A 95,591-nucleotide genomic window follows, 5' to 3' on the forward strand; every position below is an offset into this window, starting at 1 on the left:
CGCCCAGGCCACCGACGGTGAATCCCGAAGCGTCCTTTGGACGCCCCGCAGCTACGCTGTTCAAGTAGCCGCCTTCGCTATCGCGCTTCTGCTTATTGAAGTCGTCGACAGCTTTGATCGTGCCCTGCACGAAGTGCATGAGCTCGCTCAGTTCCTTGACGGTGGACTGGATCATGTCCGAGTTGGCGAGCGTGTCGAGGAAGTCGCTCCATGCGCCGGACAGGTCGCGAACGGACGATTGCCATGGTCCGCGCGCCTTATCGGCGGCATCATCAACTCTGGCGGCGAAGTCGGCGAAGGCTTCGGCCTGAGCTTCGGACGCCTTGCCGGCGTCGAACATCGCCTTGATGTGCTCGTACTGAGCGACGGTGAGGAAGTTCAGCTTCTCGTCGAGCTTCTGGACCGCCGAGAACCCGTTGGTGAAGGCCTCGGCGACGGCGTCTTGCGCGGACTTCACGTCCTTGAACTGGGTCGAGACCTCCGACAGCGACTTGGCCGCGATCGAATAGGCCTTCAGCTTATCGGCATCGACACCGGCGTTGACGAAGGTCGACAGGCCAGCCGAGGCGTCCTTAGCCGACAGTCCATAGCGGCTGAGTTCCTTCGACGTCGCCGCCAGGGCCTGGGCGTTGTAGTTGAGCCCGTCGACGTTCAGGGCCAACTCGCCCGTAAACGCGCGCACGGCGGCCTGATTTTCCAGGGCGCGCGTCGTACCGAGCGCCAGCACGCCGGCAACCGCCGCCAGGGGCGCCACGATCCCGATAATCGGGCCGACTTCGCCGGCGATACCGGCGAGCGCCGATTTCAGCGTTACGCCCCGCAAGGCGGCCTGCTGGAAGACGTCGGCGATCTGTGGGCCCTGCTCCACCAGGATCAAGAAAGGGTTCTGGTGGGTGGCGAGCTGAACGAAGACGTCGGACGTCTGCCGGCCAAGGTTCAGCATTTCATAGCCGAGCAGCTTGGCGCCGGCGGAGGCTTCCTGGTGCTGTTTGGTCTGGGTCGCCAGGCGCGCCGTCAGGATCTGCGTCGCCTGGGCGTATTTGTCGGTCGAAATCGCTCCGGCGTCGTAGAGCGACTTCGCCTCGGCGAGTTGCTTGTTCGTCTTCTCCATAGCCGCGGTCAACGGCGAGTAGCTGGCCGTCAGGGCATCGACACGGCGTTGCAGGTCGGTTTCGGCTTTCGTCACAGCCTTGGCCGCCTGCTCCTGTTCCTTGGCCAGGGCCTGGACCGCCTTGGCGTTCTGCAACAGCACCTTGGCGGTCGCTTCCTGCGACATGCGGAAGCTGCCGTCGGCGCCGGTGAAGCGGCCAAGAGCGTCCCGGGCCTGGACGTAGCCGCCGACCAGCCCATCGAGGCTCTTGGCCGCCTGGCTCGCCGCCGAGGCGGACAGGTCATGGCTCGTGGCTTGGGCGCGCGCGGCGGAGGAGGCACGGATAAACTGGTCCTCCGCCCCCTTGGCCGCCTGGGTCAGCGCGCGGAGCTTGGACTCCGCCGGGTCCGCCGAACGGACATCGATGTCCATGGTGAGGGTCGCGAGCGTTTCCATGCGGACCTCCGTTGGTTTGGCGGCGCGTCAAGAGCGGACGCGAAGTGGCGGAAAATTCTGGGTTTTCTCTCGGCGTCGTTGCAGCGCCGTGGTAGCGTCGCGGCTATGACTTTCCGCGCCGAAGAAATCCGGGTCGCAGCCGATGTGACCGCCGAGGAATGGGCCGACGGGCTTGTGGCGGCCTGCCCGACCTGCAAGCACCCCGAATGGTTTCACCCGGAAATGGTCGGCCCCGAAGGCGAGAACATCTGGTGCGCCGAGTGCGGCCAGGATTTCGGCTCGTGGGAGGAACTGCGGAGCCGACTCTTCGTCGGCCCCGCCATGCTGGCCAAGTCCCTCGCGGGCAAGGGCTAGACCTCTTCCTCTACGGGCGCTGCATCGCTTCGGGCGGACTTACTGTCCCGCTGGGCTGACATCGCCGCGACATAGGCCGCGTCGAGTTGCAGCAGCGCCCGCCGTTCCCAGGTCTGAAGGGTGATCCCCTCATCGCGTTCCCACTGGGCTATTTCCGACCGAGGAATGCGACTGATCGCCATGCCGTTGTTAGGCCTGGTGCAGGCGATCCCCTGGACCGGGTCGGCGAACCACTTCCAGAGATGGGCGACATGCGGTGAGAGCGTCGGCGGATTGAGAAGCCGTGCCCTAGCCTCCATGTCGCCACCCCTCGCCAGGGCCATGAGGTGGTTGATGTGCGGCGCGCCATCCGCCTCGGGCTTGAAGAGAGCGAACCGCTCGCGCGCGAACGCGAGCAGCCCGGCGACTTCACCTACAAAAAATTGGCGACCTTGCCAGCGTCGATCATGACCTGCTTACGCAGGGTCTCGTTGCGACTGACCAGGCGGAGCGCCGCCTCCTTGGAATAGGGTTCGGCGATGCCCTCCCAGCCGACCAGGCGCGCCGCCGCGCGACGATGGATGTCGGCCACATCATCCTGAGTGGGACGGAAGACCGGCTCGGCGGGTTTGCCCGTGAGCGCCGCCTGTTCGGCTTGCGCGACAGCCCGGATCGCGGCCGCTCGGCGCTGCTCGTCGGAGAGCTCGGTCTCGAAAGCGGAAACCGCCTCGCTCTCGTCGCCGATGATGTGCAGCACCACGCCGCACGCAGGGCCCTTGGTGGGGTGGTTGAAGGGCGACTTGAAGATCCGGCCGCTGGCGGTCGAGAAATCGAGATCCTCGAGCGTCATCAGATTGGCCGGCTGGGTGGCGGTGTCCTTGGTCATGATCGGTGTCCTTGAAAAGGACGGCCAGGCGCGACCTGGCCGTTGAGTTGGGAGGTGGGGGATTGGTCGCTGAACAGCCCGCGACCAGAGGCGTCCGCCGAGGCGGATTGCTTCAGGCCTACGGAGCCTGGCTGTCCTGGATGGACACGATGGTCTGCCAGTTCGGCAGGGCCGCGCCGCCGGTGGCGGGGATCTCGGCGACCCAGTTATAGGTCAGGATGATTTCCTTGGCGCCGCCGTCGTCTTCGTCGTCGGTGAAGATCTGGATCGAGTTGACCACGATGCAGACGAAGTCGCTGGCTGCCGTGCCATCGACCGGAATGGGGATGATCAGCGACACGTTGCTCTGATTGTCGCGGATCGTCTGCAAAGCGGTGTTGCTGAACTTCGCCGTGATCGTGCCCGAAACGTCGATCACACCGACCACGTGGCCCGAGCGGGCCTGGGAACCGACTTCGGCCTCGCCCGGCTGGATATTGCCGTTGATGGTCATCGACAGGCTGGTGACCGGCGTGACGATCCCGTTGGCGATAACCTTGGCCTGGGCGTCGGCAAGAACCGCAGTCGTCGTGGCCGCGGTCGGCGAGGTCAGAACTTCCGTCGTGCCGGTGGTGCGCGACAGGCCGGCGATGTCGAACGATACCGTCGGGTTGCCCGTGGCGGGAACTTGGATGGCGGCCTGACTGACCTTGCAGTCCGGATAGACGCGCGAGGCCGGAACGTCGGGATACCAGACCTCCCAGGTGTAGAAGGTGTCGGTGTGACCCGAGGTCGGGACCCAGCACTTCTTGCCGGGAATGGTCAGCGTCGCGCCAGTGACGGCGGTCGCCTCGACGACCATCGCCACGCCGTTGAGCGGAATGACGGTGATCCCGAGCGCGGTAACGGCCAGAACCAGGACGTTCTTGTTCAGGTTGGCGGCATTAAAGCTGCCGGCGGTCAGGCGGACCACGTCGCCGACCTTGATCCCGTCGGTCAGGAACGAACCGGCCGCGCGGGTGATGATCCAGGTCTGGCCCGACGCGGCGATCGTGATCGACATGCCGGTGATCGCGGTCGTCGCGACAAAATCTTTGCGAAGCAGTTGGGCCAGTTCCGGGACATAGGTCGCGGGCGAGAGCAGACCGTCGACCTTGCCGTTGGTGCTGTAGGTACCCTCGGTGTCGCCCGTCGATTGCATGTGGTCGACGATTTCGGCGTTTTTGAAGGTGTCGGACGCCTTCTTGAAGACGGCGTTGGTACGGCGGATGAGCTGGCTGCCGCTGGTTTGCGGCGTGCCTTGCACGGTCTGAATGGCGCGCTTGATGCGCTTCTTGACGCCCTGGGCGTTGGCCATCGTGGCCTCCTATGTCGGGGGTGGGGGACATGCGGCGACGCCCGGCGCATGTCCGGCGGCGTCAGGTCTGGCGGCCTATTGGCCGGTCAGTTCGGGAGCTGAGCGTTGAAGAAGACGCGGACGGGCACGACGTAGCGGCCATCGGCGTCGGGATAGCCGGCCAGGATCTGCGGGGTCTGGCTGATGTTGGTGGTGATGCCATCGGCCGTGAAGCTGGACGGACACCTAAAGGCGGATCGGATGGCTCGGGCTCTGATCAGGGCCGCGCCGGCTCCGGCTCCGCCCGGGTACCTGAGAAGGATTTGGAGATAGCCGGTCTGAAGGAAGGTCGAAGCGCCCTTCTCGACGTTGCCCGGCGTCGCCCAGGCATAGGTCAGTTCCTGATAGGCGATCGTCGGCGCCGGCGCGGCGAAGTCCACGTTCTCGCGCGCCGTGCGGTTGTCGTACATGTCGGCGTCGACCGTGCGGAGCTGCGCTTGCAGCGCCGTCATGATCGCGACCTCGGGCGTCCCGCTCATACTTCTTGAGGGGCCCTGGCCCCAGACTTGGCCCGCTCGACAGCGACGCCGAGCAAGCGGCTGAATTCGAGCGACACCGGGCCGACAACCCCATTCGGCGCACCATGCGCCCATTTCTCGAATTCGATGCGGAAGGCATACGGCGCGGCGTTGCTGAAGACGTAGCGATGGCCCAGCGGATCGGTCGGCACACGATCAAGGCCAGAGACGAAGAACGAAGCGGTCCGATCCGGGTCAAAGCCTCCCTCGACCGCGTCGATCCCCAGGCTCCAGTTCGACTTGAACGCGCCGGGCTTGTAGTCCGCCGGCGGCTTGCGCTTCCAGAGCTCGGGCTGGCCGATCGGCGAGGCTTCGATCGTCTCCTCGCCGACCAGTTCGACGAGGGCTCTGGCGGTTTCCCGCGCGGTGTCGAGGAAGGCCATCCCGGCGCCGGCGACAGTATCAGCAAAGCCCATCATCACCCCCGTAGCTGCAAGGTGGCGGAGATCAGCAGGCCCGACGGCTTCTTGGGCTGGCATCGGATCGCCGAAACGACCCGGCCATCGGCGAAGGTCAGCGTTGAGCGGGGCGGCAGGACGTTGGGAAGCGTGAGGTCCGCGCCGGTCGTGGTCACGGGCGAGAGGACAAATTCGCTGTCGCCTTCCAGGATCGACTTGCCGTCGATGCGGCGGACGTCGATGCCCTTTTCCACGCCGCTGCACTGCTGAACGACGGTCTGGGCCTGACCTTGGGTCTGGGTTGCCTCGTCGAAGGCGCCGGGCAAGGTGTAGGTCAGCGTAACGACCTGGCCCTTCCCGCCCTGGGCGATGGGGGCAAGCTGGCGGATCGCCAGGGCCCGGCCGCGATCATAGACCGTGCTCATCCGAGCGACATGACGCCCAGGGCCACGGCGGGCACGACATAGACGAAGGCGGCCAGCAGGCCTTCGACAGCCGGAATCGACACCTTGGCGTCGGCCGCCGCGTCGCCGGTCGAGAAATATTCGGTCTCCTCGTCGACCGCGCCCTCGATGCGCTCGCGCTTGCGCTTGACCCGAGCGTCGGTCGACGCGGAGGTCGAGAGCGCGCCTGGGTTCAACGCCTCATAGTAGGCCGCCGCATAGGAGGCCTGGACAATCGCCACCGGGATCACGTCGCTAGGGACGGGCTGATAGTTCGCGGTCGCGCCGGTGCGGGGCCATGCCCGCTCCTGCATCACGCCGCCGGTCGGGGCGCCGGGGAAAGTGTGCCCGTCAACATGCACACTTCCCCTCTGACGCAAGGCCGCCGGTGACGGCGCGCCTGCCGGCAGGCTGAAGCCGTTATCGGACAGCCATGCGGCGAAGCCCGCGTCATCACCATAGCCGGCCATGGCCTTACGAGTCCGCCTGCACGAAGGCGGCCTTGTCGGTGTCGCTCATGGCATTGAACGCATCGGCGTCCGCCTGGCGCATGGCCTTGCCGACCGCGTTACCGGCCGCGTCGAAGACTTGATACCAGCCGGGCGAGTCGTCCTTGGCGCGGGCCACATAGGGCGCGCCGGCTTGGGAAACATCGCTGGCCGGATTGACGATGAGAACCGGCTCACCGTCATCGCCGATCGGCATAAAGCGTTCGTCGATGCCCTTCGGAGCGGCAGGGAGGCCTTTGATGACCGTGCCGATGGGGTATTCGCCGTCGGCGCCATAGACGCCGCCGGCCGTGATCTTGATGTCCATGTTGGATCTCCAGCAGGAACGGCCCCGCCCCTTTCGGGGCAGGGCCGCCGCCGCGTTAGAAGTTGACCGAGTAGAGGACGGCGGTCCGGCCGTTGTAGTCGGCGCGGATTTCCAGGCCCATCGCGCCCATGACGAGGAAGTTGTAGTCGTCGGTGGGGTTCTGGCGGGCCTGGGCCGTGGTGTTCATGGCCATGCCGATCAGCGGGCGGATGTACTCGGCGTTCGGAACGAAGCCGAAGAACTCGTTGCCCGAGAGTTCGAACGAGACCGTGATTTTGTTGATCCGGCGGTTCGTCAGCAGGTAGGCCAGCAGCGTGCCACTTTTGAAGCCGGACGAGCCGGAATAGGAGCGGTCGAAGCTGCGGCCGATTTCCGGCGAGACGTAGAGGTTGACGCCGCCGCTGATGAAGTTGTCATCGAGCAGCTTGCCGACCTTCTGGGTGAAGAAATTGTCGATGGCGTCGCAGGTCGTCGCGGTCGAGGTCAGGTCGATGTTGTTGCCGCTGGCGCCGACGTTGATGGCCTTCGACAGCGGGTTGGTGCGGATCCCGTAGGTCTTGTAGCCCTTCACCGACATGTTGGCGTCGCCGTCCAGGGCGTAGCGGGCTTGGTCTCGCTTCAGCTTGGCGGTCGTGGCCTCCTGGTCGTCCGACAGAGCGTCGAAGTTCTCGCTCTGCAGGGTGTTCCATTCCCGCCATTCGCGGCCATAGCCGTCGGCGAAGATCGGGACCGGCGTGCCGCGATAGACGTAGACCGTCTTGTCCATCGCCGTCGGCACCTTGCCGCTCATCGAGCGCGTGACCGGGTTGGCGGTGTCCGAGGCGACGCGGGTCAGGTGGACCAGCTTGCCGATGTCGATGGCCTTGGCCAACGGCATCAGGTCGGTCATCCAGGCCTGGCCTTCATCCGAGCGCATGACGCGGCGGGTGATGTTGTCCATTTCCAGCCAGGCGTCGCGCGGAAGGACGCCGGCGCTGTTGGCGACGACGCCGTTGGCGCGGAGAACCTGGGCCATGGCGGTTTCGGTGTGGTGGAACCAGGCGCGATGCGCGCTCAGTTCACGCCACCATTGCGCGTGCTGGCGCGAGTTGGCGACGAGTTGGGAGTCGAAATAGCGCATGTCCGGCCCTCCTTACGGCACGGTGCCCGTGGCCGGACGGGCCAGGACGAGTTGGCTGGAGCCGGTGGTGTTGTTGTAGGTCTCCTCGGCCCAGAAGAGGATCTGGTGGCCCGAGGTCGCGCCCTTGGTGAGGACGCCGGCGCCGTTCGAAACCAGGGGGTCGCCCTTGGCCAGGTTGTTGCCGGTGGCGACCAGCACATAGAAGAGCAGGTCGCCATGAGGGATCAGGCCGATGCCGGTGTCGTTGGCGGCGACTTGGACGTCGACACCTTCACAGGCCAGATAGTTATCCTGGAGGACGCGGATGCGGCCCCGGCCGCCGGCCGTGTTGTGGGCGATCCACTTGCCCGAGCCGAGCAGGATGATCGAGCCGGGCGTCAGGGCGACGTTGCACGGCGCCTCCTCGACTTGAACGTCGAGCTCGCAGGGCGGACCGGCGAAGATCTTGTTGTAGCGGCCCATGGGTTATTCCCCCTTCGGCAGCTGGAAGGCGCCGGCTTCGTCGCTGTTGGCCTGGAAGCCGCCGCCGAGCGGGGCGGCGACGCCCGACTTGATGTTGGCGGCCAGGGTGCGCAGAGCCGGCAGAGGCACCAGCGCCGCGGCGGCCTCGTCGAGGACGTTGGCCTTCAGGACCTTGTCCGTCAGTTCCTTGCGCTCGGCCTCGTCCTTGGCCTTTTGCTCGGCCGCGTTCGCGGCGAGCTGGTCGGTCAGGGGCTTCAGGGCGTTGGCCAGCACGTCGCCCAGCGCCTTGGTGATGTTTTCGGGGATCTTGCCGACGCTGTCCGAGAGGGTCTTAACCTCCGCGGAAAGCGCGTCGACCTGCTCTTTCGAGACGGTCATCTCGTCTTCCTTTTCAGTCACAGGGGTTTCCCGCTCGGCGCCCAGAAGGGCCTTGGCAGCGGCTTTGAAGCGCTCGGAAAGAGGCGTGCGCTCACGCTTCTCCAGAGCACTGGCGACGGCGAGCACCGCCAGTTCCAGGTCGCGCTCGCCCTCGGCGAGCACGGAATTGATGACCTCGACGTCCTCGGTCTGGCCTTGGGCGTTGACCATCATTCCGACGCCTTGGTCGGGAGTGGCGGCGCCCGGCTCATGGAGCAGGATGGCGTCGTGATCGAAGTTCAGGTCGCGGGCGACGAACCGATAGGCATTGCCGGCCGGCGCCGCCTCGAGGTTGGCGAACACCCCCGTCGAGGTGTGGACCGGCTCGCCCTTGTCGATCGCGCCGAGCACCGCCCGGCCGCCCGCGCTCTCTTGGGCGCGGGCCACGTCGATGACCTTGTCGAGGAACACGCGACCGTTTTCGCGCCGGACGTTGGTGTTGTAGGCGCCGATGAAGCTTTGGTTCAGGCCTTCCGGATCGGTGGCGGAGATGAACCGGCCGTTGACGTTGGGATGGCCTAGCGGCGCGGGGGTGCGCTCCAGGGTCTTGAAGCTCTTGGCGATCTCGTCCGCCGGGTACTTGATCCCGTTCATCACCACGTCGTCAGGCATGGTGGCGCTCGGGACGATGACCACGTCCCGGCCGTTCAGCTTCTCGCGGCGGATCGCGCCCGCTGCGTTGCAGCGGACGTGCACAAGAACGTGCTTCATGGGTTGCTCCTAGGCTAGGCCGCCATGGCCGGCGGCTTGGCCGTCGGATCGTTGGGCTTGGCCGGATCGGTGTTGGTGGGGTCGGCCTGGCCTGGGTCGGTGGCGACAGGCTTCTCAATCTTGGCGTCGGCGTCGCTCAGCGGCTCCATGTCCACCGCGCCGCGCATGTCGGTGACGGTGAAGATGCGCTCGCTGCTGGCGTCGGCCTGGGTCTTGTTGGCCGTGGCCATCTGGACGACGCGGGCCATTTTCTGTTCGGCCGTGGCCGCCGTAAGATCCTGCCAGTCCAGATGCCAGTCTCGTTCCGGGATGATGCCGAAGCGCTCCAGGCGGCGGACAAGCGTCATCGTGTTGGGAATGGCCGTATTGGTCCGGCGGGACATGTTGGTCCGGGCCCATTCGCCGGCGTCTTCGGTGCTGGCCCGCTCCCCTGATTGCGATCCGACCAGGATCTTCATGGGCATGGAGAAGTTGGCTGCGATGCCCTGGACCGGGAGGCTGAAAAACTGTTCCGGCGCAGCCGGGAGCGTCACGGCCAGCGACTTGGCGGTCATCCCCTGAATCATCAGGAGCTTGTCGAAGCCCTGCTGCCAGCCCTCGACCTGGTCGTTCATCTTGTCCATGAGCTCTTCGGGCTTCACGCCCATGAGCTTGGCCATCTCAAGGAGCTTGGCCTCCTTGTCGACCTCCAGGATCGGCGCGGACTTGGCGTTCTTCCAGAAGCCCTCGGCGCCACCGCCGCGCACCTTCTCGGCGTCCATCAGGTCGTTGTAGCAAGCCTCCAAGGGGGAGCGGCCGTTCAGCGTGCCGTCTTCGGACCAGATGACCACGCGATCGGGATGGACGACAAGATTGCGGGGCTGGGCCGCGCCGGGCACGGCGGATTCCGCGAAGCTGTACATCAACGGCTGGCCGAAGGTCAGGGAATTGGGATCGGTGTCCCACTGATTGACGGTGAGTTGGCCTTCCCAGGCGGGGATCAACTCGACAAGGGCGTCGAGGCCGCCCGCAACGGAGTCGACCGGCTCGTCGAAGCGCTTGCTGTCGGCGATGCGGAGGATCACACCGGCGTAGCGGCCGACCAGGGCGCGGCGGTCGGCTTCGGCCAGGCGCTGCCAGAGGCGCAGGTCATCGAACTTCTGGCGGATCAGCGCCTCGCGCCGCGTCTCCGCCTTGCCCGTCTTGCTGCCGTCGCGGGCGAATTCCTGAAGGAGCGGGTTAGTCTCCCACGTCTTCTGAACGGTCTTGTTGACGGCGGCCTTGGCCAGGCTGTTGCGGCAATAGGCGCTGTAGAGGAGATCGAAGGTGACGGCGGTCGGGTAGCCGAAGTCGGCATAGTGGTTGTGCTTGGCCCCATCGAAGAACCCGGGGAACATCGTGGCCAGGCGTCGCGTCACCGCGTTGGTCATGAAGTCGAGCATCGACATGTCGACCTCCTATCGGTGGCGCTTGCTGAGAAGCATGGCGGCCTGGGCCCCGACCTCGCGGCGGGCGAACGCCATGATGAAGGCGTCCGCCTTGTTCGGAGAGGAGACGTCCCGCTTGGCGAGATCCTTCTTACTCTCGACCTTGACCTTGCCCTTGGCATCGAAGTCCCGCAGCGGCGTGCAAAGCTCGTCGATCAGGGCGTCTAGGTGCGGTAGCTCTGGGCTAAGCGAAATGATCTGCGAGGGATCAAAGGCCATGCCGTTGCGAACGGCGTTGAAGGTGGCCCGGAACATGCCGGCGACCTCCCACCAGACCTGAGCCTTCAGGTTCGAATAATAGTCGCCGTTGATCGGACTTCCGGGGTTGGACGGGTCGACCATCTTGTCGGGGTCGAGCACGCCGCCGCCGGCGTTGAACTTGTGGTGCTGAACGTCTGCCTCGGTGAGGCCGTTCAGGTCGTTGAAGTGGCCGCCGGCGAACGCGCCAACCCCGATCGAGTCGTACATCACTTCAGCGTCGGCCATGCGGGCCATGGCATGAACGCGAGCTACGGACTTGAGCAGCTCGTCTTCCCTCGCCTTCCACTCGACCAAATCGACGGCTTCGATCCCATGGCGCTCAACAACCGCGCACGGGTCGCCAGTATCACCGACGTCAAAGCCAATCTGGCGCTTGCCGCGCGCCTGGATAAGCGAAAGCCGCCCCTCGTCCATGAGGTGCTTCTTCGCGCCGATTGCTGCCAGAACCCAGGAGCGCTTGATGACGGCTCGGTCGTCGTCGTCACGCGGCTCACCCAAGTAGATGTGGCGGAACTCTTCGGGATCCTCGGCTTCCTTCTTCGCGATCACCTTGCGGATGGTGTTCGAAAGGAAGGGGTTCTCGACGTAGTTGATCAGGCGCTTGATCGTGTCGCCGACCACGCCCTTCACGGCGCCGTCGATGACAGTGTTGGGCGTGCCGGTGACGAACTTCTTGTAGACGAAGTCGCTGGCGAGGCGCGGGTTGAAGATGATCCAGAACTGGGAGCCTTCCTTGCGGACGGTCGGTTCCAGGATTTCCCATTGGGCCTCGGTGAGGTTGTGCGCCTCCTCGATCCAGCAGATGTCGATTCCTTCGAGAGACTTGATCTCGTCGATGTGGCGCCAAAGGCCGTAGAAGATGAACTCCGAGCCCGTGGTCTTGTGAGTGATCTTGTTGTTGGTGATGTCGAATTCGGCGCGGAGGCCAAAGCGTTCGATCTGCACCTTGAGGAGCGTGTAGACGCTCTCTTCGATCTTGTTCTGAAACTGTCGGGTGCAGAGGAACCGCACCTTGTAGTTTGAGGCCAGGAAGATCGCGAAGCCCGCGGCGTCCCACGACTTGGAAGATGATCGCCCGCCAAGAAGGACCCGGTTGCGCGCCGGGATACGCCAAAAGCTCCGCAGAGCCGGGTTTAGCGTCGCCCTTAGCGGATCACGACCCGCTATTTCCGCCATAGAAGTCGTCCAGGGTCTTCGGCGTCGTCACCGCCACCGCGCCCTGAAGGATCCGCGTGTTGGTGTAGGCGTTGCCCATCTCCTTGGCCGCCTGCTCGAGCAGGTTCGCGGCCAGGGCGATGTTGCCTTGCCTCTCGGATCGCTCGGCCATCCGCTGGAGCATCCGCAGGCGCGTCGCCTTGTGAGAGATCCCGATGGTGGCGGTCTCTTCCGTGAAGGCCTTCCGAGCCTCGTTGAACAGCGCCACCCACTTCGCCGAGAGCTTAGCCCCTGCCCTCTTGGTGGGATCATAGCCCTCGATGCTCTGAGGGGTGATGACGAACCCGAATTCCTTCCTGACAGCCTCTGCGACCACGGACGGCGCGTCGAAGCACGCCAGGGCCGTCACTACGAACGCGCGGGCGGCGTCATTAAGCTTGGGCTCTCCCTTACCAGCCATCAGGCCCTCCTCAGGCTACGCGGCCAGCCGAACAGCGCACGATCCACAGGCGGCGGCGATGCTGGCTTGCCCGATCGTCGGGCCTTCCTTGGCGGCGTCGATCATGGCTTGGACGTTGCAGCCGACAGCGCCATAGCGACGGACGACACCAACGAATTCTTGGACGTCGTGAGCGCGCAGGCCGAACTTGGGCCGCCCTTCACGCGTGAACTTCAGGCCGCCGAACTCGTCGCGCTCCTGGCCGGCGTGGGACAGCTCATGCTCGACCAGGGCCATGAACTCGAGGTCCGAAGCCTGGGCGCAGTACGGCGCCGACAGAGTGATGATGAAGTCTGGCATGTCGCCGAACCAATCGGTGATCTGTTGGATGGCGCGGGCCCTGGCCCACTTGCCCATGACGGCTGGCGGCATCAGCTCGCATTGGCCGATGACGGCCAGGCCGCCTCGGGCGTTCGGAACGCTGGTCCAGAGGAAGCCGATCTCAGCGTCGGAGAGGTGTGCGTGCTCCTCGTTGAACAGCGGCGAGCCACCGTCGAGGAAGGTATCGCGGACCCATTCGGCCAGTTCGGGGGAAGGCAGAAAGGCCGGCCCCGTAGGGTCCAGCATCTCAGCCGGTGGATGAGGTCGCATGTCGTGACCTCGCTTTCTCCGTATCCGCGCCAGCCTTCGGCGGCTACGCGGCGTTGGATTGCCCATGTCGGGCGGTGAAGCCGAACTTCTCGTTGGCGGCAGCGCGGGCCGCAGCGGCGGCCTCCTTCGTGTCGAAAAGGCCAAGGTGGCGCTTTCGCCCATCGGCCTTAAGCTCGGCACGCCATTTTCGACGAGCGGGCCACCAGTAGACACCGGTGATGCCCGTCGTGTTGTTGCTCTGCATCTTCGCATTGCGCTGATTGAGCGCGATCGTGACCTCCCGGAGATTTCCAGGTCGGTTATCCAGCTTGTCGCCGTTGATGTGGTCCACCTGGTGGTTCGGCCAAGCGCTATGGATGATTGCCCAGGCGACGCGATGGGCGCTGACATGCTGACACCAAACCATTCCGGTCCGATAGCCTTCGCTATTGACGGCGGTGAGCGCTTCCTTGCCGCAGAAGTTCGAATGCCAGCGCTTGGCATCGCCCTCGCTCTTGAACATCTCAGTCGGGCGCGGGAGCCAGTACAGCTTACCCGTCTCGGGCTCGTAGCGGAGCAGGCGCGCCACATCGGCCGCACTGAGGTTGGTCACGGATGGCCTCTGTAAATGGGCGGATCGGTCTGGCTAGAACGGCCCGAGGGCCTTAGAGGTAGAATCGCTGGATTGAGCCGCGCCGATGAGCCCGGCGATCATGGCCATGAGGAACGCCGCGATCACGGCTCCGGCAATGATCTTGGCGGCCATGGTTCAGGCCTGGGGATAGGCTTCCGGGGCGGCCTCGGGCGCGACCTCGGCGACCGGCGCGGCTTGGGCGGGGGCCTGGGCCGTCCTGCTGATCTCCACGCTGATCACGCCATCGGCCTGGATATAGGAGGCGGTGGCGCTGCCAACGGCTCCGAGGACGGCATAGACGGCGGCGGTGATGATGGCGGGGTCGTTCGAAGTGACCTTAGCGAAGGTGTCGGCCATGGGGGTTCTCCTGGATGTGGGCTTCGCGCCAGGCCCCGCCCTCTGATCAAGGGTGCTGCTGTAGCTGCTGGCGGGCAGCGCGAAGGGGGTCTGCGACAGCGGCCGGAATGGGACCGTCCCTACCGTGCCGTTGATCCCCGCCCTCCTGCCACCGCTGCCGAAGCCGTCGGACATACGCCCGACACGGGGAGGACTCGACGGGGCGGCCCCTGACCCCACGTCCCGTGGTCAGGCCTATGGCCGCTGCCGCAGATGGTGGAGCGAGGCCAGGGCCTCGCACCCCAGAAGCCGCTGGGCGGCCCTCACGGAGACTGGATTGCCTCTCCGCCCGTGGCGCCCCGTAGGGTTGCGCTCTTGGATCGGTGACAGGCGGCGGGCACGAAAAAGCCCCGGCCAATCGGTCGGGGCTGGTGGCGCAACTGCGCTGTTTGAACTTTCAGTAGTTTTCGCCCTATTCGCTAGGCCTGTCAACTTAGCGAGGCGATCACCCATGCTTGGGCAAGACAGACGATAGTACATGGACCCCGGCGAGAAGCACGCCCATGGCAAAAGCCGTTAGGACCATGACAGCTGCGATGAACGCCAATCGAAAGCCTAGGCCTAGCTTGTTCGATCCGAACAACGCCTCGAAGTGAACGTCACGTCCATCGCCATGCTGGCTATGAAGAGGATCTCGCGCATCACCAGGTCGCTCGGCTTGAACGAAGGCTGCCTGCGCATGGCTAATAGGAGGCCCGACCCTGTTAACGCCCCAGCCCGTATCCGCGGAAGGTTCTTGCGCTGACGCATGGCCTAGGCCGGAGTCGAAGACCCGGCGTGCTGCCTCGTACCGGTCGACAGCACCGAGGCGCCGGCGGGCCTTGTCGAGATGCCAGTCGACAGTGTGCTTGGAGAGGCCGAGCTCGCGGGCGATCTCCTTGGAGCTCATGTGGCGATCGACGAGTCGAAGGCACTCCATTTCCCTTGTGGACAGGCGTGACAATCCCTCAACGCTAGCAACAGCGGGACCGCCAAACGTCAGGACGACGTCCTGCCCTTGCCCAAGCTGCTCGCCAAAGGTCCTTCCGCCGCCAGATCCGGTTGGGTTGCCGCCGTATGGCACCCACGACGTCCACCCCTGCTCTCCTTCATCCTCTTCGTGTTCGAACTGTGGTTTGAATTCCCGCCTACTCAGCGGCCTTTTCGCGGCAACAGGTTCAACTGGTGCTTTTGTTTGAGCATCGCTTCCCTCGATCCTTTTGCTGGCGGCCTCCTCATCGCTCTTGCGAGCTTGCTCTACTTCAACGACCGAGTGAGCGAGTAGCCGGTCATAAGCCCGCTGCGCAGCCAAATATCTGACCTGCGCATAAGCAAACCATCCGCCGGCGACGGCTAAGATGATGTACATCCATGCGTATATTGAGCCTAACGACACGCTATCTCACCCATTTGGCGAACCAGACCAGAAGGCCTTGGATCGACAGGCAAATAACTATGATGGCGTCACCAACAAGCGTCGCATGTTCATGCCTCACAAGCGGAGCCAGGAACGCGGTCGTGGTCAGCGCGAAGGTCCACGTCTTCAAAAGATCAAGAGCAACGATGCGCCGCTTGTCAGCAATTTCAAGTTCTGCGGCCCTCGCCTGCAGCTCATCGCTATTCATCGATACGCCCTCTGACGACAACCTATCCAGGCTGGCGGCGAGCGCAACACCTTAAGGCGTTTCCAAGTGCAGCGTGACAGGCTTCATCAGGCGTCACCTAGCCGCCCTCTCCTTCCCGGATACTGAGCTGAGCCCCTTATCCCAGAATGGGTGATCCCCCTCTCCTTCCTAGAGGCTGAAGGGCGAAGACGTGATTTGTGCGTTGTGCGAGCGTGAGCCATAGTGCCTTCGCTAGAGCTTGGAGCCTATGAACGCACCGTTGAACTGGTCAGACATCGCGAGCGCGGGCGGATTTTCGCCCGTCGAGGTCGCGCGCCTGATCAACGTGCCGATCTCCACACTGCGCTCCTGGCTACACGGCGCAAACCCAGTCATCGTTCCAGACTACGAGCCGCTTAACGGGCGACTGTTGATGTCCTTCGACGCGTTCGTCGAGGCCCGTGCTATTGCCTATTTTGCTGAGGAGTTGCCTCTACAGCGCTTGCGCGAGATCATGCGCGAGTTTCGAGCTGTCACCGGAGAGCGCCACCCGCTGGCGAAGGATCAGCAGTTTGTCACTGACAAATTCCGCATCCTTGAGGTGGTAGGCGACGCGTATGTGAACGTGGTCAATCAGGTGTATGCCGAACCGACCCTGATGGCGCCGGCTCTGCGCGGCCAGGTCGTGTGGGACAACGGCGCTGCACGCTATTTCATGCCTGACCCGAAGAACCTGCCTCTTGTTCGCGTTGATCCGCGACATGCGTTTGGGAGGCCAGTGATCATCGAGAATGGCCGAGTGGTCACGACGTCAGCCCTTGCGGATAGCGCCGAGGACGAGGGCATGGAAGAGGCCGCGGATTGGTTTGAAGTCTCCTCCGAAGCTGTCCGCCAAGCTCAGCAGTTTGAGAACCGCGCCGCGTGATTTTCGTCAGGTTTGACGAGAATATGGCCCCAAAAATCGGCCGCTGTGTCGAGCTGATGAAGTCTCGACGAGACCTGGTAGTGGAGTGGCCAGCCGCCGATGGCTCCCTGGGTGCCGCAGACGTACACTGGCTTCAAGACTTTGGTGCCCGGGGCGGCAAGAAAGATCGCCGAATAGCGATCTCTGCTGACGGCTTCGTCGATGCTGAGCGAGCCGTGGCCGAAGCGGCAGGCGTCACGGTGTTCTACACGCCCTCCGTCCGCTATTGGCGTCCACTGAGGCGCGCTGGGCAAGCAGCATATGTGCTTCGTTGGCTAGACCGGATCATCGAGCTCGCCGAAGCCTCCGAGCCGGGCGTTCAGTTCGCGCTGCCGGCGACCTTTAGGACAACGGCGCAGGTCCGGGCCTACAAGCCAATCGTTGGGCGGAGATCTCGCCGAGGGTCTCAGTTACGGAGGAAGCCGCGCCCAAAGCCCACACCGTTGTTCGACGGGTGACGCACCCACCCTAACCGGTGGGGCTTTTGATTCCGCCCATCCAGCCCGGCCCAGCGCCCCCTCCCGCACCCGCTCGACCTCAAGAAGCTGGCCGCCGCCCTGGTCGACGAACACCATCCGATCGACCAAGCCCACCGCGCCGGCCGCGCGGTCCGATCAGGCTCCAGGCTCGTTGCGGCCGGGCGCTTGTTCCGGGCCTGGCAAAGCCGCCACCTCGCCAGATGCGGAGGGCCTGCACCCGCCGAGTTCAATCTGAAGCCCCCCACTAGGTTGACCCGAGCCTCACTAAGTTGGAGCGTCCGTTCGACATGGGGGTAATTAATGAATTGCTCGAGGGCCCTCGCGACCGCGCTCGTGATCAACGCGGCCATTGCCTTGAATTCGCATGCCCAGTTGGGCGAGCATAAAGTTCCTGGTCCTGGCTATCGGGGCAAGGAGGTCAATGACAGTCCTCGCCGAACCGAGCCGAAGAGGACTGAACCTCACAGGAACGCCATTGGGGAATCCAACCCAACAACACCTCCTAGGCCGAAACCCAAGTCTGGTCGGGCACCGGCGCGCGTTTCGGCCTCTACAGACGACGTTAACGAGCAACTGGGCATTGCCTACGAAAACCTGCGTCAAGCGCTCACCCCGCTCCAGCGTGAAGGGATGGGTATAGGCGCGCCTTCAGAGCACGTGTCTGCCAAGATCATTGGAGGCATCGATACTCTCTTGAGGATAGGTAACTTTTTTATCGGCGCCGAACTGGCCAAAAACGCCTATGCGCAACAAGAACTCTACCGAAGCAAGCTCTCGATAAAAGAGAAGGGGTATCTACTGATCTCCCACGAAGGCGCTGGCCAAACTAAAGCAACACCCGTGAAATCGCTGGATGACAAGCCGCTAGATTGGGATCCAAAGAGAATGGTCATCGTCGAGGTGACGGGCCTTGATGCGGATTCCAAGGCCCTGCGCGACACGATGTATAATGGCCTCCAGCGCAAGTACGATGACCTCGAAGCGGAGCGTCACAGGCCTTCCCCTGGCCCTCCGGTTCGCATTGAGCCGCCAGCGCCAAAGCCGCGGCCTTGTAGCGGGAAGGCGTGTAGCCCGAGGAGCGAGCGCTGAAGCCGAGTTGACACTGCGCCGCCGGTCAGCCACGCCAAAACCGATAGATCCTCAAGCAGGCGCGAGCAAAGTCCGCACCGGGTCCGAAAGCGGTCGACTGTCCGATCGCCGGTTCTGGACCTCGCCGGTCACGCTGCGCTTTCAATGATCACCGGCGCAGTTGATTGGCGCCTGGCAGCCTTCCGATGGGCGGCAACGGCATCCAAGCCGGCCTCGAGCAGCTTTCGTCGACGACGGTACGGCGTCGCCTCCAGCACTTCTCCCCTCGCCCGCTGCACCAACCACGCCGGCCAATGTCCAAGCACCGCGACCGAGAACAGCTCCCTCGCCTGCTCCGGCTTAAGCGCGGCCCAGATCTCGCGAAGCAGGCCGGGGACCTGGGGCAGCGGGCTCGTTGTTGGCGCCGGCGACGACGGACGCGCCGACATCACCACAGCGTCGAACAGACGGTTCACGTCGGCCGACGGCATATTGGCCCAGTTTAGCTTCTCTCCGATCAGCGCGCGGTCTTCCTTGGACAGAACGCCAAGGTCAGCCGGATCGCGAGACACGGACATCACCGGGAAGCGGATCCCGCGATAGAGCCGCACGAAGAGTTGGGCGGCGTCGTAACGCTCTTGGGTCAGCCAGCCGCGCGCCAGGGCTAGGTCGAGAGGGTGCTCGGTCTTGGACAGGTCGACGGTGTCGCCTTCCTTGGCGCCCAGGAGCGCCCGGCGCATGGCGATGATCCTAGCATTGGGCTTTGCGGGTTTAAGCTTGCCAGAGGGGTAGCGGTCGCCGGTCTTGCGGGGGCGGCCGTTCTTATGGGTGCGCTTGGTCATCATGTTCCCCGACGTCGTGGTTCAGGTGTCGCCCGGCCGGGCTTCGTAGTGGTCAGCCAGCTTGGTGCTGGCGGTGAGGAGGAGATCTTCCATGGAAGCCTTGGTCCGGCCGGCCGCCGTGGCGATGTCGGCGATCGAGCGGCCCCGGGCTACGAGATCCAGGATGGCGACCTCGGTCGGCGCCAGCGCGGCGCGGGCGGCCTTCAGGCTGTCCTGGGCGGTTAGGCGGTGCATCGGCCTGCCGTCGAGCTGCAGGATCTCGAAGTCACGCACGTAGACCTTCACAGCACTGACCTGGCGTGGGTCGATGGTGCTGGCGGCCGGGGGCACGCTGGTGGCGGCCAGAGCGCGCTCGCGCTTTCCGGGACGGCGACGACCTACCATCAGACGAATGCCGAGCGCTGACGCGCGGGGGGCGGCTTCAGGTCCTCGCCCAGCGGCATTGGCAGCGCCGGCGCAACGCCCGCCTCGGCTGCATCAAGTTCCGCCAGCGCGGTCTCCAAACAAGTGCGCCCTTCGAGGGTCATGTAAGCGTGGCGGTGCGTGCTCTGCAGGTCGTCGAACTCCTGTTTGCACGCCGCGATAAAGGCCGCCGGCGCCGGCAGAAATTCGTGTGCCGGGTCGCGCATGATCCGATCGCAGGCCAGGGCGACAACGGCGGCGGAATAGCCGTCGACCTCGCAAAGGTGCACTAGGTTCTCGCGATAAGTCGTCGGGCTGTGCGGCCGTGCATTCGGGAAGCTGTCGATCATGCGGCCGATGATGATGCCGCTGCGATTGCGGCTGGGATCGCCACTCCAAGCGGCCTGCATCGTGCGGACCACGGCTTCGGCGTCGCGGCGCGGCATGATCTTGGCGAGGGACTTCTGCCAGTACTCGCGCTGATCTCGACGCCGCTCCTCTGGAACCTCGGCGACGAACTTCTCCGCGACGAAATTGCGAGTGCTGTCCCGCGCTCGGATCGCTTCCCGGAACCCCTCGGTGTCCTTGAACCAGGCCGCCCTCGCCTGCCGAACCGGCGCGACGCAAAGCCGATCGATCTCGGCGATCTGGTGGGCTCTTTTCTGGCTCTCGGTCTGATTGGCCGCGATCGGGGCCGTCATGGCCTGTTCACGCCCGGAAGTGCTGGCGACTTGGGTCATGGTCACTCCTCGAAGCTCATGCTGCCGATGGCGTCGTCCATGGACGACCACTGGCCGCGGGGTTGGTTGATTGGGGTCTGGGTCGCCCAGCGCTGATCTTCCCAGCGACGCTGGTTGAGCCAGGTCGACGGGTTGCAGGGGCTGATATCCCGGCCGCGCTGCTGCTCGGTCGCAAGCCATGCGAAGTAGGCATCCGCCGCCTCGCAGAGGACTTCGATCGATGGCGAGTCGGCACCACGGCGCACCGCGACGAAGGCGTCCAGCGCCACCGGCCTTCCGACGCGGTTGCCGTAGCAGCGCCACCAGGCGTCGAACTCCGCTCGCTCAGCGTCGGTCGGGTCGGATCGGGACTTCCGGCGCTTCGGGGCGCTGGGCTGGCTGGTCGGCACGAGAAATCGCCCTGCCCCGTCGAGGCCCAGCGTCGGCGTGACGATCGGCTCAGGCGCGCGCGTTTCAGGTTCGGAACGTAGTGGAGAACCTTCTTCTTCTAGTTCCCTTTCCCTTTCCCTTTCCCTTGGGATTGATGAGGGATCGGAATTCCCGGCTTTTTCTGTCCCTGTAGGAATCCCAGTGGGATCGTTAGGCGTCCCACTGGGATCGCTCTGGGATGTTGGCGCTGATGCCAGTGGGATGCCAGCAAGGCACTTCACCACGGTGTCCTTGGTCAGGACAGGAGCGAGCGGGTTGCGCGCCGATAGCATGGCCGCTGCGTCTCGGATCTGCTGCTCTAGCGCAGCTCCGTCGAAGGCGACCTTCCAGCGCTTGGCGTTTCCGAGGCCGCTCTTAGCGCGCTGCAGCAGCTTCTCCAGCCACGAGATCAGCGCCGCCTCGGCAATGACCGGGTGGTAGAGCCGGCCGTCCTCAGCCTTGATCCAGCCGCGCATCGCGACGGCCTTGGCTTTGCGGAAAGTCTTCACGTCGAAGCCGAGTTCGGCCAGGTGGCAAAGCTCATCGTCATCGTCAGGCAGCGAGGCCGCCGGCACTTGATGCCACGCCCGGTACCAGAGTTTGTGACCGATCATCCACGCGATCGGGTTGCGCGACGCGGTGGCGTTGAAGCTGGACGCGAACAGACGCGGGACGTCGATCGACATCCGAGGGAAATCGCGCAAGTCGCAATCTGCGGGCGTGAGAGGCGCGGTCATATGGCATCCGGCCCCTCGACCATCATCCTCCGGACGCGCTTGGCGCCGATCTCGGCGATCCTGGCGGCCTGCTCCGGCCCGGCCATCTCCGCGGCCAGATCGATGGCGAGCGTTGCCACCTCCAGGAACGGGCTGTCGAAGTCTCCGGCGCCATAGTCGTGCTCATAAGCAAGCGCGAACACGAGCGCCTTGATCGCGTCCTTGGTTTTGGCCCAGCGCCGGAAATACGCGGCCATGATTGGATCTTCCGCGCCGGTAGCGGGCCGCGACGGGAAGGCAATGACGTTGTCGCTCACCGCTCCAGCTCCTTCATGCGGCGCTCGGCGCGGATGCGCAGCGCTCGGCCATAGTTCGCGACAGGATCAGCGGCCCGGCTGAGAAGGCTCCCGATGCGGGCCTGGGCGCCCAGGAGCGCCAGCAGCAAGACCTTCTTCCAGCTCTGTGAATTCACGCTCTCGCTCCTGGGCTTTGAGTTGTTCCCGGCGCGCATCGTCCGCCTGGGCGACGATGAAATCTCGGAGCGTCGTGCCGGTAACCGCGGCGCCCACGTCGATCAGGAATCCGAGGCCGTAGACCATGGACAGGCGAGCGATCGACCTCCCGCTGAGATGGCCCGCCAAGATGTTCTCGGCGGTCTTCGGCGTGCAGTTCAGGTCCCGCGCCACGTTCTTGGCGGTGTGGACCGGATGACGGGCGCGGAGGCGCTCTGCGACCTCCTTGGCGAAGCACCCGTCATCGAAATTTCTGGCTTGGGGGAGAACTCCCACGAACGCATCCCTCATCGCTGGCATGACTGTCTCGTCGGCCAGGGATGGTCCCCGCCGAAGCAGGGTTGGGAGGGTTCATGAAAGACGATCGGACTTGCCGGTCCGAGCAGTATTGGGACGAAGAAGTGGAACGGCTGGGCGGGCATGCCCGGCCGTTCGTCATTTCGGGAGCCGACGCGAAGCTGCTCGATGCCATCGACCACGCGATATCCGCCGGCGCCTGCCGGGTAGCGGCCAGGATGAACCCTCAAAGTGCGGCGACCTGGAACGCCGTGGCCGAGGCGAAGCGGCGCGAGGCCAAGAAGGCCTTGGCTGCCTACTTGAAGTCGGTCGGCCGCCGTGGCGCGTGAGACCGTCCGGGTCCGCCTGGACCAGATCGAAGCATTCTTGCCGGCGATGGCGGTGCAGGTCGAAGCCTTGCGGCTGTTGTTCGGGATGCTGATGGACTTCGACCTCGACCGGTCGGACGACCTGGGCGGCGAGCCCCTCGTCGTCCCGATCGCGCAGACGCTCGAAGCCATGCTCGACGCCGCAGATCCGGAAGCCACCGAACCCGGGGCACAGATCAAGGTCGAAGCCATCGCCGCGGCGCTTCGGATCATCGGCCCGATCGAGACCGAGGAGGTCGACATCGAGATCGGCGCTCCCAACATTTCGCCAGGGCCAGGAGCGGCAAACGATGACTGATGAGGCGCGCGCCCAGCTTGACCGTTGCGCGCATGGCGCGAGATGGTCCAGCCATGGCGATAGACTGGGATCAGGTTCGCAGCTGGGTAGGCACGATCGGGGGCCTGGCCGGCTTCACGACTCTTGGCTTCAATCGCCTCGATCGTTGGCGAGACCGGCGGACGCAGGAATTGGAGCGGCTGACAGTCACCACGGCCAACGTCCGGGACGGTGTGGTCGCGATCAAGGTTTGCTACCGAGCCAACGATGCAGCCGAGCGATTGCAGGTGACCGTCAGAGCGATCTCCCCCAAAACGCTCTTGGTCGTGCCTCGACCGGAGGGCGACTACGACCCCAGTACGGCCACTGTGATCAACCGCCCCATCGACGTTGGCGCAGGTTCGAGGCTGACAACGGAGGAATTGCGTTTCAATCACTATGCGCCTCCCCCGGTCATCGGCGAGACCACGGTCTTCCTGGCGAACATCATTGGCGGGTCGACGTCGGCGAACGCCGCCTCAGGCAGCGTGATGATCCGGGTGACGACGATCTCCTCCCGCAGGCGATTGACCGCCCAGAAGAGGCACATCAGCCCGACGGCCTGAACGGCAACACCGATGGCAAGGATCAATTCGAGGGCCGACATCAGGCGCATCCCAGAACATGCGCCACGCCGCCCGCCAGCTTGACTAGCGAGCGGCGATGTTCTCCCGTGGAAGCTGCACAACAAACCACGGAGAGCCTTAGATGTCGGGTGAGGGTACGGGCGCTCGCGCTGCCGCTTCGGATATCATCCTTCAGCGGCTGGTTGCCGAACTTGAGGTGCTGCACCCTGGCCTCATCGATCGGCTTGTCGGGCCGGTCAAACGACCGGTCATCGAGAACGAAGACGAGAAACGCCTTCACGATATTATCGAAGGTCATATCAGTCGCATCCTTGGGAATGCGGCTGGACAGGTGTACCGGGGCAAGCCGACTGCGTGACAGCGTTGATAATGCTGTCGAGACCAGAACCCTTGGCATCTTGAGCAGCCAGCGCCTCGGCGACGATCTCGCGCAGCCGAGCTTCCTGTTGCTGCGTGAAGATCGGTGCCTCGCAGCTATTGGCGGCGCTGGACAATGCGGCCATCCGGGCAGCAGGCGCGGCGGGAGGCGGCTCTTGATCGCCCTCTCGGCGCTCAAGCCAGGCCACAAGCCGGTCGGCAATCCGCTCGACGCCGTCTGTCCGATGGTCGACGTCCCGCCAGTTGCCCTCGCAGCAGAGCTGGGCGGCCAGGACCAGAGCGAGCTGACGGTTGGTGCTGGCGCCAGGACCGGCCAATGACGATTGAGGGGGCATCAGGCGGCGCCCGATAGAACGATTTTCGCGGCCAGACCTGTCAGCTTTGCTTCTGCCTGGGCGAGGCGGCCAATCCCTATGTCGCTCTCGCCCGAGGCCAAGGCGTTGAGGCGCTTGCCGTCATTGAACAGCAAGGTTGAAACCGTCGACGTAGCCAGCCCTGCGGCCTGCGCGTAACGGTAACAGCCTTCAACGAATTCGCTGAGCCGGGGATCAAGTTGGGACATGCCCCGAATGTTCGGGCTTTTTCCCGAATTGTCAAGCGTTGTCGTCCCGAGTACCCCTTGGCACCATCTAGAGGGTTATCCGAATGGACGTTGAAGGAGGGGTGCAGCTCGATCGTATCCGTGAGCGGATGCGCGCGCTCGACCTCAATCCCTACAGTGCCGCACGGAAGGCTGGCTTGGGCGAGAGCTTCGTGCGCGACATTATGCGCAATAAAGTTCGACATCCCAGCGCTGAGCGACTGAGCAAGCTTGCGTTCGCACTTGAGTGCAGCCTGGCATATCTGCTGGGCGAGGACGAGCCTGATATCTTGTGGCCCGAAGGTAAGGCACCGCCACCACCCCTGGCAATTGCTGAAACGGGAAACAACGCCCCGCCGCTTAAGGCCGTATTGCTGCCAATTCGCTTTGAGTTAATGAGCGATGCTCTTCGTAAGGCGACCGAGATTTCCAGACCCCCTCTCGGTTGGGAGGCAGCCACCATTCCAAAGACCTTTGCAGGTCGGCAGTGCTGGTGGGAGATCGTTAGAGACAATACCATGGAAGCATCGGCACCCTATGGATCCCTTGTTCAAGTAGTGGAATACACGGACGACGAGCGAGAACTAATCGCAGATGGCGATTTGGTGATCATAACCAAGCGTATAGCAGCTCTGGACGCGACTTATAACTTTGTCGAGCGCTCCATGCGACGCGTTACCTATCGATATCCAGATATGGGGCTATGGTTTCTGGAATTTGATCGCAACGACCCGTCGCAAAACCTAACCATGGACGTGTTCCGCGAGCATGAGCCGACAGAGCCGCGCAAATCGTATCGCGAGATAGCAATGGAGCTTGAGGATCCAGACGAGCGCGAAACCGCACTACGCTGGGATGACGCCTTTAAAGAGGCGGTCGCAAAGCGCGCGAGCGGTCCGAACGAGAAGATTCAGAAGGCGCTGGATCACGTCAACGAGATCCTAGACGACCCAGAAACGACGAAGCGAAAACTGGAAGAGTTTGACCGGATGTCGCCGAAGTTGGTCGGGAAGGTGATACGCATCCTTCGTCCTACCGACCCGCACGCAGGCTTCATTCAAAGCTAAATTCGGGAAATTTCCCGACCACCCCCTTTACTCGGGAAATTTCCCGATCTAACTTCACTCCATCGACACCCGATGGAGCGCCCGCTTATGGCCGGCACGATCAATCCGAAGCGAGTCCTGGCTGAGGGCCTAGAGCCGCGGAAGACGCGCAACCTCTACCCGGCTACCTACGAGCGCGACGCCGCCGTGGTGGCCGACATGCTGGCTAAGACCGAGGCCCAGGCCGCCACCGCGCGTCGGGTTCTCCAGGCTGCGCTGAAGTCGGGCGACAAAATCGTCGCCCGTTCCCAGCGCCGGGCCGTCGACCGCTTCGACACCTACTCCCGCAATTGCCGCGAGCGCCTGCACCGCCTGCATGACCTGCAAGTTCGCGCTCGACCTGCAGCGCCCGCTTTCGACCTGCCGTCGGCTGACACGCCTGCGGCTCCCTTCCTCTTGGCCGCAGAGTAAGACCGATGCACCAGCAGCAGGATCACACCACGACCGCGCTCGCCCTCGGCGCGGCCACCGAGCCCACCATGTCGTCGCGCGAGATCTCGGCCTTGGTCGAGAGCCGGCACGACAAGGTCAAGCAGTCGATCGATCGCCTCGTTGAACGTGGCGTGATCGTCCAACCCCCAATGGGGGATGAACCCCTGACCGACGCGATGGGGCGTCAACGCTCCGAGCGTGTCTACCGCCTCTGCAAGCGCGACAGCTACATCGTGGTCGCCCAGCTCTCACCGGAGTTCACGGCGCGGCTCGTGGACCGTTGGGAAGAGCTGGAGCGCCAGGTTCGCCAACCGATCAATCCGGCGTCGCTTTCGCGGATGGATTTGATCCAGTTGGCGCTGGCGGCGGAAACCGAGGCCCAGACCGAGCGCGAACACCGCCTCGCCGTCCAGGCCATCAACGAGGAACTGGCGCCGAAAGCCGTCGCCCTGGACCTGATCGCCGGCACCGACGGCTCGTACAGCATCACCGAGGCGGCCAAGGCGCTCCAGAAGCGACCCAAGGACGCCTTCAAAGAACTGTCGACCCGGAAGTGGATCTACCGCCGGCCGGGTGCGAGCGCCTGGTGCGGCTATCAGGACAAGATCAACGCCGGGCTGCTGGAGCATAAGGTCACGACGATTGAGCGCGACGACCGCCCGGACAAGTCGGTCACCCAGGTCCGAGTGACGCCGAAAGGGCTCGCCAAGCTGGCCGAAGCGCTCGGCGTCGGGCTCCTTCAGTGATGCCCGCCCTCTCCTTCCCCACAAGGCAGCGGCAAATTTGCCGGTTTGCTCCCCAGCCCATCTTTGGGCGCGCGACCAGGGAGCCGAACGGGGGTGTCGTTCCAGCGAACGCGACCCTCGCCGTCCTCCGCCAACTGCCGAGCCTGCTGTTCGTGCTGATCTGCGCGGGCGTGCCGGCGGCAATCCTGCTGGGCCTCTGACCCGATGGTCGAGCTCCGCCAAGCTTTCCAAAACGCCAGTGGACGCGCCCCCTCCTACAGCGGCGCGCCCACTGGCTCGTCCGATCAACCTTGGGAGACTGAAATGGACATGCACACCGATACCACGGCCCATCTGGCCGCTGAAGGCGCCGAAACCCCGGCGCGAGCCGCCGCCACGATGCGCAAGGCAAAGGCCGAGGGCAAGATCGCCCAGGCCCCGGCGGCCGTGGCGGAAAAACTGACCGTCAGACAGAACGATCTGAGGCACGAAGTGGTCGGGTCGGCCGAGGCTCCGTCGCTGGCCGCCCTGCTGGCCAAGCGGAACACCATGATGGACGAGATCAATCTCCGCGCTGAAGGCGACGACGCACCCGACGATGAGGTGACGCAGGCCAACGAGGCCGCGTTCGCTGTCGAGCATGAAATCCTAACTTCGCCATGCAGGACGGCCGACGATACCGTCGCGAAGGTTGCCGCACTGGTCGAATTTATCCGCGAGGCCGGCTGTCCGGACGAGAGCGACGTCGAGAACGTGCTGGCGGATATCGGCCGGGTACTGCGCGAATCCACTCACTCGATGCACGGCACGAAGGTGGATCGCCGTGACGCACACTGGGCTTTGGTCCCCCATGCGCCGGTCGCTGAGCCCGCGCCGCTGAACCTGCCGGGAGACCTTGCCGCCATCGTCGCGGCGGCCGAGGACTACGACGTCAAGTTCGTGAAGCCGGCCGTTGCGCGCCACGGCGCCGCGGACGTGGCGACCATGGGCGAAGGCAAGGACGATCCGGCCCTCAAGAGGGCCGAAACCCTGGCCTGGGACGAGATGGACAACCACTGCGACGTCTATCGCGCGATCGTCGACACGATCCTAGATCATCGCCCGGCGACGCCGAAGGAGCTTCTGAAACAGGTCGAAGCCTGGGGCTCGCTCTTGGTCAAGCACTTCGCGTGGCGCACGAACGCCGAGACCCTGATCGGCAAGCTCAGCATGGAGGACGCCATCATGATCGGCGAGCACATGCACGCCAGCCTGAAGGGGATTAGCGGCGCGAGCCCGGCACCAGCCCGCGGCCCCAATATGCCCCCGTCCTTTGACGCCGAAGGCGTCGCAATCGTTGCTGAAGCCAAGGAGATCGCCAAGGACATCGGTCCGGCCCAGGACGCCTTCCATGAGGCCAACGAGGCGTGGGTCGCGACCAAGGGCAAAGGCGAGGAGGGCTTGCTGGCGCACCAGAACGAGCTGGAGGCCGTCTGGTGGAGCCACCTGAACCGGTTCTCCGCCACTGCCGAGCGCCTCTTCGACTTGCCGGCGCCGACCATGGCCGACCGGGCCCGCATCGTCCGCGCCTACGCCGAGCTCATGGCGCCGATCTTCGGCGACACCGACCTCGACAACAAGCTGGCTGGCCTGCCGACCGAGAACCTGCTGGAGGTGATCTCCTACCTCGACGGCACGCGCCCCAGGGCGCTCAACGGTCGTGATGAGATCCGTGCGGCCTGGGTCAGCGCTAAGGCAGCGCAAGACGAGAAGGGCGCATGGGAGCAGTTGGACGCCGCCGCGCGCGCCGCCGAGGACGGGCTTCGCGGCGCCAGCACGACCGTGCGCCACTTCGAGGATCAGAACCCGACCTCCGGCGATGGCGATCCCGCCTACGACCAACTCACCGCAGCGTGGGACGAGGCGAGTTCCACCCTGTTCCGGACCTACCATGAGCTGCTGAACATGCCCGCGCCGGACGTCGCCGCGTTGGCTCGCCAAATCCAGATCTACAGCTGGGTTACCAACGTGACCGACCACCGTATCGACGGCAAGACCAGCTGGCCGCTCGACCCGGCCGAGCCGAAGATGGTCGCCGCGATCGACAATGCCGGCGACGACGACGAACGCGGGCTGCTGAGCCTCTATCGGTCGGCCTGCCGTCTGGCCGGCGTCGAACTCCAGCCGATCCGGATCGAAGCCGAAGTCGCGGCCGAAGCCGAACTCCTCGCCGCTGAATAGCCGCTACCCAGCCGCCGGCCATCGCGGTCGGCGGCGCCTTTCCGAAGGACCGAGCCCGTGACGCGCTATTTCCGCCCTCCCCCGCCCTTCATCCTGCTGTTGGCTGCCCTGGCAGCAATCGGCGCTTCTCATGTGGTGACGCTGTGACTGATGCCACTCGATCCCATCCCTGGACTCGACCAGACGGCGTGAGTTGGAGAGCCGGCATGGAAATCACGGGTCCAAACGCCGGCGCATTCATGGCCGAAATCAAGTTCGAGACCCACGCCCAATGCGTCGAATTTATCGACGCGATGCTAGGCCGCGCGCGGCCTGCGACTGAGGAGGCCTAAGGTGACCGATCCCCGCATCAAACGCCCCTGCCCCTTCTGCGGCGAGGCGCTCCATCTGATCTTTCAGACCGACGCGACGCACTTCCCGATGATCGAAGGGAACGACACGGTGAAGGATGAGAACGGCTATGATCTGGAAAACCCAGTCGATGCCGTCTCGTGCTCTGTCTGCTGCGCCCATGTCCCGGCCGTTGTCTGGAACGGCGATGTTTCGGCGTCAGAGTTCGCCATCCGACGTGCCTTCGAGGTCGAGAACGGCAAGTGCGGCTGCGGCCACGAACACTATGCCTCCTCTGCCGTCCTGGAGGCCGCATAGATGGCCGAGCGCATCGAACTCCCCACCAAAGCCCAGATCGCGGCCCTGACGGATCCCGCCGCCATCAAGGCGCTGATCGAGGACATCGAGGGCGTCGTGACCACGATCGAGACCCGCCTGGAGTACAGCGGGATCAATGACGACGATTGGCGGGCCCGCGCCCAGGGCGCCTTGATCCGCCATCGGACGGCGTTGCGCCAATTGAACCGCCGGGCCCATGATCTCAGGTTTATCGCACTTCGGCAGCCGAGCCGCCCTCATGGTCGAAAGACGAAGTTGACGTCGAAGCCGGCGAACGCACGGCCCGACAGCGAGAACGATCCTCTGACGAACGAATCCTTGGACCAGGATCACGTGATCGACCTAGGCAACTTCACCGAGGTCGCGGAAGCGGACGCCAAGCTTGCAGATCTCGACCGACGCATCGCCGCCGTTTCGCGGGATCGCGACGACGAGATCGCGACGCCTTCGCAGAAGCGGGACGAGGGCTTCCTAGCCGCCACGAAGTCCACTCTGGCCGCCATGCGCAACAACAGGTCTGTGCTCCAAACTCATCGAAACCGGCTGGTGCGCGGCACTGTCGGCGAGACCTGCGCCGACAAGATGCAGCGCCAGGAGCGCCGCGAGCGCCGGTTCGTTGACGCCGCCCGCGACCTGTTGCCCACCGCGACCTTCCAGGCCATCTGGGATCGGGTCGAGCGCCAGGAGGTGGAAATCGCTGGCGCGAAGGTTACTGCCTGATGGGCGACATCATCGACTTCAAGCCCCGGCCCGGCCAATATCAGACCAGCGACAGCGCGACCGACATCGTCCGTTCTTGCCCATTCTGCGGCGAGTGCGAAGCGCTGAGCCTCGGCGAGGAAGAGAAGATCCTCGCAAAGTTCGAGGATGGCCGCCCGATGATTGTGGAAGTCTCTCCTACCGTGTTCTGCGAGGTCTGCGACGCCAGCGCGCCTATCGAAACGTGGAATAGTCGGATTTTGCCGCCGGGGGCCGCCTGATGGCACGCACCCCATACACGCTTGACGTGTCGAGCGCCCGGATAAATATCGGGGCACGCAAGGAGAAAACTGTTGGAGAAGTCATCGCCGTCAGGCCGGATTGTAACGGAAGTCGACGCTCATGTCGGCCAAGTCGTGCGCGCTATCCGCAAGACAAAAGGAATTTCCCAAGAGCAACTTGCCAAATCCCTCGGTGTAAGCTTCCAACAAATTCAAAAATACGAGCTTGGACACAATCGGGTGTCTGCATCGAAGCTGTTCGCGATTGCCAACGTCCTGGATGTCGAGCCCGGCGCATTCTTCGCAGGTCTTTCCAAGAATTCGCGATCAGTGTTCCCGCCTTCGATGATGGCTTTCTTTTCGGAAGACGGGGCGCGCGAAGTGGCCGAAGCCTACTTGAAACTGAAGCCGTCGCACCGCCGCACGTTGGCGGAGCTTATTCAGAGCATGGCAGAATGATCGCAGGCGTAGCCATGGGGGACAACCATGGCTACTGAGCGCCGTCACAAGGTCGAGCCACGCGGCTTGCGCCGGCCGGACGCCGCGCACTACGTTGGCGTCTCGACCAGCAAGTTTGATGAGATGGTGGCCGACGGCCGAATGCCGAAGCCCAAGCCCGTCGACGGCTGTCGCGTATGGGATCGCTTCGCCCTGGATGAGGCCTTCGAGCAATTGCCCGGGGACAACCGCGGCGCCGAGAACGAGTGGGATCGCGCCTTCGGATGACCAAACTGCGCCTGAAGTACGTGAAGGCCTTCGTGGACCGCCACGGCAAGCCGCGCCACTACTTCCGGCGACCGGGCTTCAAGTCGATAGCCCTTCCTGGCCTTCCCGGCTCCAAGGAGTTCATGGCGGCCTATCAAGCCGCGCTGTCCGGAGAAACGGCGCCGGCCCGCCAGATTGGACTTGAGCGCACCAAGGCAGGCAGCTTCTCGGCGTTGATTATCGCCTATTACGACTCCGCCGAGTTCAAGGCGCTCCAGCCCATAACCCAGAAGACCTATCGCAACTCGATCGAGCGCTTCCGGTCTACCAAGGCGCCCAACGGCGAGAAGTACGGAGACCTCAGCGTCACCGACCTCCAGTCCAAGCACATTATGCGGATCATGGACGGCATGGCCGATAAGCCTGGCGCCGCTTACAATCTCCGCCGGATCCTTCGCATCTTGATGCGCTTCGCCGTCGAGCGCGGCTGGCGCCACGACAACCCCACGGTCGGCGTGCGGAAGGTCAAGAACAAGTCCACCGGCTATCGCTCCTGGACAGAAGAGGACATCGCCCAATTCGAAGCCTACTGGCCGCAGGGCTCCCGGGCCCGCTTGGCCCTGGCGCTACTCCTCTACACCGCCCAGCGACGCGCCGACGTCGTCACGATGGGCCGCCAGCACGTCAAGGACGGCAAGATCCACGTCGCCCAGAGCAAGAGCCTGGGCCACACCAAGCTGGCAATCCCCATCCATCCAAAGCTCAAAGAAGCGATCGACGCTGTTCCGGCCTCGAATATGACCTTCCTAATGACCGAGTACGGCAAGCCCATGTCGCCGGTCGGCTTCTCGAACTGGTTTAGCGACTGCGCCAAGAAGGCCGGGCTACCGCCGCAGTCATCGCCCCATGGTTTGCGCAAAGCGGCATCCCGACGGCTGGCCGAAGCAGGCTGCACCGCCAAACAAATCCAGGCCGTCACCGGTCACAAAAGCCTTGTCGAGGTGGCGACCTACACGGCCGCAGCCGACCAAGCGCGCCTGGCGGAGGACGCTCTTCAAGCCCTTCAGCGGGCCGAAAAGGGAACACCCGGTGTCTAACCGAGAAAGCCGGGTAGACAAATCGGCGAATTTAGTCAGCGAATTCAACGCATATTTTGGAAGGTGGTAGGCCTGGAGGGACTCGAACCCCCAACCAGACCGTTATGAGCGGTCGGCTCTAACCATTGAGCTACAGGCCCGCGCGAAGCGTTTTCACGATCGGCGAGCGCGCGGATTAGCACGGGCCGAACGCGGCTTAAAGCTCCGGTTCAGGTTGAGCCTGTCACGAAGAACCCAACAAGGTTCGGCGACGTTTTGTAGCCTCGACCTTCCGTGGAGAATAAGACCGATGACCCGCCCCGTTCGTAGCGTTCTGACCACCCTCGCCCTGCCCGTCATGGTCGGCGGCGGGCTGCTGATGGGCGCGGTCGCGCCTGCCCTGGCCCAGACCGATTCCGACGCCGCCTTCAGGGCCACCACCTTCAGCCTGTCGGCCTATGGCGAGACCCGGGTCGCGCCGGACATGGCCACGATCACCCTGGGCGTGCAGACCGACGCGCCGACCGCCGCCGAGGCCATGAAGACCAATGGCGCGCGCATGAACCAGGTGCTGGCCACGCTGAAGAAAGCCGGGATCGCCGAGCGCGACATCCAGACCTCGAACCTGAATCTCAACGCCCAGTACGCCTATGAGCAGAACCAGCCGCCGAAGCTGACCGGCTACCAGGCTTCGAACCAGGTGACGATCACGGTGCGCGACCTGAGCAAGCTGGGCGCGGCGGTCGACGCCACGGTCGGCGCCGGAGCCAATACGGTGGGCGGCATCAGCTTTGGCCTGGCCAACCCGAAGGCGGCCGAGGACGCGGCCCGCCTGGACGCGGTGAAGGCCCTGCAGGCCAAGGCCGAGCTCTACGGCCGCGCCACCGGTTACAAGGCCGTGCGTCTGGTCAATCTGAGCGAAGGCGGCGGCTACACGCCTACCCCGCCCGCCGTGCCGATGTTCGCCATGGCCAAGCGCGAGATGGCCGACTCCACCGCCGTCGCCGCCGGCGAGCTGAAGGTCCGCGTCGACGTCAACGCCGTCTACGAAGCGACCAAACAGTAGACAAGACGGCCGTCGCCGGCAGGGCCCGGCGACGGCCGCGCCGCGCTTGGGCGGCTATTAGAAACCGGCCTTGGCGAAGGCGTGCAGGACCCGATCCTGGATCTCGACGCCCGGCAGGGCCCGGTCGCCCTCCATCACGGCGACGTAGCTGAAATGGCTGTCCGGCTTGCCCGGGCTGGGCGGCACGGGCCCCATCGCCCATCCGACCGAGTTGCCGGCCGCCGTCGGACTGGGGCAGCTGATGAAGCGGGCGGGCTTGCCGGCCCCGCTCTTGGACAAGGCCTCGGCCGTGGTCTGACCGCCATCGCAAGACGGCAGGCTGCGCGCGCAGGTCACGTAGCCGCCGCCACGCCACACCATATGCCCCTGGGCGTCGGTGATGATCACACAGGTCGAGGGCGAGCCGATGGAGCGTCCGATGGCCTGGGCCAGCTTGGTGTCGTCGACCCCTTCCGGCAGCTTCTGGGCGCAGGCCGAAAGGCTCAAAGCGGCGAGCGCGAAAAAGGCCGTGCGCCGCATCGCCTAGGCCGCCTTCTTGATTAGGTTGCCTTCATCCAGCAGGACGACCGTCGGGGCGTAGTTGCGCGCCTCCTCGGCCGCCATCTGGCAATAGGCGACCACGATCACCAGGTCGTTCTTCTGCACCAGGCGGGCCGCCGCGCCGTTGACGCCGATCACCTTCGAACCGCGCGGGGCTTCGATGGCGTAGGTGGTGAAGCGCGCGCCATTGGTGATGTTGAGCACGTCGACCTGCTCGTTCGGCAGGATGCCCGAGGCGTCCAGAAGGTCGCGATCGATGGCGATCGAACCCTCATAGTCGAGGTCGGCCTGGGTCACCGTGGCGCGGTGCAGCTTGGCCTTGAGCATGGTAAGCATCATGGCGACGGGATCCATCCCTTTGAGAAATATCGTTTTTCGAGCCGCCACACACTAGAGCCTTATCCGCTCGAATGGAATCATTCGAGCGGATAAGGCTCTAAATCAAACATTTAGAGCGTGATAGCCGCCGAAACCGCTCACACTTTCGGCTATCACGCTCTAGGCTCATCCATCCGGCCCAGCCATATAGACACAAGCCCGAGCCCGTTCAATCGCGCCGGGCTCGCGGGCTTGGCCAAGTCGTCAAAGCTTGAACGCGCCGCTTTCGATCTTGGCGTGCAGGGCCTTGGTGATCTTCACATAGCCGTTGGCTGGATCGCGGAAGTACAGCGGATCCTTGGTCTTGGCCGGGTCGAAGCCATCATTGACCAGATCGATCTTGCGGTACTTGAAGGTGCCGGTCGTCTCGATCGCCTTTTGCAGCCGCACGAAGACCGGCCGCGCGTAGCCGGGCATATGCTCGTCGACATGCTTGCCGAAACCCTCGAGGTCGAACTCGTCGTCGGTGACCAACGAGGCCATGCCGGCCTTGCCGTCCAGGTCGCCGACCTTGACCCCGTAGACATTGACCTCCAGCACGCCGGGGAAGCCGGCGATGCGCTCGGCCACCTCGCTGGTGGCGACGTTCTCGCCTTTCCAGCGGAAGGTGTCGCCGATCCGGTCGACGAAATAGATGTAGCCGTCGCCGTCGATCTTCATCAGGTCGCCGGTGCGGAACCAGGCGTCGCCCTTCTCGAAGACGTCGCGCAGCACCTTCTTCTCGGTGGCGGCCTTGTCGGCGTAGCCGGTGTAGTTCGAACGCGCGTCGCTGCCGATATGGCCGATGCACTCGCCGACCTCGCCCGGCGCGACCTCGACACAGCAGCCGTTGGCTCCGCGCACCGGCATCTCTTCCTCGACGTCGAACTTGACGATGCGGATGTTGAACTTCTTCTTCAGATAGCCAGGCACCCGGCCGATCGCGCCGCGCTTGCCGTCGAAATTGAACAGCGAGACGTTGCCCTCGGTCGCGCCATAGAATTCAAGCACGCCGCCGACCTTGAATCGGTCGAGCATCGTGTCCCAGACGTCGGGACGCAGGCCGTTGCCGAAGATCAGGCGCAGCTTGTGGGCGCGCTCCAGCTCATGTTCGGGCTGGTTGGCGAGGTAGCGGCACAGCTCGCCGATATAGACGAACATCGTGCAGTTCTCGGTGACGACGTCCGGCCAGAAATGGGTGGCCGAGAACTTCTTGCGCAGCACGATCGAGCCGCCGTTCAACAGCCCCGCGCCCATGGCGCAGAGGCCGCCGGTGGCGTGGTACAGCGGCAGGGTCACGTAGATGCGGTCGGTCTCCTTGGCCCCCGTCGAGCCGGCGAAGCCGCGCATATAAAGCTGGGCGCGCATGTGGGTGATGCGCGCGGCCTTGGGCAGGCCCGTCGTGCCGCTGGTGAAGATGAAGAGCGCGGTGTCCTTGGCGGTGATGCCGTCGCGGGCCGTCAAGCGGTCGGGCCGCAGTTGGCTGCAGCTCTTCAGCGCCTTGACCAGATCGCGCTGGTCGTCGTGGACCGGCCCCAGCACCCACTGCTGCACGTGGCGCTCCAGCTGCCCCTTCACGTCCTCGAAGCAGGGCGAGGTTTCGGGATCGACGATGCAGTGCAGCGCCTGCGAGATGTTCAGGCAGTGGGCCAGGGCCGCGCCGGTCAACTGGTTGTTGATCAGCGCCGTGGCGACGCCGACCTTGGTCAAGCCGTACCAGATGGCCAGGTATTCCAGCCGGTTAGGCATGAACAGCGCGACGGTCTGGCCGCGCGTCAGTCCCTGCCCCTTGGCCCAGTGCGCGTAGCGGTTGGCGATGGCGTCCAGCTCGGCATAGGAAACCGTCTTGCCTTCGAAGGTGATCGCGGGCCGGTCGCCATACTTGTCGACAGCCGCCTCCAGGTCGTCGCAGATCAGATTAACGCTGTCCGGAGCGATGGATTTCACGCGCTTGAGCGTGCGGGAAAGGCCCTTCAGGAACCGAACTTCCCGCCGAATCTTCTGGCTCAGGCGCATCTAGACTCTCCCTTCAAACAACCATTGGAGAGCCCCGCGCGACGGGTCAAGCCGCCGCGTGCTGCATTGCAAACCTTTCGCTGTTCGTTGAAAAACGGTGATCAGTTTAGGCCGGTCATACTGAAGCGAAACTCGCCTCGCTTGAAGTCGAGGGCCACGGATCGGAACTTCTGAAGCACGTCCGCGCCGATCAACAGCGCCGGGCGATCCGTCAGCCCCCAGTAGTCGAAAGTGTGTATCGGCCCCATAACAACGGGAACCGCGCGGATCTGGACCGGCCCGATACGCAGAAAGCTGAGAATGGCCACGGTTCCGGACATCTCCTGACCCGTGACGCTCTTGAGACGCAGATCCAACGCCGAGCCAAGGATAGCCTCGTGCGCCTTCGCCGCCCGCAGCAAGGCGAGATTACCGATGGTGGTCGTCGAGCCGCTGTCGATAAAGGCCGTCAGCGCCACACCGGGAATCACCGCGTCGATCAAGGTCAGGCCGTTGCGCTGGGTCTTGGCTGGTACGGTGAAGGTGTCCCCGCGTGGCAGCGGCAAATGCGGCGCGATGGTCATCCGCCGCCGCGAATAGTCCAGCATCACGTTGTTGCCCGCCAGCCAGTCCAGACCCAAGAGACCATCCGCGCCAAGGTTCTGGCGCGGCACGACCGGGACGCGCATGTCCGCCCGCTCTCGCCGACCCGACCGCATCGACGCCACCACGACTTCGTCCACGACCGCCGAACCGGCGACGCCATGCAAGACCGTGCGTCCGGCCCGCGCTAGACCCAGGGCGTCGGCCAATTCCATTGAGACTGCGGAATTGTCGGCTCCGGTATCGACCAAGAAAGCGTAAGGCCCCCGTCCATTGACCGACACCTGAGCCGTCAGGCGCTCGGCGGGATCCAGCAAACGCAGAAGGTCCGTCGTGGCCGTTTCCGATCTCGCCACGGGCGATGGGGTATTTCGATCTTGAGCCCAGGACAGCGCCGGCGCTAGGCCCGCGCCCACGGCTGCCGTCAGGATCGCTCTTCGCGATGTCCCTTGGCGAAACAATCAGCGTCCTCCCGGATCTTTGGGAGGACGCTATGTCCAATACCGAAGTTAAGCCAGCGATCTCACCCTAAACACGCCGCGAACAAACGATATTCGGTCGCGACCATGGCGCCTCACCCCGCCGCCAACCGGCGCTGATCGTCGCGGGCCGACTTCAGCTTTTCCGCCACCAGGAACGCCAGTTCCAGCGCCTGCTCGCCGTTCAGGCGCGGATCGCAATGCGTGTGATAGCGGTCGGCGAGGTCCGTTTCCGAGACCGCCCGGGCGCCGCCCAGGCATTCGGTGACGTTCTGGCCGGTCATCTCCAGGTGGACGCCGCCTGGGTGGACGCCCTCGGCCTGGGCGATCTCCACGAAGCTCTTCACTTCGCTCAGAATGCGGTCGAACGGACGGGTCTTGTAGCCGGTCGAGGCCTTCAGCGTATTGCCGTGCATCGGGTCCGTGGCCCAGACCACCGAGCGGCCAGCCGACTTGGTCGCCTTCATCAGGCGCGGCAGGCGATCGGCGATCTTGTCCGAGCCGAACCGCCCATAGAGGGTCAGACGGCCCGGCTCGTTGTTCGGGTTCAGCACGTCGATCAGGCGCAGCAGGTCGTCGCCCTCCATGGTCGGGCCGCACTTCAGGCCGATCGGGTTCTTCACCCCCTTCATGAACTCGACATGGGCGCCGTCCAGCTGGCGGGTGCGCTCGCCGATCCACAGCAGGTGGGCGCTGGTGTCGTACCAGTCGCCGGAGGTGCTATCGACGCGGGTCATGGCTTCCTCGAAGCCCAGCAGCAGGGCCTCGTGGCTGGTGAAGAACTCGACGCGGCGCAGGTCCGGCTGGGTGTCGGGCGTCACGCCGACGGCCGACATGAAGGTCAGGGCCTCGGAGATCTTCTCCGACAGTTCTCGATAACGCGCGCCCTGCGGGCTGTCGCCGACGAAGCCCAGGGTCCAGCGGTGGATGTTGTAGAGGTCGGCATAGCCGCCGCTGGCGAAGGCCCGCAGCAGGTTCAGGGTCGCGGCCGATTGGCCATAGGCCTTCAGCAGCCGATCCGGATCGGGCACGCGCTCGGCTTCGCTGAAGTCCATGCCGTTGATGATGTCGCCCCGGTACGACGGCAGGGTCCGATCGCCGACGGTCTCGACCGGTTCGGAGCGCGGCTTGGCGAACTGGCCGGCGATGCGGCCGACCTTCACCACCGGTTTGCCGCCGGCGAAGGTCAGCACCACCGCCATCTGCAGGATCAGGCGGAAGGTGTCGCGGATATTGTCCGCGTGGAATTCCTTGAAGCTCTCGGCGCAGTCACCGCCCTGAAGCAGGAAGGCGCGGCCCTCCGCGACATCGCCCAGCAGCGTCTTCAAGCGACGCGCCTCGCCGGCGAACACCAGCGGCGGCATCTGGCGAAGCGTCTGCTCGACCCGCTCCACGGCGCCCATGTCCGGATAGTCGGTGGGCATGTGCTTGGCGGGTTTGGCTCTCCAGGCGACGGGGGTCCAGCGGGCGGTCATGACAGGCTCGATCATTGCAAGGGGCGGGGTAGATATCGCGAAAAGGACGGAAAGGCAAAATCGTGCGGCTAGATAGCGTCAACCCGACGGAGCGAGAAAAGTCGTTGTCGCGCTAGCGCGGCGAAGCGCTCGATTTTTGCGCGACGCCGCAGGCGATGGCGGCCAGAGCGCCCAGGGCGATCCACCACTCCTGCCAGACGCCAAAGCTGATGCCGCCGATGGTCAAATAGGCGACCAAGGTCGCCGCCGCCATGGCGCCATCGCGACGGTCCTCCCCGGTCCGCCCCACGACGCGATAGGCGAGCCAGGCGAAGAAGGCCCCAGCCAAGGCCGCGCCGATCGAACCCAGCTCCAGCCACAGCTGGATGGCCGCGTCGTGAGTATGCAGCGGGATGGCGTTTCCGAACATGCGACTGGCGTCTATGCCCCAGCCGCGCAGCGGATGCTGAACCGTCTCGTTGGTCGCGAAAGCCCAGATATTAAGGCGCGCGTCCCACGAGGGCGGAGCCAGCACGTGCAGCCAGGCGATGAAGCCGCTCCGCACCGACCAGAGCACCACCATCGGCGCGAAGATGAACGGCAGGGCCACGATCGGGATCAGGGCGCGGGCGACCGGCTTGCCGATCACGCGAACGCCCAGCCAAACGAGACCGCCCGCCAGCAGGGCCGCGATCGGCGCGTCGGCCCCGGTGAAGTGCGCGCCGGCGATGGTCAGAACGGCCATGGCCGCGATGATGATCGTCCGCCCCCGCACGCGCCAGGCGTCCAGGATGCGAGCGCATGGCCAGAACAGCAGCGCCAGCGGATAGGCGCCCATCGACACCTTGACCATGGCCAGGTCCGGCCGGATCGGGTCATGGCTGGCTCGCCGCAGCGCCTGGAAGATCTTGGCCTGCAACGCCCCGTCCAAAGCGGTGATCAGAGCCAAGGCCGCGGCGGCCACGATCATCACCGCGCCCGCCCGCCGCGCGGAGCGCCGCGACAGGGTCCCCAACGCCGCGACGGCCGCGCCGTAGAAGCCCAACTCCAGCACAAGCTTGAAGGCGGTGAAGGCGCCGAGAGCCTTGTCCTTCTTCAGGTCGGCCAGATGCGGCGCCGCGGGGCTCCAGTGAAGGCTGATCAGCGCCCACGCCAGCAGCGGCAAAAGCGCGAAGACGGGCAGCATCGGCTGCCGCGCGCGCGCCAGGGTCGGCGTGACCAAAAGGCCGGTCAAGGCCAGCAGCGGCGCGAACCCCAGCGGCGCCAGGTAGCCCACCAGCGGGATCATCGCCATCAGGAAGACGGCGACCGCGCCCAGCCAGGGCGTGCGGCGCTCGGGCGCGAGCTCCGACGTCATCCAATCCCGCCGACTTCGACCGGAATGTATTTCTCCCGCAGCGTGACCAGTTCCTCGGCCAGGGTCGGGTGAACCGCGCAGGTCGAGTCCCACTGCGGCTTGGTCACGCCCATCTTCACGGCGATGGCGGCCATCTGGATGATCTCGGGCGAGTCCGGCCCCACCACATGGACGCCCAGCACGCGCTGGTCGTCCTGCTTGACCACCAGCTTGATCAGGCACCGTTCCTGGCCGCCATAGAAGGTGATCTTCATCGGGCGAAACACCGAGCGGTAGATGTCGACGCCGCCGAACGCATGACGCGCCTCGGCCTCGGTCATGCCCACCGAGCCCACCGGCGGCTGCGAGAACACCGCCGAGGCGACCATCTCGTGATCGAAGGTGGTCGGGTTGTCGTAAAACTCGGTCTGGGCGAAGGCCGCGCCTTCGCGGATGGCCACGGGCGTCAAATTGATGCGGTCCGTCACGTCGCCCACGGCCCAGATGCTGGCGACATTGGTCCTGGAATGCTCGTCGACGGCGATCGCGCCCTTGTCGTTGAGCTTCACACCGGCCTTCTCCAGCCCCAGCCCCTGGACGTAGGGCTCGCGGCCGGTGGCGAACATCACCGCCTCGGTCTCGAAGGTCAGGTCGTTGGACAGGGTGCTGACCAACACGCCGTCCTCGGCTTTCTCGATGCTCTTGTGCGAGCATCCCAAAACCACCTTGATCCCGCGCTTTTCCAGCTCGTCGGCGAGGTGCGAGCGCACATCGTCGTCGAAGCCGCGCAAAATATTGGCGCCGCGATAGAGCAGCGTGGTCTGCACGCCCAGGCCGTTGAAGATCCCGGCGAATTCGACGGCGATGTAGCCGCCGCCGACGATCAGGATGCTCTTGGGCAGCTTCGGCAGATGGAACGCCTCGTCCGAGGTGATGCCCAGCTCCGCGCCGGGGAAGTCGGGGCGCACGGGCCGGCCGCCCGTCGCGACCAGGATCTTCCGGGCGGTGTAGGTTCCCGCGTCCTTGCCGCCTTCCTTGGGCAGGACCTCGACGGTGTGGGCGTCCAGGATCTGGGCGCGGCCATGCAACAGATGCGCCCCGGCCTTCTGCAGGTTGGTGACATAGATGCCCGACAGACGCGCGATCTCGACGTCCTTATCGTGCAGGAAGCTCTTCCAGTCGAAGTGGGCGTCGCCGATCGTCCAGCCATAGCCCTTGGCCGTCTTCAGCTGGCTCGTGACCTCGCTGGCGTAGACCATGAACTTCTTGGGCACGCAGCCCCGGATCACGCAGGTGCCGCCGACTCGATACTCCTCGGCCACGGCGACCTTAGCCCCGGTCATCGCCGCAAGGCGCGCCGCGCGCACGCCGCCGGAGCCCGCGCCAATGACGAAGAGATCGAAGTCGTAGTCAGCCATCACGGCCTCCGGAAACTGCGGTTTGGCGGCTTATCTAGGGCGGCGAGCGCCGAAGGTCAGGGGCGCAGATGGATAACGCCCTGATCCGTGCCGACTAGGGCCTCATCGGCGAGGTCCAGGAACAGGCCGTGATCGACCACGCCCGTGACGCTTTTCAGCGCCGTGGCCAGGGCCGCCGGCTCGTCGATGCGGCCCGAGGCCATGTCGTAGATCAGGTTGCCGCCGTCGGTCACCACCATGCCCCGATCGGCCTGGCGCAGGCGCGGCGGCGGCAGGTCGAACTCGGCGGCGATATCGGCCAGGCGGCGGCCCGTATGGACGTGACCGAAACGCACGACCTCGATCGGCAGCGGGAACTTGCCCAGGACGTCGACCTTCTTGGCGGCGTCGGCGATAACGACACAGCGGGTCGAGGCCTCCCAGACCAGCTTCTCGCGCAGCAGGGCCGCGCCGCCGCCCTTGATCAGCGACAGCCCCGGACCGATCTCGTCGGCGCCGTCGACGGTCAGGTCGATCGTCTTGACGTCGTCCAGCGCCGCCAGCGGCAGGCCCAGCTCTCGCGCCAGGTTGGCGGTGGCCTCCGAGGTGGGCACGCCGCGAATGTCCGACAGCCCGCGCGCCGCCAGCGCCTTGACGAACCAGGCGGCCGTCGAGCCGGTGCCCAGCCCCACCACCATGCCGTTCTCGACGAGCTCCGCCGCGGCTTCGCCCGAGAGGCGCTTCTGATCGTCGGCGCTGCTCATGCCTTGTTGTCCTTCTTCGCCTGCTTCAGGGCGCGGAACTTGGCCGCCCACCCCGCCTTGACGGTTTGCTCGGCGCGTTCCAGCGCCAGCGCCCCGTCCTCGACATCCTTGGTGATCACCGAGCCCGAGCCCGTCATCGCTCCGTCGCCCACCCGCACGGGCGCGACCAGGGCGCTGTTCGAGCCGATGAACGCGCCCTTGCCGACGTGGGTCTCGAACTTGTCGAAGCCGTCGTAGTTGCAGAAGATCGTCCCGGCCCCGATGTTGGCCTTCTCGCCCACCGAGCCGTCGCCCAGATAGCTGAGGTGATTGGCCTTGGCCCCGGCTCCGACCTTGACCTTCTTGACCTCGACGAAGTTGCCGATGTGGGCTTCGGCTCCGATTTCCGCGCCGGGCCGCAGACGAGCATAGGGACCGATCAAGGCCCCCTCGCCCACCACCGCGCCTTCCAGGTGGCTGAAGGCCTTGATCACCGCGCCGCTGGCGACGCTGACGCCCGGACCGAAGACCACGAACGGCTCGATCGTCACGCCGCCGGCGATCTGGGTGTCCCAAGACAGGTGAACGGTGTCGGGGGCGGGCATGGTCACGCCCTCGGCCATCAGGGCCTTGCGTCGGGCGGTCTGCCAGACCGCTTCGGCGGCGGCCAGTTCGGCCTGGGCGTTGACCCCCTGCACCGAGGTCTCCGGCGCGAAGGCGGCGCGCGCCGTCAGCCCGCGCCCGTTGGCCAGACCCACGACGTCGGTCAGGTAGTACTCGCCCTTGGCGTTGTCGTTGCGCACATCGGCGAGGATGCCGAACAGCGTCGCCCGATCGGCCGCCATGACGCCGGAATTGCAGGCCTTCACCTGTTTGGTCGCCGCGTCGGCTTCCTTTTCCTCGACAATGCTCAGAAGCAGGTTGTCCGGCCCCAGGACCAGCCGGCCATAGCCGGTCGGGTCGGCCGCCTCGAAGCCCAGCACCGCGACGTCCGCGCCCTCGGTCAGGACCTGGAACAGCGGCGCGATCACGCCAGCCGTCGTGAGAGGGCAGTCGGCGTAGGTGACGACGACGTCGCCCTCGAAATCGGCCAGGGCCTCCTTGGCCGCCAGCACGGCGTGTCCGGTGCCCATCGGCGGATCCTGGATCACGGTCGAGCCCGCGCCCAGCCGCTTGCGGACGCTCTCGCCGACTTGGGGGCTGTGCGCCCCGACCACGACGACGATGCGCTCGCAGCCCAGGTTCTGAGCCGCGTCGATAGCGTGGTCGGTAAGGGTGCGGCCAGCCAGCTTGTGAAGCACCTTGGGCGTCGGCGACTTCATCCGCGTGCCTTGGCCGGCGGCCAGGATCACGGCGGCGCGCGGGCGGGCCGGCTTGGAGACGAGATCAGTCATGGGCGTGGGCGACTCCCCAAAGCGCGTTCAGCGTTGCATTAGCCGCGCAATTGACGGAAAGGCCAGAGCCATGCGCGCGCTTCATGACCTGAACGGGGCGACCATCGCCTTCGACCTCGACGGCACCCTGGTCGACACGGCGCCCGATCTGGTCGGGTCGCTGAACTTCATCCTCGCCGAGGAGGCCCTGCCGCCCCTGCCCTTCGACGCGGTGCGGCTGATGGTCGGTCGCGGCGCCCGGGCCCTGCTGGAGCGTGGTTTCGCCGCCGCCGGCTCGCCCCTCGACGCCGAACGCGCCCCGCCGCGGGTCCAGCGTTTCATCGACCACTACCTGACCCGCATCGCCCAGGAGAGCGCGCCCTTCCCCGGCGTGGTCGAGGTGCTGACCGACTTGAAGGCGGCCGGCGTGAAGCTGGTGGTCTGCACCAACAAGCTGACCAACCTGTCGGACGCCCTGCTGGAGGCGGTGCATCTGCTGCCATTCTTCGACGCCGTGATCGGCGCCGACAGCGCTCCGGCCGCCAAGCCCGACGGCCGCCACGTCGCGACCGCCATCGCCGCCGTGGGCGGCGAGATCGGCCGCGCCGTCATGGTCGGCGACAGCATCAACGACGCCCTCGGCGCCCGCAACGCCGGCGTCCCCAGCGTGCTGGTCTCTTTCGGCTATACCGAAGAGCCGGTCGACACCCTGGGCGCGGATCGGGTCATCCACAGCTTTTTGGACGTGCCGGAGGCCTGCGCGACGCTTTTGGCCTCTTGCCCCGCGCCGAACACCAGACTATAGACCCCCTCCTCTCGCGGATCGGTCCCGCACGGACCGGCCCCAAAGGCGGATGCGTAGCTCAGCGGGAGAGCACCTCGTTCACACCGAGGGGGTCACAGGTTCAATCCCTGTCGCATCCACCATTTTCTTCTTATTTGACAGTGACTTGCGGCACACGGGGCGGGTCATTTCTGGCGCTATCGCCCAGAAACCCCAGTTTCGAGCCCTCCAACCCGCGAGCCGAATACTTGCGAGGACTGGATTTCCGAGGCCGTGAAGAAATCGGCGCGTCCGAAGTGTTCGCCTTCTTGGAAAGGCCATACTTCCCCAGCTTTTCGCCGCCCGCTGTGTGCGTGAGCTTCTTTCCTATTCCCGGAGTTACCACGGTGACTTGAGCGTCTATGGGCGCCTAGAAGCCTCAACCGAACAGTGGGTGACTGACCGTCGACGTAGCGCCAAAACCTGCCGTCCGCTCCTCTCCAGAAACCCGACATTGTCGCGCCAACTCAATGTCGACCGAAATTTCTATTCTTGAGATAGCTGCGCCATTCAGGCAGCGTATCCAGCGAGCCTCGTAACCGTTCGCGGCTTCCGGGATAATTTCGCGTCGAGATCTAGCCGGAGAAAGCGCCGCGGATATTGGCCCTTGCATCTCATCACCGGATATAGATTGGGTTGCCGATCAGGACGAGGCGCCCCATGACGTCGCGGACCTGTACGCGCAGCCAATGACGCGCGCCATCGCCCGTGAAGGCGAAGCTCGCCTCGCCGTCCGCCGGGACCGGACGGGCCAGGGCCGGCGCGAGCACGCCGTCCTTGATGACCTCGATCTGACCGCCGGGAACGCCGTGGGCGGTAACGAAGAAGGCCCCCTTGGCCCCCTTGGCCAGGGGGAGCGAACCGCCCATCACCGCACGCGCTTGACCCGCCTCTCCACGCAGGTCCAGCAGGCGTTCGCGGCGCATATCGACATCAATGAAAACCCGGCCCGACCGCAACCCAGCCAGAAGGCCCTTCACCGAGAGTTCCGGCATATAGACCACCGTGGTCGGCGAGCCGAGCGTGCCCAGCCGCTCGATCGGAAGATCCGGATCATGGATGTCGCTGCCGCCGATCCCTGTGACATGTTCGCCGCCGTTGAGCAGGCGGGTCCACAGGTCAAAGCCTTGCTTGGGGCCCTCGGGCGTGCCGAATTCGTCGAGCGTGCCGCCGTTGACAACCTCCACGGCCCCGATCGAGCCGGGCGGCAACGGATCGACCGACCAGCCGCAGCCCATGCACTCCTCGCCCGTCGCCACGCCGGGATGGTTTATCGACACGAGGCCGCCGGCGGCGTTGGCCGCCTGGATCCATGGCAAGGCGTTCGCCGCGTCGCCGCGGGTCATACGGTACTCGAGAAACTGCGTCAGCCCAAAGACGTTGGCGTGCCCGAAGAAGGTGGTCATCTCCCGGCCGGGGACGAGCAGCATCTTGTCGAAATGTTCCTGCAGGGCGCGCATCTCGGCATAGTGGGCCGTGGTGTTGTGATCGGTGATCGCGACGAAGTCGAGACCTCGCGCCGCCGCCGTCTCGACCGCGCGATAAGGCGGGCAATGGCTGTCCTTGCCGCTCTGGGCCGCGCAGCCGCCATCGGAATTGCCGGTATGGACGTGGAAGTCCCCACGGTACCAGCCGGGGGCCGGATTGATCGGCGCATCGGCGAATTCGGTGGGCCGAGGGCTCATTTCGACGGCGACGCGCACCTCGTAGTCGATCTCGGCGCCCGGCCGGACTTGCGAGGCGCTCAATACCAGGCGCCAGCGGCCGGCGGGCAGCGGTCCGGGCAGGTAGCCGGGCGTCGCCTCCTCGGTCGACAGGGTGAAGACGTCCCGCGTCGTGCCGCTCCAGCCCCGGAAGCGCTGGGAGTCGAACAGGCCCATGTCGACGCCCGCGTCCTGAGTGCGCTTCAGATAGCGAAAACGGACCGTCACCCGCGTCGCGCCGGGCGGCACCTGGAAGGCGACCTCGCGATGTGTCTGATGGTCGGCTCGGGTCAGATGACCGGTCAGGACCTGCTCGGGAGGGTCGACCGGGCGATCGGCGCTCGCGGCAGGCCTGGCGATGATGAGGGCGAGCGCGAGCAACGCCGCGCCGAACGGCTTCTTCATGGATGACTCCATCGCTGGCATCGAAAAATTGGCGCGCGGACAAGCCGCGCGCCAAGGCAGGGGAAGGCGATTAGAAGCTGTACTTGGCGGTCAGCAGCGCGGTGCGACCCGACTGAACGATGTCGGAGATCGCGAAGGTCTTGCGGCCGACGTGAGACCAGTAGCTGTTCGTGCCGGTCAGGTTTTCGACCGATAGATCCAGATTGATCCGGCCCAGGCGATAGCCCGCATGCAGGTCCAGCCGGCGGGTAGGCCTCACCCAGACGTCGCTCCAGCTCGAGCCCTTCGCGAACAGGTCGTATTTCTGCAGAAAGTCGCTGGTGTAACGGTAGAGAACGTCCACCGAGAGACGGTCGCCCGCGTAGAAGACGCCGATATTGCCCGCCAGGGTCGGCGCGTTCTGCATCCGCTGGTGACGTCCCCAGCTCGTGCCGATGTCGACCTGGGTGTGCTGCGCCGAGAGATTGCCGCCGACCGAGAAGTTCTCGAGCGCCGCATTGATCACCGACAGCTTCTGCTGAGCCTCCAGCTCGACCCCGAGGATCTCGCCGTCGCCGCCATTGCGCGGCTGATTGATGATGACCAGTCCGCCGCGATCGCCGTCGGCGTTCACATAGTTGGAGCCGCTGCTGTAGATGTAGTTCGACAGCCGCTTGTAGTAGGTGCCGACGCTCAGATAGCCGTGGTGCTCGAACGTCCAGCCGGCGCTGACATCGACGTTGATCGCGTCGATCGCCTTCAGGTCGGGATTGCCGCGCGTGATCGTGGTCGCCCGCGACGCCGGGTCATAAGACTGGGTCGCCGAACCGCCCAGTTGGAAGAAGGCCGGACGCGTATAGCTGGTCCAGAGGCTGGCGCGATAAACGCTGCGATCGGTGGGGCGATAGGTTAGGGCGATGCTGGGCAGAAGCTTGGCGTAGGTCGACCGGTTGCTTTCGAACGCGCCCAGCACCTCGTCGCCGGACTGGTCCCACTTGCGGACCCAGTAGCGGTTGTGGATCAGGGTCTTCTCATAGCGAAGACCAGCCACGATCTGGGCGTCGCCGAACGCCGAGACGGTGCTGACATAACCCGACCACACCGCTTCGCTGCCGCTCAGCGTGTTGCAGTTGTCGTTGGTTGTGATCTGCCAGGCCGTGTCGCTGCCGGTGCAGACGTCGCTGGCCGCGTCGAGCTTGGCCTTGGTGTTGGTCAGAGCCGAAAAACGACGAGACAGCTCGTCCAAATCGAAATTGGGGATCTTGTAGCCGTATTGACCCGGAAAACCCGGGAAGTAGCCCTTCAACAGGACGCTGTCGTCGGCGACCGTCGCGCGTGGATTGGGCTCGTTGACCGTCCAGTCGCGGTTGCTGACCTCGCGGCTGCTGCGCACATAGCGCAGGCCGCCGCTGATCACGTGGGCGAAATCGCCGTCGCGCTCGCGACTAACATCGATCCGGGCGCCGTACTTGGTCTGCTCGCTTAGGCCGGTGGTCTTTTCGTAGCAGCAGGCGCCGGGCATCGAACCGGGATTGGCGGCGGCCCGCTCCATGTCTGGCGTCAGTCGCGGAACCGGGTAGCCGCTCGAATTGTAGGTCACCAGGGTCGGTCGGCCGAACAGGGCCGCGCCGGGGCTGGACCCGCCGGTCGGCACCGAGGTCGTCCAGAGCTCCAGGTGGTCGGGACGGTCGTTGCGGCCATACGAATAGAAGACGTTCGGCGCGATCGTCCAACCGTCCGTCCGCTTGTCCATGCCCAGCGAGACGGTGGTCAGCTCGGCCCGCTCGGGATTGGTTTCGTACCAAAGACGGTTGGAGACGAAAGGGATGGTCGTGCCATAACGGCCATTGCCCAGGTCGACATATTTGCCCTGGAAGACCTTCTGGCCATCGCCGTCGAGCAGGTAGTTGCCGGCGGCGTCGGTCTTATAGACGTTGTCGCTGACGATCTTGACCCCGTTCTGGTCAAGAATGAAATTACCGTCGAGGTCGGTCTTGAACGGGCTGCGGCCTTCGCGGTTGACCGCGTGTTCGCCGATGATCTGATTCAGGCTCGAATTCTGCGTGGTGAAGAAGCGCGCATAGGAGCCGCGCAGATAGACGCTGGTGTCGGCGTCCGGCCGCCAGTCGAGCGCGGTCGCGCCGCCCCACATCTTGGTCCGGCCGCTGGAGACGCCGATGTTCATGCCAGCCAGGATGGTGTTGGCGGCCGGATCGACGCCCGCCGGATTGGCCCCCTTCGCATCGACAACCGCGTAGGCATGGGAGTCATCGCCGCTGGCCGCGGCCTGAAGCCCCCCCATAAGCGAGTTGGCGTAGTTGCGGATCGAGTAGTAGCCGCTGACATAGACGCCGAAATGCTCCTCGGCGTCGAGCTTGCGCGCGTAGTCGGCGGCGACGCCGAACCCGCCGTCGTCGCTATGCAGTCGGCGCGCCTGGCTCTCCAGCCGCCCGCTGACGCTGATCGATCCGCTCTGGCGCGCCTTGAAGTCGAACGCGGTCGGGGTGCGAAAATCGATCGTGCCGCCGATCGCGTCGCCGTTCATGTCCGGCGTCGACGTCTTGCGCAGCACGACGGTCTGGACCGCCGAGGGCGGCAGCAGGTTCAACTGGACCGCCCGCGAATAGGCCTGGGCCTGGGCCACCTCGACACCGTTCAACAGCGTGACATTGTATTCGGAATTCATGCCGCGGATCGAGACGAACTGGCCCTCGCCGCGCGAGGCGCCGTCGATCGCGTAGGCGTTACTGCCGCTCAGAAACGAGCTGCCGTTCTGCATGACGTTCACGCTGGGCAGCAGGCCGAGGATTTCGGCGGCGTTATGCGTGGCGGTGTGCTGGAGGTCGGCCGCCGACAGCATCGACACCGGCTGAGGCGCGTGGAAGGCGCTGGAACTGGCGTCGCGACGCGTGCTGACGACAACGACTTCATCGACGCGGGAGGCCGTCTCGACCGGGCTCTCGCGATTGACCGGCGACGCCTCGGCCTGCCGCGCCCGCTTGCCGGGACGAATGATCACCATGTTCGTCTTGCGCTGATAAACCAGATCCTGGCCTTTCAGCAGTTGGGTCAGCGCCTGATCGACGGTCAGCGTGCCGATGGCGCCTCGGGTCGTCCGCCCGGCCAGCGCGCCGGGATCGGCGACGACCCGCAGCCCCGTCGCGCGCGACAGGTCGATCAGGGCTTCGCCGAGCGGGCCGGCGGGAATATCCAGCGCCACCGGCGCGGTGGCGGTCGCGCCCGTCTTGGCCTGAGCGGCGGCGGGCGGAGCCCAGCCGGCATAGGCGCCGGCGGCGAGCGCTAGGGTCAGCGCCGAGGCGCGAAAAGCCCAGCGTCGTTTTGTGGTGGTGAGCATCTTATCCCCCAGAACGCCGGCCATGGGGCCGGACTAACGGGAGTTACGACGCTGGCGTCCGGTGAAACCGGACACCGTATTTTCGTTGATTTTTAAGGTCGCGCGGCTCAGCGCGCGGCGAGCACAAGCTCTTTATTCCGCTCACGGACGACAAAGCCATGCAGTTCGGCGAGCGCGGCGAGTTCTTCTCGCGGCTCGTCCAGCCGCAAGCGGCCCGTGATGCGTTTGGTCGCCAGCTGAGGGCTGGCGATGACGATGGCGACGCCGCTGCGTCGCCTCAACGCCTCGACGACGCGGGCGAGGGGCCAGTCACGCGGCTCGATCCAGCCGTCCCGCCAGTCCTTCGCGCGCACGTCGAAGGTGCTAACGGGGCTCACCACGCCCTGGGTCAGGTCCGCCTGCTGACGGCCGTCCAGCATCGCCGAACCGGTGTCGCCATTCAGACGCACCTTGCCGGAATAGACCTGCACGGCGGTCTGATCGCCCACGATGTTCACATTGAACACCGTCCCGAGATCGGTCACGGCGCCGTGGTCTAGCGTCACGGTGAACGGGCGAGACGGATCATGGCGAATGTCGAACAGCGCCTCGCCCTGGATCAGGCGCGCCTGGCGCCCGCCCGCCTGCTTGGTCAGGCCCAGCTTGGTGTCGCCGTTGAGATAGATCCGACTGCCGTCCGCCAGGGTCACCATCCGCGATTGGCCGGCGGCGGTCGCGATCACCGTCTGGGGCGCGGCCGCTCGCGGCGTCGGCCTCGATTGCGGCAGGGCCAGCGTCGCCAGAACGGCGAGGCCGGCCACGCCCGCGGCCGCCAGTACCGGCGTCCATCGCATGGCGGGCCTTGGCCGTGACGGCTTCGATCGGGCGGCGTGAACCGTCAGGGCTTCGGCCAAGGCCGGATCGCGCATCACCTGATCCAGCTGGCCATAGGCGCGCCGATGCTCGGGCGCGGCGTCCAGCCAGTCGCGAAGACCCTCCTGGTCGCCGCAGTCCAGCCAACGCGCGGCCTGATCCGCGATTTGGTCTTTCAAGGCCCGATTCATTTAAGATCGATCGCTTCGCCCAGCTGCCTCATACCCCGCACGATGTGCTTTTCCACGGCATCCTGCGTCAGGTCCAGGGCCTGGGCAATCTCGGCATGACTTTGGCCGTGCAGGCGGCGGCGGATAAAGACTTCCCGGCGAAGTGGCGGCATCTGGTCGAGCAGCTCGATAAACCTTTGGAGTCTCTGCTTGTGCAGCAGGACCTGGTCGGGCAACGGCGCGTCACCGCTGTAATCCTGGTCTAGCGGCTCGGCCGAGGTTCGACGATGGCGACGAAAGTGATCGCGCATCACGTTCCAGGCGATGAACCGCGCCGCCGCGGCGAAATTCTCGATCGTCTGGCGGCGGGAGAAGACGAGCAGGCGGACCAGGCTCTCCTGCACCAGATCCTCGCGCACGCTTTCATCGCGCACATGGCGCGAGAGAAACCGCATCAGCGGCCGACGCTGCGCGTCGATTTCGAGGGCTTCGGACGATGGCACCCAATCGCTCAACAATGTCAGGATCGTTTTCGCGCGGCCCCCGGTAGCAGCGGCTCTTGACGGATTCATAACGCCACAACCCTGGCCGCCGCCGGTCGTTATTTCTTGTCCGCGCGTGGCGGAGCCAAAGCCAAGTTTGCGCGTTCCTTACCGATACAGGGCTTTGGTCACGCTAGCGCCGCACAATGAGCTTAACCATTGATCCGAATCGCGCCGGACGATCGGGAGCCGCGCATCGGATGCAAACGTCGCCACGGTCGGCGCGCCTCGTCGACACGACCATGTTCTATGCCCCCGCCAGCGGCGGGGTCCGACGCTATCTCTCGGAGAAGAGCGCGTGGATCGCCCGCGCGCGGCCCGATCTGCGTCACACGATCATCGTCCCCGGACGGAAGACCGGCGCCCCGGGACCCGGCCTGGGCTACGTGCGCTGTCCGCCCCTGCCCCTCAGCGGCGGCTATCGACTGCCGCTGCGCCGCTCGGCCTGGGTCGATCGTATCGTCGCCGAGCAACCCGACCTGATCGAGGCGGGCGACCCTTATGTGCCGGGCTTCGCCGCGCGCGAGGCCGGGCGGCGACTGCACGTGCCGGTCGTCGGGTTTTTCCATAGCGACCTGACCGCCCTGGCCCGCGTGCGCTTCGGAGCCTGGACCGGTCCCGCCGCGCGGCGGGCGACCGCTCGCCTCTGCGATGGATTCGACCTGTTGCTCGCGCCCAGCCAGTCCGCCGCCACGACCTTGCGCGACGTCGGCTTCGACCGGGTCGCCGTGATGCCGCTCGGCGTCGATCTCGAGGTCTTCCGGCCGACGCCCGAGGCGTCCCATCGCCTGCGCCACCAGCTGGGCCTGGCCAAGGACGACCGCCTGCTGGTCTTCGCGGGACGGCCGGCGCCGGAAAAGCGCGTCGACGTGCTGGTCGAGGCGGTCCGGCAACTCGGACCTCAGGTCAAACTCCTGCTGATCGGATGCGGCGACCGCTTCGCGCGGGACCAGCAGGTGCTGGCCCTGCCCTTCGAGGCCGACTCCGATCGCCTGGCGCTGTGGCTGGGCGCGGCCGACGCCCTGATCCACGCCAATCCGTCCGAGACCCTGGGTCTGATCGCCCTCGAGGCCATGGCCTGCGGGACCCCCGTCGTCGGAATCGACGCCGGCGGCATCGGCGAGGTGGTCGACGTGTCGGCCGGCGAGCTGGCCTCGGATGGCTCGCCCGAGGCCTTGGCGCGGGCCGCCCGCCGCCTGTTCGCCCGCGACCAGGACGCCCTGCGGTCGGCGGCGCGCAAGCACGTCGCCCGCCACTACAGCTGGCCCGCCGCCTTCGAGCGGCTGATGGGCGTCTATCACGAGCTGACCGGCCTGGCCGCCTTTCGACCGCCCGTCGCGGTCCCATCCGCTCCTCTATAGCGTCGCGGCGGCCGCCTGGCAGACGCTCAGCAACCAGTCATTGGGCGAGCCCGGGCCATCCGTCGCCCGCAACACCGCGCCGAACGGCGTCGGCGAAGGAGCGACAGGCGGCTCGATCATCATCACCTTGCCGCGCTCGGCAGCCAACTCGGCCAGCCGCCGGGGAAGAACACAGACCATGTCCGAGCGACCGACCATGTTGAGCGCGCTGAAGGAGTCCTGCACCGAGAAAGGTCGCGGCGGCTCTTCGCCCAGAGCATAGCGCTCGCCCCACGAGGTGACGCGGCGAAGGCCGAGGTGCCCCGCGGACGTGCGATCGGGATCGTCATTGCCGCCCGTGACCGCCAGATGCGGCAGACCTGCCAGAACCTCGTAGCTGACGCCGTCGACAAAGGCGGGATGGCCCACCCGAGCCACCCAGACGCCCGTCTCCTCGAAGAGCTGGCGATAGCTGAAACGCCCGGGGATCGCCTCGAAGCAGCCGATCACCATGTCCAGCGCGCCAGTATCCAGATCCTCGGTCATGCCCGCGTAGAGATTGCGGAAGTGAACCTGGACGTTCGGGGCCAGCGCGAGCACGCGTTCGGCGATCAGCGGCCCCAGGACGTAGGAGATGTAACTCCCGGCCGCGATATGAAAAGCGTGGTGATCCACGGAGGGATCGAACCTTTGGGCGGTCACCGCCGTTTCCAGAAGCTTGAGAGCCGTGCGGGCCGCATCGGCGATCTCCAGCGCGCGCGGCGTCGGCCTCAAGCCTGTCTGCCCGCGCACGAAGAGGTCGTCGCGCACCATTTCGCGCAGGCGGCGCAGCGCGTGGCTGACCGCCGATTGCGAAAGGCCAAGACGCTCGCCGGCTCTTGTCGCGTTCTTCTCTTCCAGCAGAGTGACGAAGACCCGGAACAGGTTCAGATCGGCGGTTCTAAAATTCATGGGATTCATGGCTGTTGTGAAAATATATCATTTCCATCATGACAGGCGGAGTCCTATTTCGCGGCGAGGGTTCGCGACCGAACGAGCCCCGAGGATTCCCCAAAACCCAAAGACAGTTGGAGCAGCGCGTGAGCGACGCTGAAGGCTACGAGGCTATCGCCGACGCGGAAGTCGACCTGGCGGGTCGCCGCCGAAAAAGGACCTTGGGTCAAAGGCTGCGCTGGCCGTTGATGATTGGCGTACCGGTCCTGATCCTGGTCGGCGTCGGCGTCGTCATCCTGACGGGCGGCAAGTCGGAAACCACCGACAACGCCTATGTCCAGGCCAGCCGCACGGCGATCAGCGCCAGCATCGGCGGTCGCGTGACCGAGATCGACGTCCGCGAGAACCAGCCGGTCAAGAAGGGTCAGGTGCTGTTCCGCCTGGATCCGGCCGACTATCAGGTCGCCGTGTCCGAAGCCGAGGCCGCCCTCGCCCAGGCCCGCTTCGACGTCCAGGGTCGCCGCGCCATCTACGACCAGCGCCTGGCAGACCTGGCCGCCGCGCGGGAAACCTTCGGCTACGCCCAGCGTGAAGCGGCCCGCCAGCGCGATCTCGCCGCCGCCGGCGTCGCCACCAAGGCGCAGGCGGACGAGGCCAAGCACGCGGCCGACCAAGCCCAGCGCCAGATCGCCGTGGTCCAGCAGCAGGTCGCCGCGGCCCTGGCCGATCTGGGCGGCCGGGCCGACACGCCGGCGGATCGCCAACCCAAGGTCCTGGAGGCGCAGGCCCGCCTGGAGCGCGCCAAGCTGGATCGCTCCTACGCCGCCGTGATCGCGCCGAGCGACGGGGTCGTCGCCAAGGTCGAACAGCTGCAGGTCGGCCAGCGCGTCGAGCAGTCCAAGCCGCTGTTCTGGCTGATCTCGGGCAAGCCGTGGATCGAGGCCAACTTCAAGGAAGACCAGTTGGCCCACATGCGCATCGGTCAGCCGGCGACGGTCAAGGTCGACGCCTATGACAAGGCGCTGAAGGCCCACGTCGAGAGCTTCAGTCCCGGCACCGGCTCCAGCTTCGCCCTGCTGCCGGCCGAGAACGCCACCGGCAACTGGGTCAAGGTGGTCCAGCGCGTGCCCGTGCGCCTGGCGCTTGACGAGGCCGCCCCCGCCAATCTCGGCGCGGGCCTCAGCGCCAAGGTCAAGGTCGACGTCCGGTCGGGTCGCTAGGATGTCCCAAGACGGCCACGCGCGTGACGTCGCCAACCGGATCCCGATCACGATCTCGGTGATGCTGGCGACGATCATGATCTCACTGGACACGACGATCGCCAACGTCGCCCTGCCCCACATCCAGGGCAGCGTCTCGGCCTCGACCGACCAGATCACCTGGGTGCTGACCTCCTACATCGTGGCCTCGACGATCATGACGCCGCTGACCGGCTTCCTGACCGAGCGGATGGGACGGAAGATGGTGCTGATCGTCTCGATCATCGGCTTCACCGTCGCCTCGATGCTATGCGGGATCGCCGGCAACCTGGTCGAGATCGTGCTGTTCCGCCTGCTGCAGGGCCTGTTCGGCGCGGCGCTGATCCCGTTGTCACAGGCCGTTCTGCTGGACATCAACCCGCCCGAGCGCCACGGCCAGGCCATGGCCGTCTGGGGCGCCGGCGCGGTGCTGGGTCCGCTGCTCGGCCCGGGCCTGGGCGGCTGGCTGACCGACAATCTCGACTGGCGGTGGGTGTTCTTCATCAACCTGCCGATCGGTATTCTGGCCTTTTGCGGCGTCTTCTTTTTCCTGTCGGAGAAGAAGAGCGCCGAGAAGCGTCGCTTCGACACCCTGGGCTTCCTCGCTCTCGCGGTCGCCATCGGCGCCTTCCAGCTGATGCTGGACCGCGGCCCGAGCCAGGACTGGCTGGGCTCGACGGAGATCTGGACCGAGCTGATCGTGGCGGTTATCGCCATCTGGATTTTCGGCGTGCAACTAGCCACGGCCGAGAAGCCCTTCGTGGCCCGCGAACTGCTGGCCGATGGCAACTTCGTCACGTGCTGTATCTTCGGCTTCTTTATCGGCATCCTGCTCTACAGCACGCTCTCCCTGCTTCCGCCGCTGATGCAGACGCTGCTGGGCTATCCCGTGGCCTTCACCGGCCTTGTGTCGATGCCTCGGGGGTTGGGCTCGTTCATCGCGATGTTCACGGTGGGCCAGCTGATGAGCCGAATGAACATCAAGCTGATCCTGACCATCGGCCTAGCCGTCAGCGCGATCTCGCTCTGGCAGATGAGTCACTACAATCTCGAGATGGACACCACGCTCTTGATCACCTCGGGCTTCCTGTCCGGCGCGGGCACGGGGCTGATCTTCGTGCCGCTCAGCACCATCGCCTTCGCCAAGGTCGCGCCGCAGTTTCGCGCCGAGGGCGCGGGCCTGTTCACGCTGATCCGCAACATCGGCTCGGCCGCCGGCATCTCGATCATGCAGGCCCTGTTCGTCAGCGGCGTCGAGAAGCACCACGCGGTTCTCGTCGAGCACGCACGGCCGGACAATCCGCTCTACCAGGCCTACGCGCCGACGGCCTTCTCGACGGACGCGGCCTTGGCGGCCCTGAACGGGACCATAGGCCGCCAGGCCGCCATGTTGTCCTATCTGGACGACTTCCGGCTGATGCTGGTGATCACCATCGCCTGCGCGCCGCTCATTCTCCTCATGCGAACCCCGAAACAGGGGGCCAAGGCCGTCAATGTCGCCGACCACTAAGCTGCTCGCCGCCCTTCTGGCGGCCACCTCCCTGACCGCCTGCGCGACGGTGGGACCGAACTTCGAGAAGCCCGACGCGCCCAAGACCGCTTCGGCGCTCGGCGCGGGCGAGACCGCGCCCAACGCCGCGCGCCTCGATCCCGGCGCGACCGTCGCCGGCCCCTGGTGGAAGGCTCTGGGCTCGCCCGAGCTGGACGCGGTCATCCGCCAGGCCCTCAAGGACAGCCCCACGCTCGCCGAGGCCGACGCGACCCTGGCCCAGGCTTCCTCGGCCCTGGCCGAGGCGCGGGGCGTGGCGGGCCCGCAGGTCAGCGGCAACGCCGGCCTCACCCGGCAGCGCGCCAACCTGCAAGCCTTCGGCTTCACCGGATTTGGCGACATCAAGCTGAGCAACCCGACCTTCAGCCTTTACTCGGTCGGCGGCGCGGTCAGCTACGACCTTGATCTCTGGGGCGCCAACCGGCGCCGGATCGAAGGCGCGGCGGCCAGGGCCGAGGCGGAGGGCCGGCGCGCCGAGGCGGCCTATCTCAGCCTCACCGCCAATGTCGCCCTGCAGGCGGCGACCATCGCCACCCTGCGCGCCCAGATCGCCTGCGTGGAAAAGATGATCGCCGACGACCAGGCCAATATCGAGCTCGTCCGCAAGGCCAATGCCCTGGGCGGCTCGACGAACCTGGCAAATGTCGCCGCCGCCAGCCAGCTGGAACAGGACCGCGCCCAACTGCCCGCCCTGCAAGGCGAGCTGGCCGCCGCGCGTCACGCGCTGGCCGTGTTGGTCGGCAAGGCGCCCGCCGACTGGAGCGCCCCGACCTTCGACCTGTCGACTTTGGCCCTGAGCGCGCCCGTGCCCGTCGCCCTGCCCTCGCGGATCGTGCGCCAGCGTCCGGACATTCTGGCCGCCGAGGCCGAGCTCCACGCGGCCACGGCCGATATCGGGGTGGCGACCGCGGACCTCTATCCGAACATCCGCCTGACCGCGTCCCTGACCCAGGGGGCGCTGAAGCCGGGCGATCTGTTCTCCTATGACGCCAGTGGCTGGGCTCTGGGCCCGAGCCTGACGGCGCCGATCTTCGACGGCGGCGCGTTGAAGGCGCGTCGTCAGCGGGCGCGCGAGGCCGCCCGCGCCGCCAGCGCGCGCTATCAAGAGACCGTGCTCAAGGCGTTCGGACAGGTCGCCGACGCGCTGTCGGCCCTTTCGGCGGACGAAACCGCGCTGGCCGCCCAGCAACGCGCCGAACAGCAGGCGAGCGAACGGCTGCGCTTGGCCCGTCTGGCGTTCGATAAGGGCGGCGGCACCTTGCTGGAGGTGACCGATGCTCAACGCACGCTGAACGCGGCCCGCTCGGCCCGATCGCGCGCGGAGGGCCAGCGTCTGGTCGACGCGATCCGCCTGTTCGCCGCCACCGGCGCCGACTGGCGGACCGGTCAGGGCTGAGCCGCGATTCCCGCGCGCAGCCGGGCGGCGACATCGCCCAGAGTGATCGCCGAAAGGGCGTCGTTGACTTCCAGGACGCCTTGGCCGTGCTGCTGCGACAGGTTGCCGGTGAAGTCCGTCAGGGCGGTGACGTGCTGCGCGAGGAGGTCGACCATGTGCAGTTCCTGCAGCACCGACATCCGGTGCTCGGACGGCACCACTTCCAGCAGCTTGCCCAGGGCCACGTCCAGGTGACCGCAGGCCACGGCCGCGATGGACATCTCCGACGAGATCGCCTTCAGCACTGTCTCGACGTTCGCGGGCGCCAGCTTGTCCGACATCAAAAACCCCCTGATTCGCTCAAGGCAGGTCAACACGCGTCGGCCCGCGACGGCAAGGCCTTGATTCATGCGGCGAATTATCGCGCCGGAGGACAGGGAGCGGCCATGGACAACGTCAGATGGCGGTGCGACGCAGCAATTCGTCGCGGCGCTCCGCCATTTCCAGCCGGGTGCGTTCCAGGGCGTCGCGCTCGGCCATGGCCAGCAAAGCCTCGACCGTGCGGTTGAGATGCTCGTGGATCACCCGGCGCGCTTCCTTGGGATCGCGATCGCGCAAGGCGGCGACAATGCTGCGATGATCCTCGGCGAAGACCTCCGGCGCGGCCAGGCGCACGCGGCGCAGCTGGCCGGCGCAGTCGGGGAATTGGCGGCGCAGCGTCCAGATTTCCTCGACCGCCGCGACGATGGCGGCGTTGCGGGTGGCGTGGGCCACGGACAGATGGAAGTCATGCTCCAGCCGCTCGCCCTCCTCGGTGGCGGCCAGGCTGGCCATGTCGCGGGCCATGCGCTCCAAGGCCGCCACCTGCTCGTCGCTGACCGCCGCCGCAGCCAGGGCGCAGGCTTCGCCTTCGAACAATCGCCTAGCCTCGGTCAGTTCCAAGGCGCTGATCTCCGGCTCCGCCGCATCGTCCTCCGACTTGCCGCGCGCGATGACATAGACGCCCGAGCCCTGACGAGCCTCGACCAATCCCTGGAACTCCAGCGCGATCATCGCGTCGCGGACCGTGGGACGGCTGACCCCGAACGAGTCGGCCAGCCCCCGTTCCGACGGCAAGCGATCCCCGGGCGCATAGCGTCCCTCGGCGATCGAGGCCGCGATCGAGCGCGCCACCTGCTGGTACAGTTTCTGGGGATCCGGCGCGCCGCGCATCAACCCTCGCTTGAGATTCTGAAGCGCCATCTTAGCGCGTGGCCTGGCCTTGGGAAGCTTGCGCCAGGGCGCGAACCTCGCTGGCCGCCAGCAGGAAGGCGCCGACGCCGTAGAGCTGGGTGTCATCACGGCCAACCTTATCGGGCGCGGCGCCGACGCGCTGCACCCAACCCAGGCGCCCGTCCGGCTCGACCGCCGCCGCGAGGGCCTTCCAACCCTTGTCGATCACCCGATCGTAGCGCGCGCGCGGCAGCAGGCCATGGTTCACGCCCCAGGCCAGGCCGTAGACGAAGAAGCCCGTGCCGCTGGTCTCGGGCGTCTTTTGCGGCTCCAGCAGCGAGACGGGCCAATAGCCGCTCTCGCCCTGCAAGGCGGCGATCCGTTCGGCCATCTGCTTGAAGATCGCTTCGTACTTCTTGCGGCTCGGATGGTTGGCGGGCAGGTCCTGCAGGATTCGCGCGATCCCGGCGAAGGCCCAGCCATTGCCGCGCCCCCAGAAGATCTTCTGACCCGCATCGCTGCGTTGCCGGATGAAACGGCTGTCGCGGAAATACAGGTGGTCGGTCTTGTCGTAGAGATAGTCGGTCGTCGCCCAGAACTCGCGATCGGCGTGCTCCAGATAGCGCTTGTCGCCGCTGACCTTGGACAGCGCCACCCAGGTGGGCGGCGCCATGAAGATCGCATCGCTCCAGCACCAGCGCGCCTGGCAATAAGGATCGCCTTTCTCCGGCTTGGGCTCGAAATCCAGCGACACCGTGGACGGATTGGCCAGCACCGCGTCGAAGCGGGCGCGGATCGGCGTCAGCTTGGCGGGATCGCGCGTGCGGGCGGCGGCCCAGACCCAGGCCGCGCCGATCGCGTCGGCGTCCGCGTGACGCGGTCGCCCGTCGAAGCCCCAGCCCTCGGCCTCGCCATGCTGGATCACCGCGCTGGCCAGATAGGGATCCTGAACCGCGTCGGCGAAGGTGTAGAGGCCGATATAGAACGCCGCCTGAATCCAGTTACGCGGCGCCGCCGTGTCCTTGCGGAACTGATTGACCGGGACGTAGTCGAACTTGTCCATGTGCCGCAGCTGCCAGGCGGCGACCTGGCGGCCGACGGTGTCGACCGAGGCGACCGGTACGCCGACCACGGCGGGGGCGGCGGCGCGCGGCGCGGCCAGGGCCGGCGCGGCGACGCACAGCGCGACGGCGGTCGCCGCGGCCTTCAGCAAGGTCTTCAAGCTCATTTGGCCCCCTCTCCCGTCCCCGCGCCCACGCCAAGGTCCGACACGGCCAGCACGTCCATGTCGTCGAATTCCAAGTTCTCGCCGCCCATCGACCAGACGAAGCTATAGGCCCCGGTGCCGACGCCGCTATGGATCGACCAACTGGGCGAGAACACCGCTTCGCCATCGTCCATGAACACCGCGCGCGGCTCGGCGGGGTCACCCATCAGGTGCATGACGCGCCCCGGGGCGGCGTCGAAATACATGTAGATCTCGCTGCGCCGACGATGGGTGTGCGGCGGCATCGTGTTCCAGACATTGCCGCTTTCCAGCTCGGTGAAGCCCATGACCAGCTGGCAGGTGTCGACGATGCCGGGGCGGATGCTCTGGCGGATCACCCGACGGTTGGCGGCCGACGCCTCCCCGGCGAAGATCACGCGGGCCTCGTCGCGACGCACCCGCTTGCTGGGGTGGCTGGCGTGGGCCGGATAGCTGACGAAATAGTAGCGGGCCGGGTCGGCCGGATCGTCGCTGGCGAAGCTGACGGACTCGACCCCGCGGCCGATATAGAGGCTGTCGCGACGATCCAGGTCGTGGCGCTGGCCATCGAGCATCACCGAGCCGGGGCCGCCGATATTGATGACGCCGACCTCGCGCCGCTCGCAGAAGAACCGCGCCGCCAGCGCCTTGTCGGACGGCAGAATCAGCGGCGCGTCGACGGGCATGGCCGAGCCCACCACCGCCCGCTCGACCTCCAGATAGCTGAGACGCAATTGTCCGGGCTGGAACAGGCCGTCGATGACGAAGGTGTCGCGCAGTTCGCGCGCGGTCATGCGGCTCATCCCCGCCCGGTCCGCGCTCTCGCGATAATCCATGGCGACGCTCATCGCCGACGCCCGCGAGGCGAACGCGCGCCGACCGTCAAATCCAAGCGTGGCCGCTGCTTGATCCGCATTCGCCCTCCCACAGGTTCATTGGTTTCTAAACCGACATTACCAATCTGACCGCGATGCCGTAAAGGCCGATCACGCCTCCAACGTCCCCCGACCGCCTTTCCGTCGCCAACCCGGCGATATTGGCCAACGAAATCAATCAGCCAGACCACATCGCGCCGAACAAGGCCGTCACTTGACAATTGGCTAGGCCATGAGTCATCAGTTGGACATACCAATTCAATCGTCGGCGCGAACCGGCGAGCGACACGCGGGGAAGTCCAGGACCATGACACACATGCGATCGATGCTACTCGTCTCCACGGCCGCGGCCGTGCTGGCGATCGCGCCCGGAGCGGCGCTCGCCCAGACCCAGGCGGCCGCGAACAGCGACACCCAGCTGGAAGAGATCATCGTCACGTCCACTAAGCGGGCCGAGCGCCTGCAGGACGTTCCCGTCTCGGTCACGGCCGTCACCGCCGACGTGCTGGAGCGCAACAACGTCCGCGAACTGGGCGATCTGGTGAAGCTGTCGCCGGGTCTGGTGATCAACTACGGCAGCCAGCCCGGCAATTTCAGCATCAACATGCGCGGCATCGGAACCTTCTCGAACGGCATCGCCGTCGAATCGGACGTCGCGGTGGTGATCGACGACGTGCCGGTCGGCTTCCAGGCCGCCGCCTTCAAGGACCTGATCGACGTCGAGCGGGTGGAAGTGCTGCGTGGGCCGCAAAGCACGCTGTTCGGCAAGAGCGCCATCGCCGGCGTGCTGAACATCGCCACCGCCGCCCCGACCAAGGAATTCTCCGGCAAGGCCATGCTGCTGGCCACCGACGACGGCGAAAAGCGCATCGGCTTCACCGTCTCGGGTCCGGTGCGCGACAACCTGCTGATGCGCCTGACCGTCGCCAAGAGCGACTACGACGGCAACGTCAAGAACCTGACCACCGGCAAGAACGTCAATGGCAGCGCGGGCTTCACCGCCACGGCCAAGCTGGTCTGGACGCCGACCGATCAACTGACGGTCAGTCTGGCCCCGCGCTATAACCATAACGTCTCGAGCTGCTGTGTCAGCCCGATCAGCGAACTGACGCCGGGCCTGAACTATCAGGGGGAGCCAGCCTTCCCCGCCTCCCTGGCGCTGCGCGGGATCACGATCGACAAGAACAACCATTTCGTTCGCGCCGACGATCGGATCGGCGGCGGCAATTCAGACGTCTTCGGTACGACCGGCCGCATCGACTACGCCTTCGGCGACGGCTCTCTCCTGAAGGGCCACACCCTGTCGTCGATCACCTCGCACGACCATTGGAAGATGCTGGACTTCCAGGACATCGACGGCACCGACCTGCCGTTCCTGCTGGGCTTCCCGGTCGCCAGCCCCTCGGGCGTCAATAGCGGCGCGTCGATCCACGGCTATTTCCACGCCGACAGCTGGACCCAGGAATTCCGCCTGACCTCGCCCGGCGACACGCGCCTGCGCTATGTCGCCGGTCTCTGGTACGCCCGCAATGACCTGGACCGTTTCCTGGATCGCGGCCCGGTGCTGCAGCTGGCGCGCTATCTGGCTGAAAGCACCAACCAGAACTATTCGGCCTACGCCAACGCCACCTTCGACGTGACCGACAAGCTGAGCTTGACCGGCGGCTTGCGGGCCAACCGCCAGAAGATCAGCTACGCGTTCGACAAGACGATCTTCGCCAGCACCGCCATCGGCGCGCCCACCAGCCACCAACTGTTCGCCGGCGCCAACCAGGACGACGCCGTCACCGGCAAGATCGGACTTCAGTACAAGGTCACGCCGGATATCATGACCTTCGCGACCTATTCGACGGGCTACAAGGGCCAGGCCTACGACCTGGTCAGCACGTTCAACGCCGCGATCGCCGCCCAGATGCCGGTGCCGCCCGAGACCGCCAAGAACTACGAGATCGGCTTCAAGAGCAGCTTGTTCGATCGCCGCGTCTACCTCAACGCCACCCTGTTCCGCGCCGACTATCGCGGCTTCCAGACGTCGGTGACCTCGTTCCTGCCGGACGGCACCTTCCTGACCTTCCTAAACAGCGTCGGCCATCTGCGAACCCAAGGGGTCGAGATCGACGGCGTGGCCCGCGTCACGCGCAATCTGCGCCTGAACGGCGCCTTCGCCTACACCGACGCCACGGTTCAGAGCTTTCCGAACGGCCCTTGCTACGGCGGCCAAGTCACCACCGCCAGCACCGACCCGGGATATGTCGGCGCGCCGGGCGAATGCTATTCAACCCCGCGCACCAATGGCCGCGTTCAGAACCTGCATGGCCAGCGGCTGAACAACACGCCGAAGTTCAAGTTCAACATCGGCGGCCAGTACGACATCGACCTGCCGGGCATGCCATTCAAGGGCTTCGTCGGCGTCGCCTATCGCTGGCAGGACGACGTGAACTTCTCGCTGAGCCAAGACCCGCGAACAATCCAGAAGGCCTATGGCGTCATGGATCTGAGCCTGGGCGTCACCGACCTGAAGGACCGCTACAAGCTCTCGATCTTCGCGAACAACCTGCTCGACAAGCGCTATGCCCAGGGGCTCGGCAACACCACCTCTGGCTACAGCAATCCGGCTATCCCGACGGCGCAGGGCCTGACCTGGCTGCCCGGTCGCGACGCCTTCCGCTACTTCGGCGCGCGCGTGGACGTAAACTTCTAGGGCTGAACGCGCCCGCGTCTCCAAGTCCCCTCCTGCCGCCGGATCCCCCACGGATCCGGCGCTTTTTTTTGAGGAAGGGACCTACTTCGCGGCGCTGGCGGCGCGGAGGGCGATTTCCTCGCGCTTGGCCGCCAGGCTCTCGCGCGTGCGCTCGATGGCTTCCAGCTCGGCGGTCAGCAGCAGGTTCTCGATCAGCCCGCCCAGATGCGCCTGCATGGCGCCGCGCGCGGCCTTGGGGTCGCGGGTGCGCAGGGCCTCGACGATCTCCTGGTGTTCGTCCTTCAGCGGCCGCTTGCGCACGTGCCGGGCCTTTTCCAGCATCTGCATGCAAAGGCGCGAACGGTAGCGCAGGTCCCAGGTGTTCTCGACGATGCGAACGACGGCGTTGTTGCGCGTGGCGGCCGCGATCGAGATGTGGAACTGGCGGTCGGCCAGCTCGGACTGCTCCTTGGTGGCCTCCTCGCTGTTCATCTCGGTGACCAGGGTTTCGAGATAGGCCAACTCTTCATCGGTGATCAGGGTGGCCGCCAGAGCCGCCGCCTCGCCTTCGAACAGACGACGGGCCTCGGCCTGCTCGAAGGCTCCGATATCGAGGTCCTTCACCGGCGGCGGCGGCTGGTCCAGGCGAACATAGACGCCGGAGCCCTGGCGGGCCTCCAGCAGGCCACGCATCTCGAGGGCGATCACGGCGCGACGCACGGTCGGACGCGAGACGCCGAACTCGTCGGCCAGATCGCGCTCGGACGGCAGGCGCTGGCCCGGCTGGTAGGTTCCATCGGCGATCGCCCCGCTGATCGCGGCGGCCACCTGTTGATAGAGCCTGGAATCGGTGGGCGGAGCGTCCGGCGAGGAAGTCGACATCTTGAAAACGGCCGCGGGAGGCGCCGAGGATCGACGCGCGTTCCGCAAGGACTACAGCGCGTCCCGCCGGCTCACAAGCCATGCCCGACGCCCAGTGGCCTTACCAGGACGCGCGAAACGCGTCGGGGCGACCGGAGGGAGGACTCCGGCCGCCATCGTCCACCGGCCCCGGGAGGAGGTTGGGCGCAAGATACGCAGCGTCCGTGGTCGACGAGCACGCGTTACACGGAGCGGAGACTCCATTCCGTCGCGCGTCAGCACACTAACGAAATTGGCCAGTCCCGCAACAGGAAATGGCCTTACCAATATCGCCAAACTTATTCGACCAATCTGTTAGCGGTCTCAGACCTGGAGCTTCAGCGCTTGGCCTGGTTGGGTCCAATCCCGGCGGGCGGTCGGATCCTCCAGCGCCGAGAGCTTGGGCTTTTCATGGTCCTTGGCGTTGATTCCATAGGGACCATCCTGGGGATGAGCCGGGTCGATGTGCTTCTTGGCGTAATCGACGTCCGTGCAGTTCTTGCACGAAAAGCCATTCACCGTGACGGGTTGCGGATAGTCGCCATTGATGGCCAACGCCCTGCCCTCCTCGTTCGCGCGGGATGCGCGATCGGCTATTCGCGCGAACGGGAGCGAAGGTTACAGGGTGCGCTTCAAGCCGCCTGGCGCAGGTTCCAGGGATGGGCCGGATAGAACTCGGCCATCATCCGCCCGACATAGCCGACGAGCCTGGGATAGCGCTCGGCCTCGTCGCGCAGGGGCGAGTCGAAGAACGGCGTCAGCATGGCCGCCAGCATCGCGAAGGCCGTCGCGTCGACGCCGACCGGGTGGCTGTCGCGCATCAGATAGGCCTTGTCCTCCAGCAGCTCATCCAGGGCCCGAAGCGACAGTCCGCCCAGCCAGATCACCTCTTCGCGCAGGTGGCGACCGACGCCGACGGCCCGAACATTGGTCGCCACCGCTTCCAGCAGCCCCTTGCGCAGGTCGTCGCGCAAGTGCTCCGGGGCCTGATCGAACCAGCGGCCAGGGCCCCGCGCGAAGTTGCGCGGCTCCAGGAAGCGGAAATAGGTCGACACCCAGCCCAGCTGGTTCTCGATCATCCGCTCGATCGCCCAGGCCTGGGCGCGCTCCTTGCCCGACAAGCCCGTGTCCAGATCGACGCCGTACTTGTGCTCGATATGCGCGCGGATGAATGTCGAGTCGCCGATGGCCTGGGCGGCGTCCTCGATCCACGGCAGCTGGCCCTTGGGCGCGGTCTCGCGGCTGCCCTTGGTCTTGCGGTAGGGCAGCCCCGCCATCTTCAGCTGGACCTCGGTCTTGGTGACGTAGGGGCTGATCTCCGGCAAACCGAAGCCCTCTCCGGCGGCGAACAGCGTGATCATGACCCTCTCCCTCGTGCAAAGTCGCGATGACGACTTGCTACCGCCACGCTACTGCCAGCATGTTGTCAGCATCGCCGCCGGATAACGGACGCCATGAGACGCGCCGAACGCCTTTTCCAGATCATCCAGATCCTGCGCCGCAGCCGCGCGCCGGTGACCGCCGACGCCATCGCCGCCGAGCTGGAGACCTCGAAACGCAGCGTCTATCGCGACATCGCCGCCCTGGTCGGCCAGCGCGCCCCGATCCGCGGCGAGGCGGGCGTCGGCTATGTGCTGGAGGCCGGGTTCGACATGCCGCCGCTGATGCTGACCCCCGACGAGATCGAGGCGGCGGTGCTGGGCGCGCAGTGGGTGGCGGGGCGCGGCGACCCGGTTCTGGCCAAGGCCGCCAGCGACCTGATCAGCAAGATCGCGGCCGCCGTCCCCGACCGTCTGCGGCCCTATGTGCTGGAGCCGGCCGCCGCCGCCTCGCCGGCCTGGAAGCCGCAGGCCGACCGCATCGACGTCGCCCAGGTCCGGGCCTGGATCCACGCGGGTCGCAAGATCCGCCTCGACTACAGCGACGAGGCCGGCGCGATCAGCGAGCGGGTGATCTGGCCCGTCACCGTGGGTTACCGCGAGACGGTGCGGATGATCATCGCCTGGTGCGAACTGCGCGAGGCCTTCCGCACTTTTCGCACCGACCGCGTGGTCGGCGCCGACTTCCTGGACGAGCGCCATGGCAAGCGGCCCGCCGTGCTCCGCGCCGAGTGGATCAAGTTCCGCGCGGCCGAAATCGCCGCCTGGACGTCGCGCGAGAACGCCGCCTGCTGATCACAGGTCGTGGCGCTTGGCGAAGGTCTCGAAGAGGCCGGGCCAGGCCGCCACCGGTTTGCCGGGCGTGGCGCGCAGGCCAAAGCCGTGGCCGCCTTCCTCGAAGATGTGCATCTCGGTCGGTACGGCCTTGGCCTTCAAGGCCGTGAACATCGCCAGCGAGTTCTCGACCGGCACGACCTTGTCATCCGCCGCGTGGACCTGAAACACCGGGCCAAGGCCTTCGCGCACCTGCTTCTCGGGCGATAGCTCGACCACGCGCTCGGGCGCGGCCTGGCCGCTCAGCAACTGCTTGCGCGACCCCGTGTGGCCAAAGGACAGGTCCAGGGTGATGACCGGATAGATCAGCGCCGACAGGCTGGGCTTGGCGGTCAGCTGGTCCGCCGCGTCGATCGGCGCGTAGGTGGCCGCGTCGAACCGGGTGGTCAGGTTGGCCGCCAGGTGCCCGCCGGCCGAGAAGCCCATGACCGCCACGCGGTCGGGAGAGAAGCCCATGGCCTGGGCCTTCGAGCGGATCAGGCGAACGGCCCGCTGGGCGTCCTGCAAAGGCGCGTCGCCGCCCGCCGCCCAGCCGTCGCCCGGCATCCGATAGAACAGCACGAAACAGGTGTAGCCGCGCTCGGCCAGCCACCGGCCCATCTCGTAGCCCTCCTTGTCCACCACGACCCGCTCGTAGCCGCCGCCCGGGATCAGCATCACGGCCGCGCCGTTCGCGATCTTCGGACGGAAGACGGCCAGGGTCGGCGTGCGGGTGTGGATCTGGGCGCGGTCGCGCGGCCCGTTGGGGCCGCTCCGCTCCAAGATCTTTTCCTCGACGGTGACCCCTTCGCCGCCCGGCGCGCCGCCCGGCCACAGGACGATGACTTCGGTGGGATCGGCTTGGTCCAAGGTCGCGGCCTCCGCTCCGCGCGCCGCCAGCGAGGCTAGAGCGCCGGTGACGAAGGCTCCCAAGGCGCCGCGACGGTTCAGCATGGATATGGCCTTCTGACGGGTTGTTGTTCACGCCGAGCCTAGAACGCGCCGGCGAATTTTGGAAACCGGTTTCCTACGCCTGGGCGAAGCGCAGGTGGTGAAGCACGATCCCGCTGGTCGTGGCGACGTTCAGGGAATCAAAGCCCTTGGCCATGGGGATACCGACGGCGCGCGCCCTGGCCATCAGGTCGGGCGCCAGACCCGGCCCCTCGGCGCCCAGCAGCACGGCGGTGCGCGGGGCCGGCTTGACGCGCGCCAGGATCTCGCTGGCGGCGGGGCTGAGCGCCAGTCCCTCGAAGCCGGCGGCCGCGAGAAGAGCGGCGATGTCCTCGCCCCGCGCCAGTCGGGCGGTCGGAACCGACAGCGCCGCGCCAACCGAGACTCGGATCGCCTTGCGATACAGGGGATCGCAGCAGTCGGCGTCCAGCAGCACAGCGTCGACGCCGAAGGCGGCGGCGTTACGATAGAGCCCGCCCATGTTGTCGTGATTGGCGATGCCGCAGAGCACCAGAACGATCGCCTGTTCCGGCAAGCCGGCCAGCAGGTCGCGCGCGGCGATCGGCGAGGGCTTGCGGCCCACCGCCAACACGCCGCGATGCAGGTGAAAGCCGGCGATAGCGTCCACCACCGCCTGGTCGGCGAAATGGACGGGCGTCTCGTCCGGCAGTCCCTCGAATACGTCCGCCAGCTTGTCCCGGCGCTTGGGATCGATCAGCAGCGAAACCACCCGCTCCGGCGCATCGCGGACGAAGGCGCGCAACACTGTTTCACCCTCGGCGATGAACAGCCCTTCGCGACCGACCAAGTCCCGCTCCTTGATCGCCCTGAACGGCGCGACGGCGGGATCGCCGGGGTCGGTGACGACACGAAACTGCGGCAAGGCGACCTCTGAATTCAACTATTTAGAGCGCGTTCGAGCGGTTTGACCGCTCACACCTAAACCTGACGCGCTCTAACGCACCCCTCGTATCGGCAGGATCGCCAGACCGCCAGCCATGGCCAGGCTCGCGGCGGTCAGGAACAGCAGGTGGAAGTTCAGATGCGTCGGGCCGAGCGCCCAAACCGCCAAGGCCGGCGCCAGAGCCTGGGGCAAGGTATTGGCCAGGTTGATCACGCCGAGGTCCTTGCCCGTGTCGCGCTGCGAGGGCAGCACCTGGGTCACCATGGCGATATCGACCGCGTAGAAGCACCCGGCCCCGCAGCCCAGCACGGCGTAGGCCGCCACCATCACCGGCCACCGCGGGCTCAGCGAAAACACCGCCATGGCCAAGGCCATGGTGAAGGCCGCCCCGCAGGCGAACAACTTGCGCCGCTTCAGACGGTCCGACAGCACCCCGCCCGCCAGCGCCAGGGCGACGTTCGACAGCGTCGACACCGCCGTCAGGATCGCCAGCCCCTGCTCGGCGCGCTGCCCTGGAAACAGGCGCGAATAGCCCATCGCGTCCTGCAGGAAATACAGCATGTAGCTCTGGATCAGGCTGAGCGCGACCAGCACCATGAACCGCCCAAGCCACGCGAAGGCGAAGTCGGGATGCTCGCGCGGGTCCACCCAAAGGCCCCTGAGAAAGCCGGCGAGGTCGAACGGCGGGGCGTCGGCTTTCGGCAGCGGCGGGTCCTTGAAGCCCAGCACCAGCGGCGCCAAGCCCAGCAGCAGCACGGCCGAGATCGTCGCGTAGCGGGAGCTTTCGGTGACCAGAAGCCCGCCGATCAGTACGGCGCCGGCCGCCGTACCGATCGGGTTGCCGAGGCTCTGGAACGCCGCGACTAGGCCCTTCTGATGGTCCGGCACGCGGTCGGGCATGACCGCCACCAGGGCCGAGAAGCACAGGTTGAAGGTCAACTGGAACAGGATGATCCCGCCGATCAGCGCCAGCGGCGTCTTCGCCTGCATGATCGCCAGATAGGCCAGCGCCGCGCCAAGCGCCCCGACCACGATCCCCGGCCTCCGACGTCCAAAGCGGCTGGTCGTGCGGTCGCTGATCGCGCCGGCCAGCAGGTTGGCGACACTGGCGACGATCGCGCCATAGAACGTGACCTGGCTGAGCACCACGGCCTTGTTGGCCGGATCGATCGCGCCGGCCTTGAGCGGCAACAGCACTTGCAGAAGCGGCTGAAAAGACAGGAAGGCCCCGATCTGAGCCAGGGTGTAGGCGGCGATGAAATTCGCGCGAACCGGCTCCTTGGGCCGGGCCCGGTCGTCAAACCCCATCACGCCTCCCCCGCGGCGCGGCGACCGAAAGCCAACGCGGTTTCGGCGCCTGCCATGTCCGGCGTCTTCACGTCGCGCCAGCTGGGTCCCACACTGACGGGCCGTCCGCCCTCGCACAAGGCCCTCTCGCCGGGGGAGTTTCCCTTGGGGAGCGACAGGTTCTAGTTTGAGCGCATGAGCCTGAGTCTCGGGGGACGTATCGATGGCTTCGGTGACGATCTACGACGTCGCCGCGAAAGCGGGCGTCTCGATCAAGACCGTTTCGCGGGTGATGAACAACGAGCCGAACGTCCGGCCCGCGATGCGGGACCGCGTCTTGGCGGCGGCCGGCGCCCTGGGCTACAGCCCCAACCTGTCGGCGCGCAGCCTGGCTGGCTCGCGCTCGTTCGTCATCGCCGTCTTCGTCGACGCGGCCTTGACCATCGACCACTGGCGCAGCGAACGCGGCGCCGACTATCTCAGCCGCATCCAGCTGGGCGCCACACTGCAGTGTCGCGAAGCCGGCTATCATCTGCTGGTCGAGCTGATCGACCATGAAGGACCTCGGGTTCGGCAAGAGGTCGCGGCCCTGCTCGCGGCCTTGAAGCCTGACGGCGTCATTCTGACGCCGCCGTCCTCGGACAACGCGGTGGTGCTGGAACTGCTGGACAAGGCGGGCACGCCCTATGTCCGCGTCGGTCCAGAGCGGGCCGAGGGTCTGGGTCCTCGGGTGCATATGGATGACGTCGCCGCCGCTCGCGAAATGACCGAGCACCTAGCCAAGCTGGGCCACAGGCGCATTGGCTTCATCGTCGGGGAACCGCGCTATGGCGCCAGCCAGGCCCGGCGCGACGGCTATCTCGAAGCGATGACGGGTCTAGGCCTGCCGGTCGCCGACGGCTGGGTGCGTCAGGGCGACTTCACGTTCCAGTCCGGCCTCGACCAGGCGAAGGCGCTGCTGGCCCTGCCCGATCGTCCGACGGCCATCTTCGCCAGCAACGACGACATGGCGCTGGGCTGCATGGCGGCGATCGCCGAGGCGGGCCTGATGACCCCCGGAGACGTCTCGGTGGCGGGGTTCGATGACAGCCCCAGCGCGCGCTTCAGCCGGCCGCAGTTGACCACGGTGCGCCAGCCGGTGGCGGAAATGGCCTCGGTGGCCGCCAAGCTGCTGATCGGCCAGGCCCGAAGCGGCGCGGCCGCCGAACGGCCGGTGGACGAGCTCCTGCCCTTCGAGCTGATCCACCGCGCCTCGACGGCGCCGCCGCCGGGTTAGCGACTACCGCCCCGGACGCGCGAAGGCCGCGACACGGGCGCGGGCGGCATGGACGGCGTTCTCGGCGGGACGCTCCTGATAGCTTCGCGAGGCGATCTGGGCGCGACCGCCCAACCGGAACGCGCCGACGCGGTTCGCCAGATCCGCCGCCTCGACCCGCAGGGCGTGGGTCGCCTCCGTCGATCGCGAGACCATGGCCGCGTTGCGCTGGGTCACCTGGTCCAGCTGGTTCACGGCCGAGTTGACCTGGCCTAGGGCCGTGGCCTGTTCGCTGGCCGAAGCGGCGATGACGTTCACCAGCTCGTCGATGCCGCCCACCTTGTCGACGATGCCCCGCAGCGCCTCGCCCGTCTGGCCAACGAGATCGACCCCCTCGCTGACTTGGCGACTGCTCTCGGTGATCAAGGACTTGATGTCGCTGGCGGCCTGGGCGGAGCGCTGGGCCAGGGCCCGCACTTCCTGGGCGACGACCGCGAAGCCCTTGCCCGAGTCCCCGGCGCGGGCGGCCTCGACCCCGGCGTTCAGGGCCAGGAGGTTGGTCTGGAAGGCGATCTCGTCGATCATGCCCAGGATCTGGTTCACCTGCTGCGACTGGGCCTCGATCTTGGTCATGGCCTCGGCGGCGCGGGTGACGATGTCGCCCGAGCGGGAAGCTTCGGCCGACGCCTCGCCGACGCGGGCGGAGACTTCGCGCGCGCTCTGAGCCGTCTTGCCGACGGCGCCGGTCAGTTGCTCGACGGCGGCGGCGGTCTGTTCCAGCGTGGCCGCCTGCTGTTCGGTGCGCTGCGACAGGTCCTCGGCGTTGCGAGCGATGTCATCCACGCCCGCGCGGATGCCCTCGGCCGAGTGCTCCACCGCGCGCATCGCGCCGGTCAGGCATTCGACCGCCTGTTCGAAATCGGCGCCCAGGCTCTGGAACTCGGGCGCCAGCTCCGCCTGAACGCGCGCGCTCAGGTCGCCGCTGGCCAAGCACGCAAGGGCCTCGCCCACCGCCTTGACGGCCTGGGCCTGATGCCGTTCGGCGACCTCCCGCTCGGTTTCCAGAGCGTTTCGCTCCTCCTGGAGGATGCGCAGATAGCTGGAAATGGCCAGCTCCATGTCGAGGAACACCGCCTTGACCAGGGCCGATAGGCTGTCGGCCAACTCGGCGTCGGACTTGGCGGCGTTGAACAAGCTCTTGGCGCGCTTGCCGATCACGGCGCGGATCAGCGTTTCGGCCACCAAGGCATAGCCGCCGATGTACCACTGCGGCTCGAGATCGGCGTTGACGTGGGCGCGGCCAATCCGCTCGACATCGCGCATGTAGGTTTCGCCGTAGTCGGCTTGGACGATCCGCCGCCAGTGGTCGGCCTGGGCGCGCTCCGCGCCGGCCATGTGCGCGTCGTCTCTGAACTTGCTCCGCGTTTCGGGAAAGGCCCGGACCTGGTCGTAGAACTTGCCGAGCGCCGATCCGATCTCGGCGTCGATCACCGGCTTGATGGATCGCAAGGCGGTGCGATCGCGTTGGTCGAACCGCATGAAGGCCATGCGCTGTTCCAGCTTCAAAAGCGCGCTCATCCGAGCCCCGAGTCACTGATAAGGATTGGTTCACCACGTTGGTGCGCCCAATCCGTTAACCAAGCTTAAAGGCCGACCGCCCACGGCGCGGGAGCGCGCGAAAACCCTGGGGAAGCCGTATCAACGCGCTGTTTCGCCGCGCTCGAGACGTTGGCCTATAAAGGTTTGGCAACAAGCTGCGCCTTGGCGCGTTTTGGGCTTGTCAGGTCCACGGCAGGGCTTGGATATACCCTCGAAACGAGCCCCAAGGACGATATGGCGCTTCCCGCGGACTTCACCTTGACCGAGCAGGACGGCCGCAGGACCGCCGCCCTGTCCGGAGACTGGACCGCGCGGGGTCTGTTCGATGCCGGCCTGCGCCTGGCCTCCGCCCTTTCGGACTCGCGGCCGCTGAGCCTGGACCTCACCAGCGTCAATCGTTGCGACACGGCCGGCGCCTACGCCATCATTCGCGCGGCGGGCGACCAACTCGCCCCCCAACACATCCAGGCGCGCCGCGAGATCCTGCGCCTGCTGGAACTGGTGGGCGCGGCGATCCAGGTCGAGCCCGAGCCCACCGTGCGCGTTGGCGGGTTCCTGGCCCTCCTGGAGCGCATTGGGCGCGGCGTGTTCGGCCTGTTCCAGGACGGCTACGGCACGCTCGTCTTCCTGGGTCACCTGCTGGTGGCCCTGGGCCGCTCCATCGCCGATCCTCGCCGCATCCGCTGGGCGCCGACCATCGCCCTATGCGAGCGCGCGGGACTGGACGCCATGCCCATCGTGGCCGTCACGACCTTCTTCATCGGCGCGGTGGTGGCCCTGCTGGGCGCGAACCTGCTGACCGACTTCGGAGCCCAGGTCTATTCGGTCGAGCTGATCGGCATCTCGGTGATGCGCGAATTCAACATCCTGATCACCGCCATCCTGCTGGCCGGACGCTCGGCGTCCAGCTTCGCGGCCGAGATCGGCTCCATGAAGATGAACCAAGAGATCGACGCCATGCAGGTCATGGGGGTCGATCCCTACGAGGCCCTGGTGCTGCCGAGGTTCGCGGCGCTGCTGTTCACGATCCCCCTCCTGACCTTCATCGCCACCATCGCGGGCCTGGCGGGCGGGATCCTGGTCGTCTGGGTCGTCCTGGACCTGTCGCCGACCTTCTTCCTGCAACGCATCGTGGACTCGGTCGGGGCCACCCATTTCTGGATCGGCCTGTCGAAAGCGCCGGTGATGGCCACCGTGATCGCCGCGATCGGCTGTCGGCAGGGCATGGAGGTCGGCAACGACGTCGAATCCCTGGGCCGGCGCGTGACCGCGGCGGTCGTGCACGCCATCTTCGCGATCATTCTGATCGATGCCGTCTTCGCCCTGATCTACATGGAGCTGAACGTTTGATCCGCTCCCCCAAGATCAAGGCGGAAACCGAATCCGCCGCCATCGACGCCGCCGAGGCCGAGAAGCATCCCATCGAGGTGCGGGGCCTGGTCTCGCGCTTTGGCGACAACGTCGTTCACGACGGCCTGGACCTCTCGGTCGATCGGGGCGAGGTGCTGGGCGTGGTCGGCGGCTCGGGCACCGGCAAGTCGGTGCTGCTCAACACCATCATCGGCCTGAAGGCTCCCGACGGCGGCTCGGTGCGCCTGTTCGGCGGCGACATGCGAACGGCCTCCCGCCGCCGCTGGTCCTCGGTCGAGCGCCGCTGGGGCGTCCTCTTCCAGCAAGGCGCGCTGTTCTCGAACCTGACCGTGCGCGAGAACGTCGCCGCGCCGCTGCACGAGCATACGCGCCTTCCCCGCCGCGAGATCGAGGAGATCGCCGACCTGAAGATCGCCATGGTGGGTCTGCCAGCGCGCGCCGCGACGCTGAAGCCGGCGGAGCTGTCTGGCGGCATGAGGAAGCGGGCGGGCCTGGCGCGCGCCCTGGCCATGGACCCCGAGCTGCTGTTCCTCGACGAACCCACCGCCGGCCTCGACCCCATCGCGGCCGAGGCCTTCGACGGCCTGATCAAGGATCTGTCCGACAGCCTGGATCTGACCGTCTTCATGATCACCCACGACCTGGACAGCCTGTACGCCATCACCGACCGCGTCGCCGTTCTGGCCAACAAGAAGGTCGTGGCCGTGGCGCCCGTGCGCGAGCTCGAGCGTTCAGAGCATCCCTGGATCAAGCAATACTTCCTGGGTCCGCGAGGACGCGCCGCCGCGACCTCCGAGAACCGGCCCGAGGCGAGGATCGACTGATGGAAAGAAACGCCAACTACGCCCTGGTCGGGGCCATGTCCCTGGCGCTCTTCATGGGCCTGGTGATCTTCGTGGTCTGGCTGGCGAAGCTCAGCTTCAATCGCGACTACGACCTCTATGACATCCTGTTCGTCGGCCCGGTGCGCGGCTTGTCGACCGGCGGCGAGGTTCACTTCAACGGCATCAAGGTCGGCGAGGTGACCCGCATCGAGCTGGACAAGAGCGATCCCAACCGCGTCATCGCGCGGGCGCGCGTCACCTCCGACGTTCCGATCAAGATCGATAGCTACGCCACTCTGGAACCGCAGGGCATCACCGGCGTCAACTACGTCCAGATCACCGCCGGCTCGCCGAACAAGGAGCTGCTGAAGGACACGGTCAAGAACGGCAAGGTCCCGGTGTTGCGCAGCCAGCGAAGCGCCCTCTCCGACCTGCTGGAGGGCGGCGGCACCGTGTTGACGCGCACCATCGAGGCTCTGGACCGCGTCAATCAGGTCCTCTCGGACAAGAACATCAAGACCTTCGGCGCCACGCTCAGTGACGTCCAGTCGGTCACGGCCGAACTGCGCGAGCGCAAGGAAATCATCGCGGACGCCCAGAAGACGCTGAAGAGCATCGACCAAACCGCCCAGTCGATCACCGAACTTTCCAAGAGCGCCAACGGCCTGGTCGACGGCGACGCCAAGCGCACCCTGAAGGAACTGGGCGACGCGGCCGAGGAGTTGAAGGGCGCCGCCAAGGACGCCCGCGGCATGGTCAGCAAGCTCGATGGCCCGACCAGCGACTTCGCCACCACGGGCCTGCCGCAGTTGTCGGCGGCGATCGTCACCCTGCAATCGGCCGCCGAGTCTCTCGACCGTCTGGTCGGCGAGGTCGAACAGAACCCCCGGGGCTTGGTCGGCAAGCCGCCCGCCAAGGAAGTGGAGGTCAAACCGTGAGCCCAATGATCCGCAACGCCTCCAAGACCCTGGGCCGAGCCCTGGCCGTAGGCCTTCTGGCCGTGAGCCTCTCCGGCTGCATCAGCGTCTTCCCCAAGTCCAAGCCGGTCGGCCTCTATCGCTTCGGCGAGGCCGAGGTGAACGCGCCCAAGGGTCCGCCCGGCGCGATGTTCGGGGTCTTGAAGGCGCCAACGATCTTCACGCGCTCGTCGGCGGGCGACCGCATCCTGACCAGCGCCAACGGCCAGGTGGCCTACATCTCCGACGCCCGCTGGGTCTCGCCGGCCTTCGTCCTGTTCGAGGAGGCCACGGCCCGCGCGTTCGAGAACGATCCTGGCCGCGCTCGCCTGATCGGTCGCGGCGAGGTCGCCAAGGCCGACCTCGTTCTACGGCTCGAAGTCCGCGCCTTCGAGGCCGACTATGTCAACGGACCCAAGGCCGCGCCCGAAATCGTGGTGCGGGTGCGCGGCGTCCTTAGTCGAAGCCAGGACCGCGCCCTGGTCGGCGATCAGATCTTCGAAGCCCGCGTGAAAGCCGCCGACAATCGCGTCGGCGCCATCGTCCCCGCCTTCGATCAGGCCACCGCCAAGGTGCTGGGCGAGATCGTGGCCTGGGTCAACGCGGCGGGGCCAGGACTTAAGAGCTGAGGCTTACAGCGCGTCCAGCGGTTCGGTCACCGCGCCGTATCCCGCGTCGTCGGGAATGCGCAGCACCTTGCCCTCCACCCAGGGCTCGACGGTGACCAGCGGCCGCGCCGCCGACCGCGCCACCGCGTCGGCGGGGCTCGCGCTCTCGGCCAGCAGCTGCAGGTTCATGCGGGTGGGGAAGATCACCTTGCGCGCGCCCGAGGCCGCCAGCTCAAGGGCCTTGGCCGGCGCGATCCACTCGGCGTCAACAGCCTCGTGACCATCGCAAATCGCTTGCTGCGCCAGGGGCGCGTGGGCGACGTAGAACCAGGTGTCGAAGCGCTTGGGCATTAGCTTCGGCGTGATCCAGCGCGCGAAGACCGTCAACGCCGAGAGGTCCAGCTTCAAACCAAGGTCGCCCACCACATCGATGAAAGCGACCTTGTCCTCGGCGACGGCGGCGCGCACGTCCTTGGCGGCCTCCCCCGCATAAAGGTTGCCGTCCGCGTCGCGGGCCAGCAGCACGCCCGCCTCCTCATAGGCCTCGCGGATGGCGGCGACGCGCAGGGCGGCGTCGTCCTGGCCGACCGCGTCGAAACCTGTCGCGAGTTCTCGCCAGCGCGGGTCGCTGTCGCCCTGATGGCTCTTGCCGCCCGGAAACACCAAGGCGCCGGCGGCGAAATCGATCTGATGATGCCGCTTGACCATCAGCACCTCGAACGAGGGCGCGTCTCGAAGCAGCAGTACGGTGGCGGCGGGACGGATCGCGCCCAACGAGGAGTCGGCCATTCGGCAAGTCTGGCGCCGCTTGGCCGCCTTGCCCAGACGTCTTTCGAACGCTTGTTCTATTCGCCCGTCAGGCCGACTTGGCGCGACGGCGGTTGGCGCCGCGGTCCATCCGCTCCAGAAGATAATCCGCGTCTTCGCGCGAGGCGTTCTGAGGCGAGGTCAGGAAGCGCTGGATCATGCGTTCCTGGAAGCGCTCGCGATCCTGGGCGCCGCCGTCGAACTCCAGGCTGTGAAACGCGTCCACGCCGGCGCGGAAGGCCGAATAGAGGCGCGGCGGCAGGCCCGCGCGCTCGCAGATCGCCTTCAGACCCAGCGGGCCGGCGTCGTGGATCATCAGCCAGGTCCGATGATGCGGCACGCCCGCCAGCTCGGCCACGGCCCACTCGAAGAAGGTCATGTGGCCATGGGCCAGCGCGCGCAGCAGCAGCGAGGGCGACAGGCGATCGACCTTGTGCAGGTGCGCGACGAACGCCTTGGGATCGGCGGCGCGGCCGGCCTGGTCGACCAGATCGATCGTCGCCCGCTCCTTGGCGCCGATGATCAGCTCCAGGGTCCGTTCGGCCGAAAGGCCGTGATTGGTCAGAATGTGGTCGCGCAACTGATCGCCAACCATGTCGACCAGACGCTCGGCGACCGACAGCGGCAAAGCCGTGCGATAGGCGACCGCCTGCAGCACCTCTTCGGACTTGGCGAAGCGGTCCAGGGCCTTTTGCAACGTCACTTCCGAGAAGCGGGCGTTGTCATTGGCGCAGGCCGCGGCGACCACGTCTTCCGGCGCCTGGTCGACCAGCATCGCGGTGATGCGGCTGGACAGCTTGGGGCGCTTGGCCACGGCCATCTGACGGACCGGTCCGCCCACGCGGACGATCTCGGCCAGATCGGTGTCGGTGAATACCGGGGAGAAGCTGATGATCGGCAGGCTGACGCTCTCGACATCGCGGGCCAGGCGATTGGCGACGTCGGGCGGCAGAGCCGCGGAGTTCTTCAGGGTGACCGCCAGGGCGCGACGCACGAGCTCGGCGGCGTCGGCGGCCATCACGCGCAGGATGTCGTGGGCGATCTGTCGCTCTTCGTCGCTCAGAGCGGCGCGGTCGATCGTCCGACACAGCTTGTGCGCGGCCAGGGCGCGCTCGTCGGGAGTCGCGCCCTTCACGAGCATCCGGATGTCGGAATCGGTCAGTGCTGCGCGTGTCGTGGCCATGGTTCGCCGCCCAGGGGAGCTATGCTTGGAGTCGATCCTCCTCGCTTAGGCTTAATGATTGTTTGAACCACGAAGCCGGGCGTTAAGTATATCCCGTAACCGGGGACAAACCACGCTTGGGTAAAGTGCGCCCTCATCGATGAGGAACGCCATCTTGCTCGCCGAGCGCCCCCAACAAGCCCCGACCGACGGCGCTCATCGGGCCAAGAACCAAGACGCCCAGACGGCGCTTGCGCTGGACGCCCAGACCGCGCTTTTGCCGTATGCTCTGGGCGTTTTCGCCATCAGCCTGCCGGTGTTCGTCTGGATGGCCTCGCTGGCCGACAACCGCGCCTGGATGACCGTCAGCTTCGCCCTGTTCGCGATCAACTGGGGCGCCTTCTACGCCGTGGTGAACTGGCTGCGCGGCGAAGAGTCGCGCGATCTGGCTCGCCGCGCCCGCGTTCAGGTCCTCTGCGGCGCGTTGTGGACGGTCACCGTCGCCCAGATCTCGATCCTGGCCGAAGGCGCCGGTCCAGCCCGCGAATCGCTGCTGATGCTGGCCACCGCCGGCGCGGTGCTGTGCGCCTTCTTCTCGGCGCCTTACCTGCCGGGCCTCCTGATCATCGCCCCCCTCGCCGCCGCCGGGCCGTTGGTCGCGCAGTTCTCCCACCCCGAGAACCAGGGCGCCGGCGAGCTGACGTGGGGCGCGACCGCCCTGGCCCTGACCCTTTCCCTGGTGCTCAACCGCATGTTCCGGCGCCAGCATGATCTGGCGGTGGCCCATGAGCGCCTGCTCGACGAGCGGATCCGCGTGCTGGAGGACGCCGAGCGCACCGCCCGCAGCAAGTCGGACATCGTCGCGACTCTGAGCCATGAAATTCGCAATGGTCTGACCGGCGTCACCCACGTGCTGGCCGCCGCCGCCGGTCGGGGCGGTCGCGCCGCGCCCTCGCGAGACCAGTTGAACGCCGCGCTCGACGCGGCCCAGGACCTGATCGCGGTGCTGAACGCCACGCTCGATAGCGAGACGGCGGAAAGCGGCCGCCTGAACGTCGAGACCCAACCCTTCGATCCGGTGCGGCTGGTCCAGGACCTGGTGCTGCTGGACAAGCCCAACGCGGCGACCAAGGGCCTGGAACTGACGGTCCATATCGATCCGCCGCTGCTCGTCCGGGATAAGGGCGCTGTGGTCGCCGACGCCCTGCGCACCCGCCAGATCATCGCCAACCTGCTCGGCAACGCGGTCAAGTATACGGTTCGCGGCCGCATCGAGGTGCGCCTCGAACTACGCGAAGGCCAGGTGGCGTTCGAGGTCGCCGATACCGGTCCGGGCCTGTCGAACGAGGAGCTGGAACAGGCCTTCGAACCGTTCCGCCGCGTCGAGCGCACCGGGGCCGGCGTCAACGGCGCGGGCTTGGGCCTGTCGCTTTCGCGGCAGTTGGCGCGACTGATGGGCGGCGCGCTGGAGGCGCGCAGCGCCGTGGGCGTCGGCAGCTGCTTCACCCTCACCCTGCCCTTCGACCCCGCCGCGGCGTGCGACCTCGAGGAGCAGACCGAGACCGTGATCGCCGAGGCGCCGGGCGCGCCACGCGCGATGCGCATCCTGATCGCCGAGGACGAGGCCCTCAACGCGGCCATGCTGCGCGCCATCCTGGAGCAACTCGGCCACCAAGTCGTCCACGCCCAGAACGGCCGACGCGCCGCCGACCTGGCCCGTATCGCCGAGTTCGACCTGCTGATGCTGGATCACCGGATGCCGGTGATGGACGGCCCCGCCGCCTCGGCCGCCCTGCGCGCGGCCGACGGCCCCAATCGCCAGGCCCCGATCGTCGCCATCATCGAGGGCGACGCGGAGGAAGCCTCGGAATTCCTGGAAGCCGGGGCCGACGTCATCCTGCGCAAGCCCGTCACCGTGGCCGGCGTGGCCCGCGCCCTGGCCGACGCGGCGGCGCTCGATCGCGGCCTGGCGCGTTCCGAGGCGGCCTGAAGAAGGCTGCCGCAAGGTAAGCTTTCGCGCGGACGCGCCCTCGCCCATCCTTCCCGCAACGAAGAAAACGGGAGGATGTGATGCTGGAAGGACTGCGCGTCGTCGAACTGGCGACCTATATCGCCGCGCCGGGCGCGGCCGGGATCATGGCCGACTGGGGCGCCGAGGTCATCAAGGTGGAGTCGCCGGAGGGCGATCCGATGCGGCGGTTCTTCGACACCATTGGCTCGGACCAGGACGCCAACCCCGTCTTCGAGCTCGACAACCGGGGCAAAAAGGCCGTGATGCTGGACATCCGGTCCGATCTTGGCCGGGAGGCGCTGAAGGCTCTGGTCGCGACCGCCGACATCTTCTTGACCAACGTGCGCCCCGCCGCCCTGGCCCGGGCGGGGCTCGATTACGAGGCGCTGAAGGCGGTCAATCCGCGCCTGATCTATTGCAGCCTGACGGGCTACGGCCTGACCGGTCCGGATCGCGACAAGCCGGGCATGGACGTGGCGGCGTTCTGGTCGCGGGCGGGCGTGGGATCGATCACCGCGCCCAAGGGGACCGAGCCTTTCCCGATCCGCACGGGCATGGGCGATCACGTCACCTCTCTGGCCACGGTCTCGGCGATCCTCGCGGCCGTGTACGAGCGGACGGTCACGGGCGTCGGGCGGCTGGTCGAAACCTCTCTGCTGCGCGCGGGCGTCTATGCGATCGGCTCGGACATGGCGATCCAGCTGCGCTTCGGAAAGCTGGCCTCCACCCGCGGCCGGCGCGAGACGGTTCAGCCCCTGGCCAACTTCTACAAGACGCTCGACGGCCGCTGGATCTGCCTTCTGCCCCGCCAGGGTTCGGTCGACTGGCCGCGCATCGCCGCCGCCGCCGGTCGGCCCGAACTGGTCGACGACCCCCGCTTCGTCTCCGCCAAGAGCCGCCGCGAGCATGGTCAGGCCTTGGTCGACATCCTGGACGCGGCGTTCGGAGCCATGACCTATGACGAGGCCGCCGAGGCGCTGGACGCGGGCGACATCACCTGGGCGCCCTACCAGACCCCGCGCGAACTGGCGACCGACGCCCAGGCCCAGGCGGCGGGCTGCTTCGTCGAGACGCCTGACGGCGCTGGCGGGACCTTCAAGGCGCCCGCCGCTCCGGCGCGGTTTCCGGGCGCGCACGATGGTCCGCGCGGACCGGCGCCGAAATTGGGCGCGGACACCGCGTCCGTCTTCAAGGCCCTGGGGTGGGACGAGGCGAAGGTGGCGGCTCTGACCAAGGTCAGCGCTGCTTGACCTTCTCGTTGGCGTCGGCCAGCACGCGCAGCATCTCGGCCGAGAACATCGAATTGGCCAGGCGCTGGCCGCCGCTCGCGCCCGTATCGGAGGACGCGCTGAACGGATTTCCCGCGTCCTGCGAACCGCGCAGGATCAGGTCGACCATCGCCTCCTGCTGACGAATGCGCTCCAGACGGCGACCGCCGGCATATTGCAGGAAGCCCTGGTCGACATCGTCGCCCTGACGATTGGAAGCCGGGTCGGTGACCCGCCCCGCCGAGGCGCCGGTCTTGGTCAGGTTGGCATAAACCTCGCCCACCGTGGCGGGACGGCCGTCCTTGTAGAAGATTGACCGGTTAGCCTCGGCGGCGTCCGGGAACATGGCCGCGGCGTTGGCGCCAGGCGATGCGGTCGCCGCTTCGATCAGGCGAGCCGAACCCGATGGCCCCAGGAAATGGGCGGCGTACAGCTCGCCCGCCGTCGGCGAGCGCCCCACCCGGCCGCGCAGATAAGAGGCGTGATCGCTGGTCAGTTCGCCGGCCATCAGGGCCGCGGCGTGCGGATCGGTCTTCAAGCCCAGCACGGCCTTGCGCGCCTCGTCGCCATCGACGCGATAACGACCATCCGGGCCTTGGGTGATCAGGTCGGCGTAGCGGGCGTAGCCATATTTCGCCCCGTGCTTCTTCAGCGTCGACAGCCACGTCTGGTCGACGAACTGGAAGAGACCCGAGGCCGAGGAGGTCCGGGCCTTGGCGACCGGATTGAAGCCGCTCTCGCGCTTGGCCGCGCCCATCAGGAACGTGAAGTCGACCCCCGTCGCGCTGGAAGCGCGCTGGATCGCCGACTCGACGACGCTGCGGATGGAACTGACGGCGGGCATGGACCTCAGGAGTCGGCGATCATGGTTAATCGCCGATTAACCACGTTTCCAAAACCGCGTCGCCGCGCGCCTTGCCGCACCCACTCTTACAAGCGTAAGACAAATCACCGTCGAGATTACGATTGTCAATTTACAGAGCGCCATCCCCGTGCTGATCTTATCCTACGACTGTAAATTCCACCAAGGATGGTCGACATGGCCCTGGCCCTAAACCCCAATGGCTCCGGCATTCCCGGCCTGGACGCTCCACCCCGCAAAGCCTCTCGAATACTGGCGGTCGGCCTCGCCGTCTCGGTCGCGGCGCACCTCGGCCTGATCGGCTATCTGGCCTATCAGAAATGGATCGAGCCACTGCCGACCATGGTCGATGACAAGCCCATCGTCGTCGATACGGTTCCGCTGGAGCGCAAACCGCCGCCCCCGCCGCCGCCCATCGACAAGCCGCCGCCGCCCATGGCTGGGCCGAAGCTTCACGCCCCCGTCCTGACGACCGTCGATACGCCGCCGCCCCTGCCAGCCGATCCAAGGATCACCCCGGATGGGCCTCCGGCCACGGGTCCGATCGCCTCGCTGACCTCGCCCCCCGGTCCGGCCCCGACGCCTCAGCCGCCCCCGAAGGTGATCACCCGCGCCAATTGGTTGAAGCTGCCCTCGGCCGAAGACATGGCGCGCTACTATCCCGACAGCGCGCAGCGACGCGGCGTCTCGGGCGCGGCGACCCTGAACTGCGTGGTGGCGGTGAACGGAACGGTCCGCGACTGCGCGGTGGTGTCGGAAACACCCGCCGAGGAAGGCTTCGGCAAGGCGGCGCTGAAGGTCTCGCGCTTCTTTCGCATGAAGCCACAGATGGAAAACGGAGAGGCGGTCGACGGGGCCACCGTCGTCATCCCGATCCGGTTCAACGCGGGCGCTTGAGCCCATCCTCCAGCGTTGAAACGGCGGCCGGGTCGCTCTTTCCGCGCCCCGGCCATTCCGCCCTAACTAGTAGCTCTTAGGCAGGCCCAGAACGCGCTCGGCGATGAAGTTCAGGATCATCTCGCGGCTGACGGGCGCGATGCGGGCGATCATCGCCTCGCGGAAGTAGCGCTCGACGTCGTACTCCTTGGCGTAGCCCATGCCGCCGTGCGCCAGGACCGCGTTCTCGCACGCATGGAAGCCCGCCTCGGCGCCCAGGTACTTGGCGGCGTTGGCCTCGGCGCCGCACTCCTTGCCCGCGTCGTAGAGCGCGGCCGCCTTGAAGGCCAGGAGGTTGGCGGCTTCCAGCTCGGCCCAGGACTTGGCCAGCGGATGGGCCACGCCCTGGTTCTGGCCGATCGGTCGACCGAACACGACGCGTTCATTCGCGTAGGTCGCGGCCTTGGCCAGCGCGGCGCGGCCCAGGCCCACGGCCTCGGCGGCGAACAGCACCCGCTCGGGATTGAGGCCGTGCAGAAGGTACTGGAAGCCCTTGCCCTCCTCGCCGACGAGATCCTCGGCCGGAACGAACAGATCTTCGATGAAGAGCATGTTACATTCGACGGCCTTGCGGCCCATCTTCGGGATCGGCTTGGCCTCGATCTTCTCGCGGTCGGTGTAGAACAACGACAGGCCCTGGGTCGGCTTGGCGCACTGATCCTTGGGCGTGGTCCGGGCGATGATCAGGATCTTGTTGGCGCGCTGAGCGCCGGTGGTCCAGATCTTCCGGCCGTTCAGCCGATAGCCGCCGTCGACCTTCTCGGCGCGTGTCTCCAGACTGGAGGTGTCCAGGCCCGAATTCGGCTCGGTGACGGCGAAGCACATCTTGTCCTCGCCCGAGATGATCCGGGGCAGCAGGCGCTCGCGCTGTTCGTCCGATCCGAACTTCACCAGCGGCATGGGACCAAAGATGTTGAGGTGGATGGCCGAGGCGCCGGAGAAGCCCGCGCCCGACTGGGCCACGGTCTGCATCATCACGGCGGCCTCGGTCAGGCCCAGGCCAGCGCCGCCGACGCTCTCGGGCATCGCCACGCCCAGCCAGCCGCCCTCGGCGATGGCGGCGACGAAGTCCTCGGGAAACTGGCCCGTCTCGTCGGTGCGGCGCCAATATTCGTCGTCGAAGGCGGCGCAAACCTTGGCCACCCCCTCGCGAATGGCTTCCTGCTCGTCGGTCAACCAGAATCCGGACATCCGGCCGTACTCCCCTGCGCGCTTTGCTTCTTTAGGTCTCGGGCTCCTCGAAGCGGCGCGCGTCCATCGCGGCGGCGTCGGGACCCGGGTTGTCCCCCGTCACATACGCCGCGACCATCTTGGCCACAAGCGGGGCCAACAGCCAGCCGTTCCGGCGCGCGCCGACCGCCAGGATCACGCCTGGCGAACGGCTCCACCCGACCAGGGGCAGGCCGTCGGGCGTGGTGACCCGCACCCCGACCTCGACCTGCGCCGCGTCCAGATCCAGGGCCGGCCGCAGCGCCCAGGCCGCCGCCCGCAGGCCTTGGGTCGCCGAAGCGTCGGGCGAGAGATCGTCGCGGCCGACCTCCATCGTGGCGCCGATGGCCACGCGTTCGCCGGGAGCCAGATAGACGCCCTCGCCCCGCACCACGTCCACGGCCTTATCCACGGGCGTCGCGCGCAGAATCTGGCCCTTGATCGGCGCCAAGATCGCGGTCTCCGGCGCCAACCGTCCGTCGCGCGCCCCCGGCCCGGTGGCCAGCACAAGGATGTCGAACACCTCGGTTCCACCGTCGGCGCGCCGAACCTCGCCGGGCGCGAAGGCCTCGACGGCCACGGCCTCGAACCGACCGCCCGCCGCCAGGATCGCGTCGCGCAGGCGCGCCAGGGCGGGACGGGCCTCGATCCGCCAGTCCTCGGAGATCGTCTCCTGGTCCGGAAGGCCAAGCGTCGTGAGGCGCTCGGCGATACGAGCGCGCCAAGTCTCCGCGCCCTCCAGCCGCACGCCCGTCCGCGCGAGTTCGACGCCCAGATCCTCCGCGAAGTCCGGCCAGAGATCGCGCGCCCGTCGCATCAGGGCCAGATGCGCGCTCGACAGCGGGTCGAACAGCGCCTCGCTGACCGGCGCCAGCATGCCGGCCGCGACGCCCGATGCATTGTCGCCGGGCGCGGCGGGATCGAACACCGTCACGGCGAAACCCATGCGCGCCAGGCGCAAAGCGGTCGCCAATCCCAACGCCCCGGCTCCCGCCACGGCGATACGCGCGCCAGATACTGTTTTCATGCCCGGCAAACACCTTCCGAGAACGTCGACGTCAAGTCCGCACGGATGCTGATGTCGAAAAGCTCAGGTTGAATCCAAGTCTCGAAACGGCCACAAAAGGTAAAAATATTCTCGCCATCAGCGAGCTTAAGCAATTATACGACCCATAAGCGCGACACTTCGGCGCGAAGACCCCTTTCCGAGCACACACACACGTGACGACGCAGCCAAGCTCGGTCTATACCCGTTAAGACTCGCATGAGCCGCTGCGCGGCGTTGGAGGGATACAAGGCGGATGAACGAACGACCTGCAGCCGATCAGGCCCACCCCGTTGACCTCTATGTGGGCGCTCGGTTGAGAATTCGCCGTAAGATGATGGGTCTCAGCCAGACTCAAGTGGCCGACGCCCTTGGCATCACCTTTCAGCAGATCCAGAAATACGAGCGCGGCGCCAACCGCATCAGCGCCAGTAAGCTGTACGACGCCGCCAAGCTTCTGCAGGCTCCGGTGTCTTACTTCTTCGAAGGGCTGGACGAGACCGACGGCGGGCTGGACGACGGGTTCGCCCAGCGCATGACCGAGTTCGTCTCCACGCCGGAAGGTCTGGAACTGGCGGGTCTGTTTCCGCGCTTGGCCGATCGCCGCCTGCGTCGTCGGGTCGTCGACCTCGTGCGCGCCATGGTGGATGACGAAGCGCCTTAAGACCTCTTCCTTCTGGCGAGGCTTTTCAGGCCCGCGGCGATCCCGCCGCGGGCCTTTTCCTTGGACGCTTGGGGACCCGCCGGACGCGCCGTCCAACCTCTACGGGCCGAAGAATCGTTCCTCGAGCGGGGTCGTCAAAACGCGCCTCGCGAGAGCGCCATTAGGGCCTCCACCCCAAGCTTGACCATTCCAAGGGCCGTGAATTTGTAAAAAACCCCGTTCCACGGGCGTTTTGTCCCCGTGAATCGGCTTTTTAACCTTTCCTAACGGGTGACAAACGCGATTGGCCTCGGCAGGCTCGCAATTCCCTGATTCACAGGAATGAGCTGAGAAGATGAACGTTTCCGATCTGGTCGACGCCGCCGTCGCCGCCGACGACAAGCTGACCAAGACCCAAGCCAAGGCCATCATCGACGGCGTCTTCAAGTCGATCTCCGACGCCGCCGTGAAGGGCGACGAAGTCTCGATCCCCGGCTTCGGCAAGTTCAAGGTCCAGGCCAAGCCGGCTCGCACCGGCCGCAACCCGGCCACGGGCGCGACCATCGAAATCGCCGCCAGCAAGAAGGTCGCCTTCACGCCGGCCAAGCAACTGAAGGACGCCGTCAACGGCTAAGCCTTTGGCGGGAAGCGGCGCGCGAGCGGCCGCTTCCCGACGCTTTCCCTCACGCGCGACGCTTTTTTAGAAAATCGTCGCGCGTTAGGACTTTAAAGAACAAAACAAGAACGATACCATTCCCCAATGGCCGTTCTCGATCTCCGGCGCAAGCTCGCCATTCTCTCCGACGCCGCCAAGTACGATGCGTCGTGCGCCTCCTCCGGCGCGGAAAAACGCAATTCAATCGGCGGTCGCGGCATAGGTTCGACCGAAGGCATGGGCATATGCCACGCCTATGCGCCCGACGGTCGTTGCATCAGCCTGCTGAAGATCCTGCTGACCAACTTCTGCATCTACGACTGCGCCTACTGTATCAATCGCGTATCCTCGAACACGCCCAGAGCGCGGTTCAGCGTCAGGGAGGTCGTCGACCTGACCCTGAGCTTCTACAAGCGCAACTATATCGAAGGCCTATTCCTCTCGTCGGGCGTCATACGCACCGGCGACTACACGATGGAAGAGATGGTCAGGGTCGCCAAGGCGCTGCGGCTCGATCACGACTTCCGGGGCTATATCCACCTGAAGCTTATCCCCGAAGCCTCGCCGGAGCTGACCGCCCAGGCTGGCCTCTACGCCGATCGGGTGTCGATCAATATCGAGCTGCCGCGCGACGACAGCCTGAAGGCGCTCGCGCCCGAAAAGGACCCGACCGACATCAAGCGGGCCATGGGCCGCATGCGGCTGGCGATCGACGAGCACGCCGAACCCGCGCGGAAAGCGGGCCGGCGGACCTTTGCCCGCGGGCAGTCGACCCAGCTGATCGTCGGCGCCGACAGCGCCAGGGATGGCGACATCCTGGCCCGCAGCGCCAATCTGTATGGCGCCTACCGACTGGGGCGCGTTTTCTACTCCGCCTTCAGCCCTATCCCCGACTCCAGCCAACGCCTGCCGTCGATGCGACCGCCGCTGCTGCGCGAGCATCGCCTGTACCAGGCGGACTGGCTGATGCGGTTCTACGGCTTCACCCAGCCCGAGATCATCGCCGAGGGCGAGGACCTGGACCTGGCCGTCGACCCCAAGACCAGTTGGGCGTTGAGGCATCGCGAACGTTTTCCGGTCGACGTCCATACCGCCGACAAGGAAATGCTGCTGCGCGTGCCTGGCCTGGGCGCCAAGACCGTCGAGCGCATCCTGGCGGCCCGGCGGATGACGCGCCTGACCCTGGACGACCTGAAACGCGTCGGCGCCGTCCTCAAACGCGCCAAGGCGTTCCTGATCACCGCCGACTGGACGCCCGGCGCTCTGGTCGACCAGGAGAGCCTGAAGGCGAGGTTCGTCCAGCCTCGGCAGTTGAGTCTCTTTTGATGCGCGTGGCGCGGCTGGCCTCCGAGATCGACTTCGCAGGCTGGCGGTCGGCGGCCCGGTCGCTGCGGGCGGAGGGCGTGGAGCCAAGGGCGGTGGTATGGACGGTCGAACGAGAGCTGTTCGACCAGGAAACGGCCGACGCCGCGCGCCAGACGCCCGGCTTCACCGTTCCCGCGGCGTTCGTCGAGCTGGCGGAACAGGTCATCTTGAACCGCGCGCCGGACCGCCTGACGCTGCTCTACCGCATTCTGTGGCGGCTGGAGCATGAGCCGCGACTGATCGACAATCCCGCCGACCCCGACATGGCTCGCGCGCGCGACATGGCCAAGGCCGTCAGTCGCGCCGCTCACAAGATGAAGGCCTTTGTCCGTTTTCGACGCCTGGAGGACGCTAAGACCGAGTCCTACGCCGCCTGGTTCCAGCCCGCTCATCGCGTGACCGAGGCGGTCGCGCCGTTTTTCGCGCGACGCTTCACCAATATGGACTGGACGATTCTGACGCCGGACGCCTGCGTGGCCTGGGACCGCGAAAGGCTGACGGTCTCCGAGGGCGTGGATCCCGCCCACGCGCCGAGCGAAGACGCCCAGGAAGACCTCTGGCGCACCTATTACGCCTCGATCTTCAACCCCGCGCGCCTGAACCCAAAACAGATGCGTCAGGAGATGCCGAAACGTTATTGGCGGAACTTGCCCGAGGCGGCCCTCATTCCACACCTGATCGAAACCGCCCAGGAGCGCGCCTCGGCCATGGTCGCATCGACGCCGCGCCAACCGTCCGAACGAGTGCTGAAAGCGGCCCTGCGCCACGCGCGGGACGCCTCCTATGAGGGCGCCATCCCGAAGCGCTTGAGCGAGGTCGCGGCGGGCGTGAATCTCTGCCGCCGGTGTGAGCTTTGGCGCGACGCGACCCAAGGCGTGCCCGGCGAAGGCGCGGAGCACGCGCCGCTGATGTTCGTCGGCGAACAGCCGGGCGACCAAGAAGACCTTTCGGGGCGCCCCTTCGTCGGTCCAGCGGGGCGAGTGTTCGACAAGGCGCTGGCCGAAGCGGGCGTGCCGCGCGATCGGACCTTCGTCACCAACGCCGTGAAACACTTCAAGCATGAGCTTCGCGGGAAGCGGCGGCTGCACAAGACGCCGGATCGGGGCGAGGTCATGTCCTGCCGTTGGTGGCTGGACGCCGAACGCCGCCTCGTGCGCCCGCGCGTCGTGGTGATGCTGGGCGCGACCGCCGCCTTGGGCGTGATCGGCGAACCGACGCCCATCGCGGCCAATCGCGGCAAGCCGCTGCGCCTATCCGATCGGGAGCAGGGCCTGGTGACGTATCACCCTTCGTTCCTGCTGCGTCTGCCGGATGAGGCCAAGAAGGCCCAAGCCTATGCCGCGTTCGTTGCGGACCTGAGGCAAGCGGGGCGGCTGGCGGGGATCGCCGCATAGCGGACCTCCCCCGCGCCGCGGGGGAGGTCCAGCCGTCAGTGAGCGGCCTTGCCGGCCATCTGGGTCATCAGCTCTTCCTTGCGAGCCTTGAGGCGTTCGCCCATGGCCTCCAGGTCTTCGTCGCCCTTCTTGGCCTGGGCGAAGAAGCCGCCGGGCTGCTCCTCTTCCTTGACGTGGTGCTTGATGTACTCGCCCAGCACCTTGACCTTGGCGTCATAGAATTCCTGTCCAGGCTTCATCGCCTCGATCTCGGCGATCAGCTTCTTGGCCCCATCGTGTTCGACATAGGCCTCGTCGATCAGGTCGTCCTCGACCTCGCCCCGGCTTTCCGGATAGAGGATCTCTTCCTCGATCCGCGTATGGACCTTCAGCGCCAGAGCGATCTTGTCGAAAAGAGCCTGCTTTTCGCTGTCGCTTTCCAGCTGCTCGTACTCGTCGAACATCTTTTCCACCTCACGGTGGTCCTGCTTGAGCAGGCGGATGGCCAGCGGATCGCGCGTGCCCGTGCGGCGGGTCGCCTTGCGCGGCTTGGCGGACTTGGATTTCGCGGACGAACTCTTGGCGGCGGCGGCCATGAACATGCTCCCTCGGTAACCCCGACCGCCAAGCAACACGCGGGGCGCGCGTCGCGTTCCAGAGTCGGGTCGCCGACAGGGCTAGGCGGGCCGTCCGGCTCCGGAGAGCACCGCCTCCAGTTCGCTGGCCAGGGCCTCGATGCGATAGGGCTTGACCAGCACCCGCCGCCCCTCGCCAGACGCCGCCGTCGCCGCGGCGCTGTAGCCCGTGGTCAGGATCACCGGCAGGCGCGGCCACCGACGCTGGATCTCCCGCGCCAGATCCAGGCCGCCGATATCGCCGGGCATCACCATGTCGCTGAACACCAGGTCGAAGATCTCGCCCGCTTCCAGCAGGTCCAGCGCCGGCGCGGCGGCGGCGGCGCGGCGCGTCTCGTAACCCAGCTCCTGCAGCATCTCCTCGACCAGATGGGCGACATTGTCGTCGTCCTCGACCAGCAGAATGCGCTGACGCCCCTCGGGATTGGCCCTGACCGGCGGGGCTGGGGCCGGTTCGGCCGGCGCGGCCTTGGTCGAGCGCGGGATGCGCAACCAGATGGTGGTGCCTTGACCCAGGACGCTGTCCACCCCCGCCTCGCCGCCCGAGGCGCGCGCGAAGCCATAGACCTGCGACAGGCCAAGCCCCGTGCCCTTGCCGACCTCCTTGGTGGTGAAGAACGGCTCGAACAGCCGGCTCAACATTTCCGGGGCCACGCCAACCCCGGTGTCGCGGATCGACAGGCGCACCATGTCTCCGACGCCGTCCGGCCGCCCCGAGGGCTCGTTGCGCCCCTCGATCGTGATCGCGCCACCATCCGGCATGGCGTCGCGGGCGTTGATGGCGATGTTGAGCACCGCCACCTCCAGCTGGGACGCATCCACCTCGATCCGCCAAAGATCGGGCGCCAGCTTGACCTCGACCGTGACGTTCTCGCGCAAGGAGCGATCCAGGAGCGCGTGCATCCCGGCCAAGCGGCGGCCGATATCGACCACCTCCGGCTTCAGGGGGCTGCGGCGCGAGAAAGCCAGCAACTGCTGCGTCAGACTGGCGCCTCTGTCGATGGCTTGGCGAATGCCTTGGCGCAGCCGTTCGCGGCGCGCGGGATCGGTCGTGCGGTCCATCAGGTCCAGCCCGCTGGAGGCCACCATCAGGAGATTGTTGAAGTCGTGGGCGACGCCGCCGGTCAGCTGGCCCATGGCTTCCATCTTCTGCGACTGACGCAACGCCTCCTCGGCCTTCTCCCGCTCGCGGATCTCGGCCCGCAGCTTGCCGAAGGCCTCGGCCTCGCGCGCGTTGGCCGCGCCGAGGACCGCCACCAGAAGGGCGGCCATGATGATCAGCAGGGCGAAGCCCGCGTAGCGCATCGCCCGCCGAGCGGGCGACTCCAGCACCGTGCGCAGATAGACCGAACCCAGCACCGTCTCGCCCTCGGTCACCGGATAGGTGACGACCAGCCGGGCGCCCTCCACACGCGGCGGGCCGACGGTGTTGGCGGTCGGCAGAGCCTCTCCGCCGCGCAGGAAGCTCGCCGCCAGACGCCCCCGCATGTCGTAGGCGGCGACAGCCTCCACGTCGGGATTGGAGCTGAGGGCGTCGACATATTCGCGGGCGGCGGCGCGGTCGTCGAACGCTAGCGGCGCGGCGACGCTGCCGGCCAGGATGTGGACCTGAACCGCCGCCTGCCGGACGCGATCCCGCTCGCTCAGACGCTCGTTGTACAGCGCCATGACGAAGGCCGCGAGGACAATGGCGATGGCCAGACCGACGGCCATCGAGACGGTCAGGACCGGACGCGGGCCGCGCGGCTTTTGGCCCTTCCCGATCATCGCCCGTCTCCTTTCGTCGTCGCCGAAAGGGCCTCGAGCTTCGAGCTCACGGCGAGACCGCTGACCTGGGCCACGGCGGAGCGGATCTCGAAGCGGACATGCCCGTCGATGAGGACGAATTGAATCATCGCGCGCTTGGTCGGGAAGCGGTCATCGGCGACGGTCAGCACGGGCTGGCCGTCCACCGCCGCCAGCATCCGCCGGGGCGACTGCAGGCGCGAGCGGCCCAGGAACAGAAGATGGCAGGACGCCCCCCGGTCCACCGTCTTCAGGCGAATGACGATGACCGGATGGTCGCCTACCTTATGATCGCGCACCGCCTCATCGACCACTGGGCCGAACGGATCCTGTCCGGCGACGCAGAGCTTGAATGGCCCGACCGGCCCGTCGAAGGCCGTCGTCGGCCATTCGACGAAGGGCGTGAACTTGTAGAGGTAGTCGGCCTTGATGGCGTATTCCAGCGAGGGATCGCCCGCCCAGGCTGGGCGGACCAGCGCCGCGCCTAGGGCCAGGCCCGCCGCCGCCGCCGCCACGGCCAGACCACGCCTCACGCGCGCGTCGAGACCCGCGCGGGGGTGTTTGTCCGGCGCGCGGGCGGCGTCGCGGCTAGAAGGGGCAATGCTCGAAGCGCCGCGGGGGCCAGCCTTGACCGCGCGCGCCCTGTCCGCTCGCATCGAGACGGCCGGCGACCGCCCGCCGCGCGCCGGTAGATGTGCGATCCTGGCTCCCAGACCCTTCACAAGACCTTCCAGACCGTTTCCCCCAAACAAGGGCAGGAAGCCGACGGCGATCGACTCGATACCGCGCCAACCTTGATAGACGTCACAATAGGCCGAAACTGAGACCAAGGCCTGGCTTGACGGCTCCAGTCGCGCTTCGTTCGCGCGAACGACCGCCACATCTCGGCTAGCGCGATTGTCATCCAGCGCATGGACTTCGCCCTCCGCGATCCCGGAAGGCCCAGGGTGGCCGCTCAATCCGGTCGCGTCCACCTTTCCGTCGCTTTTCCGGCCTGGCCAAAACCCGAGCCAAAAAGCAAAAAGCCCGGGCGAACCCGGGCTTTTCAAGGACTTGCGATGGTACCAGCTCTCGGGCTCGAACCGAGGACCTCTAGATCCACAATCTAGCGCTCTAACCAACTGAGCTAAGCCGGCTCATCGCGAGGCGTCGTCTTTAGTCGGATCAGCCCTCGGGATCAAGCGCCGATGCGGACGATTTTCGCCCGAAGGCCGCGTCTCCACAAGAAAAACGCCCCGGAGCGAACTCCGGGGCGTCTCCGAGCTTTCGCCTGGAACCAGGACCTATTGCGGGACCTGGAACACCAGCGGGATCGTCACCTGACCACCGTCGACGGGCGCGCCGTCGAGGGTCTTCGGCTTCATCCGGAACAGGCGGGCCAGCTTGATCGCCGCGTCACCAAAGCCCATGTCGGCCGGGGTTTCGCTAACAATCGAGCAGCCTTCCAGCGTGCCCTTGGCCGTGACCGAGCACGACAGGGTCGCCTTGCCGCTGACTTCCATCCGCTGAGCGCGGTCGGGGAAGTAGCGAGCCATGTCTTCCGCGCTGGGCTTACGGGCCCAGTCCGGACGGGTGATGACCGAGGCGCGAGCCGGCGGATTCGTCGGCACCGGCGGAGCCTGCGAGATCACCGGCGGAGCCGTCGTTTCCACGCGCTTTTCAACGGGCGGAATCGGCAGCGGCGGCGGCGGCGTCACATCCGGGGGCGGAGCCACCGGAGGACGGGGCTGCACCACGGCCGGAGGCGGCGGCGGTTCGTTGGTCGGCGGCGGCGGCGGCGGAGGCGGCGGCGGCGGCGGGGGAGGCGGAGGCAACTCCACCTTCACCGCGTCGTCCGAGTACTCCTGGAACACCGCTTCGAACTTCTGCTTCGCGAGGTAAGCGAAGAGCAGTCCGTGCAGACCCAGCACCACGAGGAGGGCGATGCCGAACGGCCCCATGCCCTTTTTGCGACGCGGACCTTCCGAAGTGAGCGGATCGTAGTGGCGATGCTCGGGCGTTTGTTGTTCAGCCATGCATCACCCCTACTGGTTAGCATCCCGTCCAACGAGAGCCACGCTATAGAAGCCGTTATCCTGGAGGGTGTTCATCACCTCCATGAAAGCCCCATAGCGAACCTTTTCGTCGGCCCGGATGAAAACGCGCTCGTGAGCCGGGTCACGCTTGCCGATGTTCTTGGCAAGGTCCTGACCCATCTCGTCGACCGTGGTCGGAAAATCCCCAATGAAGATCTGACCCGACTGCTTGATCGAGATGTAAATCGGCTTCGGCGGGTTGGGAGTTGCTTTCGCCACCGCCGGCGGCAGGTTCACCTCGACCGACACGGAGGCCAGCGGAGCGGCCACCATGAAGATGATCAGGAGCACCAGCATGACGTCCACGAAGGGCGTGACGTTGATGTCGCTGTTCTGTTCGACGTTGAACCTGTCGCCCCCACCGCCTGAGAGTTTGGCGGCCATGGGTGTTACGCCCCCTTGTCGAGCTGACGCGAGATGGCGTTCATCAGTTCAGCGACGAAACCTTCCGAGCGGGTGCCGTAACCCGAGATGCGGGTCTGGAAGTAGTTGTAGAAGATAACGGCCGGGATAGCGGCGAAGAGGCCGATACCGGTGGCGAGCAGGGCTTCAGCGATACCCGGCGCCACGACGGCGAGGTTGGTCGTGTTGGTGTTCGCGATGCCGATGAACGACGTCATGATGCCGTAAACCGTACCGAACAGACCGATGAACGGACCGGCCGAACCGACCGAGGCCAGGAACACCATGCCGCCCGACAGACGCTTGGCCAGCGAGGACTGGACGGCGTTGATGGCGTAGGTGGCGCGAGCCAGCGTCGAGTCGCGGTGCTCGCCGGCGACGGCCAGACCCGCTTGACGCGACAGTTCGACTTCCTGCGAGGCGGCGGCGGCCATGTCGGCCATCGGGTTGCCTTCGAATTCTTCCGACGAGCTGATGCGCGCGATGTCGGCGATCGAGCGAGCGCCGCGGAAGGCTTCCAGGAACTTGTCCGATTGCTTGTTCAGACCGGCGAACTCGAAAATCTTGGTGAGCAGCAGGACCCACGAGAAGACGGACGAGAGCAGCAGGCCGATCATGACGACCTTAACGACGGCGCCGGCGGCGAGGAACATGCCGACCGGGGTCAGCGAGCCGCCCTTCTTGCCGCCTTCGGCGGCGGCGACGTCGGCCGGCGGAGCTTCCGGAGCCGGA

At 66.3% G+C, this 95,591-nt stretch carries 101 protein-coding genes, 3 tRNA genes and 1 pseudogene; 38 read left to right on the forward strand and 67 right to left on the reverse strand.

What is annotated here, in order from left to right; translation table 11 throughout:
- A partial coding sequence (locus FCU40_RS02870) for a phage tail length tape measure family protein (protein WP_168072783.1) occupies window positions 1-1,546 on the reverse strand: 1,546 nt, incomplete at its 3' end.
- 105 nt (window positions 1,547-1,651) lie between these two features.
- Between FCU40_RS02870 and FCU40_RS02875 the strand changes: the two genes are divergently transcribed.
- Window positions 1,652-1,900 carry a hypothetical protein gene (locus FCU40_RS02875; protein ID WP_168072785.1) on the forward strand — a complete coding sequence of 83 codons (249 nt, stop codon included), beginning with the start codon at window positions 1,652-1,654 and terminating at the stop codon, window positions 1,898-1,900.
- Here the strand turns inward: FCU40_RS02875 and FCU40_RS02880 are convergent.
- The 18 genes from FCU40_RS02880 to FCU40_RS02965 form a co-directional block, all read right to left on the reverse strand.
- Complete coding sequence (locus FCU40_RS02880) at window positions 1,897-2,199, reverse strand: hypothetical protein (RefSeq protein WP_168072786.1); 303 nt, start codon at window positions 2,197-2,199, stop codon at window positions 1,897-1,899. The genes FCU40_RS02875 and FCU40_RS02880 overlap by 4 nt on opposite strands.
- A gap of 113 nt (window positions 2,200-2,312) precedes the next feature.
- A complete protein-coding gene (locus tag FCU40_RS02885) occupies window positions 2,313-2,765 on the reverse strand; it encodes a hypothetical protein (protein ID WP_168072788.1) in 453 nt (150 codons plus the stop codon).
- Between the two features lie 118 nt (window positions 2,766-2,883).
- Window positions 2,884-4,101: a phage tail tube protein gene (locus FCU40_RS02890; RefSeq protein WP_168072790.1), complete on the reverse strand. Its 1,218-nt coding sequence runs from the start codon at window positions 4,099-4,101 to the stop codon at window positions 2,884-2,886.
- A gap of 86 nt (window positions 4,102-4,187) precedes the next feature.
- A complete protein-coding gene (locus tag FCU40_RS02895) occupies window positions 4,188-4,619 on the reverse strand; it encodes a phage tail terminator-like protein (protein WP_168072792.1) in 432 nt (143 codons plus the stop codon).
- Window positions 4,616-5,041, reverse strand: coding sequence for a hypothetical protein (locus tag FCU40_RS02900; protein WP_168072794.1), 426 nt, complete (start codon window positions 5,039-5,041; stop codon window positions 4,616-4,618). Before FCU40_RS02900 ends, FCU40_RS02895 begins: the two co-directional genes overlap by 4 nt.
- A gap of 35 nt (window positions 5,042-5,076) precedes the next feature.
- Window positions 5,077-5,481 (reverse strand): hypothetical protein, encoded by a 405-nt coding sequence (locus tag FCU40_RS02905; protein WP_168072796.1) that lies wholly within the window; start codon window positions 5,479-5,481, stop codon window positions 5,077-5,079.
- Window positions 5,478-5,969, reverse strand: coding sequence for a DnaT-like ssDNA-binding protein (locus FCU40_RS02910; protein WP_168072797.1), 492 nt, complete (start codon window positions 5,967-5,969; stop codon window positions 5,478-5,480). The genes FCU40_RS02905 and FCU40_RS02910 overlap by 4 nt, the downstream gene beginning before the upstream one ends.
- 4 nt (window positions 5,970-5,973) lie before the next feature.
- Window positions 5,974-6,315, reverse strand: coding sequence for a hypothetical protein (locus tag FCU40_RS02915; RefSeq protein ID WP_168072799.1), 342 nt, complete (start codon window positions 6,313-6,315; stop codon window positions 5,974-5,976).
- Window positions 6,316-6,370: 55 nt separating this feature from the next.
- On the reverse strand, window positions 6,371-7,435 hold the full coding sequence (locus tag FCU40_RS02920; RefSeq protein ID WP_168072801.1) for a major capsid protein: 1,065 nt from the start codon (window positions 7,433-7,435) through the stop codon (window positions 6,371-6,373).
- A 12-nt stretch (window positions 7,436-7,447) separates the two neighbouring features.
- A complete protein-coding gene (locus FCU40_RS02925; protein ID WP_168072803.1) occupies window positions 7,448-7,897 on the reverse strand; it encodes a hypothetical protein in 450 nt (149 codons plus the stop codon).
- Window positions 7,898-7,900: 3 nt separating this feature from the next.
- A complete protein-coding gene (locus FCU40_RS02930) occupies window positions 7,901-9,025 on the reverse strand; it encodes a hypothetical protein (RefSeq protein ID WP_168072805.1) in 1,125 nt (374 codons plus the stop codon).
- A gap of 14 nt (window positions 9,026-9,039) precedes the next feature.
- Entirely contained in the window at window positions 9,040-10,452 is a 1,413-nt protein-coding gene (locus FCU40_RS02935) for a phage portal protein (protein ID WP_168072807.1), read from the reverse strand.
- 9 nt (window positions 10,453-10,461) lie between these two features.
- Window positions 10,462-11,928 (reverse strand): PBSX family phage terminase large subunit, encoded by a 1,467-nt coding sequence (locus tag FCU40_RS02940; protein ID WP_168072809.1) that lies wholly within the window; start codon window positions 11,926-11,928, stop codon window positions 10,462-10,464.
- Entirely contained in the window at window positions 11,906-12,367 is a 462-nt protein-coding gene (locus FCU40_RS02945) for a DUF2280 domain-containing protein (RefSeq protein ID WP_168072810.1), read from the reverse strand. Before FCU40_RS02945 ends, FCU40_RS02940 begins: the two co-directional genes overlap by 23 nt.
- A gap of 15 nt (window positions 12,368-12,382) precedes the next feature.
- On the reverse strand, window positions 12,383-12,997 hold the full coding sequence (locus tag FCU40_RS02950) for a putative metallopeptidase (protein WP_168072812.1): 615 nt from the start codon (window positions 12,995-12,997) through the stop codon (window positions 12,383-12,385).
- 43 nt (window positions 12,998-13,040) lie between these two features.
- Window positions 13,041-13,589, reverse strand: a complete 549-nt coding sequence (locus FCU40_RS02955) for an HNH endonuclease signature motif containing protein (RefSeq protein WP_168072814.1) — start codon at window positions 13,587-13,589, stop codon at window positions 13,041-13,043.
- Between the two features lie 156 nt (window positions 13,590-13,745).
- Window positions 13,746-13,967 (reverse strand): hypothetical protein, encoded by a 222-nt coding sequence (locus FCU40_RS02960; RefSeq protein WP_168072816.1) that lies wholly within the window; start codon window positions 13,965-13,967, stop codon window positions 13,746-13,748.
- Between the two features lie 484 nt (window positions 13,968-14,451).
- The gene (locus FCU40_RS02965; RefSeq protein ID WP_168072817.1) at window positions 14,452-15,354 is read right to left on the reverse strand and encodes a helix-turn-helix transcriptional regulator; all 903 of its coding nucleotides are present in this window, start codon (window positions 15,352-15,354) and stop codon (window positions 14,452-14,454) included.
- Between FCU40_RS02965 and FCU40_RS02970 the strand changes: the two genes are divergently transcribed.
- From FCU40_RS02970 to FCU40_RS02980, 3 genes are all read left to right on the forward strand, one after another.
- Entirely contained in the window at window positions 15,344-15,625 is a 282-nt protein-coding gene (locus tag FCU40_RS02970; RefSeq protein WP_168072819.1) for a hypothetical protein, read from the forward strand. The two genes, FCU40_RS02965 and FCU40_RS02970, sit on opposite strands and share 11 nt — an antisense overlap.
- A 232-nt stretch (window positions 15,626-15,857) precedes the next feature.
- Window positions 15,858-16,514 carry a hypothetical protein gene (locus FCU40_RS02975; RefSeq protein WP_168072821.1) on the forward strand — a complete coding sequence of 219 codons (657 nt, stop codon included), beginning with the start codon at window positions 15,858-15,860 and terminating at the stop codon, window positions 16,512-16,514.
- 851 nt (window positions 16,515-17,365) lie between these two features.
- Entirely contained in the window at window positions 17,366-18,121 is a 756-nt protein-coding gene (locus FCU40_RS02980) for a hypothetical protein (RefSeq protein ID WP_168072822.1), read from the forward strand.
- 128 nt (window positions 18,122-18,249) lie between these two features.
- On the opposite strand, the gene FCU40_RS02985 is transcribed toward FCU40_RS02980, so the two are convergent.
- From FCU40_RS02985 to FCU40_RS03010, 6 genes are read right to left on the reverse strand one after another with little or no spacing between them, the layout of a single operon-like run.
- Window positions 18,250-18,942, reverse strand: coding sequence for a hypothetical protein (locus FCU40_RS02985; protein ID WP_168072823.1), 693 nt, complete (start codon window positions 18,940-18,942; stop codon window positions 18,250-18,252).
- Between the two features lie 21 nt (window positions 18,943-18,963).
- The gene (locus tag FCU40_RS02990; protein WP_168072824.1) at window positions 18,964-19,326 is read right to left on the reverse strand and encodes a hypothetical protein; all 363 of its coding nucleotides are present in this window, start codon (window positions 19,324-19,326) and stop codon (window positions 18,964-18,966) included.
- Window positions 19,326-20,084 (reverse strand): hypothetical protein, encoded by a 759-nt coding sequence (locus FCU40_RS02995; RefSeq protein WP_168072825.1) that lies wholly within the window; start codon window positions 20,082-20,084, stop codon window positions 19,326-19,328. The genes FCU40_RS02990 and FCU40_RS02995 overlap by 1 nt, the downstream gene beginning before the upstream one ends.
- Window positions 20,085-20,086: 2 nt before the next feature.
- Window positions 20,087-21,178, reverse strand: a complete 1,092-nt coding sequence (locus FCU40_RS03000; protein WP_168072826.1) for a hypothetical protein — start codon at window positions 21,176-21,178, stop codon at window positions 20,087-20,089.
- A gap of 47 nt (window positions 21,179-21,225) precedes the next feature.
- Window positions 21,226-21,525 carry a hypothetical protein gene (locus FCU40_RS03005; RefSeq protein ID WP_168072827.1) on the reverse strand — a complete coding sequence of 100 codons (300 nt, stop codon included), beginning with the start codon at window positions 21,523-21,525 and terminating at the stop codon, window positions 21,226-21,228.
- Window positions 21,522-21,680 (reverse strand): hypothetical protein, encoded by a 159-nt coding sequence (locus FCU40_RS03010; RefSeq protein ID WP_168072828.1) that lies wholly within the window; start codon window positions 21,678-21,680, stop codon window positions 21,522-21,524. Before FCU40_RS03010 ends, FCU40_RS03005 begins: the two co-directional genes overlap by 4 nt.
- Before the next feature lie 393 nt (window positions 21,681-22,073).
- Between FCU40_RS03010 and FCU40_RS03015 the strand changes: the two genes are divergently transcribed.
- Window positions 22,074-22,346 carry a hypothetical protein gene (locus tag FCU40_RS03015; RefSeq protein ID WP_168072829.1) on the forward strand — a complete coding sequence of 91 codons (273 nt, stop codon included), beginning with the start codon at window positions 22,074-22,076 and terminating at the stop codon, window positions 22,344-22,346.
- Window positions 22,336-22,683 carry a hypothetical protein gene (locus FCU40_RS03020; RefSeq protein WP_168072831.1) on the forward strand — a complete coding sequence of 116 codons (348 nt, stop codon included), beginning with the start codon at window positions 22,336-22,338 and terminating at the stop codon, window positions 22,681-22,683. Before FCU40_RS03015 ends, FCU40_RS03020 begins: the two co-directional genes overlap by 11 nt.
- A 415-nt stretch (window positions 22,684-23,098) precedes the next feature.
- On the opposite strand, the gene FCU40_RS03025 is transcribed toward FCU40_RS03020, so the two are convergent.
- Genes FCU40_RS03025 through FCU40_RS03040 form a run of 4 tightly spaced genes read right to left on the reverse strand, consistent with a single transcriptional unit; the run spans window position 23,099 to window position 24,228 of the window.
- Window positions 23,099-23,308, reverse strand: coding sequence for a hypothetical protein (locus FCU40_RS03025; RefSeq protein WP_168072833.1), 210 nt, complete (start codon window positions 23,306-23,308; stop codon window positions 23,099-23,101).
- The gene (locus FCU40_RS03030; protein ID WP_168072835.1) at window positions 23,308-23,586 is read right to left on the reverse strand and encodes a hypothetical protein; all 279 of its coding nucleotides are present in this window, start codon (window positions 23,584-23,586) and stop codon (window positions 23,308-23,310) included. Before FCU40_RS03030 ends, FCU40_RS03025 begins: the two co-directional genes overlap by 1 nt.
- 1 nt (window position 23,587) lies before the next feature.
- Window positions 23,588-24,001, reverse strand: coding sequence for a hypothetical protein (locus FCU40_RS03035; RefSeq protein ID WP_168072837.1), 414 nt, complete (start codon window positions 23,999-24,001; stop codon window positions 23,588-23,590).
- The gene (locus FCU40_RS03040; RefSeq protein ID WP_168072839.1) at window positions 24,001-24,228 is read right to left on the reverse strand and encodes a hypothetical protein; all 228 of its coding nucleotides are present in this window, start codon (window positions 24,226-24,228) and stop codon (window positions 24,001-24,003) included. Before FCU40_RS03040 ends, FCU40_RS03035 begins: the two co-directional genes overlap by 1 nt.
- A 101-nt stretch (window positions 24,229-24,329) precedes the next feature.
- On the opposite strand from FCU40_RS03040, the gene FCU40_RS03045 reads away from it, so the two are divergent.
- The 11 genes from FCU40_RS03045 to FCU40_RS03090 all read left to right on the forward strand — a co-directional run bounded on the left by FCU40_RS03045 (window position 24,330) and on the right by FCU40_RS03090 (window position 32,180).
- Complete coding sequence (locus tag FCU40_RS03045; protein ID WP_206677295.1) at window positions 24,330-25,313, forward strand: helix-turn-helix transcriptional regulator; 984 nt, start codon at window positions 24,330-24,332, stop codon at window positions 25,311-25,313.
- A gap of 87 nt (window positions 25,314-25,400) precedes the next feature.
- Window positions 25,401-25,763, forward strand: a complete 363-nt coding sequence (locus FCU40_RS03050) for a hypothetical protein (protein ID WP_168072843.1) — start codon at window positions 25,401-25,403, stop codon at window positions 25,761-25,763.
- 5 nt (window positions 25,764-25,768) lie between these two features.
- Complete coding sequence (locus tag FCU40_RS03055) at window positions 25,769-26,530, forward strand: phage antirepressor KilAC domain-containing protein (RefSeq protein ID WP_168072845.1); 762 nt, start codon at window positions 25,769-25,771, stop codon at window positions 26,528-26,530.
- Between the two features lie 303 nt (window positions 26,531-26,833).
- A complete protein-coding gene (locus FCU40_RS03060; protein ID WP_168072846.1) occupies window positions 26,834-28,729 on the forward strand; it encodes a hypothetical protein in 1,896 nt (631 codons plus the stop codon).
- A 206-nt stretch (window positions 28,730-28,935) separates the two neighbouring features.
- Complete coding sequence (locus FCU40_RS23490; RefSeq protein WP_275052038.1) at window positions 28,936-29,061, forward strand: hypothetical protein; 126 nt, start codon at window positions 28,936-28,938, stop codon at window positions 29,059-29,061.
- 1 nt (window position 29,062) lies between these two features.
- A complete protein-coding gene (locus FCU40_RS03065) occupies window positions 29,063-29,377 on the forward strand; it encodes a hypothetical protein (RefSeq protein ID WP_168072848.1) in 315 nt (104 codons plus the stop codon).
- Entirely contained in the window at window positions 29,378-30,118 is a 741-nt protein-coding gene (locus FCU40_RS03070) for a hypothetical protein (RefSeq protein WP_168072850.1), read from the forward strand.
- The gene (locus FCU40_RS03075) at window positions 30,118-30,378 is read left to right on the forward strand and encodes a hypothetical protein (RefSeq protein WP_168072851.1); all 261 of its coding nucleotides are present in this window, start codon (window positions 30,118-30,120) and stop codon (window positions 30,376-30,378) included. The genes FCU40_RS03070 and FCU40_RS03075 overlap by 1 nt, the downstream gene beginning before the upstream one ends.
- Before the next feature lie 72 nt (window positions 30,379-30,450).
- Window positions 30,451-30,837 carry a helix-turn-helix transcriptional regulator gene (locus FCU40_RS03080; protein ID WP_206677296.1) on the forward strand — a complete coding sequence of 129 codons (387 nt, stop codon included), beginning with the start codon at window positions 30,451-30,453 and terminating at the stop codon, window positions 30,835-30,837.
- A 27-nt stretch (window positions 30,838-30,864) separates the two neighbouring features.
- Window positions 30,865-31,104 (forward strand): XRE family transcriptional regulator, encoded by a 240-nt coding sequence (locus FCU40_RS03085; RefSeq protein ID WP_168072853.1) that lies wholly within the window; start codon window positions 30,865-30,867, stop codon window positions 31,102-31,104.
- Window positions 31,101-32,180 (forward strand): tyrosine-type recombinase/integrase, encoded by a 1,080-nt coding sequence (locus FCU40_RS03090; protein WP_168072854.1) that lies wholly within the window; start codon window positions 31,101-31,103, stop codon window positions 32,178-32,180. The genes FCU40_RS03085 and FCU40_RS03090 overlap by 4 nt, the downstream gene beginning before the upstream one ends.
- Before the next feature lie 64 nt (window positions 32,181-32,244).
- Here the strand turns inward: FCU40_RS03090 and FCU40_RS03095 are convergent.
- Window positions 32,245-32,320: transfer RNA gene (locus tag FCU40_RS03095), tRNA-Ile, on the reverse strand.
- 149 nt (window positions 32,321-32,469) lie between these two features.
- Here FCU40_RS03095 and FCU40_RS03100 point away from each other — a divergent pair.
- Window positions 32,470-33,225 carry an SIMPL domain-containing protein gene (locus FCU40_RS03100; RefSeq protein ID WP_168072856.1) on the forward strand — a complete coding sequence of 252 codons (756 nt, stop codon included), beginning with the start codon at window positions 32,470-32,472 and terminating at the stop codon, window positions 33,223-33,225.
- A gap of 57 nt (window positions 33,226-33,282) precedes the next feature.
- Here FCU40_RS03100 and FCU40_RS03105 read toward each other — a convergent pair whose 3' ends face one another.
- The 9 genes from FCU40_RS03105 to glmU form a co-directional block, all read right to left on the reverse strand.
- Window positions 33,283-33,744 (reverse strand): hypothetical protein, encoded by a 462-nt coding sequence (locus tag FCU40_RS03105; RefSeq protein WP_168072858.1) that lies wholly within the window; start codon window positions 33,742-33,744, stop codon window positions 33,283-33,285.
- A gap of 3 nt (window positions 33,745-33,747) precedes the next feature.
- The gene (gene panD / locus FCU40_RS03110) at window positions 33,748-34,104 is read right to left on the reverse strand and encodes an aspartate 1-decarboxylase (RefSeq protein WP_004617575.1); all 357 of its coding nucleotides are present in this window, start codon (window positions 34,102-34,104) and stop codon (window positions 33,748-33,750) included.
- Window positions 34,105-34,347: 243 nt separating this feature from the next.
- Window positions 34,348-36,138, reverse strand: coding sequence for a long-chain-acyl-CoA synthetase (locus FCU40_RS03115; RefSeq protein ID WP_168072860.1), 1,791 nt, complete (start codon window positions 36,136-36,138; stop codon window positions 34,348-34,350).
- Window positions 36,139-36,239: 101 nt separating this feature from the next.
- The gene (locus tag FCU40_RS03120) at window positions 36,240-37,076 is read right to left on the reverse strand and encodes an aspartyl protease family protein (RefSeq protein WP_168072862.1); all 837 of its coding nucleotides are present in this window, start codon (window positions 37,074-37,076) and stop codon (window positions 36,240-36,242) included.
- A 218-nt stretch (window positions 37,077-37,294) separates the two neighbouring features.
- Entirely contained in the window at window positions 37,295-38,674 is a 1,380-nt protein-coding gene (locus FCU40_RS03125; RefSeq protein ID WP_168072864.1) for a 3-deoxy-7-phosphoheptulonate synthase class II, read from the reverse strand.
- A 112-nt stretch (window positions 38,675-38,786) separates the two neighbouring features.
- Window positions 38,787-40,010 carry an O-antigen ligase family protein gene (locus FCU40_RS03130; RefSeq protein ID WP_168072866.1) on the reverse strand — a complete coding sequence of 408 codons (1,224 nt, stop codon included), beginning with the start codon at window positions 40,008-40,010 and terminating at the stop codon, window positions 38,787-38,789.
- The gene (gor, locus tag FCU40_RS03135; protein ID WP_004617585.1) at window positions 40,007-41,407 is read right to left on the reverse strand and encodes a glutathione-disulfide reductase; all 1,401 of its coding nucleotides are present in this window, start codon (window positions 41,405-41,407) and stop codon (window positions 40,007-40,009) included. Before gor ends, FCU40_RS03130 begins: the two co-directional genes overlap by 4 nt.
- 56 nt (window positions 41,408-41,463) lie before the next feature.
- Window positions 41,464-42,150 (reverse strand): ribose-5-phosphate isomerase RpiA, encoded by a 687-nt coding sequence (rpiA, locus tag FCU40_RS03140; RefSeq protein ID WP_168072868.1) that lies wholly within the window; start codon window positions 42,148-42,150, stop codon window positions 41,464-41,466.
- On the reverse strand, window positions 42,147-43,523 hold the full coding sequence (gene glmU / locus FCU40_RS03145) for a bifunctional UDP-N-acetylglucosamine diphosphorylase/glucosamine-1-phosphate N-acetyltransferase GlmU (protein ID WP_168072870.1): 1,377 nt from the start codon (window positions 43,521-43,523) through the stop codon (window positions 42,147-42,149). Before glmU ends, rpiA begins: the two co-directional genes overlap by 4 nt.
- A 70-nt stretch (window positions 43,524-43,593) precedes the next feature.
- Here glmU and FCU40_RS03150 point away from each other — a divergent pair, with 70 nt between their 5' ends.
- Both FCU40_RS03150 and FCU40_RS03155 read left to right on the forward strand, forming a co-directional pair.
- On the forward strand, window positions 43,594-44,307 hold the full coding sequence (locus tag FCU40_RS03150; protein ID WP_168072871.1) for a phosphoglycolate phosphatase: 714 nt from the start codon (window positions 43,594-43,596) through the stop codon (window positions 44,305-44,307).
- A gap of 47 nt (window positions 44,308-44,354) precedes the next feature.
- Window positions 44,355-44,429: transfer RNA gene (locus FCU40_RS03155), tRNA-Val, on the forward strand.
- Between the two features lie 513 nt (window positions 44,430-44,942).
- Here the strand turns inward: FCU40_RS03155 and FCU40_RS03160 are convergent.
- From FCU40_RS03160 to FCU40_RS03175, 4 genes are all read right to left on the reverse strand, one after another.
- The gene (locus FCU40_RS03160; protein WP_168072873.1) at window positions 44,943-46,433 is read right to left on the reverse strand and encodes a CehA/McbA family metallohydrolase; all 1,491 of its coding nucleotides are present in this window, start codon (window positions 46,431-46,433) and stop codon (window positions 44,943-44,945) included.
- 70 nt (window positions 46,434-46,503) lie between these two features.
- The gene (locus FCU40_RS03165; RefSeq protein WP_168072875.1) at window positions 46,504-49,767 is read right to left on the reverse strand and encodes a TonB-dependent receptor; all 3,264 of its coding nucleotides are present in this window, start codon (window positions 49,765-49,767) and stop codon (window positions 46,504-46,506) included.
- A 107-nt stretch (window positions 49,768-49,874) separates the two neighbouring features.
- Window positions 49,875-50,798, reverse strand: coding sequence for a FecR domain-containing protein (locus FCU40_RS03170; protein WP_168072877.1), 924 nt, complete (start codon window positions 50,796-50,798; stop codon window positions 49,875-49,877).
- A gap of 8 nt (window positions 50,799-50,806) precedes the next feature.
- A complete protein-coding gene (locus tag FCU40_RS03175; protein ID WP_168072878.1) occupies window positions 50,807-51,304 on the reverse strand; it encodes a sigma-70 family RNA polymerase sigma factor in 498 nt (165 codons plus the stop codon).
- A 227-nt stretch (window positions 51,305-51,531) separates the two neighbouring features.
- On the opposite strand from FCU40_RS03175, the gene FCU40_RS03180 reads away from it, so the two are divergent.
- Window positions 51,532-52,692 carry a glycosyltransferase gene (locus FCU40_RS03180; protein ID WP_168072880.1) on the forward strand — a complete coding sequence of 387 codons (1,161 nt, stop codon included), beginning with the start codon at window positions 51,532-51,534 and terminating at the stop codon, window positions 52,690-52,692.
- Here FCU40_RS03180 and FCU40_RS03185 read toward each other — a convergent pair.
- A complete protein-coding gene (locus FCU40_RS03185; RefSeq protein WP_168072882.1) occupies window positions 52,687-53,622 on the reverse strand; it encodes a LysR family transcriptional regulator in 936 nt (311 codons plus the stop codon). The two genes, FCU40_RS03180 and FCU40_RS03185, sit on opposite strands and share 6 nt — an antisense overlap.
- A 128-nt stretch (window positions 53,623-53,750) precedes the next feature.
- On the opposite strand from FCU40_RS03185, the gene FCU40_RS03190 reads away from it, so the two are divergent.
- The 3 genes from FCU40_RS03190 to FCU40_RS03200 are packed head-to-tail and all read left to right on the forward strand — an operon-like array spanning window position 53,751 to window position 57,787.
- Window positions 53,751-54,824 carry an HlyD family secretion protein gene (locus FCU40_RS03190; protein WP_168072883.1) on the forward strand — a complete coding sequence of 358 codons (1,074 nt, stop codon included), beginning with the start codon at window positions 53,751-53,753 and terminating at the stop codon, window positions 54,822-54,824.
- Window position 54,825: 1 nt separating this feature from the next.
- Window positions 54,826-56,352: a DHA2 family efflux MFS transporter permease subunit gene (locus FCU40_RS03195; protein WP_168072885.1), complete on the forward strand. Its 1,527-nt coding sequence runs from the start codon at window positions 54,826-54,828 to the stop codon at window positions 56,350-56,352.
- Window positions 56,336-57,787, forward strand: a complete 1,452-nt coding sequence (locus FCU40_RS03200; protein WP_168072887.1) for an efflux transporter outer membrane subunit — start codon at window positions 56,336-56,338, stop codon at window positions 57,785-57,787. Before FCU40_RS03195 ends, FCU40_RS03200 begins: the two co-directional genes overlap by 17 nt.
- On the opposite strand, the gene FCU40_RS03205 is transcribed toward FCU40_RS03200, so the two are convergent.
- The 4 genes from FCU40_RS03205 to kduI all read right to left on the reverse strand — a co-directional run bounded on the left by FCU40_RS03205 (window position 57,778) and on the right by kduI (window position 61,072).
- A complete protein-coding gene (locus FCU40_RS03205) occupies window positions 57,778-58,107 on the reverse strand; it encodes a hypothetical protein (RefSeq protein WP_168072889.1) in 330 nt (109 codons plus the stop codon). The two genes, FCU40_RS03200 and FCU40_RS03205, sit on opposite strands and share 10 nt — an antisense overlap.
- A gap of 115 nt (window positions 58,108-58,222) precedes the next feature.
- Window positions 58,223-58,978 (reverse strand): FadR/GntR family transcriptional regulator, encoded by a 756-nt coding sequence (locus FCU40_RS03210; RefSeq protein WP_004617608.1) that lies wholly within the window; start codon window positions 58,976-58,978, stop codon window positions 58,223-58,225.
- Window positions 58,979-59,009: 31 nt separating this feature from the next.
- Window positions 59,010-60,206 (reverse strand): glycoside hydrolase family 88 protein, encoded by a 1,197-nt coding sequence (locus FCU40_RS03215; protein ID WP_168072890.1) that lies wholly within the window; start codon window positions 60,204-60,206, stop codon window positions 59,010-59,012.
- Window positions 60,203-61,072, reverse strand: a complete 870-nt coding sequence (kduI, locus tag FCU40_RS03220; RefSeq protein WP_241693539.1) for a 5-dehydro-4-deoxy-D-glucuronate isomerase — start codon at window positions 61,070-61,072, stop codon at window positions 60,203-60,205. Before kduI ends, FCU40_RS03215 begins: the two co-directional genes overlap by 4 nt.
- A gap of 334 nt (window positions 61,073-61,406) precedes the next feature.
- Here kduI and FCU40_RS03225 point away from each other — a divergent pair, with 334 nt between their 5' ends.
- Entirely contained in the window at window positions 61,407-63,800 is a 2,394-nt protein-coding gene (locus tag FCU40_RS03225) for a TonB-dependent receptor (RefSeq protein WP_241693540.1), read from the forward strand.
- An 81-nt stretch (window positions 63,801-63,881) separates the two neighbouring features.
- Here the strand turns inward: FCU40_RS03225 and FCU40_RS03230 are convergent, their stop codons facing one another.
- The 3 genes from FCU40_RS03230 to FCU40_RS03240 all read right to left on the reverse strand — a co-directional run bounded on the left by FCU40_RS03230 (window position 63,882) and on the right by FCU40_RS03240 (window position 66,040).
- A complete protein-coding gene (locus FCU40_RS03230) occupies window positions 63,882-64,661 on the reverse strand; it encodes a FadR/GntR family transcriptional regulator (protein ID WP_035017068.1) in 780 nt (259 codons plus the stop codon).
- Between the two features lie 342 nt (window positions 64,662-65,003).
- Window positions 65,004-65,234: a hypothetical protein gene (locus FCU40_RS03235; RefSeq protein ID WP_004617616.1), complete on the reverse strand. Its 231-nt coding sequence runs from the start codon at window positions 65,232-65,234 to the stop codon at window positions 65,004-65,006.
- A gap of 77 nt (window positions 65,235-65,311) precedes the next feature.
- The gene (locus tag FCU40_RS03240; protein ID WP_004617619.1) at window positions 65,312-66,040 is read right to left on the reverse strand and encodes a glutathione S-transferase family protein; all 729 of its coding nucleotides are present in this window, start codon (window positions 66,038-66,040) and stop codon (window positions 65,312-65,314) included.
- A gap of 93 nt (window positions 66,041-66,133) precedes the next feature.
- On the opposite strand from FCU40_RS03240, the gene FCU40_RS03245 reads away from it, so the two are divergent.
- The gene (locus FCU40_RS03245) at window positions 66,134-66,853 is read left to right on the forward strand and encodes a YafY family protein (RefSeq protein ID WP_004617621.1); all 720 of its coding nucleotides are present in this window, start codon (window positions 66,134-66,136) and stop codon (window positions 66,851-66,853) included.
- Here FCU40_RS03245 and FCU40_RS03250 read toward each other — a convergent pair whose 3' ends face one another.
- The 3 genes from FCU40_RS03250 to FCU40_RS03260 all read right to left on the reverse strand — a co-directional run bounded on the left by FCU40_RS03250 (window position 66,854) and on the right by FCU40_RS03260 (window position 70,034).
- Window positions 66,854-67,825 carry an alpha/beta hydrolase gene (locus FCU40_RS03250; protein WP_168072892.1) on the reverse strand — a complete coding sequence of 324 codons (972 nt, stop codon included), beginning with the start codon at window positions 67,823-67,825 and terminating at the stop codon, window positions 66,854-66,856.
- Between the two features lie 73 nt (window positions 67,826-67,898).
- A complete protein-coding gene (locus tag FCU40_RS03255; RefSeq protein WP_168072894.1) occupies window positions 67,899-68,705 on the reverse strand; it encodes an RNA methyltransferase in 807 nt (268 codons plus the stop codon).
- A gap of 72 nt (window positions 68,706-68,777) precedes the next feature.
- Window positions 68,778-70,034 carry an MFS transporter gene (locus tag FCU40_RS03260; protein WP_168072895.1) on the reverse strand — a complete coding sequence of 419 codons (1,257 nt, stop codon included), beginning with the start codon at window positions 70,032-70,034 and terminating at the stop codon, window positions 68,778-68,780.
- 202 nt (window positions 70,035-70,236) lie between these two features.
- On the opposite strand from FCU40_RS03260, the gene FCU40_RS03265 reads away from it, so the two are divergent.
- On the forward strand, window positions 70,237-71,289 hold the full coding sequence (locus FCU40_RS03265) for a LacI family DNA-binding transcriptional regulator (RefSeq protein WP_168072896.1): 1,053 nt from the start codon (window positions 70,237-70,239) through the stop codon (window positions 71,287-71,289).
- Window positions 71,290-71,295: 6 nt separating this feature from the next.
- Here FCU40_RS03265 and FCU40_RS03270 read toward each other — a convergent pair.
- Window positions 71,296-72,846, reverse strand: a pseudogene (locus tag FCU40_RS03270) (globin-coupled sensor protein); the annotation flags it as partial.
- Between the two features lie 255 nt (window positions 72,847-73,101).
- Here FCU40_RS03270 and FCU40_RS03275 point away from each other — a divergent pair.
- Genes FCU40_RS03275 through FCU40_RS03290 form a run of 4 tightly spaced genes read left to right on the forward strand, consistent with a single transcriptional unit; the run spans window position 73,102 to window position 76,647 of the window.
- Window positions 73,102-74,217 carry an MlaE family lipid ABC transporter permease subunit gene (locus FCU40_RS03275; RefSeq protein WP_168072898.1) on the forward strand — a complete coding sequence of 372 codons (1,116 nt, stop codon included), beginning with the start codon at window positions 73,102-73,104 and terminating at the stop codon, window positions 74,215-74,217.
- 14 nt (window positions 74,218-74,231) lie between these two features.
- Window positions 74,232-75,062 (forward strand): ABC transporter ATP-binding protein, encoded by an 831-nt coding sequence (locus tag FCU40_RS03280; RefSeq protein ID WP_168072920.1) that lies wholly within the window; start codon window positions 74,232-74,234, stop codon window positions 75,060-75,062.
- Window positions 75,062-76,000, forward strand: a complete 939-nt coding sequence (locus tag FCU40_RS03285; protein WP_168072899.1) for an MlaD family protein — start codon at window positions 75,062-75,064, stop codon at window positions 75,998-76,000. Before FCU40_RS03280 ends, FCU40_RS03285 begins: the two co-directional genes overlap by 1 nt.
- Complete coding sequence (locus FCU40_RS03290) at window positions 75,997-76,647, forward strand: ABC-type transport auxiliary lipoprotein family protein (protein ID WP_168072900.1); 651 nt, start codon at window positions 75,997-75,999, stop codon at window positions 76,645-76,647. The genes FCU40_RS03285 and FCU40_RS03290 overlap by 4 nt, the downstream gene beginning before the upstream one ends.
- A gap of 3 nt (window positions 76,648-76,650) precedes the next feature.
- On the opposite strand, the gene FCU40_RS03295 is transcribed toward FCU40_RS03290, so the two are convergent.
- The gene (locus FCU40_RS03295; protein WP_168072901.1) at window positions 76,651-77,415 is read right to left on the reverse strand and encodes an NUDIX hydrolase; all 765 of its coding nucleotides are present in this window, start codon (window positions 77,413-77,415) and stop codon (window positions 76,651-76,653) included.
- A gap of 67 nt (window positions 77,416-77,482) precedes the next feature.
- A complete protein-coding gene (gene spbR / locus FCU40_RS03300) occupies window positions 77,483-78,616 on the reverse strand; it encodes a pole-localized protein SpbR (protein ID WP_168072902.1) in 1,134 nt (377 codons plus the stop codon).
- Between the two features lie 154 nt (window positions 78,617-78,770).
- On the opposite strand from spbR, the gene FCU40_RS03305 reads away from it, so the two are divergent.
- On the forward strand, window positions 78,771-80,585 hold the full coding sequence (locus FCU40_RS03305) for an ATP-binding protein (RefSeq protein ID WP_168072903.1): 1,815 nt from the start codon (window positions 78,771-78,773) through the stop codon (window positions 80,583-80,585).
- 80 nt (window positions 80,586-80,665) lie between these two features.
- Window positions 80,666-81,856, forward strand: coding sequence for a CaiB/BaiF CoA-transferase family protein (locus FCU40_RS03310; RefSeq protein WP_168072905.1), 1,191 nt, complete (start codon window positions 80,666-80,668; stop codon window positions 81,854-81,856).
- Here the strand turns inward: FCU40_RS03310 and FCU40_RS03315 are convergent.
- Window positions 81,843-82,718, reverse strand: coding sequence for a transglycosylase SLT domain-containing protein (locus tag FCU40_RS03315; protein WP_004617650.1), 876 nt, complete (start codon window positions 82,716-82,718; stop codon window positions 81,843-81,845). The two genes, FCU40_RS03310 and FCU40_RS03315, sit on opposite strands and share 14 nt — an antisense overlap.
- A 195-nt stretch (window positions 82,719-82,913) precedes the next feature.
- On the opposite strand from FCU40_RS03315, the gene FCU40_RS03320 reads away from it, so the two are divergent.
- Complete coding sequence (locus tag FCU40_RS03320; protein WP_168072906.1) at window positions 82,914-83,633, forward strand: energy transducer TonB; 720 nt, start codon at window positions 82,914-82,916, stop codon at window positions 83,631-83,633.
- 66 nt (window positions 83,634-83,699) lie between these two features.
- Here FCU40_RS03320 and FCU40_RS03325 read toward each other — a convergent pair whose 3' ends face one another.
- Window positions 83,700-84,863, reverse strand: coding sequence for an acyl-CoA dehydrogenase family protein (locus FCU40_RS03325; protein WP_168072908.1), 1,164 nt, complete (start codon window positions 84,861-84,863; stop codon window positions 83,700-83,702).
- 31 nt (window positions 84,864-84,894) lie between these two features.
- A complete protein-coding gene (locus FCU40_RS03330) occupies window positions 84,895-85,908 on the reverse strand; it encodes an FAD-dependent oxidoreductase (RefSeq protein WP_168072910.1) in 1,014 nt (337 codons plus the stop codon).
- A gap of 274 nt (window positions 85,909-86,182) precedes the next feature.
- Here FCU40_RS03330 and FCU40_RS03335 point away from each other — a divergent pair, with 274 nt between their 5' ends.
- The 4 genes from FCU40_RS03335 (at window position 86,183) to FCU40_RS03350 (ending at window position 89,983) form a co-directional block, all read left to right on the forward strand.
- Window positions 86,183-86,590 (forward strand): helix-turn-helix transcriptional regulator, encoded by a 408-nt coding sequence (locus FCU40_RS03335; protein ID WP_004617658.1) that lies wholly within the window; start codon window positions 86,183-86,185, stop codon window positions 86,588-86,590.
- 334 nt (window positions 86,591-86,924) lie between these two features.
- Entirely contained in the window at window positions 86,925-87,203 is a 279-nt protein-coding gene (locus FCU40_RS03340; protein ID WP_004617663.1) for an HU family DNA-binding protein, read from the forward strand.
- A 126-nt stretch (window positions 87,204-87,329) separates the two neighbouring features.
- The gene (locus tag FCU40_RS03345; protein WP_168072911.1) at window positions 87,330-88,550 is read left to right on the forward strand and encodes a putative DNA modification/repair radical SAM protein; all 1,221 of its coding nucleotides are present in this window, start codon (window positions 87,330-87,332) and stop codon (window positions 88,548-88,550) included.
- On the forward strand, window positions 88,550-89,983 hold the full coding sequence (locus FCU40_RS03350; RefSeq protein ID WP_168072913.1) for a UdgX family uracil-DNA binding protein: 1,434 nt from the start codon (window positions 88,550-88,552) through the stop codon (window positions 89,981-89,983). Before FCU40_RS03345 ends, FCU40_RS03350 begins: the two co-directional genes overlap by 1 nt.
- A 35-nt stretch (window positions 89,984-90,018) precedes the next feature.
- On the opposite strand, the gene FCU40_RS03355 is transcribed toward FCU40_RS03350, so the two are convergent.
- The 7 genes from FCU40_RS03355 to FCU40_RS03385 form a co-directional block, all read right to left on the reverse strand.
- The gene (locus tag FCU40_RS03355; RefSeq protein ID WP_004617669.1) at window positions 90,019-90,558 is read right to left on the reverse strand and encodes a hemerythrin domain-containing protein; all 540 of its coding nucleotides are present in this window, start codon (window positions 90,556-90,558) and stop codon (window positions 90,019-90,021) included.
- 81 nt (window positions 90,559-90,639) lie between these two features.
- Window positions 90,640-92,364 carry an ATP-binding protein gene (locus FCU40_RS03360; RefSeq protein WP_168072914.1) on the reverse strand — a complete coding sequence of 575 codons (1,725 nt, stop codon included), beginning with the start codon at window positions 92,362-92,364 and terminating at the stop codon, window positions 90,640-90,642.
- Entirely contained in the window at window positions 92,361-92,915 is a 555-nt protein-coding gene (locus FCU40_RS03365) for a YfiR family protein (RefSeq protein ID WP_168072915.1), read from the reverse strand. The genes FCU40_RS03360 and FCU40_RS03365 overlap by 4 nt, the downstream gene beginning before the upstream one ends.
- A 526-nt stretch (window positions 92,916-93,441) precedes the next feature.
- Window positions 93,442-93,518: transfer RNA gene (locus FCU40_RS03370), tRNA-His, on the reverse strand.
- A gap of 147 nt (window positions 93,519-93,665) precedes the next feature.
- Window positions 93,666-94,397, reverse strand: a complete 732-nt coding sequence (locus FCU40_RS03375; RefSeq protein ID WP_004617674.1) for an energy transducer TonB — start codon at window positions 94,395-94,397, stop codon at window positions 93,666-93,668.
- A 9-nt stretch (window positions 94,398-94,406) separates the two neighbouring features.
- Entirely contained in the window at window positions 94,407-94,841 is a 435-nt protein-coding gene (locus FCU40_RS03380) for a biopolymer transporter ExbD (protein WP_004617676.1), read from the reverse strand.
- 5 nt (window positions 94,842-94,846) lie between these two features.
- Window positions 94,847-95,591, reverse strand: a 745-nt coding sequence (locus FCU40_RS03385; RefSeq protein WP_168072916.1) for a MotA/TolQ/ExbB proton channel family protein, incomplete at its 5' end; no start/stop codon positions are given.

The organism is Caulobacter sp. SSI4214, from assembly GCF_012184455.1.
In the GTDB taxonomy this organism is placed as follows: domain Bacteria; phylum Pseudomonadota; class Alphaproteobacteria; order Caulobacterales; family Caulobacteraceae; genus Caulobacter; species Caulobacter vibrioides_E.

Excerpts from the sequence above, each read along its gene's own strand:
- FCU40_RS03100 (WP_168072856.1), top strand. The coding sequence starts at position 32,470 with ATGACCCGCCCCGTTCGTAGCGTTCTGACCACCCTCGCCCTGCCCGTC.
- FCU40_RS02965 (WP_168072817.1), bottom strand. The coding sequence starts at position 15,354 with ATGTACATCATCTTAGCCGTCGCCGGCGGATGGTTTGCTTATGCGCAG.
- rpiA (WP_168072868.1), bottom strand. The coding sequence starts at position 42,150 with ATGAGCAGCGCCGACGATCAGAAGCGCCTCTCGGGCGAAGCCGCGGCG.
- FCU40_RS02910 (WP_168072797.1), bottom strand. The coding sequence starts at position 5,969 with ATGGCCGGCTATGGTGATGACGCGGGCTTCGCCGCATGGCTGTCCGAT.
- FCU40_RS03230 (WP_035017068.1), bottom strand. The coding sequence starts at position 64,661 with ATGTCGACTTCCTCGCCGGACGCTCCGCCCACCGATTCCAGGCTCTAT.
- FCU40_RS03000 (WP_168072826.1), bottom strand. The coding sequence starts at position 21,178 with ATGTCGATCGACGTCCCGCGTCTGTTCGCGTCCAGCTTCAACGCCACC.
- FCU40_RS02925 (WP_168072803.1), bottom strand. The coding sequence starts at position 7,897 with ATGGGCCGCTACAACAAGATCTTCGCCGGTCCGCCCTGCGAGCTCGAC.
- FCU40_RS03250 (WP_168072892.1), bottom strand. The coding sequence starts at position 67,825 with ATGCTGAACCGTCGCGGCGCCTTGGGAGCCTTCGTCACCGGCGCTCTA.
- FCU40_RS03035 (WP_168072837.1), bottom strand. The coding sequence starts at position 24,001 with ATGCCCCCTCAATCGTCATTGGCCGGTCCTGGCGCCAGCACCAACCGT.
- FCU40_RS02985 (WP_168072823.1), bottom strand. The coding sequence starts at position 18,942 with ATGACCAAGCGCACCCATAAGAACGGCCGCCCCCGCAAGACCGGCGAC.
- FCU40_RS03180 (WP_168072880.1), top strand. The coding sequence starts at position 51,532 with ATGCAAACGTCGCCACGGTCGGCGCGCCTCGTCGACACGACCATGTTC.
- FCU40_RS03360 (WP_168072914.1), bottom strand. The coding sequence starts at position 92,364 with ATGATCGGGAAGGGCCAAAAGCCGCGCGGCCCGCGTCCGGTCCTGACC.
- FCU40_RS03050 (WP_168072843.1), top strand. The coding sequence starts at position 25,401 with ATGGCCGGCACGATCAATCCGAAGCGAGTCCTGGCTGAGGGCCTAGAG.
- FCU40_RS03040 (WP_168072839.1), bottom strand. The coding sequence starts at position 24,228 with ATGTCCCAACTTGATCCCCGGCTCAGCGAATTCGTTGAAGGCTGTTAC.
- FCU40_RS02960 (WP_168072816.1), bottom strand. The coding sequence starts at position 13,967 with ATGGCCGACACCTTCGCTAAGGTCACTTCGAACGACCCCGCCATCATC.
- FCU40_RS02880 (WP_168072786.1), bottom strand. The coding sequence starts at position 2,199 with ATGGAGGCTAGGGCACGGCTTCTCAATCCGCCGACGCTCTCACCGCAT.
- FCU40_RS03265 (WP_168072896.1), top strand. The coding sequence starts at position 70,237 with ATGGCTTCGGTGACGATCTACGACGTCGCCGCGAAAGCGGGCGTCTCG.
- FCU40_RS02970 (WP_168072819.1), top strand. The coding sequence starts at position 15,344 with ATGATGTACATCCATGCGTATATTGAGCCTAACGACACGCTATCTCAC.
- FCU40_RS03350 (WP_168072913.1), top strand. The coding sequence starts at position 88,550 with ATGCGCGTGGCGCGGCTGGCCTCCGAGATCGACTTCGCAGGCTGGCGG.
- FCU40_RS03055 (WP_168072845.1), top strand. The coding sequence starts at position 25,769 with ATGCACCAGCAGCAGGATCACACCACGACCGCGCTCGCCCTCGGCGCG.
- FCU40_RS03310 (WP_168072905.1), top strand. The coding sequence starts at position 80,666 with ATGCTGGAAGGACTGCGCGTCGTCGAACTGGCGACCTATATCGCCGCG.
- FCU40_RS03240 (WP_004617619.1), bottom strand. The coding sequence starts at position 66,040 with ATGATCACGCTGTTCGCCGCCGGAGAGGGCTTCGGTTTGCCGGAGATC.
- FCU40_RS02905 (WP_168072796.1), bottom strand. The coding sequence starts at position 5,481 with ATGAGCACGGTCTATGATCGCGGCCGGGCCCTGGCGATCCGCCAGCTT.
- FCU40_RS02940 (WP_168072809.1), bottom strand. The coding sequence starts at position 11,928 with ATGGCGGAAATAGCGGGTCGTGATCCGCTAAGGGCGACGCTAAACCCG.
- FCU40_RS03325 (WP_168072908.1), bottom strand. The coding sequence starts at position 84,863 with ATGTCCGGATTCTGGTTGACCGACGAGCAGGAAGCCATTCGCGAGGGG.
- FCU40_RS02990 (WP_168072824.1), bottom strand. The coding sequence starts at position 19,326 with ATGGTAGGTCGTCGCCGTCCCGGAAAGCGCGAGCGCGCTCTGGCCGCC.
- FCU40_RS02895 (WP_168072792.1), bottom strand. The coding sequence starts at position 4,619 with ATGAGCGGGACGCCCGAGGTCGCGATCATGACGGCGCTGCAAGCGCAG.
- FCU40_RS03215 (WP_168072890.1), bottom strand. The coding sequence starts at position 60,206 with ATGAGCTTGAAGACCTTGCTGAAGGCCGCGGCGACCGCCGTCGCGCTG.
- FCU40_RS03075 (WP_168072851.1), top strand. The coding sequence starts at position 30,118 with ATGGGCGACATCATCGACTTCAAGCCCCGGCCCGGCCAATATCAGACC.
- FCU40_RS03070 (WP_168072850.1), top strand. The coding sequence starts at position 29,378 with ATGGCCGAGCGCATCGAACTCCCCACCAAAGCCCAGATCGCGGCCCTG.
- FCU40_RS03160 (WP_168072873.1), bottom strand. The coding sequence starts at position 46,433 with ATGAAGAAGCCGTTCGGCGCGGCGTTGCTCGCGCTCGCCCTCATCATC.
- glmU (WP_168072870.1), bottom strand. The coding sequence starts at position 43,523 with ATGACTGATCTCGTCTCCAAGCCGGCCCGCCCGCGCGCCGCCGTGATC.
- FCU40_RS03165 (WP_168072875.1), bottom strand. The coding sequence starts at position 49,767 with ATGCTCACCACCACAAAACGACGCTGGGCTTTTCGCGCCTCGGCGCTG.
- FCU40_RS03285 (WP_168072899.1), top strand. The coding sequence starts at position 75,062 with ATGGAAAGAAACGCCAACTACGCCCTGGTCGGGGCCATGTCCCTGGCG.
- FCU40_RS03195 (WP_168072885.1), top strand. The coding sequence starts at position 54,826 with ATGTCCCAAGACGGCCACGCGCGTGACGTCGCCAACCGGATCCCGATC.
- FCU40_RS03060 (WP_168072846.1), top strand. The coding sequence starts at position 26,834 with ATGGACATGCACACCGATACCACGGCCCATCTGGCCGCTGAAGGCGCC.
- FCU40_RS03275 (WP_168072898.1), top strand. The coding sequence starts at position 73,102 with ATGGCGCTTCCCGCGGACTTCACCTTGACCGAGCAGGACGGCCGCAGG.
- FCU40_RS23490 (WP_275052038.1), top strand. The coding sequence starts at position 28,936 with ATGGAAATCACGGGTCCAAACGCCGGCGCATTCATGGCCGAAATCAAG.
- FCU40_RS03090 (WP_168072854.1), top strand. The coding sequence starts at position 31,101 with ATGACCAAACTGCGCCTGAAGTACGTGAAGGCCTTCGTGGACCGCCAC.
- FCU40_RS03030 (WP_168072835.1), bottom strand. The coding sequence starts at position 23,586 with ATGACCTTCGATAATATCGTGAAGGCGTTTCTCGTCTTCGTTCTCGAT.
- FCU40_RS03125 (WP_168072864.1), bottom strand. The coding sequence starts at position 38,674 with ATGACCGCCCGCTGGACCCCCGTCGCCTGGAGAGCCAAACCCGCCAAG.
- FCU40_RS02930 (WP_168072805.1), bottom strand. The coding sequence starts at position 9,025 with ATGAAGCACGTTCTTGTGCACGTCCGCTGCAACGCAGCGGGCGCGATC.
- FCU40_RS03330 (WP_168072910.1), bottom strand. The coding sequence starts at position 85,908 with ATGAAAACAGTATCTGGCGCGCGTATCGCCGTGGCGGGAGCCGGGGCG.
- FCU40_RS03200 (WP_168072887.1), top strand. The coding sequence starts at position 56,336 with ATGTCGCCGACCACTAAGCTGCTCGCCGCCCTTCTGGCGGCCACCTCC.
- FCU40_RS03150 (WP_168072871.1), top strand. The coding sequence starts at position 43,594 with ATGCGCGCGCTTCATGACCTGAACGGGGCGACCATCGCCTTCGACCTC.
- FCU40_RS02995 (WP_168072825.1), bottom strand. The coding sequence starts at position 20,084 with ATGACCCAAGTCGCCAGCACTTCCGGGCGTGAACAGGCCATGACGGCC.
- FCU40_RS03025 (WP_168072833.1), bottom strand. The coding sequence starts at position 23,308 with ATGTCGGCCCTCGAATTGATCCTTGCCATCGGTGTTGCCGTTCAGGCC.
- FCU40_RS03245 (WP_004617621.1), top strand. The coding sequence starts at position 66,134 with ATGAGACGCGCCGAACGCCTTTTCCAGATCATCCAGATCCTGCGCCGC.
- FCU40_RS03355 (WP_004617669.1), bottom strand. The coding sequence starts at position 90,558 with ATGGCCGCCGCCGCCAAGAGTTCGTCCGCGAAATCCAAGTCCGCCAAG.
- spbR (WP_168072902.1), bottom strand. The coding sequence starts at position 78,616 with ATGGCCACGACACGCGCAGCACTGACCGATTCCGACATCCGGATGCTC.
- FCU40_RS03085 (WP_168072853.1), top strand. The coding sequence starts at position 30,865 with ATGGCTACTGAGCGCCGTCACAAGGTCGAGCCACGCGGCTTGCGCCGG.
- gor (WP_004617585.1), bottom strand. The coding sequence starts at position 41,407 with ATGGCTGACTACGACTTCGATCTCTTCGTCATTGGCGCGGGCTCCGGC.
- FCU40_RS03115 (WP_168072860.1), bottom strand. The coding sequence starts at position 36,138 with ATGCGCCTGAGCCAGAAGATTCGGCGGGAAGTTCGGTTCCTGAAGGGC.
- FCU40_RS03375 (WP_004617674.1), bottom strand. The coding sequence starts at position 94,397 with ATGGCTGAACAACAAACGCCCGAGCATCGCCACTACGATCCGCTCACT.
- FCU40_RS02975 (WP_168072821.1), top strand. The coding sequence starts at position 15,858 with ATGAACGCACCGTTGAACTGGTCAGACATCGCGAGCGCGGGCGGATTT.
- FCU40_RS02920 (WP_168072801.1), bottom strand. The coding sequence starts at position 7,435 with ATGCGCTATTTCGACTCCCAACTCGTCGCCAACTCGCGCCAGCACGCG.
- FCU40_RS02915 (WP_168072799.1), bottom strand. The coding sequence starts at position 6,315 with ATGGACATCAAGATCACGGCCGGCGGCGTCTATGGCGCCGACGGCGAA.
- FCU40_RS02950 (WP_168072812.1), bottom strand. The coding sequence starts at position 12,997 with ATGCGACCTCATCCACCGGCTGAGATGCTGGACCCTACGGGGCCGGCC.
- FCU40_RS03205 (WP_168072889.1), bottom strand. The coding sequence starts at position 58,107 with ATGTCGGACAAGCTGGCGCCCGCGAACGTCGAGACAGTGCTGAAGGCG.
- FCU40_RS03015 (WP_168072829.1), top strand. The coding sequence starts at position 22,074 with ATGAAAGACGATCGGACTTGCCGGTCCGAGCAGTATTGGGACGAAGAA.
- FCU40_RS03340 (WP_004617663.1), top strand. The coding sequence starts at position 86,925 with ATGAACGTTTCCGATCTGGTCGACGCCGCCGTCGCCGCCGACGACAAG.
- FCU40_RS02890 (WP_168072790.1), bottom strand. The coding sequence starts at position 4,101 with ATGGCCAACGCCCAGGGCGTCAAGAAGCGCATCAAGCGCGCCATTCAG.
- panD (WP_004617575.1), bottom strand. The coding sequence starts at position 34,104 with ATGATGCTTACCATGCTCAAGGCCAAGCTGCACCGCGCCACGGTGACC.
- FCU40_RS03335 (WP_004617658.1), top strand. The coding sequence starts at position 86,183 with ATGAACGAACGACCTGCAGCCGATCAGGCCCACCCCGTTGACCTCTAT.
- FCU40_RS02885 (WP_168072788.1), bottom strand. The coding sequence starts at position 2,765 with ATGACCAAGGACACCGCCACCCAGCCGGCCAATCTGATGACGCTCGAG.
- FCU40_RS03320 (WP_168072906.1), top strand. The coding sequence starts at position 82,914 with ATGGCCCTGGCCCTAAACCCCAATGGCTCCGGCATTCCCGGCCTGGAC.
- FCU40_RS03315 (WP_004617650.1), bottom strand. The coding sequence starts at position 82,718 with ATGCCCGCCGTCAGTTCCATCCGCAGCGTCGTCGAGTCGGCGATCCAG.
- FCU40_RS03345 (WP_168072911.1), top strand. The coding sequence starts at position 87,330 with ATGGCCGTTCTCGATCTCCGGCGCAAGCTCGCCATTCTCTCCGACGCC.
- FCU40_RS02945 (WP_168072810.1), bottom strand. The coding sequence starts at position 12,367 with ATGGCTGGTAAGGGAGAGCCCAAGCTTAATGACGCCGCCCGCGCGTTC.
- FCU40_RS03130 (WP_168072866.1), bottom strand. The coding sequence starts at position 40,010 with ATGACGTCGGAGCTCGCGCCCGAGCGCCGCACGCCCTGGCTGGGCGCG.
- FCU40_RS03260 (WP_168072895.1), bottom strand. The coding sequence starts at position 70,034 with ATGGGGTTTGACGACCGGGCCCGGCCCAAGGAGCCGGTTCGCGCGAAT.
- FCU40_RS03105 (WP_168072858.1), bottom strand. The coding sequence starts at position 33,744 with ATGCGGCGCACGGCCTTTTTCGCGCTCGCCGCTTTGAGCCTTTCGGCC.
- FCU40_RS03225 (WP_241693540.1), top strand. The coding sequence starts at position 61,407 with ATGACACACATGCGATCGATGCTACTCGTCTCCACGGCCGCGGCCGTG.
- FCU40_RS02875 (WP_168072785.1), top strand. The coding sequence starts at position 1,652 with ATGACTTTCCGCGCCGAAGAAATCCGGGTCGCAGCCGATGTGACCGCC.
- FCU40_RS03210 (WP_004617608.1), bottom strand. The coding sequence starts at position 58,978 with ATGCGCGGCGCGCCGGATCCCCAGAAACTGTACCAGCAGGTGGCGCGC.
- FCU40_RS03185 (WP_168072882.1), bottom strand. The coding sequence starts at position 53,622 with ATGAATTTTAGAACCGCCGATCTGAACCTGTTCCGGGTCTTCGTCACT.
- FCU40_RS03295 (WP_168072901.1), bottom strand. The coding sequence starts at position 77,415 with ATGGCCGACTCCTCGTTGGGCGCGATCCGTCCCGCCGCCACCGTACTG.
- kduI (WP_241693539.1), bottom strand. The coding sequence starts at position 61,072 with ATGAGCGTCGCCATGGATTATCGCGAGAGCGCGGACCGGGCGGGGATG.
- FCU40_RS02900 (WP_168072794.1), bottom strand. The coding sequence starts at position 5,041 with ATGGCCTTCCTCGACACCGCGCGGGAAACCGCCAGAGCCCTCGTCGAA.
- FCU40_RS03380 (WP_004617676.1), bottom strand. The coding sequence starts at position 94,841 with ATGGCCGCCAAACTCTCAGGCGGTGGGGGCGACAGGTTCAACGTCGAA.
- FCU40_RS02935 (WP_168072807.1), bottom strand. The coding sequence starts at position 10,452 with ATGTCGATGCTCGACTTCATGACCAACGCGGTGACGCGACGCCTGGCC.